At 60.4% G+C, this 115,343-nt stretch carries 104 protein-coding genes, 6 tRNA genes and 1 riboswitch (2 of these 111 cut by a window edge); of the genes, 41 read left to right on the top strand and 69 right to left on the bottom strand.

What is annotated here, in order from left to right; all coding sequences use genetic code 11:
- A protein-coding gene (locus tag H8K20_RS11500) for an RNA polymerase sigma factor (RefSeq protein ID WP_186488495.1) crosses the window boundary here: on the bottom strand, positions 1-129 show its 5' portion. Its footprint begins 1,080 nt before the window's first position; only the first 129 of its 1,209 coding nucleotides appear in the window; its start codon is at positions 127-129; the stop codon falls past the left edge of the window.
- A gap of 637 nt (positions 130-766) precedes the next feature.
- Here H8K20_RS11500 and H8K20_RS11495 point away from each other — a divergent pair.
- The gene (locus tag H8K20_RS11495; protein WP_186488494.1) at positions 767-3,415 is read left to right on the top strand and encodes a hypothetical protein; all 2,649 of its coding nucleotides are present in this window, start codon (positions 767-769) and stop codon (positions 3,413-3,415) included.
- Positions 3,402-3,563 carry a hypothetical protein gene (locus H8K20_RS11490; RefSeq protein ID WP_186488493.1) on the top strand — a complete coding sequence of 54 codons (162 nt, stop codon included), beginning with the start codon at positions 3,402-3,404 and terminating at the stop codon, positions 3,561-3,563. Before H8K20_RS11495 ends, H8K20_RS11490 begins: the two co-directional genes overlap by 14 nt.
- A gap of 236 nt (positions 3,564-3,799) precedes the next feature.
- Here H8K20_RS11490 and H8K20_RS11485 read toward each other — a convergent pair.
- The 5 genes from H8K20_RS11485 to H8K20_RS11465 all read right to left on the bottom strand — a co-directional run bounded on the left by H8K20_RS11485 (position 3,800) and on the right by H8K20_RS11465 (position 6,570).
- Positions 3,800-3,875: transfer RNA gene (locus H8K20_RS11485), tRNA-Gln, on the bottom strand.
- A 36-nt stretch (positions 3,876-3,911) separates the two neighbouring features.
- Positions 3,912-3,988, bottom strand: a tRNA-His gene (locus tag H8K20_RS11480).
- A gap of 4 nt (positions 3,989-3,992) precedes the next feature.
- Positions 3,993-4,069: transfer RNA gene (locus tag H8K20_RS11475), tRNA-Arg, on the bottom strand.
- 44 nt (positions 4,070-4,113) lie between these two features.
- Positions 4,114-4,187, bottom strand: a tRNA-Gly gene (locus H8K20_RS11470).
- Positions 4,188-4,290: 103 nt separating this feature from the next.
- On the bottom strand, positions 4,291-6,570 hold the full coding sequence (locus H8K20_RS11465; RefSeq protein WP_105205284.1) for an ATP-dependent Clp protease ATP-binding subunit: 2,280 nt from the start codon (positions 6,568-6,570) through the stop codon (positions 4,291-4,293).
- Between the two features lie 652 nt (positions 6,571-7,222).
- Here H8K20_RS11465 and H8K20_RS11460 point away from each other — a divergent pair.
- A complete protein-coding gene (locus H8K20_RS11460; RefSeq protein ID WP_186488492.1) occupies positions 7,223-7,597 on the top strand; it encodes an ArsR/SmtB family transcription factor in 375 nt (124 codons plus the stop codon).
- Positions 7,594-8,340 (top strand): EFR1 family ferrodoxin, encoded by a 747-nt coding sequence (locus H8K20_RS11455; protein ID WP_186488491.1) that lies wholly within the window; start codon positions 7,594-7,596, stop codon positions 8,338-8,340. Before H8K20_RS11460 ends, H8K20_RS11455 begins: the two co-directional genes overlap by 4 nt.
- Positions 8,341-8,448: 108 nt before the next feature.
- On the opposite strand, the gene H8K20_RS11450 is transcribed toward H8K20_RS11455, so the two are convergent.
- The 11 genes from H8K20_RS11450 to ruvC form a co-directional block, all read right to left on the bottom strand.
- On the bottom strand, positions 8,449-9,150 hold the full coding sequence (locus H8K20_RS11450) for a CvpA family protein (protein ID WP_186488490.1): 702 nt from the start codon (positions 9,148-9,150) through the stop codon (positions 8,449-8,451).
- A 566-nt stretch (positions 9,151-9,716) separates the two neighbouring features.
- Positions 9,717-10,868 carry a DUF5711 family protein gene (locus tag H8K20_RS11445; RefSeq protein WP_105205288.1) on the bottom strand — a complete coding sequence of 384 codons (1,152 nt, stop codon included), beginning with the start codon at positions 10,866-10,868 and terminating at the stop codon, positions 9,717-9,719.
- 42 nt (positions 10,869-10,910) lie between these two features.
- Entirely contained in the window at positions 10,911-11,657 is a 747-nt protein-coding gene (gene truA, locus H8K20_RS11440) for a tRNA pseudouridine(38-40) synthase TruA (RefSeq protein ID WP_154867679.1), read from the bottom strand.
- A 117-nt stretch (positions 11,658-11,774) separates the two neighbouring features.
- Entirely contained in the window at positions 11,775-12,578 is an 804-nt protein-coding gene (locus H8K20_RS11435; RefSeq protein ID WP_105205290.1) for an energy-coupling factor transporter transmembrane component T family protein, read from the bottom strand.
- On the bottom strand, positions 12,575-13,444 hold the full coding sequence (locus H8K20_RS11430; protein ID WP_186488489.1) for an energy-coupling factor transporter ATPase: 870 nt from the start codon (positions 13,442-13,444) through the stop codon (positions 12,575-12,577). Before H8K20_RS11430 ends, H8K20_RS11435 begins: the two co-directional genes overlap by 4 nt.
- Before the next feature lie 3 nt (positions 13,445-13,447).
- Positions 13,448-14,302 carry an energy-coupling factor transporter ATPase gene (locus H8K20_RS11425; protein WP_105205292.1) on the bottom strand — a complete coding sequence of 285 codons (855 nt, stop codon included), beginning with the start codon at positions 14,300-14,302 and terminating at the stop codon, positions 13,448-13,450.
- 4 nt (positions 14,303-14,306) lie between these two features.
- Entirely contained in the window at positions 14,307-15,176 is an 870-nt protein-coding gene (locus H8K20_RS11420; protein WP_186488488.1) for a class I SAM-dependent methyltransferase, read from the bottom strand.
- Positions 15,177-15,180: 4 nt separating this feature from the next.
- Complete coding sequence (gene glmM / locus H8K20_RS11415) at positions 15,181-16,521, bottom strand: phosphoglucosamine mutase (protein WP_186488487.1); 1,341 nt, start codon at positions 16,519-16,521, stop codon at positions 15,181-15,183.
- 157 nt (positions 16,522-16,678) lie between these two features.
- A complete protein-coding gene (ruvB, locus tag H8K20_RS11410; RefSeq protein WP_154867671.1) occupies positions 16,679-17,749 on the bottom strand; it encodes a Holliday junction branch migration DNA helicase RuvB in 1,071 nt (356 codons plus the stop codon).
- Between the two features lie 4 nt (positions 17,750-17,753).
- The gene (gene ruvA / locus H8K20_RS11405; RefSeq protein ID WP_105205296.1) at positions 17,754-18,365 is read right to left on the bottom strand and encodes a Holliday junction branch migration protein RuvA; all 612 of its coding nucleotides are present in this window, start codon (positions 18,363-18,365) and stop codon (positions 17,754-17,756) included.
- A gap of 30 nt (positions 18,366-18,395) precedes the next feature.
- Positions 18,396-18,902 (bottom strand): crossover junction endodeoxyribonuclease RuvC, encoded by a 507-nt coding sequence (ruvC, locus tag H8K20_RS11400; protein WP_105205297.1) that lies wholly within the window; start codon positions 18,900-18,902, stop codon positions 18,396-18,398.
- Between the two features lie 485 nt (positions 18,903-19,387).
- On the opposite strand from ruvC, the gene H8K20_RS11395 reads away from it, so the two are divergent.
- The 6 genes from H8K20_RS11395 to H8K20_RS11370 all read left to right on the top strand — a co-directional run bounded on the left by H8K20_RS11395 (position 19,388) and on the right by H8K20_RS11370 (position 22,108).
- A tRNA-Val gene (locus H8K20_RS11395) sits at positions 19,388-19,463 on the top strand.
- Positions 19,464-19,821: 358 nt separating this feature from the next.
- Positions 19,822-20,148 (top strand): PadR family transcriptional regulator, encoded by a 327-nt coding sequence (locus tag H8K20_RS11390; protein ID WP_186488486.1) that lies wholly within the window; start codon positions 19,822-19,824, stop codon positions 20,146-20,148.
- On the top strand, positions 20,145-20,492 hold the full coding sequence (locus H8K20_RS11385; protein ID WP_154867665.1) for a DUF1048 domain-containing protein: 348 nt from the start codon (positions 20,145-20,147) through the stop codon (positions 20,490-20,492). Before H8K20_RS11390 ends, H8K20_RS11385 begins: the two co-directional genes overlap by 4 nt.
- Before the next feature lie 10 nt (positions 20,493-20,502).
- Positions 20,503-20,766, top strand: coding sequence for a DUF1048 domain-containing protein (locus H8K20_RS11380; RefSeq protein WP_154867663.1), 264 nt, complete (start codon positions 20,503-20,505; stop codon positions 20,764-20,766).
- Between the two features lie 145 nt (positions 20,767-20,911).
- Positions 20,912-21,331: an RNHCP domain-containing protein gene (locus tag H8K20_RS11375; RefSeq protein ID WP_186488485.1), complete on the top strand. Its 420-nt coding sequence runs from the start codon at positions 20,912-20,914 to the stop codon at positions 21,329-21,331.
- A 219-nt stretch (positions 21,332-21,550) separates the two neighbouring features.
- Positions 21,551-22,108, top strand: a complete 558-nt coding sequence (locus H8K20_RS11370; protein WP_154867659.1) for a GrpB family protein — start codon at positions 21,551-21,553, stop codon at positions 22,106-22,108.
- A gap of 81 nt (positions 22,109-22,189) precedes the next feature.
- On the opposite strand, the gene H8K20_RS11365 is transcribed toward H8K20_RS11370, so the two are convergent.
- The 14 genes from H8K20_RS11365 to H8K20_RS11300 all read right to left on the bottom strand — a co-directional run bounded on the left by H8K20_RS11365 (position 22,190) and on the right by H8K20_RS11300 (position 36,778).
- Positions 22,190-22,999 carry a GNAT family N-acetyltransferase gene (locus H8K20_RS11365; RefSeq protein WP_186488484.1) on the bottom strand — a complete coding sequence of 270 codons (810 nt, stop codon included), beginning with the start codon at positions 22,997-22,999 and terminating at the stop codon, positions 22,190-22,192.
- Positions 23,000-23,134: 135 nt separating this feature from the next.
- On the bottom strand, positions 23,135-23,659 hold the full coding sequence (locus H8K20_RS11360) for a GNAT family N-acetyltransferase (protein WP_186488483.1): 525 nt from the start codon (positions 23,657-23,659) through the stop codon (positions 23,135-23,137).
- A 141-nt stretch (positions 23,660-23,800) separates the two neighbouring features.
- On the bottom strand, positions 23,801-25,195 hold the full coding sequence (gene cysS, locus H8K20_RS11355; RefSeq protein WP_186488482.1) for a cysteine--tRNA ligase: 1,395 nt from the start codon (positions 25,193-25,195) through the stop codon (positions 23,801-23,803).
- Positions 25,196-25,599: 404 nt separating this feature from the next.
- Complete coding sequence (locus H8K20_RS11350) at positions 25,600-26,835, bottom strand: D-alanyl-D-alanine carboxypeptidase family protein (protein WP_164998239.1); 1,236 nt, start codon at positions 26,833-26,835, stop codon at positions 25,600-25,602.
- Positions 26,836-27,228: 393 nt separating this feature from the next.
- Positions 27,229-27,480 carry a hypothetical protein gene (locus H8K20_RS11345; RefSeq protein ID WP_186488481.1) on the bottom strand — a complete coding sequence of 84 codons (252 nt, stop codon included), beginning with the start codon at positions 27,478-27,480 and terminating at the stop codon, positions 27,229-27,231.
- Between the two features lie 136 nt (positions 27,481-27,616).
- Positions 27,617-28,180 (bottom strand): CDP-diacylglycerol--glycerol-3-phosphate 3-phosphatidyltransferase, encoded by a 564-nt coding sequence (gene pgsA, locus H8K20_RS11340; RefSeq protein WP_186488480.1) that lies wholly within the window; start codon positions 28,178-28,180, stop codon positions 27,617-27,619.
- A 13-nt stretch (positions 28,181-28,193) separates the two neighbouring features.
- Positions 28,194-29,534, bottom strand: coding sequence for a 30S ribosomal protein S12 methylthiotransferase RimO (gene rimO, locus H8K20_RS11335; RefSeq protein WP_186488479.1), 1,341 nt, complete (start codon positions 29,532-29,534; stop codon positions 28,194-28,196).
- A gap of 12 nt (positions 29,535-29,546) precedes the next feature.
- Positions 29,547-30,194: a regulatory protein RecX gene (locus H8K20_RS11330; RefSeq protein WP_154867645.1), complete on the bottom strand. Its 648-nt coding sequence runs from the start codon at positions 30,192-30,194 to the stop codon at positions 29,547-29,549.
- Position 30,195: 1 nt separating this feature from the next.
- A complete protein-coding gene (recA, locus tag H8K20_RS11325) occupies positions 30,196-31,353 on the bottom strand; it encodes a recombinase RecA (protein WP_186488478.1) in 1,158 nt (385 codons plus the stop codon).
- A 67-nt stretch (positions 31,354-31,420) separates the two neighbouring features.
- Entirely contained in the window at positions 31,421-32,281 is an 861-nt protein-coding gene (prmC, locus tag H8K20_RS11320) for a peptide chain release factor N(5)-glutamine methyltransferase (protein ID WP_186488477.1), read from the bottom strand.
- Positions 32,275-33,198, bottom strand: a complete 924-nt coding sequence (locus H8K20_RS11315; protein WP_186488476.1) for a DUF1385 domain-containing protein — start codon at positions 33,196-33,198, stop codon at positions 32,275-32,277. Before H8K20_RS11315 ends, prmC begins: the two co-directional genes overlap by 7 nt.
- The gene (locus H8K20_RS11310) at positions 33,170-34,651 is read right to left on the bottom strand and encodes a HAMP domain-containing sensor histidine kinase (RefSeq protein ID WP_154867638.1); all 1,482 of its coding nucleotides are present in this window, start codon (positions 34,649-34,651) and stop codon (positions 33,170-33,172) included. Before H8K20_RS11310 ends, H8K20_RS11315 begins: the two co-directional genes overlap by 29 nt.
- Before the next feature lie 44 nt (positions 34,652-34,695).
- Positions 34,696-35,385 carry a response regulator transcription factor gene (locus H8K20_RS11305; protein WP_105205315.1) on the bottom strand — a complete coding sequence of 230 codons (690 nt, stop codon included), beginning with the start codon at positions 35,383-35,385 and terminating at the stop codon, positions 34,696-34,698.
- Positions 35,386-35,437: 52 nt separating this feature from the next.
- Positions 35,438-36,778, bottom strand: coding sequence for a hypothetical protein (locus H8K20_RS11300; protein WP_186488475.1), 1,341 nt, complete (start codon positions 36,776-36,778; stop codon positions 35,438-35,440).
- Positions 36,779-37,135: 357 nt separating this feature from the next.
- On the opposite strand from H8K20_RS11300, the gene H8K20_RS11295 reads away from it, so the two are divergent.
- The 3 genes from H8K20_RS11295 to H8K20_RS11285 all read left to right on the top strand — a co-directional run bounded on the left by H8K20_RS11295 (position 37,136) and on the right by H8K20_RS11285 (position 41,473).
- Positions 37,136-38,473, top strand: coding sequence for a TldD/PmbA family protein (locus tag H8K20_RS11295; protein WP_186488549.1), 1,338 nt, complete (start codon positions 37,136-37,138; stop codon positions 38,471-38,473).
- Between the two features lie 22 nt (positions 38,474-38,495).
- Positions 38,496-39,848 (top strand): TldD/PmbA family protein, encoded by a 1,353-nt coding sequence (locus tag H8K20_RS11290; protein ID WP_186488474.1) that lies wholly within the window; start codon positions 38,496-38,498, stop codon positions 39,846-39,848.
- A 317-nt stretch (positions 39,849-40,165) separates the two neighbouring features.
- A complete protein-coding gene (locus tag H8K20_RS11285) occupies positions 40,166-41,473 on the top strand; it encodes a S1C family serine protease (RefSeq protein ID WP_243206446.1) in 1,308 nt (435 codons plus the stop codon).
- Between the two features lie 1,218 nt (positions 41,474-42,691).
- Here H8K20_RS11285 and H8K20_RS14250 read toward each other — a convergent pair.
- The 4 genes from H8K20_RS14250 to H8K20_RS11265 all read right to left on the bottom strand — a co-directional run bounded on the left by H8K20_RS14250 (position 42,692) and on the right by H8K20_RS11265 (position 50,539).
- Positions 42,692-47,086: an isopeptide-forming domain-containing fimbrial protein gene (locus H8K20_RS14250; protein ID WP_186488473.1), complete on the bottom strand. Its 4,395-nt coding sequence runs from the start codon at positions 47,084-47,086 to the stop codon at positions 42,692-42,694.
- Between the two features lie 428 nt (positions 47,087-47,514).
- Complete coding sequence (locus H8K20_RS11275) at positions 47,515-48,597, bottom strand: lysylphosphatidylglycerol synthase transmembrane domain-containing protein (RefSeq protein ID WP_105205319.1); 1,083 nt, start codon at positions 48,595-48,597, stop codon at positions 47,515-47,517.
- Positions 48,594-49,310: a polysaccharide deacetylase family protein gene (locus H8K20_RS11270; protein WP_186488472.1), complete on the bottom strand. Its 717-nt coding sequence runs from the start codon at positions 49,308-49,310 to the stop codon at positions 48,594-48,596. The genes H8K20_RS11275 and H8K20_RS11270 overlap by 4 nt, the downstream gene beginning before the upstream one ends.
- 92 nt (positions 49,311-49,402) lie before the next feature.
- Positions 49,403-50,539: an MGDG synthase family glycosyltransferase gene (locus tag H8K20_RS11265; RefSeq protein WP_105205321.1), complete on the bottom strand. Its 1,137-nt coding sequence runs from the start codon at positions 50,537-50,539 to the stop codon at positions 49,403-49,405.
- Positions 50,540-51,853: 1,314 nt separating this feature from the next.
- On the opposite strand from H8K20_RS11265, the gene H8K20_RS11260 reads away from it, so the two are divergent.
- From H8K20_RS11260 to H8K20_RS11250, 3 genes are read left to right on the top strand one after another with little or no spacing between them, the layout of a single operon-like run.
- Positions 51,854-53,164, top strand: a complete 1,311-nt coding sequence (locus H8K20_RS11260) for an amidohydrolase family protein (RefSeq protein WP_186488471.1) — start codon at positions 51,854-51,856, stop codon at positions 53,162-53,164.
- Positions 53,165-53,176: 12 nt separating this feature from the next.
- Positions 53,177-54,268 carry a carbohydrate kinase gene (locus tag H8K20_RS11255; RefSeq protein ID WP_186488470.1) on the top strand — a complete coding sequence of 364 codons (1,092 nt, stop codon included), beginning with the start codon at positions 53,177-53,179 and terminating at the stop codon, positions 54,266-54,268.
- Positions 54,265-54,945: a phosphoribosylanthranilate isomerase gene (locus H8K20_RS11250; RefSeq protein WP_186488469.1), complete on the top strand. Its 681-nt coding sequence runs from the start codon at positions 54,265-54,267 to the stop codon at positions 54,943-54,945. Before H8K20_RS11255 ends, H8K20_RS11250 begins: the two co-directional genes overlap by 4 nt.
- Before the next feature lie 133 nt (positions 54,946-55,078).
- Here H8K20_RS11250 and H8K20_RS11245 read toward each other — a convergent pair whose 3' ends face one another.
- The 5 genes from H8K20_RS11245 to H8K20_RS11225 form a co-directional block, all read right to left on the bottom strand.
- Entirely contained in the window at positions 55,079-56,452 is a 1,374-nt protein-coding gene (locus tag H8K20_RS11245) for a sensor histidine kinase (protein WP_186488468.1), read from the bottom strand.
- Positions 56,445-57,146 (bottom strand): response regulator transcription factor, encoded by a 702-nt coding sequence (locus H8K20_RS11240; RefSeq protein ID WP_186488467.1) that lies wholly within the window; start codon positions 57,144-57,146, stop codon positions 56,445-56,447. The genes H8K20_RS11245 and H8K20_RS11240 overlap by 8 nt, the downstream gene beginning before the upstream one ends.
- Before the next feature lie 154 nt (positions 57,147-57,300).
- On the bottom strand, positions 57,301-57,861 hold the full coding sequence (locus H8K20_RS11235; RefSeq protein WP_186488466.1) for a GNAT family N-acetyltransferase: 561 nt from the start codon (positions 57,859-57,861) through the stop codon (positions 57,301-57,303).
- Positions 57,861-58,529 (bottom strand): deoxyribose-phosphate aldolase, encoded by a 669-nt coding sequence (gene deoC, locus H8K20_RS11230; RefSeq protein WP_186488465.1) that lies wholly within the window; start codon positions 58,527-58,529, stop codon positions 57,861-57,863. Before deoC ends, H8K20_RS11235 begins: the two co-directional genes overlap by 1 nt.
- Before the next feature lie 83 nt (positions 58,530-58,612).
- A complete protein-coding gene (locus H8K20_RS11225) occupies positions 58,613-59,260 on the bottom strand; it encodes an NAD(P)H-dependent oxidoreductase (RefSeq protein WP_186488464.1) in 648 nt (215 codons plus the stop codon).
- Positions 59,261-59,742: 482 nt separating this feature from the next.
- Between H8K20_RS11225 and H8K20_RS11220 the strand changes: the two genes are divergently transcribed.
- A complete protein-coding gene (locus H8K20_RS11220; RefSeq protein WP_186488463.1) occupies positions 59,743-61,713 on the top strand; it encodes an Ig-like domain-containing protein in 1,971 nt (656 codons plus the stop codon).
- A 137-nt stretch (positions 61,714-61,850) separates the two neighbouring features.
- Here H8K20_RS11220 and H8K20_RS11215 read toward each other — a convergent pair whose 3' ends face one another.
- Together H8K20_RS11215 and H8K20_RS11210 are read right to left on the bottom strand one after the other, a co-directional pair.
- On the bottom strand, positions 61,851-62,780 hold the full coding sequence (locus H8K20_RS11215; RefSeq protein ID WP_186488462.1) for a nucleoside hydrolase: 930 nt from the start codon (positions 62,778-62,780) through the stop codon (positions 61,851-61,853).
- Between the two features lie 42 nt (positions 62,781-62,822).
- A complete protein-coding gene (locus tag H8K20_RS11210; protein WP_186488461.1) occupies positions 62,823-63,791 on the bottom strand; it encodes a nucleoside hydrolase in 969 nt (322 codons plus the stop codon).
- A 283-nt stretch (positions 63,792-64,074) separates the two neighbouring features.
- Between H8K20_RS11210 and H8K20_RS11205 the strand changes: the two genes are divergently transcribed.
- Positions 64,075-64,707 carry a Crp/Fnr family transcriptional regulator gene (locus tag H8K20_RS11205; protein ID WP_129589435.1) on the top strand — a complete coding sequence of 211 codons (633 nt, stop codon included), beginning with the start codon at positions 64,075-64,077 and terminating at the stop codon, positions 64,705-64,707.
- Between the two features lie 183 nt (positions 64,708-64,890).
- Here the strand turns inward: H8K20_RS11205 and H8K20_RS11200 are convergent, their stop codons facing one another.
- The gene (locus H8K20_RS11200; protein WP_105205334.1) at positions 64,891-66,291 is read right to left on the bottom strand and encodes an MATE family efflux transporter; all 1,401 of its coding nucleotides are present in this window, start codon (positions 66,289-66,291) and stop codon (positions 64,891-64,893) included.
- Positions 66,292-66,706: 415 nt separating this feature from the next.
- Between H8K20_RS11200 and H8K20_RS11195 the strand changes: the two genes are divergently transcribed.
- Complete coding sequence (locus H8K20_RS11195; protein ID WP_105205335.1) at positions 66,707-67,387, top strand: response regulator transcription factor; 681 nt, start codon at positions 66,707-66,709, stop codon at positions 67,385-67,387.
- Positions 67,374-68,945, top strand: coding sequence for a HAMP domain-containing sensor histidine kinase (locus H8K20_RS11190; RefSeq protein WP_186488460.1), 1,572 nt, complete (start codon positions 67,374-67,376; stop codon positions 68,943-68,945). Before H8K20_RS11195 ends, H8K20_RS11190 begins: the two co-directional genes overlap by 14 nt.
- A gap of 116 nt (positions 68,946-69,061) precedes the next feature.
- Here H8K20_RS11190 and H8K20_RS11185 read toward each other — a convergent pair whose 3' ends face one another.
- Positions 69,062-69,649 (bottom strand): GNAT family N-acetyltransferase, encoded by a 588-nt coding sequence (locus tag H8K20_RS11185; RefSeq protein ID WP_186488459.1) that lies wholly within the window; start codon positions 69,647-69,649, stop codon positions 69,062-69,064.
- 31 nt (positions 69,650-69,680) lie between these two features.
- Complete coding sequence (locus tag H8K20_RS11180) at positions 69,681-69,878, bottom strand: hypothetical protein (protein ID WP_186488458.1); 198 nt, start codon at positions 69,876-69,878, stop codon at positions 69,681-69,683.
- A gap of 251 nt (positions 69,879-70,129) precedes the next feature.
- On the opposite strand from H8K20_RS11180, the gene H8K20_RS11175 reads away from it, so the two are divergent.
- From H8K20_RS11175 to H8K20_RS11165, 3 genes are all read left to right on the top strand, one after another.
- Entirely contained in the window at positions 70,130-70,405 is a 276-nt protein-coding gene (locus H8K20_RS11175) for a hypothetical protein (RefSeq protein WP_186488457.1), read from the top strand.
- A 389-nt stretch (positions 70,406-70,794) separates the two neighbouring features.
- Entirely contained in the window at positions 70,795-72,516 is a 1,722-nt protein-coding gene (locus H8K20_RS11170; protein ID WP_186488456.1) for an ABC transporter ATP-binding protein, read from the top strand.
- Between the two features lie 161 nt (positions 72,517-72,677).
- Positions 72,678-72,780: riboswitch (purine riboswitch) on the top strand.
- Between the two features lie 135 nt (positions 72,781-72,915).
- A complete protein-coding gene (locus tag H8K20_RS11165) occupies positions 72,916-73,665 on the top strand; it encodes a 5-formyltetrahydrofolate cyclo-ligase (RefSeq protein WP_105205341.1) in 750 nt (249 codons plus the stop codon).
- Between the two features lie 1,103 nt (positions 73,666-74,768).
- On the opposite strand, the gene H8K20_RS11160 is transcribed toward H8K20_RS11165, so the two are convergent.
- Complete coding sequence (locus H8K20_RS11160) at positions 74,769-75,614, bottom strand: YitT family protein (RefSeq protein WP_186488455.1); 846 nt, start codon at positions 75,612-75,614, stop codon at positions 74,769-74,771.
- A gap of 510 nt (positions 75,615-76,124) precedes the next feature.
- Here H8K20_RS11160 and H8K20_RS11155 point away from each other — a divergent pair.
- A complete protein-coding gene (locus H8K20_RS11155) occupies positions 76,125-77,015 on the top strand; it encodes a tocopherol cyclase family protein (RefSeq protein WP_186488454.1) in 891 nt (296 codons plus the stop codon).
- Between the two features lie 240 nt (positions 77,016-77,255).
- Here the strand turns inward: H8K20_RS11155 and H8K20_RS11150 are convergent, their stop codons facing one another.
- From H8K20_RS11150 to H8K20_RS11140, 3 genes are read right to left on the bottom strand one after another with little or no spacing between them, the layout of a single operon-like run.
- Positions 77,256-79,835, bottom strand: a complete 2,580-nt coding sequence (locus H8K20_RS11150; RefSeq protein ID WP_186488453.1) for a transglutaminase domain-containing protein — start codon at positions 79,833-79,835, stop codon at positions 77,256-77,258.
- Between the two features lie 39 nt (positions 79,836-79,874).
- On the bottom strand, positions 79,875-81,017 hold the full coding sequence (locus H8K20_RS11145; protein WP_186488452.1) for a DUF58 domain-containing protein: 1,143 nt from the start codon (positions 81,015-81,017) through the stop codon (positions 79,875-79,877).
- Positions 81,014-81,967, bottom strand: coding sequence for an AAA family ATPase (locus H8K20_RS11140; protein ID WP_186488451.1), 954 nt, complete (start codon positions 81,965-81,967; stop codon positions 81,014-81,016). The genes H8K20_RS11145 and H8K20_RS11140 overlap by 4 nt, the downstream gene beginning before the upstream one ends.
- Positions 81,968-82,244: 277 nt before the next feature.
- On the opposite strand from H8K20_RS11140, the gene H8K20_RS11135 reads away from it, so the two are divergent.
- Together H8K20_RS11135 and H8K20_RS11130 are read left to right on the top strand one after the other, a co-directional pair.
- Complete coding sequence (locus tag H8K20_RS11135) at positions 82,245-82,595, top strand: DsrE family protein (protein WP_341480848.1); 351 nt, start codon at positions 82,245-82,247, stop codon at positions 82,593-82,595.
- Positions 82,596-82,900: 305 nt separating this feature from the next.
- Complete coding sequence (locus H8K20_RS11130) at positions 82,901-83,230, top strand: CGGC domain-containing protein (RefSeq protein WP_105205347.1); 330 nt, start codon at positions 82,901-82,903, stop codon at positions 83,228-83,230.
- A gap of 213 nt (positions 83,231-83,443) precedes the next feature.
- Here the strand turns inward: H8K20_RS11130 and H8K20_RS11125 are convergent, their stop codons facing one another.
- Positions 83,444-83,803 (bottom strand): nuclear transport factor 2 family protein, encoded by a 360-nt coding sequence (locus H8K20_RS11125; protein WP_105205348.1) that lies wholly within the window; start codon positions 83,801-83,803, stop codon positions 83,444-83,446.
- A gap of 237 nt (positions 83,804-84,040) precedes the next feature.
- On the bottom strand, positions 84,041-84,478 hold the full coding sequence (locus H8K20_RS11120; protein ID WP_186488450.1) for an NUDIX domain-containing protein: 438 nt from the start codon (positions 84,476-84,478) through the stop codon (positions 84,041-84,043).
- 317 nt (positions 84,479-84,795) lie between these two features.
- On the opposite strand from H8K20_RS11120, the gene H8K20_RS14325 reads away from it, so the two are divergent.
- A complete protein-coding gene (locus tag H8K20_RS14325; protein ID WP_186488449.1) occupies positions 84,796-85,158 on the top strand; it encodes a helix-turn-helix domain-containing protein in 363 nt (120 codons plus the stop codon).
- A 383-nt stretch (positions 85,159-85,541) separates the two neighbouring features.
- On the opposite strand, the gene H8K20_RS11110 is transcribed toward H8K20_RS14325, so the two are convergent.
- The 7 genes from H8K20_RS11110 to H8K20_RS11080 all read right to left on the bottom strand — a co-directional run bounded on the left by H8K20_RS11110 (position 85,542) and on the right by H8K20_RS11080 (position 90,374).
- Positions 85,542-85,628: transfer RNA gene (locus H8K20_RS11110), tRNA-Leu, on the bottom strand.
- A gap of 122 nt (positions 85,629-85,750) precedes the next feature.
- Positions 85,751-86,758, bottom strand: coding sequence for an aldo/keto reductase (locus H8K20_RS11105; RefSeq protein WP_186488448.1), 1,008 nt, complete (start codon positions 86,756-86,758; stop codon positions 85,751-85,753).
- A 208-nt stretch (positions 86,759-86,966) separates the two neighbouring features.
- Positions 86,967-87,341, bottom strand: coding sequence for a metal-dependent transcriptional regulator (locus tag H8K20_RS11100; RefSeq protein WP_186488447.1), 375 nt, complete (start codon positions 87,339-87,341; stop codon positions 86,967-86,969).
- Positions 87,338-87,514: a FeoB-associated Cys-rich membrane protein gene (locus tag H8K20_RS11095; RefSeq protein WP_105205353.1), complete on the bottom strand. Its 177-nt coding sequence runs from the start codon at positions 87,512-87,514 to the stop codon at positions 87,338-87,340. Before H8K20_RS11095 ends, H8K20_RS11100 begins: the two co-directional genes overlap by 4 nt.
- Positions 87,515-87,563: 49 nt before the next feature.
- Positions 87,564-89,723 carry a ferrous iron transport protein B gene (feoB, locus tag H8K20_RS11090; protein ID WP_186488446.1) on the bottom strand — a complete coding sequence of 720 codons (2,160 nt, stop codon included), beginning with the start codon at positions 89,721-89,723 and terminating at the stop codon, positions 87,564-87,566.
- 81 nt (positions 89,724-89,804) lie between these two features.
- Complete coding sequence (locus tag H8K20_RS11085) at positions 89,805-90,029, bottom strand: FeoA family protein (protein ID WP_105205355.1); 225 nt, start codon at positions 90,027-90,029, stop codon at positions 89,805-89,807.
- Positions 90,030-90,110: 81 nt separating this feature from the next.
- Positions 90,111-90,374, bottom strand: coding sequence for a FeoA family protein (locus tag H8K20_RS11080; protein WP_341480840.1), 264 nt, complete (start codon positions 90,372-90,374; stop codon positions 90,111-90,113).
- A 262-nt stretch (positions 90,375-90,636) separates the two neighbouring features.
- On the opposite strand from H8K20_RS11080, the gene H8K20_RS11075 reads away from it, so the two are divergent.
- Both H8K20_RS11075 and H8K20_RS11070 read left to right on the top strand, forming a co-directional pair.
- Complete coding sequence (locus H8K20_RS11075; protein ID WP_186488445.1) at positions 90,637-90,798, top strand: hypothetical protein; 162 nt, start codon at positions 90,637-90,639, stop codon at positions 90,796-90,798.
- Between the two features lie 533 nt (positions 90,799-91,331).
- A complete protein-coding gene (locus H8K20_RS11070; protein WP_129589438.1) occupies positions 91,332-91,967 on the top strand; it encodes a hypothetical protein in 636 nt (211 codons plus the stop codon).
- A gap of 88 nt (positions 91,968-92,055) precedes the next feature.
- Here the strand turns inward: H8K20_RS11070 and H8K20_RS11065 are convergent, their stop codons facing one another.
- Positions 92,056-92,655, bottom strand: coding sequence for a M23 family metallopeptidase (locus H8K20_RS11065; RefSeq protein ID WP_105205357.1), 600 nt, complete (start codon positions 92,653-92,655; stop codon positions 92,056-92,058).
- Positions 92,656-92,843: 188 nt separating this feature from the next.
- Between H8K20_RS11065 and H8K20_RS11060 the strand changes: the two genes are divergently transcribed.
- The gene (locus H8K20_RS11060; RefSeq protein WP_186488444.1) at positions 92,844-94,037 is read left to right on the top strand and encodes a winged helix DNA-binding domain-containing protein; all 1,194 of its coding nucleotides are present in this window, start codon (positions 92,844-92,846) and stop codon (positions 94,035-94,037) included.
- A 143-nt stretch (positions 94,038-94,180) separates the two neighbouring features.
- On the opposite strand, the gene H8K20_RS11055 is transcribed toward H8K20_RS11060, so the two are convergent.
- From H8K20_RS11055 to H8K20_RS11040, 4 genes are all read right to left on the bottom strand, one after another.
- Positions 94,181-94,540: an iron dependent repressor, metal binding and dimerization domain protein gene (locus tag H8K20_RS11055; protein ID WP_186488547.1), complete on the bottom strand. Its 360-nt coding sequence runs from the start codon at positions 94,538-94,540 to the stop codon at positions 94,181-94,183.
- A gap of 56 nt (positions 94,541-94,596) precedes the next feature.
- The gene (locus tag H8K20_RS11050; RefSeq protein WP_243206493.1) at positions 94,597-95,463 is read right to left on the bottom strand and encodes an MBL fold metallo-hydrolase; all 867 of its coding nucleotides are present in this window, start codon (positions 95,461-95,463) and stop codon (positions 94,597-94,599) included.
- A 12-nt stretch (positions 95,464-95,475) separates the two neighbouring features.
- The gene (locus tag H8K20_RS11045) at positions 95,476-97,185 is read right to left on the bottom strand and encodes an amidohydrolase (RefSeq protein WP_186488442.1); all 1,710 of its coding nucleotides are present in this window, start codon (positions 97,183-97,185) and stop codon (positions 95,476-95,478) included.
- Positions 97,186-97,373: 188 nt separating this feature from the next.
- Positions 97,374-98,060: a phosphoribosylanthranilate isomerase gene (locus H8K20_RS11040; RefSeq protein WP_105205360.1), complete on the bottom strand. Its 687-nt coding sequence runs from the start codon at positions 98,058-98,060 to the stop codon at positions 97,374-97,376.
- 381 nt (positions 98,061-98,441) lie between these two features.
- Here H8K20_RS11040 and H8K20_RS11035 point away from each other — a divergent pair, with 381 nt between their 5' ends.
- Both H8K20_RS11035 and H8K20_RS11030 read left to right on the top strand, forming a co-directional pair.
- Positions 98,442-98,879: an NfeD family protein gene (locus H8K20_RS11035; RefSeq protein WP_105205361.1), complete on the top strand. Its 438-nt coding sequence runs from the start codon at positions 98,442-98,444 to the stop codon at positions 98,877-98,879.
- 149 nt (positions 98,880-99,028) lie between these two features.
- Positions 99,029-99,934 (top strand): SPFH domain-containing protein, encoded by a 906-nt coding sequence (locus H8K20_RS11030; protein WP_105205457.1) that lies wholly within the window; start codon positions 99,029-99,031, stop codon positions 99,932-99,934.
- A gap of 151 nt (positions 99,935-100,085) precedes the next feature.
- Here H8K20_RS11030 and H8K20_RS11025 read toward each other — a convergent pair whose 3' ends face one another.
- Entirely contained in the window at positions 100,086-100,643 is a 558-nt protein-coding gene (locus tag H8K20_RS11025) for a TetR family transcriptional regulator (protein WP_186488441.1), read from the bottom strand.
- 163 nt (positions 100,644-100,806) lie between these two features.
- Here H8K20_RS11025 and H8K20_RS11020 point away from each other — a divergent pair, with 163 nt between their 5' ends.
- Together H8K20_RS11020 and H8K20_RS11015 are read left to right on the top strand one after the other, a co-directional pair.
- Positions 100,807-101,316, top strand: coding sequence for a flavodoxin (locus tag H8K20_RS11020; protein ID WP_186488440.1), 510 nt, complete (start codon positions 100,807-100,809; stop codon positions 101,314-101,316).
- A gap of 701 nt (positions 101,317-102,017) precedes the next feature.
- Positions 102,018-102,383 (top strand): DUF4440 domain-containing protein, encoded by a 366-nt coding sequence (locus H8K20_RS11015; RefSeq protein ID WP_186488439.1) that lies wholly within the window; start codon positions 102,018-102,020, stop codon positions 102,381-102,383.
- 820 nt (positions 102,384-103,203) lie between these two features.
- Here H8K20_RS11015 and H8K20_RS11010 read toward each other — a convergent pair.
- Positions 103,204-103,497, bottom strand: a complete 294-nt coding sequence (locus tag H8K20_RS11010; protein ID WP_186488438.1) for a hypothetical protein — start codon at positions 103,495-103,497, stop codon at positions 103,204-103,206.
- Between the two features lie 131 nt (positions 103,498-103,628).
- Between H8K20_RS11010 and H8K20_RS11005 the strand changes: the two genes are divergently transcribed.
- Positions 103,629-104,534 carry an N-acetylneuraminate synthase family protein gene (locus H8K20_RS11005; protein WP_186488437.1) on the top strand — a complete coding sequence of 302 codons (906 nt, stop codon included), beginning with the start codon at positions 103,629-103,631 and terminating at the stop codon, positions 104,532-104,534.
- A 329-nt stretch (positions 104,535-104,863) separates the two neighbouring features.
- Here H8K20_RS11005 and H8K20_RS11000 read toward each other — a convergent pair whose 3' ends face one another.
- The gene (locus H8K20_RS11000) at positions 104,864-105,871 is read right to left on the bottom strand and encodes a LacI family DNA-binding transcriptional regulator (protein WP_105205368.1); all 1,008 of its coding nucleotides are present in this window, start codon (positions 105,869-105,871) and stop codon (positions 104,864-104,866) included.
- A gap of 137 nt (positions 105,872-106,008) precedes the next feature.
- Entirely contained in the window at positions 106,009-106,887 is an 879-nt protein-coding gene (locus H8K20_RS10995; RefSeq protein ID WP_186488436.1) for a LysR family transcriptional regulator, read from the bottom strand.
- A 126-nt stretch (positions 106,888-107,013) separates the two neighbouring features.
- Here H8K20_RS10995 and H8K20_RS10990 point away from each other — a divergent pair, with 126 nt between their 5' ends.
- Positions 107,014-107,886 (top strand): EamA family transporter, encoded by an 873-nt coding sequence (locus tag H8K20_RS10990; RefSeq protein ID WP_186488435.1) that lies wholly within the window; start codon positions 107,014-107,016, stop codon positions 107,884-107,886.
- Between the two features lie 74 nt (positions 107,887-107,960).
- On the opposite strand, the gene H8K20_RS10985 is transcribed toward H8K20_RS10990, so the two are convergent.
- Positions 107,961-109,241, bottom strand: a complete 1,281-nt coding sequence (locus H8K20_RS10985) for a M20 family metallopeptidase (RefSeq protein WP_186488434.1) — start codon at positions 109,239-109,241, stop codon at positions 107,961-107,963.
- Between the two features lie 66 nt (positions 109,242-109,307).
- Positions 109,308-110,057 (bottom strand): glutamine amidotransferase, encoded by a 750-nt coding sequence (locus H8K20_RS10980; RefSeq protein ID WP_186488433.1) that lies wholly within the window; start codon positions 110,055-110,057, stop codon positions 109,308-109,310.
- A 340-nt stretch (positions 110,058-110,397) separates the two neighbouring features.
- Here H8K20_RS10980 and H8K20_RS10975 point away from each other — a divergent pair, with 340 nt between their 5' ends.
- The 5 genes from H8K20_RS10975 to H8K20_RS10955 all read left to right on the top strand — a co-directional run.
- On the top strand, positions 110,398-111,855 hold the full coding sequence (locus H8K20_RS10975; RefSeq protein WP_186488432.1) for an aminoacyl-histidine dipeptidase: 1,458 nt from the start codon (positions 110,398-110,400) through the stop codon (positions 111,853-111,855).
- Positions 111,856-112,138: 283 nt separating this feature from the next.
- Complete coding sequence (locus H8K20_RS10970) at positions 112,139-112,972, top strand: transporter substrate-binding domain-containing protein (RefSeq protein WP_186488431.1); 834 nt, start codon at positions 112,139-112,141, stop codon at positions 112,970-112,972.
- A gap of 44 nt (positions 112,973-113,016) precedes the next feature.
- Entirely contained in the window at positions 113,017-113,763 is a 747-nt protein-coding gene (locus H8K20_RS10965) for an amino acid ABC transporter permease (protein ID WP_186488430.1), read from the top strand.
- A 52-nt stretch (positions 113,764-113,815) separates the two neighbouring features.
- Positions 113,816-114,604, top strand: coding sequence for an amino acid ABC transporter ATP-binding protein (locus H8K20_RS10960; RefSeq protein ID WP_207721552.1), 789 nt, complete (start codon positions 113,816-113,818; stop codon positions 114,602-114,604).
- A 278-nt stretch (positions 114,605-114,882) separates the two neighbouring features.
- Positions 114,883-115,343: the 5' end (the start) of an MATE family efflux transporter gene (locus H8K20_RS10955; RefSeq protein ID WP_186488429.1), read on the top strand. 934 nt of this gene lie beyond the right edge of the window; only the first 461 of its 1,395 coding nucleotides appear in the window; the start codon lies at positions 114,883-114,885; its stop codon lies beyond the right edge, outside the window.

The following is a 115,343-nucleotide window of genomic DNA, read 5'->3' as shown; positions in this document are numbered from 1 at the left end:
CAGTATCTCCGCCTGTACCAATTGCGCATATACGGTGGAGCGATACAGTTTGGTGAATGCCTCTTTATCCCCTTCACGCGTCCTTTTCAGAAGGGTGCCCAATTGCTGGTATGTCAGATCTTCCTGCATTTTCCACCCCGCAAAATATTGTCGTATTTTAGCGATGAGTGTACACTATTTTATAACCAAAAACAAGGAAAGAGAGCCAATGGAAAAAATTTTATAGAAACTTTCATCTTTTGTCGGCCATATATCGTTCTTCGTACATTTGTAAATGAAGGGGAAAATTATTTCGCGAATTGAAAATGAAAAAAGGATGTGTTTTTAGATGCGACATCATGTACAAAGGCAAGTTTGGCGAAGGACAGCGGCACTGCTTTTGGCGGGGGTCTTGACTTTTTCTGCCTTTCCCGTTCTGGCTGAGGAGGGGGGAGAGGAAAAACCGGCTGATAACGAGGTGGTGCAGTGCGAGGATCTAAATGAAATATTTGAAATGATTTCCACTACCAACGAAGTAGGTGTGATTGACGGCAACAGTATCTATTTAGCTGACTACGCACACTGGAGTTCGTCGGGCAGGGGTAGTTGTGGGACATCTTTTGCGGGTAAGGGCCAAATATCCATGAAAGCCAGTTGGTCATTTGATGTTTCCTTTACCATTGAGGATGCTGACGGCAGTCACTGTAACTACGGCAATATACAACTGTCAAACAATCAAACGAGTTTTTTGTGCTTTGCCGCAGGTAAAGTTGGTGGAACCAAGCGCTTGACCGTACTTACCACTCCTGGTGATGATTATAAAACCGAAAAAGACTTGGCCGATACTGATTTTGGAAAAGATAAACTCTACAATCTCTCTTACGATAAAACGACCAATACCTTTACTCTGCAATATAGCGATAAGTCTCTCATCTACCGAAATCCATATACGGATGAAAAGCTGTACGTAAGGTTATCGGGCTCAATGGATAATAGTGGCTCTACAACTGCGCCCACCAAAGGTCAAATCTCGGCGGTATTTAGCCGTGCGGCCTATACCGACTACATACCTGTCTTTGTGGAGACCACCCTATTGGATGAAAACGGCGATCCTTTCCCTGAGGGGACGGTCATCCAAGACGGCACCGCGGTCACCATTCAGGCCAAGGTGAAAAACGGCTATGAAAATGGCGGCACCGTCCAGTGCCACCTACAGCTCTCCGACAACAAGGACTACCCCACTGCCGGTCTCTCATTCCCAGCTACGGCCGAGCAGACAGTGACCATCGACGGGGTGACCGTTTCAGACGTGAACATCACCGGTGAAGGTATTCCTTTTGACTGCTCCCCCACCGAGACGGTCATTACCTACAGGGCGGTGGTGGACAATCCCGATGGCGCTGCCGTCACCGTGGGGCAGATGATGCTGGACGACTTCTTCCAGTCCAAGCGCCATTCTGGCGATACGTTGATCCCCCCCATCGAACTGGTGCCTCTGGACCCCGACAAGCCGATAGAGGAGCAGGGCGAGGCCGGCAAGGACTACCACTACACTCGCACCCCGGCCAATGAAAACGGCTGGAACAACGCCGACGTGTCCATCGTCTTTTTCCCGGGTGATTTCAGCGAGTTTCACATTGTGGACAACAAGAATGTAACGGATGTACATTACCTGACACCGGACAACACGCACAAGGCCTTTACCGACGAACAGGCTGGGAAGGAGCTGGGCCTGCAGGCCCACAACCCCACCACCGGAGAGATGTCTACTCTAAAAGATGATACCGTCAAGATAGACAAGACCGCCCCTGCCCTCACTGCCGGGGCGAGTGGGGCGCTGACCTTGACGGACGGTTTGGCCGGCGTTTGGAAGCTGGAGCGTTACGACGCGGCCAGCAAGAGCTGGGTCACTGCGCAGGAATACGCTTTGACTGAGGGAAACGGAGCGGCCAGCCAGAACCATACGGCCGCCCAGAACGGTAAATATCGGGTGGTAGACGCGGCGGGAAACGCCTCCATCGCCCAAGCGGTGACGGTCAACGACCCGCCTGCCGTTACCCCCTCCGACCCCAATGCCTCTCTGCCGGACCCCGAGCAGAGCACCGACGAGAACGGACTCACCCATGCAGTGATCACGGATAGCATGCAAGAGTACCTCGACAGACAGTCTCCTCTCTATGGTGGCTGTTTCACGCTGGAGGATGCCAAAGACCTGTTTGACGCCCGCTATGGTTTTTCCTCCAATGTGGCCAGAGATGATGGACTGGTCTATCACTACACGATCGCCCAAAGCGGCAAAGATGTCACTGGTGAAGGGGTAAACGCCACCCAGGCCGGTTCTTTCACCGTCACCTGTGTGGTCACTGACGCGGACGGCAACACCACCACCGTCATTCTAACCGACATGCTCATCGACCGCTCAGCACCACCGGTAGTGGACTGGGGGGCGGACCCCAACCCGCCAGTAGGACCTTCTTTTGACCCCCTCAAGCCTACCCCCAGACCTGTTGTCAAAGAGGACGCGGAAACTGGCAAAAAGCACGCTTACATCTATGACACTGTAACAGAGCAAGTAAAAGAACCGGGCGCTTACAGTGGCAAACTTACTGCAGCGGTGGCCAAACAGATCCTCGCTGGCCGCTACCAGTTTGGCACTGCTCAGGGAGATGGGGTGCTCAACTACGGACCTGTCACCATTACGGTGGACGGCGGAGAGAGCAGCCTGAACACCACTGTGCCCGGCAGTTGTATCATCAGCCAAACGGTGACCGACAGTCAGGGGAACCAGACCACCGTCTACCTCACCTATAATCTGATAGGTAAGAACACGCCGCCAGCCATCGATTACAACCCCGGCGATGAGACTGTGGAACCGGGCAGTGTACTGGCCAGCCCCGAGATCATAGAGGACTGGCAAAACGGCACCAAGTACGCCACTGTAAAGGATAAACTGATACAGGCTATCTCTGATCCTCCCCTGTCTGATGGCTCGCTGGATGGCGGTGAATTGCGCGCCTTCCTTCAAAACCGGTATCAGTTCACTTCCACCCAACCGGATGGGGCCCTTGAAGAAATTCGATTTGTAATCACGCAAGATGGCAAGGCGGTCGAAGCTATTGACACCACACGACCCGGCGATTATCTCATTACCTATACCCTGGAGGATTCGGCCGGCAACCGCACAACGCTATTTTTACAGTACAAATTGGTATTGAGAGAAGTAGAGTCAGATCTACAGGACAGCGGCAATATCTCTGATGGAAGTGGGCATCCAAATACCGGCGACAGCACATCCAGCGGTTGGCGACACGGCAGCCCCTCCCGCTGTCTCATTCATTGGCTCCTTCTCGGCTTGGCCCTGACCGCCCTACTCTATACGTTCATGCGCGTTCGACAGATGGAGAAACAGGAGGAACAGCTCGATGAGATTATCTGATTTTATTTTCTATACGCTCATTCTCGCCTTGGGCGTCGTTCTTTTTATCCTGTCCAGCTGTCAATGGGACTTTTTGGGGCTGCTTGTTCTGCTGATCGCCGTGCTGGGCGGCAGTGGATACCTTATCAAGCACTACGACCGACCATAACGCTGTCAAAAGGCCCGCTGACCCGGGTCGGCTGCACCCTCTATTTGATATGACTGAGTTTGGTCCAGATGCCTATTGACAAAAGCGAGAGGCTCTGGCCCATCGCCTCTTTTTGCTTATTCGGGGCCCAAAGATGAGCCAAGATGACACACATAAACGCTGCCCTCTTGCGTATTTGCATATGCAGCTATATAAACATGTAAAAAGCCGCTCGACAATACCTGTCGAGCGGCTTTTGGCTGGGCCGGCTGGATTCGAACCAGCGGAATGACGGAGTCAAAGTCCGTTGCCTTACCCCTTGGCGACGGCCCAATAGAAAAGGCTGCGTAATGATTACACAGCCTTAGGTGGGGTGGATAGTGGGTCTCGAACCCACGGCCTCCAGAGCCACAATCTGGCGCTCTAGCCTACTGAGCTATACCCACCATATGGCGCGCCTGAAGAGACTCGAACTCCTGACCCACTGCTTAGAAGGCAGTTGCTCTATCCGGCTGAGCTACAGGCGCATACGCGGCAAACGGCTGCCTGCAAAACAGGGCCAGGCACGTCCTGGAGCGGGTGATGGGAATCGAACCCACACAACCAGCTTGGAAGGCTGGGATTCTACCATTGAACTACACCCGCACGTTTGCGACGTTTAATATGTTACCATACTATCCGCCGCATGTCAATATATTTTGCCCAAATTGGGGGGAGTTTATCGCTGTGTCGCCAACAAGATGATCATTTAGACGGGGGTCACCTGCAGGCCGCTCTCGCCGGCAGTGACGGTGATGATCTTGGGCGGATCGGCGTAGTGCTGCACCACGATCTCGCTGACCGGGTCCTCGATCTGGCGGCGAATGACTTTGGCGATAGTGCGGGCACCAGCGTGCTCGGCGTACGCCTCTTTGGCGATGTAAGCCAGCGTGTCGTCGCCATAGGTGAGCGTGATGCCCCGCTTGGCGATCCCCTCGATCAGCTGCTGCATCTGCAGGGCGGCGATCTTTTGATACTGCTCCTCAGTGAGGTTTTTAAAGACGATGATCTCGTCGATACGGCCCAAAAATTCGGGCCGCAAAAATTCGGCCAGCGCCTTGTGGGCGTTCTCGCGGGACACGTCGGCCACGGTGCGGCCAAAGCCCAGCGGATTTTGGTTGCGGTCGCTGCCGGCGTTGGAGGTCATGACGATGGTGGTGCGCTCAAAGCTGACCTTGCGGCCGTGGGCGTCGGTGATGTGGCCCTCGTCGAGGATCTGCAGCAGGATGTTGAGCACGTCGGGGTGGGCCTTCTCGATCTCGTCGAGCAAAATGACCGAGTAGGGCTTTTGGCGCACCTTTTCGGTGAGCTGGCCGGCCTCGTCGTAGCCCACATAGCCCGGGGGCGAGCCGATGATTTTAGAGACCGAGTGCTTCTCCATGTACTCGGACATATCCAGCCGAATGAGCGGGTCGACCGAGTCGAACAGCGTCTCGCTCATGACCTTGACCAGCTCGGTCTTGCCCACGCCGGTGGGGCCCACAAAGATAAACGATGCGGGGCGGCGCTTGCCCGAGAGCTGCACCCGGTGGCGCTGGATAGCTTTGCAGAGCTGGTCGACCGCCTCGTCCTGGCCGATGATGCGGGCCTCGATCTTCTCTTTGAGGTGGGCGACTTTTTGCAGCTCGCTCTCCTTGATCTTGGCGGCGGGGATACCGGTCCACAGCTGGATGACGGTAGCCAGATTGTCCTCGGTCACCGCCACGCTAGTGGCTGCCGGCTCCAGAGCCAGCAGCTCCTCTTTGAGCTGCAGCACGTGTGACTTGACTACCGCCAGCCGCTCGTAATCGATGGTCTCGGCGCTCTCGAGCTCGTTTTGTTCCTGGCGCAGCTGATCGTATTCCTTGCTCTTGAGCTCGTACTGGGCCAGCTCGGGGCTCTCGAGGGCGGCACAGGCACAGCCCTCGTCGATGAGGTCGATGGCCTTGTCGGGCAAAAAGCGATCGGTGATGTAGCGCTCGCTCATCTCGGTGGCGGCGACCACGATGTTGTCGCTGACCTTGACCTTGTGGTAGGCCTCGTAGTACTTTTTAACGCCTTTGAGCACCTCGATGGTGTCGTCGATAGAGGGCTCCTCCACCTTGACCGGCTGGAAGCGCCGCTCCAGGGCGGAATCTTTCTCGATATACTTGCGGTACTCGGCAAAGGTGGTGGCGCCGATGACCTGGATCTCCCCCCGGGAGAGGGCGGGCTTTAGGATATTGGCGGCGCTCATTGAGCCCTCGGCGTCGCCGGTACCCACCAGGTTGTGCACCTCGTCGATAAACAGGATGACGTTGCCCAGCTTTTTGACCTCGCTGACCAGGCCCTTGATGCGGCTCTCGAACTGGCCGCGGAACTGGGTGCCGGCCACCAGGGCGGTGAGATCGAGCAGATAGACCTCTTTATCGGCCAGGCGGGCGGGCACCTGCCCGGACACGATGCGCTGGGCGATCCCCTCGGCAATGGCCGTTTTGCCCACACCAGGCTCGCCGATGAGACAGGGATTGTTTTTTTGACGGCGGGAGAGGATCTGCACCACCCGGTAGATCTCGCGGCTGCGGCCGATGATGTTATCGAGCTTGCCGCCGCGAGCCTTTTCGGTGAGGTTTTCGCAGTAGGCGTCGAGGTATTTGTGCTTGGGGGCCTCCTGCTTGTCGCGCTTTGCCGCGCGGGCTCCACCCTCCTTTTTCGCGGGGGCCTGCTCGGCGATCTCGCCGTCCTCTTTTTGCCCCTGCTGGAACATATTTAAAAACGGGAAAGTGGCGCTGCCGCCGGGCTCAAAATCGCCGTCCTCCCCCTCCTGCATGCCCGAGAGCTCCATGAGCTGCTCGCTCATGGCCTCGATATCGTCGTCGCCGATGCCCATTTTGTCGAGCAGATCGTTGACCGGTTTGACCCCCAGTTCTTTGGCGCAGGTGAGACACAGCCCCTCGTTGATGGTCTTATCCCCCTCCATGCGGGTCATGAAGACGACAGCCATCCTCTTTTTACAGCGTGAACAAAGCATTTACATATCTCCCAATTTATCAGTACTATCTGCCGGCTACCGCGGTGGACAGCCGCACAGCTTTATTGCGGTGTACCCGGCCGGCACTTGACGTACCGGCTCGGTAATCCCTATTATAACACTGTGTCACCAGTGTGTGTATGAATTTTTTGTTTACTTTTTCAGTCAAATTTGAAATAAAAACTCTTTTTCTATTTTTATTGGCGTTTTACAGTACATAAAGGTTGAAAGATCACAGCATGCCGGTGATGCAGCGGTGGCCCTCAGACTTATTAGGAAGAAAGGGTTGATTGGTAACAGATCTCTTTACCGATGTTGTAACCGCCGCGCAGATTTTGTATGATGGATAAAGAAAGTTAACGAAAGGCACTGTGCAGGTATGGGCAGATATCGGATCTTTTCTGCGCCGAACTGCGCATCGGTCGCGGATCGTATGGAGACAAAGCGGCCCATGCCCGGTTGGATCGGCGATCTTATTCAGCATTTTTCACCGCAGCTGCCAATACCTCCCCCAAGACCAGACGGGCGGCGAGCGCTGCACATCTCCCTGTAAAACGCGTAGACCTGATACCGGGCTACCCGCACAGATAAAACTTTTGCGCTCGGTGTCTCGCGAAAAGGCAGCGGGCAAGCTATAGGATAGGGGTGGAACATGATGGACTGTGCAGAGAGACAGAGAGCGATCGCAGGCGGCTTTCAAAAATGCCGAAATGCGTTTACCGCCTTGGGCGACGAGACCAGACAACTGATCTTGCTGGTGCTGCTCGAGAGCGATCTATCGGGCGTTCGCGTGGGAGAGATCGCCCAGAAAATACATCTGACTCGGCCGTCTGTGTCGCACCACCTGCAGATCTTAAAGGGGGCAGGCATCGTGTCTATGCGCCGGGAGGGGACTAAAAATTACTATTACTTGAGTGCAGACCAAACGCGGTGGAGAGATCTCGCCACTTTGGTAGAGCTGATCTACGAGAGCGTTCGGCATATCAGCACACAGCCGCCCACACCCAGCAGAGGAGGAGAAGTATGATCTTATATTTTTCGGGGACGGGAAACAGCGCCTATGTGGCAGAGCGGATCGGCCGGGTGACCGGGGAACCGGTGGTAGACCTGTTCGAGAAGATCAGGGACCGCGACTTTACGCCGATACACGCCGATGACCATTGGGTGGTGGTGGCGCCCACCTATGCCTGGAGGATCCCCCGCATTTTACAGGAGTGGCTGAAAGAGACGGACCTGAGCGGCAGCCGCAAGCTGTACTTTGTAATGACCTGTGGGGGCAGCGCCGGCAACGCCGGAAAATACCTGCAGAGATTGTGTGCGTCTAAAAAGATGGCGTACTGCGGGTGCTTTCCCATCGTTATGCCGGAAAACTATATCGCCATGTTCACCACCCCTGACAGAGAGGAGGCGCTGGCGGTCATTGACCGGGCGGAGGCCGCTATCGATCAGGCGGCCGCCCTGATAGCAGCCGGCGGGACATTCCCGCCGCGACCCGTCACCGTGACCGACCGGCTCAATAGCGGGATCGTAAACGACCTGTTTTACCCGATGTGCGTCCATGCGAAAAAGTTTTATGTAAAGGACAGCTGCATCTCTTGCGGAAAATGCGCCCAGGTGTGCCCGCTGCGCAACATCCGCTTGGAGAGGGGCCGACCGGTGTGGGGCGGAGACTGCACCCACTGCATGGCCTGTATCTGCCGCTGCCCGAGCGCCGCCATCGAGTACGGAAAACACAGCGTGGGGCTGCCGCGCTACATCTGCCCCAAGTAGGCAAAACAGAGAGGATGGCCGACCGGCAATGAACTGCCGGCCGGCCATCTTTTTATGGGGACAGCACTGGCTACACATGGGTAGCTGAACCCGAATACTGCCGCCAGATCACAGATAAAATGGCTGGTGGTGGTAAAACCAGCTGAACAGCCAGCTGCTCTCGACAGTCTGCCCGTTGAGCACCGGCCAGGCATTTTGAGAGAGAGCCAGCAGCACCCACACCAAAATAGCCAGCAGATACACCCAAAAGGCCCCCTGCAGCACCCCCAGCGCGGCACCCAATACCCGGTTGAGGCCGCCCACCACCGGGATGTAATTGACCACCTGCCCCACACGGGCCACCAGCCGCACCAGGATAAGGGCCAAAGCAAAAATGACGACGAAACAGAGCACGTGCAAAAGCGAGGTGACTACCGGCGCCACCACGTTCTCTTCCAGTGCGCTGGCAAACTGCTGGGTGCCCCCCTGCAGGTCTGCCGCCAATTTGTCTACCGTGTCTTGCCCCTGCTCGGGCAGCAGAGCCTTGATGGGGCCGATAAGGCCGTCTAGCCCGCGCTCGATCGCGGCGGCGGTGTCGGCAGTGTCGGCGGCAAAGCCCTCCATATTTTTAGATATAGCCGACTGTACCGGCTTTTGCGCCACATTTTTATAGAGAAAATTGGCAGCCGGTACGCTGACGATATAGGTAAAGAGCAGTGCCAGCACACAGCCGCACAGGGTGATGAGACTGCGCACAAAACCCTGTTTGGCACAGATGACCGCCAGAACGATGATGATCGTAACGGTGATGATATCAAAAACAAAGCCCATGAGATGCCCCCTTTTTATGGGATGATGGTAGCAGATATAGGGTGAAAATATTGCCGCAACTTTGGGCCGAAACGCGAACACAGGCGCGGCGGGCAACGCACGCCGGCTGAACCCAACGGCTGTGCAGCTGGTATGCCAAAACCCCGGTAGCGGTCATTGCCGCCCGAAAGACATGGATATGGCGACGATAGAGGACAAACATGCCCCTGGCCATGCAGCCCATGTCTCATCTGCTGTTGAGCAGGTATGCCCTCGTGGTCTACCTCACCGGTCCCCGACCGCCGCGGTAAGAGCTGAAGTTATGCCGATATGGCAGCACCGGGCAGGGCGGTGCTGCCCGGTGTTCTGTCGTGCAATCGCCAAGAGCGCAGTTTATACCATACGCATTTGGTCGTTTGCGGCCGTAAATAGATCAAGCGATCCCGGGGTATAAGAGATGCGCCGCCGCTGTTATGCGGTGGTGAGGAACTGCGCTCCGAAGAGCGTTTCTCACACTTTTTGCGCTGCTGGGCAGGGAGACATTTCTGTGCATTCATCTGTTTTATCTGACCCTTCGCGCGAAAAGATTATAGAGAGAATTTTTCCAGACCGTCGCTGGTCTGCACAAATACGGTGTTCCCCTCGGCGCTCATATCCAGACAGAGCTTTTTGATCTGCTCCTCCTTGACCATTTTGCCCTCTTTATCAAACACGCGCAGCGCCTGCTTGCTGAGTATCGCCACCCGGCCAGAATGGGCGTATACCCCCAAGATGTCCTCCTGATAGTCGATCTTACCGGTCACTTTGCAGGTATCGTCAAACAGCAGCACCTGATTGATATGGGTCTGGCTGTTGTCGCCAAAAGCCACGCAAAAATCGCTCTGGCTCAGGTCGGGCAGACTGAGAACACTGCCTTCGTACTCGTAGCTGCCCAGCTTTTTGCCGTCACGGCGCAGGGTGGTGATCTGGCGGTCGCCCACCACTACGACTTTGCTGCCGTAAAACTGTACCCGCAGAGCCATTGTATTTTCAAAAGTGGTCTTGGAGATCTCTTTGTCTTTTTTGATGTTGAGCACGTAGACGGTGGTGTTCATCTGCCCGTTTTGGGCGTTGACCGTGTTCACTGCCAGGTAGCCGCTCGCCCCAAAATCTACAGACAGTATATAAGAATCAGACGATGACCATTTGTATATTTGCTGTTTACTGCGGTCATATACCACCACTTCGCCCAGGTAGCGCCCGGAACTGGTGGCCAGCGCCACGTTGCCATTACTGTCTACATCGCCGTCGATAATGGTCTGTTCCAGCGTTTTTTGATAGATCTGGGCGGTCTTGGAGTAGAGGGCAAAGGTCTTGCCGCCACGGCCAAATAGCAGCGAGTTGCTGCCGCTGGTCTGGATAGCGCAGTCATCCAGGTTGTGGGGCGTGTTTTTCACCTGTTTGCCCGAGCGGTTATAGGTGATGATATCGGTGTCGGTGATCAGGTTGAGCGAGCCGCTGCCGGCGGCGATATCGCGCGGCACACCGCCGTCGAGCTCCAGCGGAAAACCGGGGCCCGATTGCCAGCTGGCGGTGAAATTTTGCCAGGTGGTGGAGATATTTTCGACGGTGAGATGCTGGCGATTAAAATAGAGCACCGCCACCAGGATCAGCAGCAGGGCCAGAGCGCCCATTTTGCGCAGCTGTTTTTTGCGGTGTTTGCGGCGGCGGGCCACCTCGATATCAGAGAGCGTTGCCATGCTGGTCCCCCTTTATGGGTCAGAGTGTTGTCGGGTGCGGTGCTAGGGCCGGATATCGGGATAAAACACCCGATTGAGGTAGAGGCCCCGGGCGGGAGCGGTATGGCCGGCCAGCGACCGGTCGCCACTATTTAAAATGGTATCGATACGGTGATGGACGGTACCGGTGCCCAGACCGATGAGCGTACCCACCATGATGCGCACCATGTTGTACAAAAAGCCGTCGGCCCGCACCGTGAAGGTGACCAGGTCGCCACAGCGCTGTACCGAAAAATGGCTGACGGTGCGGGTGGTGTTTTGCTGGTCGGTCTTCTGCGAGCAGAAGGCGCGAAAGTCGTGGGTGCCCACCAGCTGCTGGGCCTGCCGGTGCAGGTCGTCGGCATTTAGGCCAAACCCGCGCACATAGCTGAGCTCCTCGTAAAACGGACTGCCAAAGCGGGTGTCGAGCAATTTGTAGACATACTCTTTTTCGCTGCAGCTGTAGCGGGCGTGAAAGTCGTCGGGCACCTGCTGTGCCCGATAGACCGAGATATCGCCCGGCAGGTGGGCGTTGAGCGCCAGCGGGATCTTGCGGACAGGCATGGGCGACTCGGTGCGGAAGTTGAGACAGTACATGTTGGCATGTACCCCCGCATCGGTGCGGGAGCAGCCCTTGATGTCGTACCGCTGGTGGTAGACAGCCTGAATGGCATCCTGTACCACCTGGGTGACCGAGAGCGCATTTTTTTGCACCTGGGAACCGTGGTAGCGGGTGCCTTTATAGCTGAGCGTGAGCAGGATATTGCGCATGGGTGCTCCTTTGCCGGATCTGACTATACAAAAGGTATATTTATTTAAAAATATACACAAAGTGGGTCGAACACGACTCCTTTTTGCCGAAAAAACATGTTTTTTGATGTTTCACTTTTACAGCGGCAGATAATTGCACAGGATGATGCCGGCACAGATGAGTGCCATGACCGCTGTGGCCGCCAGGTCTACCCCGCCCATATGCAGCTGTCGCATGCGGGTGCGTCCCTCACCGCCCCGGTAGCAGCGGCACTCCATAGCCAGAGCCAGCTCGTCGGCGCGGCGGAAAGAGGAGACGAAAAGCGGGATGAGAATGGGCACCAGCGCCTTGACCCGCTTGATGAGCCCGCCGGTCTCCATATCGGCGCCGCGGGATTTTTGGGCCGACATGATCTTGTCGGTCTCCTCTACCAGGGTGGGGATAAAGCGCAGGGTGATGGTCATCATCATGGCCAGCTCGTGTACCGGAAAGTGCAGCTTGGCCAGCGGCGCCAGCAGCCGCTCCAGCCCGTCGGTAAGGGCTATGGGCGAGGTGGTATAGGTCAGCAGCGAGGTGCCGGCGATGAGGCAGATGATACGCACGCTCATGATGGCGGCAAAGTACAGCCCCTGCTGGGTGATGCGGAAGATCCACCAGTGCCACAGCACGTCGCCGCTGATGAAAAACATGTTGAGTATACCGGTGAACAGTACCAGCGGAATGACTGGTTTTAGGCTGCGCAAAATGACCTTGAGCCCGATGTGCGCCAGTTTGTAGCAGAGCACCAGCAGCCCGATGGCCAGCAGATAGCCGGGCAGGCTGTCGGTCAAAAAGAGGACCACGATGTAGGCGATGGTGAGCACCAGTTTGGTGCGGGGGTCCATGCGGTGCAGCGCCGAGTGGCCGGTAAAGTACTGGCCGATGGTGATATCGCGGATCACGGCTTCCCCCCCTCTCTGCCCTGCAGCAGTTTTTGGATCTCGCGCATGCCCTGCTCTACACTGTAGACATTGCGGGGCACCGGATAGCCCCGGTCGGCCAGCTGGATAAAGATCTGGGTGATCTGCGGGATGGACAGGCCGATCTGCCGGATCTGCTGGGCATGGGAGAACACCGCCTGTACCGTGTCGTACATGAGCACGCCGGTATCACTCATCACCAGCACTTTAGAGGCGAATTTTGCCACGTCTTCCATGCTGTGTGAGACCAGCAGGATGGTGTTTTTCTTCTCTTGGTGATAGCGGGTGATGAGCTTTAAGATGGTGTCGCGGCCCCGGGGATCAAGCCCGGCGGTGGGCTCGTCCAAAATGAGGATCTTGGGCTCCATGGCCAGCACGCCGGCAATGGCCGCCCGCCGCTTTTGCCCGCCCGACAGCTCGAAGGGGGACTTTTGCAGGTCGGCCGGCGAGAGCTCCACCGCCTCGGCGGCCTGCTTGACGCGACTGTCGATCTCGCTGTCTGAAAGGTCCATGTTGCCCGGGCCAAAGGCGATATCCTTGTATACCGTCTCCTCGAAGAGCTGGTATTCGGGGTACTGGAACACCAGGCCCACGTCAAAGCGCACCTGGCGTATCTGCTCTTTATGTGCCCAGATATCGCGGCCGTCGATATACACCTTGCCCGAGGTGGGGCGCAGCAGGCCGTTTAAGTGCTGGATAAGGGTGGATTTGCCGCTGCCGGTATGGCCGATGACCCCGACGAACGCGCCCTCCTCGATCTCGATATTGATGTCTTTGATGGCGGTGGTCTGGGTGGGCAGGCCGGCGTTGTAGATATAGGTGAGATCTGTTGTTTTGATGATAGCCAAATTCTATGCCTCCAACAGGTGGGCCAGTGCGGTGACGCAGTCGTCTACCGTAAGGATATCGTAGGGCAGCTCTACCCCCTGCCGCCGCAGCTGAAAAGCCAGCTCGGACGGCTGGGGCACATCCAGCCCGATCGCCTGCAGTTCGGTGACGCGGGAGAACACCCGCTGGGGGATATCGTCCATGACCACGGCCCCGTCGTCCATCACCAGCACCCGGTCGGCCTGGGCGGCTTCGTCCATGTAGTGGGTAATGAGCACCACCGTCATGCCCAGCTCGCGGTTGAGGGTGCGGATGGTGGCCAGTATGCGCCGGCGGCCGTGGGGGTCGAGCATGGCGGTGGGCTCGTCGAGCACGATGCAGCGCGGCTGCATGGCCAAGATACCGGCGATGGCCACCCGCTGTTTTTGCCCGCCCGACAGCTGATAGGTAGCCTGCTGGCGATATTTTTGCATATTGACGGTCTCGAGCGCCCAGTCGACCCGGCGGCGTATCTCGGCGGGGGGAACGCCCATGTTCTCGGGGGCGAAAGCCACATCCTCCTCGACGATGGTGGCCACGATCTGGTTGTCTGGGTTTTGAAATACCATCCCTACGATCTGGCGGATATCGAAGATGCGGTCGTCGTCGCGGGTGTCGATGCCGTCGATGAGCACCTGCCCCGACTCGGGCACCAGGATGCCGTTGAGGTGCTTGGCCAGCGTGGATTTGCCACAGCCGTTGTGCCCCAGCACAGCCAAAAATTGGCCCTCGGGCACCTCTAAGCTGACCCCGCGCAGCGCCCGGTGGGGTGGCAGCGACTCGTCGCTGGACTGGTAGGAAAACACCAGGTCTTTTACCTGTATGATCGGCTCTTTCACGCGGCTACTCACCTCCCAGCCAGATCGCGGTGTTGCCGCAGGGCAGGGCCAGCCCGGTGTGCTGCACCGGCAGGCCGATCTCGTCAGCGCTTATCTGTCCGCCGAAGCGCGGCTTTACAGTAACCCCCAAAATATGCGCCATCACCGAGGGGGACAGCCCGGTAGTGTAGGAATTGATGGCGAAAAACAGCGGCTCTTTAGACAGCACCCCGGCACACAGCAACACCAGATCGTAGATCGAGTCCTCCAGCTTCCACACCTCGCCGCCGGGGCCGCGCCCATAGGAAGGTGGGTCCATGATGACGGCGTCGTAAAAGCTCTGGCGCCGTATCTCGCGGGCGACAAACTTCTCACAGTCGTCGACGATCCAGCGGATGGGCCGCTCCTGCAGGCCAGATAGGTCCGCGTTCTCCCGTGACCAGGCCACCATTCCTTTGGAGGCATCTACGTGGCAGACGCTGGCGCCGGCAGCGGCGCAGGCCAGCGTGGCTCCGCCGGTATAGGCAAACAAGTTGAGCACCCGGATGGGGCGGCCGGCCCGCTCGATGAGCTGGGCGTACAGGTCCCAGTTGACCGCCTGCTCGGGAAATAAGCCGGTGTGTTTAAAGCCGGTGGGAGATATTTTAAAGGTCAGGTCGCGATAGCGTATCCGCCAGCTGTCGGGGAACTTTTTAAACTTCTCCCAGCTGCCGCCCCCCGACTTTGAGCGGTGATACCTGGCCTCGGCCCGGCCCCAGAGCGAGGTGTCTTTTTGGGTATTCCAGATGATCTGCGGGTCGGGCCGCACCAGGATGCGGTCGCCCCAGCGCTCCAGCTTTTCGCCGGCCGAGGTGTCGAGTATCTGGTAGTCCTGCCAGTGCTGTGCCAATCTCATGGGTCTATAAACGCTCCTCTATCTTGTCGGCGATCTGCTGGGCGATGCCCTCGATCTGTGCCTGATCCTTGCCCTCGAGCATCACCCGCACCAGCGGTTCGGTGCCCGAAGCACGCACCAGGATACGGCCGCTGTCTCCCAGTGCCACCTCGTGGCGGGCGATCTCGGCCAGCACGGCGCTGTCTTGCAGCACTGTTTTTTTGTCGTTGGGAACTGTGAGGTTTTTGAGCACTTGGGGGTATACATTCATGATCGACGCCAACTGCGAGGCTTTTTTGCCCGAGCTCGCCAGCACCTGGATGAGTTGAGCGCCGGAGAGCTGGCCGTCGCCGGTGGTGGCGTGGTCTAAAAAGATGATGTGACCCGACTGCTCACCGCCGATGTTATAGCCCTTGTCGCGCATCTCCTCCAACACATAGCGGTCGCCCACGGTGGTGACGGCGGTGGCGATACCGCTGTTTTTGGCAAACTCGAAAAAGCCCATATTGGTCATGACGGTGATGACGGCGGTATCCCGCTTGAGCGCACCGCACTCTTTTAAGTGGGCGGCAAAGATGGCGATCATCTTGTCGCCGTCGATGAGCTGGCCGTTTTCATCTACCGCCAGGCAGCGGTCGGCGTCGCCGTCGAAAGCCAGGCCCAGGTCACAGCCGTTTTCGACCACAAAGTCGCACAGCCCCTGGATGTGGGTGGAGCCGCACTGGTCGTTGATGTTGGTGCCGTCGGGGCTGTCGGCCATAAACAGGCAGGTCGCCCCCAGCCGGCCAAACAGCTGGCGGGCGGTGGCGCTGGCGCTGCCGTTGGCGCAGTCGAAGGCCACCTTTAGGCCCGAGGCGTCGCAGTTTACCGTGTCGAGGATGTGGGCGATGTAATCTTCTGCCGCCGTCTCGGCCCGGTGGACCTGTCCCAGCTGGGTGCCGGTCTTGAGGGCGATTTCCTCGGGGTGGTCGATGTGGTGCTCGATCTCCTCCTCGATGGCGTCGGGCAGTTTAAAACCGTGGCTGTCGAAGATCTTTATGCCGTTAAACTGTACCGGGTTGTGGGAGGCCGAGATCATGATGCCGGCATCGGCCCCGTAGAGGCTGACCAGATAGGCCACCGCCGGGGTGGGCACCACACCCAGCAGGTGCACGTCGGCCCCCACCGAGCAGAGCCCGGCGCAGAGAGCTCCCTCCAGCATGTCGCCGGAGATGCGGGTGTCTTTGCCGATGATGATCTTGGCCTTTTTGTGGGTGTGCTCGGTGAGCACAGTGGCGGCGGCGCGGCCAATGGCCATGGCCAGCTCGCAGCCCAGGTCCTCGTTGGCGACGCCGCGGGCGCCGTCGGTCCCAAAGTATTTACCCATTTGTTTCAGATCCTTCCAAAATGCAGATTTGTGCGGCGAGGACCGGCAGCGGCCGGTACCTTGCCCGCGGTGTGGCCGAGCGCCGAGCACAGGCCCAGCACATCTGGTACAGTATATGGCACGCCCGGGCGCTTTAGCGGCGGGCGCCGAGTTTTACTTAGAGATCAAACGACTGCTGGCCCGGCGGCGGGGCGACCATCTCCTGCGGCAGCGGATAGCCCATATGGGCATAGGCCTTGGGGGTGGCGCAGCGGCCGCGGGGAGTGCGGTTCAAAAAGCCCAGCTGGATGAGAAACGGCTCGCAGACATCCTCGATGGTGACCGACTCCTCGCCCATGGCGGCGGCGATGGTCTCGAGCCCCACCGGGCCGCCGCCGTAATTTTGGATGATGACCTCGAGCACCTTTTTGTCGTTTTGATCGAGGCCCAGCTCGTCGATCTCCAGCCGGTCCAGCGCCTCGCGGGCGATGTCGAGGGTGATGACCCCATCGCCCATTACCTGGGCAAAATCGCGCACCCGCTTGAGCAGCCGGTTGGCGATACGGGGGGTGCCGCGGGAGCGGCGGGCCAGCTCCAGGGCGCCTTCGGGGTCGCAGGGGATCTCCATAATGCCGGCCGAGCGGCTGACGATCTTGGCCAGCTCTTTATCGGTGTACATCTCCAGCCGCGACACCACGCCAAAGCGGTCGCGCAGCGGGGCCGACAGCTGCCCGGCCCGGGTGGTGGCGCCGATGAGCGTAAAGGGGGGCAAGTCGATGCGGATGGAGCGGGCCGAGGGCCCCTTGCCGACGATGATATCCAGCGCGTAGTCCTCCATGGCCGGGTAGAGCACCTCCTCCACGCTGCGGTTGAGGCGGTGGATCTCGTCGATAAAGAGGATGTCCTGCGCGGTGAGGTTGGTCAGCAGCGCCGCCAGATCGCCGGGCTTTTCGATAGCCGGGCCGGAGGTGATGCGGATGTTGACGTGCATCTCGTTGGCGACGATACAGGCCAGCGTGGTCTTTCCCAGACCCGGCGGGCCGTAGAGCAGCAGGTGATCCAGCGGTTCGCCCCGCTTTTTGGCGGCCTCTATAAAGATGGAGAGGTTCTCCTTGGCTTTGGACTGACCGATATACTCCTCCAGTGTGCGGGGGCGCAGACCGGTCTCCACCTCGGCGTCCTCGGCGGTGTAGTCGGGGGTGACCATGCGGTTTTCAAAGTCCATATCCATATCAAAGCGCTCGAGCATCGGTCTACCTCCCCGCCAGGGCTTTTAGCGCCCCCTTGATGAGCTCCTCCACGTCGGCTTCCGGGTCGAGCTTAGCCAGCGCCACCGCCGCCTCTGACTGGGTGTAGCCCAGGGCCAGCAGTGCGTCGATCGCGTCGCCCATAGCCCCGGTGCTGGCAGCAGCCGCCTGCCCCACCGCCGAAAGCTCGGCCCCGCCGGCTTGGCCCAGATCCAGCTTTTGCACCTTGTCTTTGAGCTCGTTGACGATACGGCCGGCGATCTTGGGGCCGATATGGGGGCAGGTGGTGAGGGTCTTGGTGTCGCCGCTGGCAATGCACAGCGCAATGCGGTCGGGGGTGTAAGAGGAGAGCATAGAGAGCCCAAACTTGGGCCCCACCCCCGATACCGAGGTGAGCAGCTTAAAGCACTCCAGCTCCTGCAGCGTAGAGAAGCCGTAGAGGTCCAGGGCGTCTTCTTTTACATCTAAAAAGGTGTAGAGCAGCACCTTTTGCCCGGTAGCCGGCAGGCCGGCGATGGTATTTAGGGTACACAGGCAGCGAAAGCCCACCCCGCCGCAGTCGATGACGGCGATCTTCTGGTCTTTGTACTGCAAAATGCCGTTAAGGCTGTATAACATGATGGCGGCCTCGTTTCTATTTGATAAAGGTCACAGGCGCTGGCTGAAATAGCGGTCGGCCAGCAGCGAACCGGCGGTGTGGGCGTGGCAGATGGCAATAGCCAGCGCGTCGGCGGTGTCGTCCGGCTTGGGGACGGCGCGCAGATTTAAAAGTGAGCGGGTCATCTCTTGCACCTGGCTCTTGACGGCTTTGCCGTAGCCCACCACCGCCTGTTTTACCTGCATGGGGTTATACTCGTACACCGGTACCCCCGCCTGGGTGGCGGCCAGCAAAATGACGCCCCTGGCCTGGGCCACGGCGATACCAGTGGTCTTATTATTGGTAAAAAACAGTTTTTCCACCGCCATAGCTTGGGGGTGGTGCAGGTCGAGGAGCTGCTGCATATCTGTGTAGATCTGCCCCAGGCGCGAGCAGAACTCGGTGTGGGCGGGAGTGGTGATGGCGCCGTAGTCCAGCGTGGTAAAGCGGTTGGCGGTAAAGTCGATCACGCCGTAGCCTACAATGGCGTAGCCCGGGTCGATACCCAGTATTTTCACGCGCCGACCTCCCCCTTCTTTGCCGCAGCTACTCCTCCGGCGGCCAACTGCCGCCACCGAGCCACATATCTTAAGACGTAAGCGAAGTTATTATACCACAACTGGCCCCTGCAAACAACCGTTTGCCGCAGCCGGTCGCGGTAGTTGCAGCCGCCGGTATACGTGCCAAACGCGGGTGTCTACCGCTGCTTTATAGCGGTCGTTTACCGGGCCGGGGCAGGTAGGCGGCGCATGTGCGGACCGGTGCCGGCGCGGCTGGCGACCGGCGGCAAAGCGCTGCTGCACCCCCATCCTGTCCACCGCCATCGATACACGGTCTTACCGCGGCGGCGGAGCTCTTATTGCCGGGCCGGCCGCTGTCGGTCAAAAAAATTGAAAAAAACCGAAAAAAGGACTTGCATTTTAAATGGGCCTGTACTATAATCTTAGTCACAGAGCAAGTGTGGTTTGTCACAAAAACAGATTTGTTCTTTTTTATTTGATATGGACAATTAACTCAGCTGGTAGAGTGTCTGCTTGACGTGCAGGAAGTCAGGGGTTCAAGTCCCTTATTGTCCACCAGGGGTGCTGTTCCTGCAATAGCGGGGGCGGCATTTTTTATGCCGAAATAACGGAGCGTGGTCGCAGCCATGCTCCGTTTTTTGTTTTGCACTACACGGGCGGCACAAACAGGGGATGCCGCGGGCGGATCTCCCCTATTCTTTTACCAGATACCCCATGCCGCCATTCACAGTGACACGCCCGGCCGCGATCTGCACAAATATTTCTGTGCGGCTGTGCAGCGCGGCGCTGTACACTGCCATAGACGGGTATCCTTACATTTTTTTACTCTTGACGGCTGGGCGGGCACGTGTTACAGTGGAGCAGTAGTAAGTACTACTGCATACTTGTTATACAGAATAGAGAGGGACTGTGCCGATTGGAAAACCTGACCGAAATGCTCAAAGGTGTACTGGAGGGCTGTGTGCTCGAGATCATCAGCCACGGACAGACTTACGGCTACGCGATCACCCAGGAACTCGTCCAGCTGGGCTTTACCGAAGTCGTGGCGGGGACGGTGTACACCATCCTGCTACGTCTGGAAAAAAATGCGCTTGTCGAGGTGGTGAAAAAGCCGTCGGCCAAGGGACCGCCACGCAAGTTTTTTACCCTCAACGATGCCGGACACAGGGAGCTGGAGCGGTTTTGGCAAAGGTGGGCGTTCGTCGCCGCACGGCTCGACCAGCTCAGAAAGAGAGATGTATGAATTTTTGGGATAAGATAACCGGCGCCGATATGACCCGGGAGATGGCGCTGTTTGAGGGGCGTGCCCAGGCATTGCCGGCTGACCTGCGCGCGGCGTGGGAGGAGATACGCCTGCAGCTGTGGCACCACGCCGACCTGACTGGCCGCAACCTGATGCCACTCTTTAACGGTGCCCTGGGCCTGCTGGAAGAGGCGGCAGCCGACGGACAGAGCGCCCGGGAGGTGTTGGGCGGCGACATAGAGGGCTTTTGTGCGGCACTGGCCGGTGAAGAAGGCGCCCACACCGCCCGCGACAAGTGGCGGAGGCAGCTTAGCCGCAACGTAGCCAAAAAATTGGGCCGATAAGGAGGGCCGTATGCACCTAAAACAGATCATAGAGGAAAAGAGAGCCTGGCGGGCGCACATGGCCCGGGTAAAAGCGCTGCCAGAGGACTACCAGCTGGTGTATCGCGAGATACAAAAATACATTTTCAAAGCGGGCCCGGTCGAACCGAACGCCAGTATAGACCTGCTGGCAGAGATCGTCCAACTGTTTTGGGAGGGGGCGGCGGCGGGCCGCACGGTTTTGGAAGTGACCGGAGACGACGTGGCAGCTTTTTGCGACGCGCTGATCGACTAAATATACTTATAAAGATAAAAAGGAGCTGTGCTTTTGCAGTATTACAATATGCTGGATATTGTGCGCTGACCGGGAGGTCAGCGCCCTGACAGCGGGCAAGGCCTCCCCCAAAGGATTGATATTTCACCTTTAGGAGGCGCATCCCATGAATCGGGAAAATAAAAGAAAATCATTTGACAGAGGATATTATAAGACACACCGCTGCTGCGAGACGTTTACCTGTAAGGTGTGCGGGCGGCTGGTGGTGCCGGCCGACGCCGGCAGCGAGCACCGCAACCACTGCCCCAACTGCCTGAGCAGTTTGCACCTGGACGACCAGCCCGGCGACCGGGCCGCCGACTGCGGCGGTATTATGGAGCCAGTGGCGGTATGGGTGCGCAGGAGCGGCGAGTGGGCCATCATCCACCGCTGCCGCCGCTGTGGCGCGCTGCACTCGAACCGCATCGCCGCCGACGATAACCCGGCCAAGCTGATGTCTATTGCCATGCGGCCGGTGGTGCTGCCGCCTTTTCCGCTGGAAAAGGTGGACGAGATGACCGCCCTGATGGGTGGCGACGAGCCGTAAAGCGGCTAAAAGAGCCCCCTGCCAACATCTAGCCAGCCGCCCAGCAGCGCTTTAGCACTGCTGGGCGGCTCTTTTTTGGGAATTTTTGCCCCAATAAGACCTGTATGGAGCGCAATACAGCCCGGTACCAGTAGCCGAGGCAGGTATTTCATTTTGCCGCCGTCTGTAGTAAACTGAAAAAAATGTGTGGTCGCCACCGCGGCAGAGGGAGGGCAATAAGTGGAAGGTGTTGGGAGAGGTAAGGTGCGGTTGCTGGCGCACAGCACTGCCTGGGACGAAGAGTTTGCGCAGGTAAAGGCGGAAATCGAGGCGGCGTGGGGACCGGCGGTACTGGATATCCAGCATGTGGGCAGCACGGCGATCAGCAGTATCTGCGCCAAGCCCATACTGGATGTAGCCGTAAGACTGGCCGACATAGAGGCCATGGATATCGCGGCTTTGACGGTACGCGGATACGAGCACTGCGGCCCCCAGTTTGGCCGCGACAGCTACCACCTGTTCGTTTTGCGGGGCGGCGACGGCCGCTCGCTGCGGCACATTCACTGTTACGACCGGCGGGAAGAGGAATTTTTTCAGCTGGTGGGATTTCGGGACTATCTCAACGCCCACCCCGACACGGCGGTGCAGTACGAGAAACTAAAGCGGGAATTGGCGCAGCGCTGGCCAGACGACCGGGTGCAGTACACGGCGGGCAAGGCGGCGTTTATCGCTGCGGTGTACGCGCGACTGGGACCCAGACAGCCCTGTGGCGACAGCGAGCCGAAAAATAGCTTTTAAAGGAGGAGCCGCAGCGCGCACTGTGCGCGCCGCGGCCCTTTTTCTGTACTGTATAGAAACGGTGCTGCCGGGGCGGCCCGCTCACCAGGTGAGGGTGAGCTCGTCCACCCGGCCGCAGGGGGCAAACCCCACATTTTGGTAGGCCCTGTTGGAGGACGGATTGGCCAGATCGGTATACAGGCAAGGGATCTTGCCATCGGCCAAGATATTTTGGGCGATGTGGTACACCAGCGCCGCGGCAAAGCCCCCGCCCCGATAGGCGGGCATGGTATACACCCCGCCGATAGCCACGAACTGGTCGGTGTCGCGCTTGCGCTCGGCCACGGCAGCGATAAGCCCGCTGGGGCGGCGGATGATGTAAAAGCGGCCGCTCTCGATGCAGCGGGCGGCGGCCTGCTTGAGGTCGCCAGTGTGGCGCAGCTCGCCGAAACAGTCGATATCGAAGTTGCGCAGGTAGTCGGCCAGCTGGGACTCGTCGCCGGGGACCGGCTGGGTGATGGGCAGGTCGCGGTTTTTGGGCGGCACCGGCTGCGGGCAGTGAAAGCTCTGCATCTGCACTGTGCTGGCCACCGCCCCTTTTTGACCGCCAAAGCGCGCGGAGAGCGCGGCGGCAATTGCTGGCTTGGCCACGAATTGAGCCCTGTTTTGCCCGTCAAATAAACCGCTGCAACAGTCGATGACGGCCGGGACGGCGCTCTGGGGGATGGCGTCGTCGGTCCACACCCAGGCCGGGTAGTGGGGACTGGACATGCCCACCACCGCCCAGCGGCCGTCGCTCGCCAGATACAGCGGCTGCTGGCGGATGACCTCCATCAGGCTAAAAGAAACTTTGTCTTTTTGATAGGCGGCGGTGGAGAACAGCGGGTGGTCGGCGGGGACAGGTTTCAGCACGGTGATCCCTCCTCTGGTGTTGAGCCGGCATAACAGAGACCGGACAAAATGGTTTTTACCAGTATAGCACAAATATAGCGCGGCGGCCAAAAACAGCAACACCGGGCCGGGCGACAGCGCCCTCAAAAACGCTCGCTACTGCGGCGGCGCGTCGATGGCGTACAGGTAGTGGCGCATATCGCCGGCATAGTAGCGGGTGGTAAAGGTCTGGCGGCAGGTCATGCCCAGCGCCTGGGCCACCCGCAGCGAGGGCTGGTTGTCGCACTTGATGATGGCGTGCACCCGTGTGGCCCCCAGCTGGCAAAAGGCGTACTGCACGCAGCTGGCGGCCGCCTCGCGGGCATAGCCCCGGTGCCAGTACCGCTTTTTGAGCAGATAGCCCACCTCCAGCACCTGCCGGCCCAGACAGGGCTGTAGGGTGAGGCCGACCTGGCCCACCACGTGGCCGCTCTGTTTTTCTACCGCTGCCCACAGGCCAAAGCCGTGCTGGCGGTAGCGTTGCTGCTGCCGGTCGAGCCACTGCTGCACATCGGCATCTTGAAAGTGGTGACCGTAGGCGTACATCACCTGGTCATCCTGCAGTATTTGGGCCAGGTCCTCCCAGTCGTTCTGGGTCAGGGGGCGCAGAATCAGGCGCGGGGTGGTGCGTATAAAGCCCATCGTCATCCTCCTTTTTTGGGTTTTTGACGGCGCGAGCCGCAGGGGCAAACTGGCCCCTGCGGCTCATCGGCGCACAGCTGCGCACCACCGGATCGGGCGGCGGCAGCTGCTTTTAAATTGTAAACAAATTGTAAAAACGGGCTATTTTCGGATGATCTGTACCCCGTCGGCGGTATCTTTTAAAGTGATGCCCATGGCCGCCAGCTGATCGCGTATGGCGTCGGCGGTGGCGAAGTCGCGGTCTTTGCGGGCCTGCTGCCGCTTTTCGACCAGCGCCTCGATGTCGTCATCCACCTCGTTTTTTTGGCGGTTGTAGCACAGGCCCAGCACGTCGGTGAGCACATCGAAGGTTTCAGCCGCCCGCTCGAGCGACGGCCGGCTGGGTTTTTGCGCGCCGTTTACAGCCATGTTGATATCTTTGACCAGCTCGAAGATGGCGCCGATGGCGTCGGCGGTGTTGAGGTCGTCGGCCATGGCGGCATCGAATTTTTCTTTGGCGGCGGCAGCCGACTGGGTGAGACTCTCGTCGCCGCTGTCGGCGGCTGTCTGCAGGGCGAAATCCAGCTCGTCACGGCAGTTATAAAGCCGCTGCAGGGCACTCACCGACTGCTGGATGACCTCCTGCGAGTAGTTGATAGGGCTGCGGTAATGGGCGGCGATCATCATAAAGCGGATGGGCTCGTAGCCGTAGACCTCGGCGATCTCGCGCACGGTGAAAAAGTTGCCCAGCGACTTGGACATTTTGCGGTTGTCGATGTTGATGTAGCCGTTGTGCATCCAGTAGTGGGCGAAATCGCAGCCGTTGGCGCACTCGGACTGGGCGATCTCGTTTTCGTGGTGGGGGAAGATGAGGTCCTGCCCGCCGCAGTGGATGTCGATGGTGTCGCCCAGGTAGTTTTTAGCCATGGCCGAGCACTCGATATGCCAGCCGGGGCGGCCGTTGCTAAAGGGGGACTCCCAGTAGGGCTCCCCTTCTTTGGCCGCCTTCCAGAGGGCAAAATCCACGGGGTCCTCTTTGATCTCGCCCACCGAGATGCGGGCGCCGGCCTCCAGGTCCTCCAGCGGCTGGTGGGAGAGCTTGCCGTACTCGGCAAATTTCTGCGCCCGGAAGTAGACGTCGCCGTTAGAGGCCACGTAGGCGTAGCCCTTTTCGATGAGCGCCGAGACCAGATCGATGATGTTCTGGATATTCTCGGTGGCTTTGGGGTGATAGGTCGCCTCGCGCACATTGAGGCCGGTGGCATCGGTCTTGTACTCGGCGATGTACCGCTCGGATATCTCGGCGAAGGTCTTGCCCTCTTCGCCTGCTTTTTTGATGATCTTGTCGTCGATATCGGTGAAGTTTTGCACAAAGGTGACCTGGTAGCCGGCGTACTCCAGGTAGCGGCGCAGCGTATCGAACACGCAGATGGGCCGGGCGTTGCCGATGTGGATGTAGTTGTACACGGTGGGGCCGCAGGCGTAGATCTTGACTTTGCCGGGCTCGATGGGCACCAGTTCCTCTTTTTGGCGGGTGAGCGTGTTGAATATCTTCACAGAAAAAACTCCTTTCGCATACCGGGCGGGCGGCCCGGAGCGCTGTAACTTTACGCGGACAGGATAAAAAACGCCCCCATGCAGCTCTGGCTGGCTGCACGAAGGCGACAGGGTACTACCGCGGTTCCACTTCGGTTTATCTCTCTATAAAATCGGCGGTAACGGGCCGGGGCCGGACCCGCATACTGACCACCGGAAGGCGGCGTTGGGCGGGCCTGCTGGCGGGGGCACTTGGCCCGGGCCGCACAGGGGGCGCTCGCAGCCGGTGGCGGCCCCTCTCTGTACTGTGCGGCGGTCGGGTTACTCTTCCCGCGTTTTGGCAGTTCGTCGCTCTAAAAGCAGAGCTATTTAGTGTGTATTTTAGGATAGCACAAAGTGCGCAAAAAGGCAACCGTCAAAAGCGGTCACTGCAGGCCGAAATACTCCTCGAGCGTTTGGCCGCTCTGCCACAGGGCGGCAGCCAGATCGGGGCCCACATAGCGGTAGTGCCAGGGCTCGTAGGCGTACTGGGTGACGAGCACCTTATCGGGCAGGTAGCGCAACACGAAGCCGTAGCGGTGGGCGTTTTGCGCCAGCCACCGGCCCTGGGCGCTCTCGGCAAAGTCGTCGGCACAGGTCATGTTGTAGCCGATGTCGATAGCCAGGCCCAGCTCGTGTTCGGAGCGGCGGGGGTAGGCGCTGTACATGGCGGCGTTTTGCACGTCGCTGGCGCGGTAGTTAAAGTAGAGCCTGTTTTGGGTGGCCTGGGAGCGGTAGGCCGAAAAGCCGATAAGCGTAAGGCCCTGCTCTTTGGCGGCCTGCTGCATCTGTTCCCAGGCGGCGGCTGCCGGGGCGCGCAGATAGCCGGCACCGGCGCCGTTGGTGGTAATAGACACCAGGTCATTCGGCTCCCACCCGTCGGGCAGCGCGCGGTATTTGTTGACCACCGCGGTGACCGAATCGGGGTCGGAGATGACGGTGGGGGTGATGCTGGTGGGCTCGACGATGCCGTTTTCGTAGGTGATGGGGCCGGCGGTACCGCCGCCGCTGCCAGCGTCGCTGCCGCCGGTGGGGACGGCGGGTGCGGCCGCGACTGTGAAGGTGACGGTGTGGGTGGCACGGTTGCCGGCGGAGTCGGTGGCGGTGTAGACCACCGGGTAGTCGCCAGGGGTGGCGGCATCCACCTGACCGCTGTAGGTGATGCCGGCGCTGAGGTCGCCGTCTACGTCATCGCTGGCGGTGAGGCCGATGGCCGCGGCGGACAGATCCATCTCGGGGCCGGTGTAGGCTATCGTGTCGGGGCCAGAAAACTGGGGCGCCAGATCGTCGACATAGTGTACAGTGAGGGTAAAGCGGCCACTTATCCCCAGCAGATTTTTTACCCGGTAGACGATCTTGTGGTCGCCGGGCGCGCTGGGGGCGGCGCTCTCGTCGCCGGTGATGGCGCCGGTCAGGTCGCGGCCCAGGCCGTCTTTGGCGGTGATCTTTTTGGGTACAAAGCTGCCGCGCTGCTGCCAGGATACGGTCTCGCTGACGCTGGTGCCGGTGTGCCCCCCGTAGGTAAACACCGGCTTTTTGGCCGCCAGCAGCAAAAACAGCGCCACCGCCGCCAGCAACAGCGCCGCCGCGGCGATGAACACCACTCTCTTTTTGCGGGTCATGAAACCACCTCTTCCACTTTTCTGTCGTGTTCTATGATCCTTACAGCCCGTGCATGCAGGCCAGAAGTTTCCCATGCATCTCTGTATACGTACTGTAGGTCGCTCCTATTTTTAGCAATGAGGAAAGCGATATACTCTTTTGCATACCCGCCTTTTCGTTTAGGATGCGGGTCGGCAGCAGATAAAAGTCCCACTGCCGCAGATCCAGTGGGTCGGCTGTCTCTTGTTCCCGGTGCTTGTAGACACAAAATACGTAGATATCCGCCTGCCGCGCTCTGGTCGTACCGTACACGTTGGTAGTGCTGTCCCACCCCAGAGTGGGGCGGATGCCAAACACCAGTTTGGAGGCCGCCTTTTGCCCCCAAGACTGCAGATAGCCCGAAGTTTTTACCTTTATGGTAAAAAGCCCTCTTTGGTGACCAGGTCGTACCGGTCCCACGCGATGCGCGTGCCGCCGTGTACGCCCAGTGCACAGGCGACGATATACTCTGCCAGTATGCCCCGCTCGGTATTGGTCAGCAGGTCAGAGTGGGCCCAGCGCCAAAAGTCGGCCAGGCGCGCCACCTCCCCGCCCCTGCTGTCTCTGAGCGGCTCGGCGCCGCTGCGAGCCGGCGGCTGCACGGCGGGGTACAGGAACTCTCTCATCGGGCATCTGCTCCTTTTTATAAGGGGGCCGGCAGCCGCTGGGCACTTGATCGCCCGCGCGCCCAGCGCCGGTAAAAGCGGGCGGCATCTTGGCCCCGACACGGCAAAAAGGCGCCGCAGAGCAGCGCCTTTTTCACTATTTGATGGTGTTTATGTACTGCAGGTTGTCGACCAGGTACTTGCCGCCGGAGATGGCGGTGACCGCGGCGATGACCCACATGCCGACGTTCGAGATGAGCGGCACATCCAGCGACTGGGCGATGCCAAAATCCTGCAGCGCCAGCAGCAGCAGCACGCCGATGATGACGATGAGCTGGATGACCGTTTTTACCTTGCCCCAAATATTGGCGGCGATGACGTTGCCCTCGCCCACCGCCACCAGGCGGATGGCGCTGACCATAAATTCGCGGCCGATGACGATGAGAACCGCCACGCTGGAGGAGAGGCCCATCTCGATAAAGCAGATCATGGCCGAGGTGACCAGCATCTTATCGGCCAGCGGGTCTAAAAACTTGCCAAAGGTGGTGACCTGGTTATGCTTGCGGGCCAGCTGGCCGTCGAGCATGTCGGTCAGCGAGGCGACGGTGAAGATGACCAGGGCGATGAGATAGCTGGCCGGTATATCGCTGATGAGCAGCGCCGCCACAAAAAACGGCACCAGTACCATGCGCAGCACGGTGAGTTTGTTGGGTGTGTTCATGTCGGTTCCTCCCCTATGCGTCGTCTGCGGCCAGATGGCCGTACAGGTCAAAATCGTCGGCCTCGTCGACGGTGATGGCTACCAGGTCGCCGTTTTGCAGGTCGCATTCGGCGGCAAAGCGCACGGTACCGTCTATCTCGGGGGCGTCGTGCTGGGTGCGGCCCACGTAGGCCATGTCTTCGCTGTCGAAGTAGTCCACCATCACCTGCACCGTTTTGCCGATCATCTGGCGGTTGTAGTCGCCCATGATGAGGGCCTGCTTGTCCATGATGTGCTGGGCGCGGTGGCGCTTTGTCTCCTCGTCGAGCTGGCCGTCGAGTTTCGCGGCGGGGGTGCCTTCCTCCTGCGAGTAGGCAAAGCAGCCCAGGCGCTGAAAGCGCATGTCGTCGACGAACCGGCACAGCTGCTCGTACTGCTGCTCGCTCTCGCCGGGGAAGCCGGCGATGACGGTGGTGCGGATGAACACGTCGGGCACCCGGTCGCGGATGAGGGCGATGACCTGGCGCACCCAGGCGTCGTCGCCTTTGCGGCCCATGCGGCGCAGCACCTCTTTACTGGTGTGCTGCAGCGGGATATCGATGTACTTGACGATCTTTTCCTCGCGGGCGATGATATCCAGCAGCCGGTCGGTGATGCGGTCGGGATAGCAGTACATCAGACGTATCCAGACAAAGCCGTCTATTTTGCACAGCTCCTCGAGCAGGTCGGCCAAGCGGGGTTCGCCGTACAGGTCCTCGCCGTAACGGGTGGTATCCTGCGCCACCACGATGAGCTCTTTGATACCCGCCGCGGCCAGCTCTTTGGCCTCGGCCACGATATCCTCGATGGTGCGGGAGCGAAAATCGCCCCGGATGTAGGGGATGGCGCAGAAGGTGCAGCGGTTGGAGCAGCCCTCGGATATTTTTAAGTAGGCGTAGTGCGACGGGGTGGTGAGGATGCGGCTGCCGGCCAGCGGCAGGTCGTAGGCGCTGGCAAACAGCTGGGGGTGGCTGCCGGCCAGCGCATCTTTGATGATCTGGGCGATCTGGCTGTTGGAACCTATGCCCACCACGCCGTCGACCTCCGGTATCTCGGCGAGGATCTCGTCCTTATAGCGCTGGGCCAGACAGCCGGTGACCAGCACGCACTTGAGCTGCCCCTCTTCTTTTAGCTGGCAGAACTCCAAGATGGTGTCGATAGACTCCTGCTTGGCGTCGTCGATAAAGCCACAGGTGTTGATGAGCACCACGTCGCACAGCGACGGGTCGGCCTGCAGCTCGAACTCGGGGTCCTGCTGGACAAGGCCCAGCAAGATCTCGCCGTCGACCTGATTTTTGGGGCACCCTAAAGACACCATTCCAACTTGTATTGGCATATGTAAACTCTCCTAGTATTCCTCGTAGTCGTCTTCTCCGCTCTGTTGTGCGGCGATCATCTGCCGGCAGTCGCTGTAAGAAAAGCCGCGGCGGGCCAGAGCGGCCAGCGCGCGGTCGCGCCCCTTGGGGCTAGACAGGTCGCGGCTATAGCTGCGCGCCAGCAGGTAGCGGATGCTCTCGCCGTCGTCAAAGCCGCTGTCGGCCAGTATCTGCTCGACCTGCTCGCGGGTAAGACCGCGCTTTTGCAGCTCCATGCCGATAAAGCGCACCGAGTAGTGCTTTTGGGAAAACAGCTCGGCGGCCAGCTTGTAGCCGTAGTCGAGATCGTCGAGCAGACCGGCGGAGCCGACGAGCTCGGCCACCTGGCGCGCGATGTCGCGGGGGTAGGTGCGGCTGAGCTTGTCGGTGAGCTCTTTTTGGGCGTAGGGGCGGCGGCCCAGATAGTCCAGCGCCTTGTCCTTACACTTTTGGATATCGGACTGGTACTTGACCTCTTCCAAATAGGCGTAGGAGACGGTCTTTCCCGGGCGGATATCGGGATTTTTGACCAGTGTTTCGCCGTCGATGGACCACAAAAACTCGCCGTCGACAAACACGCTGTAGCGGCCCCGCTTGGTCTTCTCTAAGCCGGTGACCACGCCGGCGCCGGTCTCGCGCATGTTATTCGTCCTCTACTTCGATATCGATCTCCACCTCGGCCTTGGCCGGCGCTTTGGCCGATGCTTTGCCGGTGGCTTTGGCCGCGGGAGCGGGCGCGGCGGGGGCGGCCAGCGGGGTGTCGTCTTTGCCGGCGGCGGCGATGGGCTTTATGCCCACCTTGTCGCTCTGGGCGCGGATGGCGTCCTCGATCTCCCGGGTGACCTCGGGGTGCTCGCGGAAGAACTTTTTGACGTTGTCGCGGCCCTGACCCAGCCGCTCGCCGTTGTAGCTGAACCAGGCGCCCGACTTTTTGACGATGTCGAGATCGACGCCGATATCCAGGATCTCGCCCTCTTTGGAGATGCCTTCGCCGTACATGATATCGAACTCGGCCACCTTAAACGGCGGGGCCACCTTGTTTTTGACCACTTTGGCCTTGGTGCGGTTGCCGATGAAGTCGCCGCCGGACTTGAGTGCCTCGGACCGGCGCACGTCGATGCGCACCGAGGAGTAGTATTTGAGGGCGCGGCCGCCGGGGGTGACCTCGGGGTTGCCGTAGACGATGCCCACCTTTTCGCGCAGCTGATTGATGAATACCGCCACACATTTTGTTTTGCCGATGATGCCGGTGAGTTTGCGCAGCGCCTGGCTCATGAGACGGGCCTGCAGGCCCACGTGGCTGTCGCCCATGAGGCCCTCGATCTCGGCGCGGGGGACCATGGCGGCCACCGAGTCGATGACGATGACGTCGATGGCGCCGGAGCGCACCAGCGCCTCGCAGATCTCGAGCGCCTGCTCGCCAGTATCGGGCTGAGAGACCAGCAGCGCATCGATATCCACCCCCAGGGCGGCGGCGTACACCGGGTCGAGGGCGTGCTCGACGTCGATAAAGGCGGCGGTGCCCCCCTCTTTTTGGGCCTGGGCGGCGATGTGCAGCGCCACCGTGGTCTTGCCCGAGCTCTCGGGGCCGTAGATCTCGACCACGCGGCCGCGGGGCACGCCGCCGATGCCCAGCGCCAGATCCAGCGACAGGCTGCCAGTGGAGATGGCCTCTACATTGAGGGTGGAGTGCTGGCCCAGGCGCATGACCGCGCCTTTGCCGAACTGTTTCTCGATCTGGGCCAGCGCCGTCTCGAGCGCCTGCTGTTTATCGGGGGCCTTTTGCTGTTTCTCCGCCATATTCGTCTTCCTCCAAAACAAACGTTTTCATTTCTAAGTGATAGTATACTGTATCGGCGGTCAAAAATCAACCGGCAGCCGGGCGTCGAGCCACCGCTACCCGGGCGTTTTGAGCGTAGTCCCTGGCAATAAAAACGCCGCTGTAGCCGCAGTTTTTGAGTATCTCGGTCACCGCCGGGCCCTGGCTGGCGCCAATTTCCAGAATCAGCGCGCCGCCGGGCAGCAGGCAGGGCAGATAGCGCCGGGCGATGGCCCGGTAAAAGCCCAGCCCATCGGCCCCGGCCGCCAGCGCCATGGCCGGCTCGTAGCAGACCTCCGGCTGCAGGGCGGCCATCTCGGCGGCGGTGATGTAGGGGGGGTTGGCGGTGATGAGCGAGCAGGGCGGGCAGCGGTGCTCGTAGCCCAGCACATCGGCCAGCACCGGCTGCACGTCGGCGCCGTTTAGGGCGATGTTTTTTTGTAAGTAGCGAAAGGCGGCGGGCGATTTTTCCACCGCCGTGACATGGCTGCCGGGGATGTGCTTTTGCAGGGTGACGGCGATGCAGCCGCTGCCGCTGCACAGGTCGCAGATCGCCGGGCCGGCGCTGTAGCCGGGCAGGCCGGGGGCCAGCTCGATGGCTATCTCGCAGAGCCGCTCGGTATCTGGGCGGGGGATGAGCACCCCCTCCCCCACCAGGTACTCGCCGTCGTAAAACGGCCAGCTGCCCAGCAGGTACTGCAGCGGGTAGCGCCGGGCCCGGCGGCCTATGAACTGCAGGTAGCGGGCCTGTTGCCCCTCTGTGACCGGCTGGTCGCCCCAAAGCGGCAGCTGGGCGCTGCCGATATGTAAGACGTGCGCCAGCAGCTGCCGGGCGTCAAAAGCCGCGTCCTCCAGCCCGGCCCGGCGCAGCAGCTCGGCGCCGCGGCGCTGCAGCTCGGCGACTACCAACGGTCGTCCTGCCCCTCTTTGGGCAGCACCGCCTGCATGGCGGCGATGGCCACCTCGATCATGCTGTCGTCGGGGTTTTTGACGGTGAGCCGCTGCAGCCACAGGCCGGGTTTCGAGATGGCCCGGGAGACGGGGTTGTCGTGGCCGCCGGCGTAGCGGATGATCTCGTAGCTGATGCCCATGACCAGCGGCAGGAGCAGCACCTTGATGAGCGCCCGCAGCCACACGCTGCGCCAGGAGACGAAGGCGTTGACCAAAATGCTGACCAAAATGACGATGAGCAGAAAGCTGGTGCCGCAGCGGGGGTGGTAGGGGCTGTGGCGGCGGACGTTCTCGACCGTGAGCGGCTGGCGGTGCTCGTAGCAGGCGATGGTCTTGTGCTCGGCCCCGTGGTAGCGAAACACCCGCTTGATGTCGCTCATCAGCGACACCAGCGCCATATAAGCCAGAAAGACGGCGATCTTGATGGCGCTCTCGACCACCACCCGCCAGCCGCCCAGCGGCAGGAACCTGTCGATAAGGCCGGTGGCGGCGGTGGGGATGACCATGAACAAAATGAGGCACAAAAACACCGCCAGCACCCCCGCCAGCGCCGAAAAGGCGGTGGTGGCGGCCCCGGACATGGGCTTTTCGTCCTCGTCGTCGAAGGCGCCGGATATCTCGGCCGACTCCATCATGCAGCGGTAGCCCAGCACCAGGGTGGCGATGAAATTACACACCCCGCGAATGAGGGGGACCTTGTTGTACCAGCTGGTGAGGGCCTTATCCGGCCGCTCCTCCAGGTGGATGGTGCCGTCTTTTTTGCGCACGGCTAAGGCGTATTTGTCGACGCCCCGCATCATGATGCCCTCGATGAGGGCCTGCCCGCCGATGCGGGTCTTGTGGGGCTTAGCTGTCTGACTGCTGTTTTGACTCATGGTATCTGCGTATCTCCTCTTCGTCTATCTTGGCGATCTGCATGGTGGTGGAATCGACCTTTTTATCCATGACCGGCACAGCGATGCGCACCGTGGTGCCCACCCCTTCTTCGCTCTCGATCTGCAGCCGGCCCTTGTGCAGGGTGATGATCTCGTCGGCCACCGCCAGGCCGATGCCGGTGCCGCGGCGGGCGTTTTGCCCCTTGACGAACTTCTCTTTGACCCGGGGCAGGTCGGCGGCTTTGATACCGGCGCCGGTATCGGCGATCTCGGCGATGACGAAGCCGTCTTCCTCTTTGGCGGTGACGCGGATGGTACCGCCCTTATCGCAGTATTTGAGGGCGTTGTCTAAAATGTTGATAAACACCTGGCGGATGCGGTTTTTGTCGCCGAACACCGGCGAGACGATGTCGGGGTCGTTGTAGATGAGCTCGATGCCCTCACGGCGGGCGCGCTCGCCGAACATGATGACCACCTCGCCCAGCTCGGCGAGCACGTCGATCTTGGAGAGCACCAGCGTGAGCTTGCCGCTCTGCATGCGCGAGAAGTCCAGCAGCTCCTCCACCATATCCGACAGGCGCTCGGTCTCGCTGATCATGATGTTCATGCCCATACGCACCGTGTCGCCGTCGGTGACCGGGTCGGACTGGAGCACCGTCTCGCCCCAGCCCTTGATGGCTGTCAGGGGGGTGCGCAGCTCGTGGGAGACCTGGGAGATGAACTCGTTTTTGACCTGCTCGGCCTTTTGCAGCTCGTCGGCCATGTAGTTGATGATGTTGCACAGCTGGCCGATCTCGTCGTTGTGCTGGCTCTTGATGCGCACCGAGAAGTCGCCGGAGGCTATTTTGGTGGCGATGACCCCCACCTGGCCGATGGGGTTGACGATGCTCTTGATAAAGTAGGTGCTGGAGAGCACCACGAACAGGATGACCACCGCCGAGAACAGCAAAAACAGCACCGCGATCTTGACGATCTCGCCGTCGACGGCCTTGAGCGAGCAGACCATGCGGATGCCCTGCACCTCGCCGCCCAGGCTGCTGGAGATGTAGCACACCGACATGACTTTGCCGGCGCTGCGGGTGTAACCCACCTTCATGCCGAAGCCGTCAGAGGAGGCCTTGGCCTTTTCGAAGTCGCCGTCGCCCAGCTCGTCGGAGGGGGAAAAGCCGCTGGAAGTGAGGGTGACCGCCCCGGACTTGTTGAGCAGCATCACCTCGTACTTGTCTTTTTCCTCAAAGCCGGTGACCATCGACTCCACCATCTGTTCGGTGGCCGACTGCTGGCTGCTCTTGATGGCGTTGGCCATCACCTCTAAGCGGCTGGTGATGGTCTGCTCGGCGCTGGAATAGTAAAAGCTGCGCACCCCCACCACCACGATGAGCATGATGGCCGAGAGGATGACCACGATGATGGTCAAAAAGTTGAGCATCCAGCGTTTGGTCACGCTCTGCATAAGCCCTGCTCCCCCCTTGTTTTATAAAAGTCTGATCTCGTCTGCTATGCCTTGAAGCGGTAGCCCACGCCCCAGACGGTGGTGATGTGCCGGGGGCGGGAGGGCTCCTCCTCGATCTTCATGCGCAGGCGGCGGATGTTGACGTCGATGATCTTGTCGTCGCCGTAGTAGTTCTCGCCCCAGATGCTCTTTAAGATCTCCATGCGGTCGAGCACCGTATCGGGATTTTTTAAAAACAGCTCCATGATCTGGTACTCGACCTGGGTGAGCTCGACCGGGTCGCCGTTTTTTCGCAGCACCCGGCTCTTTAAGTTCATCTCGAAGGGGCCGTAGTGCAGGGTGCTGGTCTGGCCGCCGCCGGACATGGCCACCCGGCGGTAGATGGCGTCGACCCGGGCCATCAGCTCGGAGACGCTGAAGGGCTTGGTGACGTAGTCGTCGGCCCCCAGCATGAGGCCGCTTATCTTGTCCATCTCCTGGGTCTTGGCGGTGAGCATGATGATGCCCACCGTGCTCGAGAGCTGGCGCACCTGCTTGCACACCTGCAGCCCGGAGATGCCCGGCAGCATGATATCGAGCAGGATGACGTCGATGGAGGAGCCCTCGCGGGTGAAGATCTCCACCGCCTCCTCGCCGGTGCCGGCGCCCAGCACGGTAAAGCCGGTCTTTTCTAAATTGAGACAGATGAGCTCGCGAATGCTCTCCTCATCTTCTACCACCAGTATCCTCTTCATAAAAGCGTCCTGCCTTTCTAGCTTGCTTTTTGCTGATCGTGCGCGCGGGGCGTCACTGTTTGATCTCTATGGCGGCGGCCATCTCGGTCTCGCTGGCCGCGTGGACCAGCGTGCTGTCACCGGCCTTATACAGATAGGTAAAGCTGCCGTAGGTGCCCAGCTCTTTAAAGCCGCTGGAGGTGTAGGCGACGGCATCCTCGCTGCGGGAGATGCGCAGCACCGAGAAGACGGTGGCGCCGCCGGCATCGAGACAGGTGCGGGCGCTGCCGTCGTTTTCGGACTGGAAGGTGACGCTGCCCACCCAACCCGAGAGCAGCGTGACCCGCAGGTGGAACGAGTCGTCCTCGTAGGTGGTGCGCTTGTAGGTGTAGCCGCCGCTGGAGCCGCTGTACCAGTCGACAAAATAGCCGCCCTGCTGGTAGAGGCTGTCGCTCTGCTGTTTTTGCAGGCGGGGCACCTCGATATGGCCGTCGCCGTCTACGTCCTGACTGTAGAGCTCGGTGTTCTGGCGGGTGAGGGCGGTGAGATAGTCGGTCTCGCTGCCGCGCTGGCGCTCGTACTGGGACAGCGTATAGAGTTTCTCCCCGTCGTAGCACAGCGCCTCGGTGGTCATCTGGTTGTCGCCGCTCAGGCCGTCGGCATACACCAGCCGGTACTGGCCCTCGCTGTCGACCGAGAGCCGCCGCAGCCGCACCAGCGACGGATCGAGGGTGGCCTGTGCCGTTTTGCCCAGGTAGGGCGCCTCGGGGGTGCCGACCCGCTCGTACAGGTCGGCGGTGATGCCGGCGGCACCGTCGCCGGGGGTGTTAAACAGCACCAACTCGTCGAACATGTCGCCGTCGAGGTCGCCATAGGCCACCTCGGTGTAGTTTTGGATCATGGTCTCGCAGAGCTCGCCGCTCTGAAAGCCGTAGACCACCAGCGTGTTGCCCCCCTCGCTGAAGGCGCTGTAGCCGACGATGATGTTCTGGTAAAACAGCAGCCCCACGTGGGCAAAATCGATAAAGCTCACCTGGTTGCCCAGGCCCTCGATGTCGTAGATCACCTGCCAGCGCTCGCCGTTTTGGTAGTCCTCCATCTTTTTGGCGACGTTGATGTGGATCTTGACCTCGTCTTTTTTGGTGTAGAAGGTGATGGCCTCGGGCTCATCGTCGCCGTCGATATCCTGCAGGGTGATGGGGTTGCGGTAGGCGCCGCCCTTGGGATAGACCAGGGTGATGCCGGTGTCGGCGTAGCTGCGCACCGTGTCGAGGATGGCGGCCTGCTGGTCGTCCAGGGCGGGCGCGGTGAGCAGGTCCTCGACCGAGGCGCCAAAGCTGCCGCAGCCGGTGAGCGACAGCAGGCAGCAGAGCGCCAGCGCCAGCAGGCGCACGGCGCGCGGTGTGTGGGCCATATCGGTCCCCCCTCTCTGGATAAGATAAGATCGGTCGTGCACAGGATGGGCGGCGCCGGCCGGGTGGGCCGAAAGCCGCGGTCACCGTTATTTTAACACAAAATAGCCCGGCGCGCAGTTAAAGTTTGGTTACAAACCGGCCGGGGGCAGAAGCGGCGCCCAGTGCGCGCGGGCCGGGGCACAAATGGGCGGCATATTGGTATTTTACCACAAAACTGGTTATAATAGTAATCAGGCAGCCGGCCGGGACGGCGGCTGCCGCGACCGCAGAGATAGACCTATTAAATAAAGGGGGCGTACCTTTTGGAGAACGCAAGACCCGGGCCGCAGCTCGCCCGACAGATACTGGAGGCCGCCATGTCCACCGGGGCGGACTTTGCCGAGCTGTTTTACGAGGACAGCCTGAGCCATTCGCTGAACCTCATCGACCGAAAAGTGGAGAGCGCGGTGCGCGGGCACATCCGCGGGGTGGGCATACGCGCCATCAAGGGGCTGCACAGCGTGTACGTGAGCAGCTGCGACATGTCGCCGGCGGCGCTCATCACCGCCGCCAAACAGGCCGCTGTGGCCTGCTGCAGCGGTCAGCCGGCGGAGTTTGCCGCCCTGACGGCGCTCAAGGCCGACGGCCAGTGGCCCAAAATAGAGCCGGCCGGCGTGGAGAGCGCCAAAAAGGCCCACCTGCTGCGCCGGGCCGACGCGGCGGCGAGAGACTACTCGGCCGAAATCGCCCAGGTGAGCGCCATGCTGATGGACAAGACCCAGGACGTGCTCATCGCCAACACCCAGGGACTGTACGTGGAGGACCGGCGGGTGCGCACCCGCTTTTATATCAGCGCCATCGCCGCCGACGGCACCCAGAACCAGACCGGCAGCGAGGGGCCGGGCGCCAGCTGCGGCTATGAGCTGTTTGAGCGGCTGGACGTGTGCGATACCGCCCGCAGCGCCGCCCGCCAGGCGGTGACCATGCTGCACGCGACCGAGTGCCCGGCGGGGGTGATGCCGGTGGCCATTGAAAACGGCTTTGGCGGCGTGATCTTTCACGAGGCCTGCGGCCACTCGCTGGAATCGGCCGCGGTCGGTAAGGGAAACTCGGAATTTGCCGGCAAGCTGGGGCAGAAGATCGCCTCCAGCAAGGTGACGGCCATCGACGACGGGACCATTCCCGGGGCCTGGGGCTCTACCGCCATCGACGACGAGGGCCGCCCCACCCAGCGCACGGTGCTGATCGAAAACGGCATTTTAAAGAGCTACATGGTCGACTACCTGGGCAGCCTGGAGATGGGGCTGGCCCCCACCGGCAGCGGCCGGCGGGAGTCGTATCTCTACGCGCCCACCTCCCGCATGCGCAACACCTACATCGCCCCGGGCAAAGACCGGGACGAGGACATCATCGCCTCGATGGAGAGAGGGCTCTACTGCAAAAAGATGGGCGGCGGCTCGGTCAATCCGGTCACCGGCGAGTTCAACTTTGCCGTGAGCGAGGGCTACCTGGTGGAAAACGGCAAGATCCGCTACCCGGTGCGGGGGGCCAGCCTGATCGGTAAGGGCTCGCAGGTGCTGTTTGACATCGACATGGTGGGCAGGAACCTGGACCACGGGCAAGGCATGTGCGGCGCGGCCAGCGGCTCGGTGCCCACCAATGTGGGACAGCCGCTGATACGGCTGCAAAAGATCACCGTAGGCGGCAAGCAGTAAAGAGCAAAAGGAGCGACAAGCCATGGATATGACTGCATTTAAACAGGCGGTGGACCGGGCGGCCAGAGCCGCCGGGGTGGACTGCTTTGAACTATACAGCCGCCAGTCGGGCTCGATGGAGCTGGAGGCCTACCGGGGCGCAGTGGAAAAGTTTTCGAGCAGCCAGACGCTGGGGGTGTGCCTGCGGGTGCTGTGCGGCGGCCGCATGGGCTATGCCGGTACCCAGGTGCTGAGCGAACAGGAGGCCCAGCGGCTGGTGGCGGACGCCATCGACTCGGCCAAGGTGGCCGAAAACGCCGATATCGACGAGATACTGCCCGGCGAGAGCCGCCCGGCAGCAGACAGCCAGGCCGAGCGCGACCCCTACCCCGCTTTAAAAGAGGCGGTGCTGGCCGGCGAGGCGGCCTGTCTGGAGGGCGACGGCCGGGTGAGCGCCGTGGCCGACGCCGGCACCGCTGCCGCCTGGTCGCGGCGGGCCATATATAACAGCCGGGGCCTGGATGTGAGCGACGAGAGCCACTACGCCTATGCGGTGATGGGGCCGGTGGTGCGGCAGGGCGGCGACACCTATAACGAATACGAGATCGACTACGCCGACAGCTCGGCGGCACTGGATACTGCGGCGACCGCCCGCCGGGCGGTGGAGTCGACGCTGTCGTTCATCGGCAGCCAGCCGGTGGCGGCGGGCAGCTATGCGGTGGCGCTGTCGCCCAAGGTATCTTACGACCTGCTGGAGACCTTTTGCGGACTGTTCTCGGGGCTGGCGGCCTACAAGGGGCTGTCGCTGCTGGGGGACAAGGTGGGCACCGCGGTGGCGGCGGCCTGCGTGGACCTGATCGACGACCCGCTGTACCCCGGCGCCATCTGCCGCCGGGCTTTTGACGACCAGGGCTTTGCCACCCAAAAGACGGCGGTGATCGCCGGCGGAGTGCTGGCGACTTTGCTGCACAACCAAAAGACGGCCGCCCTGATGGGGGCCCAGAACACCGGCAACGCCTACAAGGGCTCGTACATGTCGCCGCTGACGGTGGCCCCCACCAACCTGTACCTGGCCCCCGGCCACTGCACCCAAAAAGAGCTGCTGGCCAGCCGTGAGGAGCTCCTGTATATCACCAACGTAAAGGGGCTGCACGCCGGCGCCAACCCCACTACCGGCGATTTTTCGCTGGAGAGCAAAGGCTTTCTGTATCAAAATGGCCGGCAGGTGCGGCCGGTGAGCCAGATCACGGTGGCCGGAAACTACTACCGGCTGCTTTTAGACATCGCCGCGCTGGCCGACGACCTGACCTTTTCACTGCCCGGCGGGGCGGGGCAATTCGGCTCGCCCACCGTGCTCGTCGACCGGCTGTCGGTCTCGGGCGAGAGCGGGCAGTAAGCAGGCAGTGAGCGGGCGATAAAGCGAAAACAAAAGCCGCTGGCGGCGCCCGACGGGGCGCTACCGGCGGCTTTTTTGCGCCCTGAAATGGGTGCGGACAGAGAGACGGGCGGGCCCGCCCGGTTCGCCGCGCCTACCTTTTGGGGACGGACGGGCACCGTTTTTAGGCGGTGTAGAGGGAGACCTGAAGATCTGTAGAGGCCGTGTTTACAAAAGCTGTCGTCTTTTTTTGCCGAATAGCCAAATTTTATTCACGCCCCGGTCACACCCACCCGGCAAAATAGAGACTACAGAAACAAGGCAGGGAGGACTTACAGATGCAGGGACCTTATGACGGATATCACGGATACGACTTTAGCGGCGGTGCCGGCCAGCCACAGGGCGGCGAGCAATTTGGCAGCCAGCGGCGATACGACCCGCTGACCGGCCAGCCGCTGTTTATCGGGCCGCAGCAGGCAGGTGGGCCCAGCCCGGTACCGCCGGCCAGAAAGGCCCGCCGCAAAGGCGGCAAGACCGCCCTGCTGGTGGCCGGCATGATGCTTTTGTCGTTTGGCTGCGGCGCCGGCGGGGCGCTGGTGGTGGACCACTTTGGCAGCGGCGACAGCGGTGGCAAGAGCGTTTTGTACCAGTCGGTAAAGCAGACCGGCGCCGACAGCGGCGGGGGGTCTACCGCCGATATCGCCGCCACGGTATCGGACTCGGTGGTGGGCATCACCACCGAGTCGGTGCAGATGGGACAGCGGCTGCAGCAGTACGTGTCGCAGGGGGCCGGCAGCGGGGTCATCATCTCGGCTGACGGCTATATCGTCACCAACAACCACGTGATCGACGGGGCGCAGAAGATCACCGTCACCTTAAAAGACGGCACCGAGTACGCCGCCACGCTGGTGGGCACCGACGCCGAGACAGACCTGGCCGTGCTCAAGATCGACGCCAAAGATCTGAAACCGGCGGTGATGGGCAGCTCCGGCGACCTGCAGGTGGGCCAATTTGCTCTGGCGATCGGCAACCCGCTGGGCGAGTTGGGCGGTACTGTGACCGACGGCATCATCAGCGCCTTAGACCGCGAGGTGGAGATAGACGGCCAGACCATGACTCTGCTGCAGACCAACGCCGCCATCAACCCCGGCAACTCCGGCGGGGGCCTGTTTGACAGCAGCGGCTCGCTCATCGGCATCGTCAACGCCAAATCCAGCGGCACCGGCATTGAGGGGCTGGGCTTTGCCATCCCCATCGACACCGCCCGGCCGGTGATCGAGGAGCTGATAAACAGCGGACACGTGAGCGGCCGCATCGATACCGGGCTGGCCCTATTAGATATTTCTGACGCGCAGACAGCCATGCAGTACCGGGTGAGCCAGACCGGCGTGTACGTGCAGCAGGTGACCGGCGCCAACGCCCAGCGGGCCGGTATACAGGCCGGCGACCTGATCTTACAGGTAAACGGCACCGACGTCGCCACCGCCAGCGAGGTAAACAAGGTGTTGTCGGGCAGCAAAGTGGGCGACACTGTAAAGCTGACGATTTACCGCAGCGGCCAGACGGCCGAGATCAGCTACCAGCTCACCGAGCAGAACACCGGCAGCAGTGGCAGCGGCGGTATCGACAGCAGCGGCGAGCTGTAGCGCGGGGCACCGCGCCCCAAGACCAGCTATCCCGGCCCGCCGGGTGCCTTGCCCCGGGCCGTTTGCATACATCTACATCCTCTTTTCTCTTTTTAACGATCCGTAGTATCTTATGCAGATACTACGGATCGTTTTATATGTACTATGTACAGAACAGGGGACTGCATGGCCGGGCAGCGCGGGGCGGTAGAGACGCCGCAAGAGACGCATTTGCCCGGCATCCCGCACCTTTTCAGCTGCCCTGACCGATTGCGGCAGGAGCGGCGGTAAAGGCACGCCGCCAGCCCGGCTGCCAGCACGGAGCGGTGGGTGCAGCTCTATACCGCCATATTTTCCACCGCGGGGCGCTGGATGGTGGAAAATGCGGTAGCCCGGTGGTCTGGTGGTCTGGTGATCTGGTGGCCGGGTGGCCGGGCAGAGATCTTCAGCGGACGAGCGGTACGGACGACAAGCGGGCGGCACCGGTGCATTTTATATTTTTAGGGGGCGTTATTCGGCGCTGGGCAGGTCGATCAAATTGGACAGGTCGGACAGGTTGGGCAGGCTATCTGCTCTATTAACTCCGGCAGCTGATACAGCTGTATTTGACAGCGGTAAAAGCTGCCGATACCACCCGTTTTACCGGCGAGCAAGGTCGGTCTTACCCGTCGCTGAAAGAGGTGGGGGCAGAAGTACAGGCGCCGACCATGCGAACTGCCTGCGCGCCGGTATTCGGTACCGCGGGCCGACGGTGTTGCGGTGTGGTGGTGGAGTAGACCGGCGGTGTGGTAGTGTAGAAAAAACGTTAGACGCAATAAAAAATGCGGGCGCAAAAACAGATATGGCCGGAAAAGGCAAGCTGCTCCTTCTGCCCTCCTCAAACTGTCCTCAAACTATCCTCATACCACCCTCAGGCTCTCCTCAGACCACTCTCAAAATACCCTCAAAATTCCTCAAATCATCCCCGGCCATCCCCAGCCATCCTGATCCCCCTCAAACCTCCCCTGCCCGCCTTGCCGGGACGGCCAGGCAAATTGCCGCGCAGACAAAAAGGGCGGACCGCGCCCGGCCGGAGCCGGCGGCGGTATTTTTGCCGGCCCATTTAAAGAGAGGCTGCATTTTCCACCGCCGACACGAGGATGGTGGAAAACACGGCGCCAAAAAGCGCACCCGAGCCCGCAGGCCGTGTGCGCTTTTAAACGGATGGATATGTTTTATGGTGTTTTTGCCAATGTAAACTTAGTGGCGCTGGCCGCGGCGCTTTTTGAGCACTGCCGCTGCCCCCAACGAAAGTACCAGCACCGCCAGCGCCGACAGACCGGCCAGGTTGTCGCCGGTGTTGGCTGTTTCGCTGTACACCGCGTCTACCGGCCAGGAGACTGCCGCCTGGGCCTGGGGGCCGTTTTTGGCCTCGGTGATCTGGCCGTCGAGGTCCTCGCCGGCGGCGGCCGCCGTGTTGACGATCTCTTTCGGCGGCTCTTGGGGCGGGTCATCTATCTGTATTTGTACCCGGTAGCGCAGGGTATAGGTCTCGCCGCCGTACAGGCGGGCGATGGGCACCGTCAGGGTGTGGGCCGCCGGGTCGTAGACCTGGGCGGCACTCACAGCATGTGCCGAGCCGTCGGGGTAGATCAACTGGATGCTGTCCAGATCCAGTGCCAATTCGCTGGGCAGGTAGTCGAAAATAAACACATTTTTCCACAGCGAACCGGGTTTGGGATTGGAGAGCTTCACCTCGTAGCTGAGCAGGTCGTCCAAGTGGCTATCCCCCCCGTCAGTCAGGTTCTGCACCTCTTTTTCCAGTTCGGGCTCGGGGTCGGTGGGCAGGATACCACTGCCGTCCGGGTCGCTGCTGTCGGGCTTATCGCCGTCTATGGGGTAGGCCGGGTCGGGGGTGTCGATATAGATCAGGCCGCCGCCAGAACCGCTGCCGCCACCGCCGCTGCCATCGGAACCACCGGAACCGCCGTTAGGCCAGGAGCTGCCGCCGGCGGGGAAATAGGGGTCGCCGGGCTTGTAGGAGATGGAATCGGTACCGCCGCCGGAGCCGCCGCCCGAACCACCGGAGCCACCGGAACCGCCGCTGCCGTCTGAACCGCCGGAGCTCGAGCCGCCACTGCCGCCCGAGCCGCCGCCACCGGGCTTGTAGCCGATGGCCTCGGCGGTGTTGCCGATGTCTTTGCCCACCGCCTCGGGGGCGACGGTCACCTCGAACGAGAAGATGTATTTTTGGCCGCCGTATACCTCACCCACATACACAGAGATGATGCGGGTCACCGGATCGTAGGCGCTGTCGGATACCAGGATGCGGGTGCCGTCGGGTTTTTGCAGCACCATGCTGCCGGGGACCAGTATCAGGCCGGCGGGCAGCTTATCCCGCACGGCCACCTCTTTCCACAGCGAGCCGGGGCGGCGGTTCTCCACCTCGATCTCGTAGCGGATGCGGTCGTCCACGTGGGTCTGGCCCTCGTTGCGGTCCAGGTTCTGTCCAGTCTTGTGGATCTCGGGCTGCGGGTCGTGGGGCAGCACCTGGCCGCCGCCGACAGGTGTTGTCGGGTCGGAGGACACAGTGAGCTCGCTGTCGGCGCTGCCAGAGCCGCCGGGACCGTAACTGCCCGAGCCGGTGGCGATGTTGGTGATGTCTTTAAACTGCTCGTCGGCGCCGGGCTCACCGGTCTCACTCTTTACCCGCACTTTAAAAGTGAGGATATACTGCTCGCCGCCGTGAACGTCGCCCACCGGCACAGACAACAGGCCGTTTTGCAGGGTGTACTCCGCCTCTGTCAGCTGGTGGGGCTGGTCGTCGCGCGGGCCCTGCAGGTACAGCGTATCGGTCAAAAGCTCCACGCCGGCCGGCAGCTGGTCGCGGATGACGACCTCTTTCCACAGCGAGCCGGGCAGCTTGTTTTTGGCGGTGATGGTGTACTCTAAAAGATCGTCCGGGCGGGTGGGGCCATCGGGGTGATCGCTGTTGACAGCGCCTTTAGAGAGCTCGGCATCGGGCTTTAAGGTGCCGTCGGGCTCTACCACAAGGGTAAAGGTCTCCTCGCGCTCGGTAAAGGCGCCGTTGGCCGGCTTTTTCACCGTGATGGTGGTGGTGCCGCTGCCCTTGATGTGTACCTTGCCCTGCTCGTCGACTACCGCCACATTGGGATTGCTGGAGGCGTACTGGGTGGCGGAGGTGTTGTTGCTGTCCACCTTTAGGGGGAACCAGTCGTCGTCGCCGGCAAAATCGGCGTAGTCTTTTTGCAGGGTGCCGCCGTCGGGCACCAGCACCGGGGCCGCGCTGTCGGTGTCGTCGTACACGTCTAAACTGGGCTCAATGGGAGTGATGACCATCTCGACCGCCGGGGTGCCGATGCTCTCGAGGTAGTTTTTATCGGGCAGGTATTTGACCGAGACCTGGTGCTTGCCGTCGGCGGTGGCTTTGGGCACCCAGTCGTCGTGCTCACTGGGCACAAAGTCGTAGCTGAACACCGTGTGATAGCGGCCGCCGGCGCCGGTGGCGGTACCAAAAGTGGCGTGGCCGTCGGGCTCGCCGCTATCCACCAGGGGGATAGGGTCGCCCACCGGCTCGCCGTCGATGTACAGCTGGGCGGCGCCGGTGGGGGCCGCACAGGTCTTGGCGGTATCCTCGCCGCTGACAAAGTCGGCGGTGATGTGTAGCGTCTGGTCGGACGCGTCGGTGACCGACGCGTCGCGGCTGACGGACACCGACGTGTGTGATGCCACCGGGTTGATGGTCACCGTGCCGTAACCGCGGTGCCCCCAGTAGCTGTTGTTAAAGGGAGCTACCATAGAGTACTGGGTGGAGGTCATGGTGAGGCGGTAGGTGCCGCTGTCCACCGGCAGGCTGGTGGCCGACTCGGCCGATTCCTCGCCCGCCAGCTGGCCGTCCTCGCCGTAGGGCTGGTACTTGTACAGCACATAGGACGGTTTGTCGAGCACTTTGGGTATGCTCTCGTCGGTGGTGATGGGGTGGCTGGCAAAGTCAAACGGTGTGGTGGCGACACCGTCGTAATCCTTTTGGCCCTGGTAGCCGTCGCCCGGCAGGTCAAACTCTACATAGCGCTTTAAAAAAGAGGTGCCGTTATCGGCCACGTTGGTGATAAAGAAGGTATCGAGCTTTTGTGGCTCGCTGACGCTGTCTTTGCGCACCGACAGCTCCACCGCCACCTCTTTGCCGGCGGTGTCTTTGGGCAGCCACAGGTACAGCTTAGAATTTTCGTCGAGCACATAGGGCGAGCCGTAGTCGTTGGGCGCGCCGGCGATCTTCACATCGAAACCGGCGATATCGTAGTTTTTCATCTCGTCGCCGGAAAGGTCGATGGTGGTCATAAACACCTGTTGGCTGTGGTCATCATCGCCGTAGGCGCCGCCGTTGCCGGGAATGCTGTCGAACTTGCCGGGGCCGGACAGCCGCACCGAGCCGCCGGTGACCACCACATAGCCATTGGTGCCGCCGATATCCAGTGCGTGGTAGCTGGGGTCGCCGAGAGTGGAGTCGGGCAGCACGGTGCCGCCAGTTATTTTGATGGTCTTGCCGGTGTTGGTGCCGCCGCAGCCCTTACCGATGGCGTTGCCGTGGGTGTAGCCCTTGGCCTTGATGAGGCCGCCGTTGATGGTCATGTCGCCGGCCAGCGTGCTCGACTGCACCGAGGCGCCGTTGACCCCACCATTATAGATGGCGTCGGGGATCTTGATATCGGTAGCCAAGCCGTTCATGCCGCCGTAGATGGTGCAGCCGCCGCCGATGCCCGCCCCGTGGTAGGAGCCGTAGGCGTCGATTTTGCCGGCGTTGAAATTGGTATCGGTGCCGCTGCCGCCGATACCGCCGCCGATGCCACAGCCGGCGCCGGCAGCATTGTCGCCGGGCCCATAGGCGACAGCGGTGATATCTCCGCCGTTAAAGGTCATGCGGCCGGAACTCTCGCGGGGGCCGCTGCCGATGGCTGCAGAGCGGTAGCCGCCCTTGACTGTCAGGGTGCCGGGGTCGTTGCTGTCCAGGCTGGCAATGGGGTCGCCGGCGTGCAGCTGGCGGCCGCCGACGAGGGTGACGTCGGCGCCTATTTTGCCCTGCTCGGGCACCACCGGCACACCGTTTACATCCATGTTGCGCACTCCGTCGTCGATGGTGAGGATGGAGCCCTCGCCGCAGCGCAGGCCGGGGTACATGGCCGATTTGCCGGCCGACTTGGAGGCATCTAAAATATTGTCGGTGCCGTCGGCCAGAGTGATGTGGCAGGAGGTCTTGTTTTGCACCTGGTCGCCGCTGGTGGCAAAGGTGCCGCCAGCAGTATCCATGGAATTGGTGACGATGTCAAACGGCTGCTTGGCCGCGATGTTGACCCCGGACAGGGTGACATCGGCGTGCACCCCGGCCAACACCTGGATGCCGGTGCCGTTGGGGGAAGTGGGGTCCTGGTTTTTTATGGTCAGCGGGGTGTCGGTCATGACCTTGAGCAGACCGCCCTCGAGCCGGTAGTCGCTCCCCTGCACGCCGCCGGTCACCAGAAAGCCACCGATGGAAACGGACTGGGGCTCGGCAAAAACGGCCGCCGGCAGAGCCGCGGCCATCAGGGCTGCACTGAGTATCAGCGCCAGGAATTTTTGGCGCCGCACCTTGTTTTTCACTGTATATCTCCTCCTCTTATTGGGTACCGGGCGAGCTCGCGGGCCTGCCTAGCCGCAGAGCCGCCCAATACCCAAAGAGGCGCCGCCTATGGCGGCGCACATCGGGCTGCTGGTATAACCATACTTTTTCATTCATTTTTAATATTGGGGTATATGCACAAAAAAGGCGATCTGTTTTTCACAGATCGCCCTATAAATCGCTATTTATATAATATTTACTTTTTAGAACGGAAAAGTATAGTTATATTTTAACAAATTATATAATTATGTCAAGCTTTCCCGCAAAATGTCTATTTTATTTTTGCAATATGTTACCTTGAGTATCTGCTCTGAACGCCACGAGCCCGCACCTGTGAGGGAACAGGTGCGGGCCCGCAGCGCTTGGATCTTGAGATATAATAAGGTGATTGTGAAAGGTGAAACTGCGGTCAGTGGCCGCAGCAGTCACGGCTGGAGGAAGGTTTGGCCGCCGGGCCCACTGCCCGGCGTATGGTGCCCAGCTGGGCAAAGATCGCCACGCCGCCGCTGATGAGCAGCATGAGGTAAAAGCTGATGCCGCGGCTGAGCATCATGGCCGGCAGCAGGGCGGCGGTGGGGAAAAAGATCTTAAACAGGGTCATGAATCCGCCCTCGGAAGCGCCCACCGCACCGGGCAGCGGCAGCGAGCCCACCGCCAGCGCCAAAATGGCCTGCATGGCCAACACTTCGACCATGCCGAACTGGGTAAAGCCAAAGGCGCGGTACACGAAGTAGGGCACCAGATAGGTAAAGCTGAGCTGAAAGATGGTAGCCAGCAACACCCCCAGCAGGATACCGGGTTTTTGGCGCAGATATTTGGCGCCGTCGCGGTACTCGCTGATCTGCTCGTCGACACTGTCGAGCAGCTTTTGCGGGTCTTTTAAGATGTGCAGCTTGTGCAGTACCCGCACCCCCCAGCGCACCATACGGCGGGCCAGGTTTTGCGAGAACACGGCGGTGAGGATGACCCCCAGCAGGATGACGTTGATGACCACCCCGTAGAGCAGCAGCACCCAGATGCCGCCGGCGTTCTTCCCCACGAATTGGGGGCGCAGCAAAAAGGTGACGAGCGCGTACCCCAGCTGTACCACCTGGTACACCGAGATGAGGATGAGGATGGTCAGCGAGGAGTGGGAGAGATTGACGCCGTCTTTTTTCATGTGGTACAGCTGCATGGGCTGCCCGCCGGAAGCCGACGGCGTGATGGAGCTGTAGTAAAAGCCGATAAAGCTGTATTTGTAGCAGCGCAAAAAGGGCAGCTTGCGCCCCAGCGAGCCCAACACGATCTTGATGCTGGTGGCCTCGCTGGCGATATAGAGGAACATGCTGGCCACTGCCGCCAACAGCCACACCGGGTTTACCGCGCGCACGGTCGCCATCAGCGCGCCCAGGTCGTTGCCCTTTAAAAACACGTAGAAGGTGGCGCCGATCAGAGCGGCCAAAAACAGAAGGCTGCCCAGATATTTTTTCTTGTCCTCGACGATAGCGCTCATAGCTGCACCTGCTGCGGGGTGACAAAGTGATAGCCCCGCCCCTTTAAGATGGGCAGCACCCGCGCCAGCGCCTGGATGGTGCGCGTTGGGGCGCCGGGAGCGCCGCCGGAATTTTCGCCCGCATCGTGCAGGCAGATGATCGAGCCGCCTTTGACCCGCGCCAGCAGCTTGTCGGTGATGACGTCGGCGGTGGAGCGGGCGCTCCAGTCCTCAGCCATCACGCTCCACAGGATGGGGCGCATGCCGTAGCGCCGGGCCGTGGGCAGCGTGTGGGGGTTGGTGTAGCCCCACGGCGGCCGGTAGTAGCGGGGCGTTACCCCCATAGAGGCCAGTATCTGCACGCTCTGCGCGAACTCGTACTGGGTGTAGCGGCCGCTGCTCAGCCAGGCGCAGCGGTGCGAGAGCGCATGCAGCGCCACGGTGTGGCCCTCTGCCTGCATGCGCTTTATGATCGCGGGGTTTTCACGGGCGTTGTCGGCCACCACGAAAAAGGTGGCGTGGACCTCCTCTTTTTTGAGCAGGTCTAAGAGCGCCGGGGTGTAGCGGGGGTCGGGCCCGTCGTCAAAGGTGAGCATGACGGCGTTTTGCTGGGGGATGGTGCGCACCATGTCGCGGCGGATGCGCTTGTTATAAATGGTGGGCACTACCGTGTAGCCGGCGGCGCAGGCCGCGGTGACACCCAGTGCGGTGAGCAATAAGCTGTGTTTTGCCATAGTCGTCGTCTCTCTCCTGTCTGTGCCCGGGCGGGGCCGCCGGTGCGGCGCGATCTATAAAAGTAAAAAGTTGGGGTGCTGTTGTTGCTGTTTTACTGGGCCACCCACTGGGCCGCTGCCGGGTAGCTGACAGCTGCCGGCTGGCCGGGGCGGTAGGTGCCGGTGCGGTACTGGGACACCGTTTTGACGATGGCCTGCGGGTCTACCGACTGTTTGAGCCGCCGCACATTTTGACGCAGGGTGCGCAGCTGCCGCTCATCGCTCATGATGCGGCCGATCTCGGCCACGCAGCGCTGGGGTTTTTTGGGCAGTACCAGCCCGATCTGCTGCTTTTGGATAAAGCCGGCGTTTTTTACCTCCTGCTGCAAAAACGGGGCGAACACCAGAATGGGCAGCTCGGAGAATACCGTCTCGAACAGGGTGATCCCGCCGGGCTTGGAGATGACCACATCGGCCTGCTGCATGTAGCGGTACACCTGGTCGGTGTAGCCCACCACCTCGATATGGGGGTACTTGCCGTGCAGCTTTTGGTACAGCTCGTGGTTGTTGCCGGTGATGATGGTGGTGGTGACCCCCTTGAGGTCGTTTAGGCCCTGGTAAAAGCTGCGCGACTTGGGCAGCAGGCCCAGGCCACCGCCCATGATGAGCAGCCGCTTGCCGGTACGGGGGGCCCGCAGCGCCGAGTGGAACTGCTCCTTGACCGGAATTCCGCTGATGAGGATGCGCTCGGGCGACACCCCTTTTTCGATCAGGCTTTGGCGGATAGAGTCACAGGCCACCAGGTACACGTTGGTGTGGGGGTTGATCCACTCCCGGTGCGAGCTCACGTCGGTGATGCAGGTGATGAGGGGAATATCGCTGTGCTCCCGCTCTTTGTAGCGGCTGACCAGCTGCGAGCAAAACGGCAGCGTGGAGACGATCAGGTCGGGCTGGGCGGCGTCCATCAGCTGCACCAGCTTGGCGGCGAAATAGTGGTAAAACGGCGGCCGCACCGCACCGCGCTGATTTTCGCCCAATTTATAGTAGAGGTTATAGATGGGCGCGCCTTTGTCGGCCAGCAGCGCATAGGCGCTGTACAGCTTGTCGGCAGCTGTGCCGATGGTGTAGTCGAAGATATCCTGCACGGTGACGTTTACGTCGTCAAACTGCGCGCATATCTCCTCTGCCAGTGTTTTTGCCGCTGAAAAATGACCCATGCCGAACCGGCCAGTGAGTACCAGTACATTCACAGCGCCCGCCTCCTCTTTTTCAAAACTTCCAAATTATCGCTGGGGCGCGTGCCAGACGCCCACTCTCTTTTGACTGTCTTTAGTATAGGCCCCAAATCTAAAATCCGGCTTAATCAAATCTGAAGAATTCTTAATTATTTCACTGCAAAATTCTTGAACGGCTTTTGGCGCGAGAGGTCAAATAGGGCTTGTGTATCTGGCGGGATACCGCTCCCCGCCTGGTTGCGCCAAAAGCGCAAAAACGCTGGCGGCCCAAGCTCGGCCGCCTCTTTTGCCGACTCTGTCGCCAAAAGCACCGCTTTTTTGCCACCAACTATTGCTGTCTGCTACGCTCAGGGGGCGAGAGAGGTCAAATAGGGCTTGTGTATTTAATGAGATACCGCTCCCCGCCTGGTTGCGCCAAAAGCGCAAAAATGCTGGCGGCCCAAGCCCGGCCGCCTCTTTTGCCGACTCTGTCGCCAAAAGCACCGCTTTTTTGCCACCAACTATTGCTGTCTGCTACGCTCAGGGAGCGAGAGAGGTCAAATAGGGCTTGTGTATTTAATGAGATACCGCTCCCCGCCTGGTTGCGCTAAAAGCGCAAAAACGTTGGCTGCCCAAGCTCGGCCGCCTCTTTTGCCGACTCTGTCGCCAAAAGCACCGCTTTTTTGCCACCAACTATTGCTGTCTGCTCCGCTCAGGTGGCGCGAGAGGTCAAATAGGGCTTGTGTATCTGGCGGGATACCGCTCCCCGCCCGGTTGCGCCAAAAGTGCAAAAACGCTGGCGGCCCAAGCCCGGCCGCCTCTTTTGCCGACTCTGTCGCCAAAAGCACCGCTTTTTTGCCACCAACTATTGCTGTCTGCTCCGCTCAGGTGGCGCGAGAGGTCAGATAGGGCTTGTGTGTATAGCGGGATACCGCTCCCCGCCTGGTTGCACCAAAAGTGCAAAAATGCTGGCGGCCCAAGCTCGGCCGCCTCTTTTGCCGACTCTGTCGCCAAAAGCACCGCTTTTTTGCCTGGGTCGTCTGTTCTATATACTTTGCACTCCACTTCACTGGAGGAGCGCATATCTTATGGACGTGGGGCGTCTTTTGTTTGCGCGCCGCAGAACGAAAACATGGCCCGCCAAAACAGATAAAGCAGCGCATCCGTATGGGCGGCGGGTACCCGGCGGCGACGCTTTTGGGGGCCGACATTTTGTTGGGTTTTGGCCGGCATCACATCCCACCATAGCAAATAAAAAGGCCTGAAAATAGTCAAATGACTATTTTCAGGCCTTTTTATTGTAATCTCTGGCCGCCTCCCTTATGCTTTACTCAAAAGGAGGTATTCCCCATGACCTATACGCTCAGCGGCTGCCGCGTCATCACCGGCGACGAGCAGTGCCCCTACTACCCGGCGGCCAACATCGTCATAAAGGACGGCATCATCAAAAAGATCGGCCCGGCGGAGATCTGTCCGGCAGAAGGCGAGCAGATCTCGCTGCGCGGGAAACTGGTGGCACCGGGGCTCATCAACTGCCACCACCACCTGCCCAGTGTGCTCTACCGCGATCTGGGCAGCGATCTGCCGCTTATGGACTGGCTGCAGCAGGCGATGTGGCCGGCCCAGGCCCATATGACCGGGGAGGACGCCTACTGCGCTGCCCTGCTGAGCTGTGCCGAGCAGATACAAAACGGCATCACCACCACCGTGGACCAGTACTATTACGCCGACTGCAATGCCCGGGCGGTAAAGCGCAGCGGCATGCGGGCGGTGATCGGCGCCACCGTGTTTGACCACCCCTCGCCCGAGAGCAAAGACACGCTGCAGACGGCGGTGGATTTTATTGAAAAATACCGCCATGACGAGCGGATCACCCCCTGTTTTGGGCCTCACGCCCCGTACACCGAGTCGCCCCGCACCTACCGCCGCATTGCCGCATTGGCCGCCGAGATGGGAGTGATGGTGCACACCCACATCGGCGAGACCCGCGGCGAAGTCGACTGCATACGGGAAAAATACGGCACCACCAGCACCCAACTGCTGGAAGAGACCGGGCTGTTTGAAAACCGGGTCATCGCCGCCCACAACATCTACCTGAGCCCACAGGATATCGACATCTTTGCCAAGCACCAGGTGGGGGCTGTATTTTGCCCGGTGAGCAACCTGAAGCTGGCCAGCGGTATCCCCGACATCGCCCCTTTTATAAAGGCCGGTATCCCCACCGCTTTCGGCACCGACGGGGCCGAGAGCAACAACGCACTAGACCTGCTGCAAGACGCAAAGATCGGCCTGCTGCTGCAAAAGACGATGCACCGGGATGCCGCGCTGATGCCCGCCGAGCAGGGGCTTGCCATGCTCACCGCCGAGGCGGCGGACATTATTGGCATGGCGCACTGCCTGGGCCGCCTGATGCCCGGCTACCAGGCCGACCTGGTGGTGTTTGACGACGCCTTTGCCAACGCCGTGCCCCACCACGCCACCGCGGCACAGGAGACCGCTCATCTGCTGTACAGCCTGTCGGGCAAAAACGTCCAGAGCACTATGGTCGCCGGCAAGTGGCTGATGTACGAGCGACAGATCCGCACCTTTGACTACCCCGCAGTGGCGCGGCAGGTACAGCAGCGCGCCGCCCGCATCGCCGCCGACGCCGGCCTATTATAAGGAGGGACCACCATGACCAAACGAGAATTTGAGATCCTCAACTATTTAAAAGCACATCCTATGGCCACCCAGGACGAGATCGCCCAGGCTTTTTGCGTGGCCCGCTCTACCATCTCGGCGCATATCAGCAACCTGCAGAGCAAGGGGTATATCGCCGGCCGCGGCTACATCTTTAACCGCGACTATGTGGTCTGCGCCGGCACCTCTAACGTGGATGTATCCGCCTTTGCCTCGGCGCCGCTGGCCATGCACAACAAAAACCCCAACGCAGTGGTCAAGATGAGTGCCGGCGGCGTGGCCCGCAACATCTGCGAGAACCTGTCCCGGCAGGGGATCAACACCAAGATGCTCACCAACGTGGGCAGCGACGGCAACGGCCGCTTTCTCATCAAGGCCAGCCGGCAGGCGGGCATCGACATGGACCACGTGCAGGTGGTAAAAGGCGCGGCCAGCTGCACCTACATCTCGCTGCACCAGCCAAACGGAGATCTGGCCCTGGGAGTGACCGATATGCACCTGTCGCAGCTGCTCACCCGCGCGTATTTTCAGTCTAAGCGGCCGGTGATCGAGGGAGCCCGTTTTTTGGTGCTCTCACCTTGTCTGCCAAAGGAGAGCCTCGACTACCTGCTGCACATCGAGGGCGTGCCCTGTTTTGTGGACGTGGTGTCCTCTGAGTACGTGCCCAAGGTGCAGCCGCTGCTGGGGCGGCTGCACACCCTAAAGGCCAACGAGTTTGAGATACAGGCGCTGACCGGCATTGAACTGCGCGGCGAGAAAGACCTGGAAAAGAGCGCCCGCTGGGTGCTGGAGCACGGGGTACAGCAGGTGTTCATCACGCTGGGCGAGCGCGGCGCCTACGCCCAGAACCAAAAGGGGCAGAAGGTGCGCATGCCCGCCCCCAGCGTAGCACATATCGCCAGCACCGACGGCGCCGGCGACGCCTTTAGCGCCGCTATCATCTACGGGGCGCTCAACCAGTTCTCGCTGACGCATACCGTGGCCTATGCGCAGAGCGCCGCCGCGCTGACGCTGCAGTGTGACAGCGCCATCAACCCGGCTCTCTGCGCCGAGAAGATCTTAGAATTTCAGGGAGGACAATCATGATCAAACAGATCTACCCCATCGTGTCGCTGCCAGAGGCCAACGCCTGTATCGAAGCCGGGGTCACCGTGCTGGGCCTCAACCCGGTCGCACGCCCCCGGGGCTCGGTAGGCGAGATCAGCTATGCGCGCGCACAGCAGATCATCGCCGGCGTCAAAGACCGCTGTAAAGTAGTCGTCATCGCCCTGGAAAACGACCCGCAGGTCATTTTGGAAAAAGCGCGCCTTTTAAGACCGGATATCCTGCACATCAGCGGCGACAGATTTTGCGCCGACCGCGAGCTGGTGGCCACCTGCAAGCGGGAGCTGCCCTTTATGAAGATCATGCAGGCCGTGCAGGTGGTCGACACCACCGCCATCGAGCAGGCCAAGACATTTGGCCTCTTTGTCGACTACCTCATCCTCGATACCGGCAGTAGCTCTGATAAGGGAATTGGCGCCTCGGGCCGTACCCACGACTGGAACATCAGCCGGCAGATCGTCAACTCCTGCGGCGTGCCGGTGGTATTGGCCGGCGGGCTGGGCTGCGACAACGTGCAGCAGGCTATTCGCAAGGTGCGCCCCTGGGGGGTGGATTCGATGACCAAGACCAACTGCCCCCGCCCCGACGGCGACCGCGCCAAAGACCTGGAACAGGTGCGGCTGTTTTGCCGGTTGGCAGACCGCGCCGCCCCGCAGTAGCTGACCGCCTGCGCTCGGCGCGCCCCGGTTCCCCGGCGGCGGGGCGCCGAGCTCTCTATCTCTCCTAAAAGCACAGCGCCCCCTGACAGATGTCAGGGGGCGCTGTGCTTTTAGCCGCTGCGGGCGGTGGCGATCATGTGCGCTCTGGCAAAAATACGCTGCCCGCCCCTTTAGGCGGAGTGCTTCGGTCTACCGGCAGCACGGCCAGTGCCGAAAAGCAGCCGTTTTCTTGGCTGTACAGCAGCTTGCCGCCGTGGCGCTGCAGGATACGGCGGCAGGTGCGCAGGCCCAGGCCGGTGCCGCCGGTATCGCTGCCGGGCTTTATCGCATTGCGCTGGCGCACCGCCACCCGCCGCCGGTCCAGCAGCACCTGCACGGTGATGGGCTGGGTCTCATCGGCGTACTTGACGATGTTCTGGGCCAGATTGTCAAACACCCGCCGCACCCGGCCCGGGTCGGCCCACAGCGTATAGGCCCGGTCGGTCTCGTCTTGCAGCTGTACCGTAAAGCCCCGGTCGCCCAGCGCGCACAGACACTCCTGCACACACTGCTCGATGAGCTGGCCGTCCAGCAGCTGAAAGCGAAACGGGATATTCTCGTTTTGCACCAGCGTGTGCTCGAACAGGTCGTCGGTCATATCTTTGAGGCGGTGGGCCTGGCCTGAGGCCCGGCTGGCAAACTGCCGCAGCTCGGCGGTATCTTTACAGCGGCCGTCGGCGATGTAATCCAAATAGAAGATGACCGAGGTCAGCGGGGTGCGGATATCGTGGGACACCGAGGCGATGATCTCGCGGTTCTCGCGCTCCAGCGCCGCCTGCTGCTCGCCGCGCTCGCGCACCGCCTGCGCCATATCGTTGATGCTGTGGGCCAGCGAGGCCAGCTCGTCGCGCCCCTGTACCGGAATGCGGTACTCCAGCGAGCCGCTCTCCATAATGCCGATGCCCTGCTCGATGCGCCCCAGGTAGCGGATCTTCTTTTTGAACCAGCTGGTGAAGAACACCAAAAACAAAAAGAACACCAGCGCATAGCAGCCCGAGCGCAGCAACACCTCGTACCGGGTGCGGAAAAAGGCGGTCACCACCACCTTGGCGCTGCCGTCGGCAAACTGCAGGTCGTACACGTGCTGATAGGGCAGCAGCGGCTGGGAGGCGTGCTCGGTGCCGGTGAGATCGTTTTGAAAGCTGAGACTGTCGTACACCACCTCGCCGCCCTTATAGATGCGCATGAACACGTACCAGTTCTGCCGGTTCCAGCGGACGATGGCCTGCTTGCTCTGGGAGGTCAGCCCCTCGTCGGTCACGTACTCCTGCAGGTCTTTCATCAGGTACACCAGTTCCTCGCGCTTGCCGGCGCTGTCGCCGCGGGGGCTGTCGGGGATGAGGTGCAGCGCAAAGTAGACGGCAAAGCCGATGGCGGCGGCCAGCAGCAGCGACACCACCAGCGCGCCGATGGCGGTGACTTCCAGCTTGGTGCGGTTGCGGCGGCGCGCACGCCGGCGCTCAGCCAACGTAGTAACCTTTTCCCCACGCCGTCTGGATGTACTGGGGCGACTGGGGGTCGCGCTCCAGCTTTTTGCGCAGGTTGCGGATGTGCACCATCACCGTGTTGTTGGCGGTGTAAAAATAGGGTTCGCCCCAGATCTGCTCGTACAGCGTTTGGGCCGAGTACACTCGCCCCCGGTTCTGCACCATCAGCAGCAGCATTTTAAACTCGATCTCGGTGAGCTCTACCCGGCGGCCGTCCACCATCACCTGGTGGCAGTCGGTATCCACCGTTAGGTCGCCGGCGGTAAACAGGTGGCGGCGGCTCTCCTCTTTGCCTTTATACACGTAGTAGCGGCGCAGCAGACTCTTTACCCTGCTGATGAGTTCGCCGTACGAAAAGGGTTTGGCCAGGTAGTCGTCACCGCCGGCCGAAAAGCCCATGGTCTTGTCCTGTTCCTGGGTCTTGGCGGTCAAAAACAGGATGGGGGCGGTGGTCTTTTGCCGCAGGTGGGTACACACCTGGATGCCGGTGAGCCCCGGCATGACCACATCTAAAATGTACAGATCTACGGTGTCGTCGGCCAGCTGCAGGGCCTGCAGGCCATCGGCGGCCTTGAGCACCTCGCAGCCCTCGCCCAGCAGCAGTATCTCGACGATATCGCAGATCTCGGGGCTGTCGTCAGCCACCAGTACCCGCATCTTGCCCTCGGCGTTCATCGGGCAGCCCTCCTCTTTCTCTCGTTTGCTGTTGTGCTGTTGTGATATTGATGCCACTACGGCTATTGTGCCTACTGCGCTGTAAATAGGCACACAGCAGCCCCCGGGCCGGGCAGTATCCGGTCCCGGGGGGCGCAGTAGGCGTGTTCCTTTTTTAACGGGGCAGCTTTTTTTGCAGATAGCGCACCGTAAAGGGCAGGCCGGGATAGGTCTTATCCTCTTTGGTGGCGTAGCCCAGCCGGTGGTAAAAGCTCTCTAGCTTGGCAAAGCTGGCCACGATGCTCAGCCGCACCTTTTTGGCCCCCAGTGCCCGCAGTGCCCCCTCGGCAAAATACACGCACCGGGCGCCCAGATCGCGGCCGCGGTACTGGGGCAGCACCGCCAGCCGATCGATGGAACCGGTGCGGCCGTCGGGGCCTATGTGCAGGCGCACGGTGGCCACCGGCACCCCATCTAGGTAAAACAGGTAGGCGCGGGTGCCGCCAGCCAGGTCGCGCCGCACATCGGCGGCGGTCTCGAAGGCCACATAGTCGGGGCAGCTTTGACGGTCGAGGCCCAGCTCTTTGGCCTGGGCGGCAAACGACACGCCGATCATCCAGGCTATCTGTTCGGCACAGCTCTCGTCGGCCCGCACCGGGCACAGCGCACCGGAGCGGCGCAGTGCCGCAGCGGCCGGCGGCAGCGCCGGGACAGCGATGCGCTTTTTGCCCGCCACTAGTACGCCCCGCCGCTCTCTTGCTGGTTAAAGATCTTGATGGCCGAGCTGGTGCCCAGCCGGTCGGCCCCCAGCTCGATAAACTTCTCCATATCCGCTACCGAGCGGATGCCGCCGGCCGCCTTGATCTTGCAGCGGCCCTTTACACAGCGGGCGAACAGGGCGATATCGTCGAAGGTGGCGCCACCGGTGGAAAAGCCGGTAGAGGTCTTGATAAAGTCGGCCCCGGCGCTACAGACGATGTCGCACATCTTCTCTTTCTCGGCATCGGTGAGCAGGCAGGTCTCGATGATGACTTTGAGGACCTTATCCCCTACCGCCTGTTTTACCGCGCGGATATCACTCTCTACCTGTTCGTACTCACCGGCCTTGAGGGCCCCGATGTGGATGACCATATCGAACTCGCTGGCGCCGTCGGCCAGAGCCTGTTCGGCCTCGGCCACCTTGGCGGCGGTGCTGGTGGCCCCCAGAGGAAAGCCGATGACGGTGCACACCGGCACCCGCCCGCAGAGGTAGTCGGCCGCCCGCTTTACATATACCGGGTTAATGCAGATAGAGGCGGTGTGCTCCTGCACGGCTTCATCGCACAGCGTCTTTATCTGCGCCCAGGTGGCCTCGGGTTTTAATAAGGTGTGGTCTACCTTTGCCAGGATCTGTTGTCTGGTCATGATCTGTCCTCCCGCGTTGTCGTTTTATAGTGATGCGGGCGCTGCCGCCCGCCGCGTATACGCTGTGTGTCGCCGCCCCGCGCTCAGTCGCGGCAAAAATCCTCCAGCTCGGCACGGCACTGCTCGATCTTTTGGGCAACCAGCCGGTCCTGCCCGGCACCGTAGCCGACAAAGTCGGCGTTTTCAGCCACCACCACCCGGGTGTCGGTGACGCCGTTTGCCGCCAGCACCATGCGCAGCCACTGGTCCCCCAGCGTTACCGCCTGGCCGTCTACCGCCATGGGGCCGCCGCTGGCATACACCGCCAGCGCCTTTTTGCCCCGCAGCAGCCCATGGCAGCCGGTCTCATTAAAATGCATGGTGGTCTCGGCCCGCACCACGGCGGTGAAGTACTGCACCAGCTCGTAGGGGACCAGCTGGTTGTAGTGGGGCACGGCAAAAACATACCGGTCGGCGGCGGCAAACTGAGCCGTTAAGCGCTCCATCTGGCGGATGTTCTCGCGGTCGGCCGGCGCCAGATCAGAGAGCGCATCGCCGCTGCCGATACGGCCCCAGTTTTGCAGGATGGCCGGGCTGGTATAGGGCAGCTTGGCGCCGTCGAGGTGCAGCTGCTGCACACACAGGCCGGGGCAGGCACCCTGTACCATCTGTACGAAAGCCCCGGCGATGCGCCGGGAGACCGACACATCGTCGGGGCGGTGGCTGGCGGTGATGTAGAGCAGTGTTTGCACGGCGGTAAGCCCTCCCTATCTGTCTGCTGCCGGCAGATACCGGCGGCGGTGTACTCTGGTTCTATTATTTCTCTTTTTACCGGAAAAGTCAATCGAAAAGGCGACCGGCAGCGAGCGGGCGACCGAGCACTTTTTAGAGCGTCCGAAAAGGCCAAAAAGCCACAGGTTTTATGGAAAATATTGACTTATACATAAAGGCGGCCTATAATGGTTGCAAGCATATACTGTACTTTTTCGTTCTTTTAAAAAAAGGGAGAAAATAGAAAAAGCAGGCCAGTAAAAAACTGACCTGCCATAAAAACGGCGGTATATGCCTATTTTTTGCGGCGAACGCAAAATCACACCTTATCGGTCTTTTTGGGCCGATGAGGCCGTTCTGCTGTGGGGGGCTGTCGCCCGGCCCCACAACACAGGACAACACAAAGCAGCACAAGACAGCACAGGACAGCACAAGACAGCACAAGAGAGAAGGAGAGGAAAAAATGAAAAAGACGATGGCTCTGCTGTTGGCCGGCGCACTGCTGTGCAGTACCGCCGCCACCGCGGCCGCCGCCGACAGCGGCACCAAGTACATCGGCACCGCCGAGGAACTGGCACAGGCGATCAGCCAGCAGCAAGACGGCCAGCACTGGGTACTGGCCAGCGGCGAATACGACCTCAGCCAGGAGCTGATGGCGCAGTACGCCGATATTCAGATCGGTGGGCAGGGGGGCTTTTACTTCCCCATCACCGCCGACGATCTCACCGTGACCGGCAGCGGCGATACCGTGCTCACCAGCAGCTACCAGACTGCCAACGGCGCCTGGGCCACCCAAAACTTTATTACGGTGGAAGGTGACGGAGTCACCCTGCAGGGGCTCGACCTGCACAGCAAGCAGGAGGTAAACAAGGCCATTGAGGTACTGGGGCAAGACGTGTCGCTGCGCGACCTGGAGCTGCTGCCTACCAGCGATGGCAACAGCGGCTCGATCTACTTTAACCCGCAAAACGACGCCCGGAGCGTGGGCAGCGCCGTGCTGCAGAACGTGTCGCTGCATTCCTGGATCAGCGCCCGCAGCGACACGGTAGCCGGCGGCACGATCGCCCTCGACGGGGTCACCGTCGATTTTACCGGCCTCGACGAGTACGCCGCCAGCGGCTATGGCCCCATCTCGCAAAACAGCTGTTTCGCGGTGCGGGGCGGTCTTACCGTCAAGGTAGATGACAGCGTGGCCGACCTGCAGCAGCAGGTAGTCAGCCGCCTGCCCGACGGCACCCGCCTGGAACTGGCTGACGGCACCTACTGCGCCAACCTGTCGGCGGCAGGCGACCTGACGGTGGTGGGCTCCTCCCGCAATGGGACCATCCTGCTCTTTGACGAGCAGGCCAGAAATCCCCAGAATTACGGCAGCAGCACCGTCAACCCGGTGGTGTACGGCGCCGGTGACCTGACCCTGTGCCACCTGACGGTGACCGGACCCGCAGCCCAACACGGCGGCATCGACGGGGTGTATGGCCGCGGCGATCTGCACATCGAGGATGTGGCTATCACCGATATCCGCTGTGAGGGAGACGGCCAAAAGATCTGCGGCGTACAGTGCGGCAAAGCCATATTGGCCGCGGGCAGCGGCGACGTGACGGTGCTGGATACCGCCATCACCGACTTCCAAAAACAGGCTATCGACGTAAACACCAGCGGCCATCTCACGGTATCCGGCTGCGAGATCCGCGGGGCCGGCAAGCAGGGCATCATCGCCCAAAACGGCATCGTGGTGCGCCAAGGCAGTGCCCAGATACAAAATACAGCCATCTCGGAGCTCGTTTATGAGGCCGACAACGAGTGGTCGCACGGCAGCGTGGGCGTGTACGCGCTGGGCGGCGCCCAGGTAGCCGCTGACGATGTGGTGCTAAAAGGAGTGGACAACACCTATGCCGCCGGCGACGAGGCGGCCATCACGGTGGTGGAGGACAACATCACCTACAAATTTACCGCCACCAGCGATGAGCCCCAGATCGTAGAGATCCGGGCGCTGGAGGTAAAGCTGGACCTGACCGAACTGAAATTAGAGATGGGCGCCACCGCCCGGCTCGGCGCTGTGGTAGAGCCCGCGAACACCACGCTGCCGCTCTGCTGGTCGAGCTCGAACGAGCAGGTCGCCACGGTAAAAGACGGTCTGATCACCGCCACCGGTACCGGTGAGACCACCATTACCGCCACCGTGGGCGAGCTCTCGGCCAGCTGTGCCGTTGTGGTCACCGCCCCGGCCACCGAGCCCGAGCAGCCAGACCAAAAGCCCGACGAAAAAGACCCGGCCCCTGAGCAGCCCGACAAAGACGATACTCAGCCGCCGGCCGGGCAGACGCCGACAGACGAGGCGGCTGATACCGGCGAGCACACGCTGCCGCTGCTGGCGCTGGCCACCGTATCGCTGGTGGCTGTCGGCATCACCGCCGGCAAGCGCCGCCGTCGCTAATTTACCCGCTGACAGCAGCAAGACCCGGGCGACAGCTAAAAAAGGGACCGGCCCCCACAGTGGGGGCCGGTCTCTTTTTGCGCACAGGCGCATAAGACGAGGGATGTAAACGGCGGTCGGTGCCGCCGGGCGAAACACTAGTACTTGGCGGTGGCGAATACCAGGTCTTTGAACTTCGCCGCGTCGATCTCGGTGATGACGGTGCAGTTTTTGTCATCCGCCTCCAGGTCGTAGAGCAGCTGGCCGTAGCCGTCGGGGCTGCGCAGCTCGATATCGGCCCGTGCCTCGAAAGAGCCGGTGATGATGGAGGGGTCGATGAGCACCGCGATGGCGGTGGGGTCGGGCATGGAGATGATATCTTTGCCGTAGGCGTTACGGTTCATCTCCAGCAGGCAGCGGTTGGAGTCGATAAAGAAGTCCCCCACCTCGGTGTGGTAGCTGCGCAGCACCGCCCGGTCGGCGGCGTCGATCTCGGTGTGGCCGTAGCACACATCGATGGGCACGAAGGTGGTGTGCATGCCGCTCTCCAGCACGATCTTCACCGCCTCGGCGTCGAGGGCGATATTGAACTCGGCGTTGGGGGTAAAGGCGTCGATCATCCGCCACTGGCCGCCCATCACCGTGAGGTTTTTCACCTTTTTCATCACCTGGGGCGCCAGCAGGATGGCGGCGGCGATGTTGGTCATGGGGCCGATGGCGCACAGCTCCAGCTCGCCGCTGTCGTCGGCGGCCACGATGTCCACGATCTTCTGCACCGCATTGCCGTCGGCCAGCGGCACATTCGGCTCGGGGTAGTTCATGTTGCCCAGACCGTCGGCGCCGTGGGCGCTCTCCGCCCGGTGCTCCAGCACCCGCAGCAGCGGTATCGCCAGGCCCTGATAGACCGGCGGCTGGTAGGTGGCCGCCTTTTGCACCGAGATGCGGGCGTTGCGGGAGGCCACCTGCAGCGGCACGTTGCCGTGCACGCAGGTGATGGCCTCCACGTGGATATTCTGGGCGCGCAGCGCCATGACCAGCGCGACAGCGTCGTCGCTGGCTGTATCGGTATCGATGATAAATCTTCTCATTGCACTCAGCCTTTCTGCAAAGTCTCTGCCGGCTATGCGGCCTTACCGTTTGAGCATGTCGTAGAGGTAGGTCTTAAAGCCCGGCCCGTCCATGGTCTTGACCACCGTGTGGGTCAGGTGCTCGGCCATGCCCTCCATAATGGTCTTTTTTAAGCGGGTCGCGTTGGTCTGGCCGTGGGTGTGGCTGCCGGAAGTATCCACCTGGATGTTGCAGGCAAAGCTCTCTTTTATAAGGCCCGGGCGCAGGGCAGCGGCCACGGCGGTGGGGTCGGCCAGGCCCAGGACCTCGTTTTTATAGGCTTTTTTGTTGTAGTCGATAAGCGTTTTGTTGCAGTCGATGCAAAAGCGCGCCAGGTCGGTGCCGATATCTTTGATGGCGGCCATTTCGGCGGCGCTCAGGCGGCAGTCGTCATCGGGGCTGGCGGCGCGCTTACACACCTCCAGCGGCACCATGGTGATGGGCACGCCAAAGCGGCAGACGATCTGCGCCGCCTCCGGGTCGGAGAGGATGTTAAACTCCGACACACCGCGGGGGCTGCCGTAACCCAGCTGGCTGCCGCCCATCACGGTGATGCGGCGCAGCTTTTTCATGATGGCCGGCTCCAGGGTGATGGCGATGGCCACGTTGGTCAGCGGCCCCAGGGTGATGAGCTCGATATCCTCGTCGCAGGTATCGATGATGCGCAACATGGCCTGTACCGCACCTTCTTTTTCGGGCTGGTGCACCGGGTCGGGGTATCCGATATCGCCCAGGCCGTCTTGGCCGTGGATGTGCGAGGCGTCGAGCCGCTGGCCGATGAGCGGTTTTTCGGCGCCCACGTACACCGGCGGCAGGTCGTCGCCGCCCACCATATCCAGGGTGATCAGCGCGTTGCGCACCGCCGTTTGCAGCGGCACGTTGCCGGCCACCACGGTAATGGCGGCCACCTTGCAGCTGGGGTCTTTCAGGGCCATGGCCAGCGCTACGGCGTCGTCGCTGGCGGTATCGGTGTCGATAATGTACTTTGCCACTTTTCTGCCTCCTTATGTCTGGGCGCGCCGGGGATGCCCCGGCGCCGGTCGTTGTCTCTATCATACCAGCCTTTTTGCCGGCGCCGGTAGGACGGATGTCCCCAACTTTTACGGCGCGCCGTCCGGTTGCTTTTTTGGGTGGGCTGTGCTACCATTTTTTTAGAAGACCAGGGACCGCATGCGGCCGCCGCTCTTAAAGCGGTAAAGTACATCTGCGCAGCAGCGACAGGCGCAGCACAAGACCGGGCAGCGGTCCGGCCCGCACATATCAGGGGGTGACAAATTGGCGCGAAGATCGATGGAGGCGCTGCTCGCCGGCGCCCCGGCCAGCGTACAGGAGAAGTTTACCCGCATCCGGCTGCGCCACGGCAAAAAGTTGGTGCACATGGGCCAGACTGGCGGCCCGGTATACGTGCTGCTGCAGGGCATGTGCAAGGTGTCGGCAGTGGGGCCCTCCGGCTCGCTGATGGCGGTCACCATCTACCGCCCCTGGGACCTGATTGGGGAGGCGGAGGTGGTGGACGACACGCCGGCCCTGTGCGATATCACCGCGCTGGGCGACTGCGAGCTGCTGGTCATGGACCGCGATACCTTTTTTTCGTGGATGCAGCTGGACTTTGAGTTCGCCAAATATCTGGTGGGCAGCTTGGCGCAAAAACTGGGCTACTTCACCGAGAATGCAGTGACCCAGGTGACCCTGCCGCTGCGGGACCGGCTGTACTGCCTGGTGCAGGAGCAGTGCGGGGCCGACGGGGTGCTGCGCTTTGAAAAGCAGCTGCTGGCCGAACAGTTGGGCACCAGCCTGCGCAGCCTCAACCGCACTATAAAAGAGCTGGTGGCCGAGGGGCGGCTGTGCTACCGAGGCGGGCTGTTGGTGCTGCCCCCGGCCGAGCGCCCACGCGCTGTTTCTCGCTGATATACCGCTTTTATTATTGACGGGTGTGCGCGTTAACCGCTGTCATGCGCCTGTCGCCCCGCCAAAATATAAAGAGAGCCGGCCGAACACCTATAGCGTTCGGCCGGCTCTCTTCTCTATATCACGATCACACGACTAGATGACCGGTTGATCGCAGCTGACAGACAGCGCGCCGATGGCAGGCTAGTCCACATCCCCCAGGTAGCGGATCTCCTGGTCGTAGATGCGGCGGAACAGCCCCACCGAGAAGACGATACACACCAGCTCGGCGATGGGGAACGCCAGCCACACGCCGGTGGCGCCCAGACCGGTGCGGCTGAGCAGGAAGGCGACCGGCAGGATCACCACCAGCTGCCGCAGGATGGAGGTGAACAGGCTGGCCGTGCCGTGGCCGGTGGCCTGAAACGAGGTAGAGAACACGATGCTCACCGCGGCGGTGATAAAACAGGCGCTGAGGATGTGCATGGCCGGGATACCGGTAGACATCATATCTGCCGAGGCGTTGAACATCTGCAGCAGCTGCCGGGGGAAGAGGTTAAACAGCAGCGTGCCCAGCACCATGATGCCCACGGCGATACACTCGCCGATCTTGATGGCGCTGATGAGCCGCTTTTTGTTCTTGGCGCCGAAGTTGTACCCCATGATGGGCATGAGGCCCTGGGTGAGACCGAACACCGGCATGAATACGAACGACTGCAGCTTGTTGTACACGCCCATCACCGCCACCGCCGCCTGCGAGAAGCCGATGAGGATGGCGTTGAGGCCCATGGTCATAAACGAGCCGATAGACTGCATGATGATGGAGGGAAAGCCCACCCGGTAGATGTCTTTGAGGATCTTGCCGTCGGGTCGAAAGCCCTTAAAGTGCACCTTCACTTCGTGCTCCTTTTTAAACAGCACGAAGATGCCCAGCAGCATGCCCAGTATCTGGCCGGCCACGGTGGCGATCGCCGCCCCCAGCACGCCCATTTTGGGCATGCCGAACCAGCCGAAGATGAAGATGGGGTCTAGGATGATATTGGTGATGGCGCCGGTGAGCTGGAACATCATGGGCCAGATCATGTTGCCGGTAGCCTGCAGTATCTTCTCGCAGCTGATCTGCACGAAAGAGCCAAACGACAGGATGGTCACCACGTACCCGTAGTCGCAACCCATCTTAATAACCTCGGCGTCGCCGGTAAAAGCCCCAAAAAAGGGCTTTATGAACAGCGCCCCCAAAATGGCGAACACGATACCGCTGGCCAGCCCCAGAAACATGCCGTGGCTGGCGGCCTTGTCGGCCTCGTCAAAGCGCTTCTCGCCCAGCCGGCGCGAGATCAGCGAGTTGAGGCCCACGCCGGTACCTACACCCACGGCGATGAGCAGCTGCTGCACCGGGAAAGCCAGCGATACCGCCGTCAGCGCCTTCTCGCCGATCTGGGCCACATACATGCTGTCGACGATGTTGTACAGCGCCTGGATGAGCATGGAAAAAATGGCCGGCAAACTCATGCTGACGATGAGCTTCATCATGGGCGCATGGCCCATCTTGTTTTTCTGCTGTTGTTCGGCGGCGGGCGCCGAGACCTTTTTGTTTTCAGACATAAATTTTAATCCTCCTTTGCCAGCGCAGCGGACCCCTCACAAAAAAAGACGACCAACAAGGTGTTGGTCGTGTTTCTCTTCGGAGTTCCTCGAAGTTGGCCTTACCGGGCCAAATTTGAAGTGCCGCTGCGCGTCACTACTTTCTGGTAGCTAGTATATGCCCATCTGCGACAAATGTCAACACAGCGGGGAAAAAGAAAATTTTGGGCGCGGTGACGGGCATGCGGCAGTTCTGTGGTCTCGGGTCGGCCACGGCTCCCCGCGGGGGGCTTTGCCGCGGGCAAAATACGGGCGCGAGCGGCTGTTTTTCATCCACTGTTCACAAAGGCACTGTATGCTGTGGTACAATAAGCAAAAAAAGCGCTGCCGCCGGCCACGTTGTCGGCGGCGGGCAGTGTGAGGAGGCGCATTTTTCATGCGGCTGTTGATCGTAGACGACGAGGCCAAGATCCGCCAGCTGATCGCCAAATACGCGGTCTTCGAGGGGTACGAGGTGGCCGAGGCCGGCGACGGGCTGGAAGCAATCGAGCTCTGCCGCGACCAGCACTTCGATCTCATCATCTTAGACATCATGATGCCCCAGCTCGACGGGTTCTCCACCTGCCGCGAGCTGCGCAAATTCTGCGCCACTCCGGTGCTCATGCTCTCGGCCAGGGGCGAGGAGTTCGACCGCATCCACGGTTTTGAGCTGGGGGTGGACGACTACGTCACCAAGCCGTTTTCGCCCAAAGAGCTGATGATGCGGGTGGCGGCCATCATCAAGCGGGCCGCCGGCGCTGTGCCCGGCATGGAGGACGGCAAAGAGATCTACACCACCACCGGCCTGGTAGTCGACTTCACCGCCCGCATGGTCAAGGTGGACGGCGAGGTGGTGGACATGTCCCCCAAGGAGTACGACCTGCTGTTTTACATGGTGCGCAACCGCGGTATCGCCCTGACCCGCGAAAAGCTCATCACCGCCGTGTGGGGGTACGACTTCTACGGCGACGAGCGCACGCTGGACACCCATATCAAGCTGCTGCGCAAGCGGCTGCGGGAGCACGCCGGGCTCATCACTACACTGCGGGGAGTGGGGTATCGCTTTGAAGACCAGTAGACCCAGGCGCCAGATCAGTATTCGGGCCAAGCTGTCGCTGTATCTTTTGGGGTTCGTGGTGGTATCGCTAGCGCTGCTGTGGCTGTTTCAGGTGGTGTTTTTAGAGAGCTTTTACCGCTCTATCAAAGAAAAACACCTGCGCGCGGGCGCGCTCAGCGCCATCAGCCAGATACAGGACAGCAGCGACATCGACGACACGCTCGAGAAGATCGCCGCCCAGGAAGGGGTGAGCTTTGCGCTGTATAACGCCGACGGGGTGCTCATCAGCTGCGCCGGCACCGGGCCCCAAAACAGCCTGGGCAAGCTCAGTGCCCAAAGTGCCCAGGCACTGCGGCATAAAGTGCTCTCGGCAGAGGACCCGCTGGTAGACCTCACCGACGAGTGGGCCATGTGGTCGGCGGCGGGCAAGAGCTGGCAAAAAGAGCACCAGCCGGTACAGGACCTCACCCCCAGGCTGGAGGAGCAGCTGGGCGAAGACGGCGGTCTGCCCCAGCTGCAGGAGCGCGTCGTCGGCCCCACCCAGCAAGACAGCCTCTCGGGCAAAGGCGGGGTACAGACCATGCTGTGGGGCGGCACCGTACAACAGCAGAATAAAAGCTATATGCTGCTGGCCAGCGCGGTCATCACCCCGGTCAGCAGCACTCGTGAGGCCATCCAGACCGAACTGGTGTACATCAGCTTGGTGCTGGTGGCGCTCTCGATCCTGCTGGCCTGGCTGCTCTCGAAAAAGATCACTTCCCCCATCGTCTTGCTCAACAGTGCGGCCAAAAAGCTGGCCGCCGCCGACTACTCGGCCTCGTTTTACCAGACCGGCTACCGCGAGATCGCCGAGCTCAGCCAAACGCTGGAGCACACCGCCAGCGAGCTGCAGAAGATCGAGCGGCTGCGGCGGGAGCTCATCGCCAACATCTCCCACGATCTGCGCACCCCGCTGACCCTGATCACCGGTTACGGCGAGGTGATGCGCGACCTGCCCGGCGAGAACACGCCGGAGAACCTGCAGGTCATCATCGACGAGGCCCGCCGCCTGAGCAGTCTGGTCACCGACACGCTGGACCTCTCACAGCTGCAGGCCGGGGTGCAGACGCTGAGCACCTCGCCTTTCGATCTCACCCAGCTGGTGCAAAACGTGGTCACCCGCTACGGAGCCATGCTCAAAGAGCAGGGCTATCAGCTGCAGTTTGATCGGGGCGGCAGCGATGAGGGCCAGTGGGTAGAGGCCGACGAGAACAAGATCTACCAGGTGGTGTATAACCTGGTGGGCAACGCCGTCACCTACACCGGCGCGGACAAGCAGGTGCTGGTGCGCCAGCGGGTGCAGGGGGACATGGTCACCATCGAGGTGCTCGACACCGGTGAGGGAATAGAGCCGCAGATGCTGCCCCACATCTGGGAGCGCTACTACAAAGGGGAGAGCGCCCACAAGCGGCCCACCGCCGGTACCGGCCTGGGGCTCTCTATCGTCAAGGGCTGTCTTGAACTGCACCACACCCCGTACGGGGTCAAGAGCGAGCCCGGGCTGGGCAGCTGCTTCTGGTTTTCACTTAAGCGGCTGTAGGCGCCGGTCGGTGTCTTTGTCGTCCTCCTTCTATAAGATAGACAGCGCGCCCAGCATCTGCTGGGCGCGCTGTCTATCTCTCATTCTATTTCTGCCCAGGCGGCCACAGCGACAGCTTACTCTGCCGTATCGGCGCCGCTTTGGCCGTTGTGTTTTTGGTGCTCTGCTGCCAATATGCTGTATACCGCCATATCTACGATACCGGTGTTGTTGCGCCCCGCCTGCCGCAGCGTTCCCTCACGCTGCATGCCGCACTTTACCATCACCCGCCCCGAGGCCGGGTTTTGCAGGTCGTGGCCGGCGGCAATGCGCAAAAAGCCCACCCGGGTAAAAAAGAAGTCGATGATCGCCGCCAGCGCCTCGGTCATCAGCCCCTGACCCCACCAGCGGTGTCCCAGGCAGTAGCCGATCTCCACCCCGCACACCACCGGCTGCTGGTCTACCGCCGAAATGCTGCCGATGGGCTCGCCGCCATCCCGCAGACAAATGGCCCACTGGTAAAAATCCGCCCGGTCATAACTGGGCAGCCACCCGGCCACTACCTGCGCTGTCACCTGGCTGCTGGCATGGGCTGGCCAGGTCAGAAAGCGGGTTACCCGCTCGTCGCTGGCCCAATTTTTATACATGGCGCCACTGTCGGCAGCGGTAAACCGGCGCAGACAGAGCCGGTCGGTATAGATCGTCACGGTGCCCAGATGGGTCATATCCTCTCCTCCTCTTTAAAACGCGGGGCTCTCACCGCTCTTTTTTAAACAGCTCCAGCACCAGCTGGATGACCAGCAGTGGGGCGGCAATAAAGCAAAAGCCGCACAGTATCTCAAACCAGCGACTGCCGGTCATGCTGCCTAGCAGCCCAAAGCCCAGCGCCGCCGACAGCACGCTAAAAAGCAGTGTCGCCACACTCAAAAGTATCCGTCCACTGTGTTCTTTCATTGGCCTCTCCTCCTGCCCGCCGGTACTGTGCCGGCACGCTGTGCGGCGGCAGCAGGCAGCCCCGCCGCAGTTTTTACCAGTATAGCAGGTGGCGGCGGCGCTGTACAGCCCACTACCTATAAAAAACAGCGCGCTCACAAAGTCTTCTCTCGCCGTTCAAAAAACTGTCACCTGCCGGCAGTACGCTATAATCTGTAGTCAAGTCAAACACCAAAGCTGCGGCAGCACACTTTTTAAAGGAGGCTTTCACCATGACTCTTACCCGTATGTTCCCTTATCCCCGTGCCCCCCACACGCTGGTGCTGGAGCTCGACACCCCCGACGCCGAGTGTGCCGTACTGGATCTGGTGCGGCGCTTTAGCCGCTGGCACCGCGTCGAGAGCCGGGTCGTCTATGGTGGCCGCACCGAACTGGTGCTGCTTTTGCGCCCGGTCAAAAAGCACACCGGTTTTGAGCGCGCGCTCGACCGCTCGATGGGCGTGTCTGGGGCCACCCTCTACCCGCCCGGCACATCCATCGCCAGCTAAAAACAGCACCCCCGTGCCCCGTCTGCCACTGTGTGGCAGACGGGGCCCTTTTATGTCGGTGGCGGTAAAACCGGCCAGCGGCCCCGCCAATACGCCCCGTGGGCCGGCGCCGACAAAAAAACACGGATTTTTCACGGTTTCTTCACCCAGCTTTCACACAGCCCCTTTAGTATATAGACAGCGATAAAGAGTATCTCTTTTCATCGCCACACTTTTTCATATACTTCCAAAGAGCATGCGCTCCGTTTGCCATCAGTGCCGGCAAGTGGGGCGCATGTTCTTTTTCCTCTGCCGGTCGCAGGCGTTGCTTTTTACTGCCAGAGCGCCTATAATGGTGGTCATATGTGTGCTGTATTTTGACGAATCGTGCAGACCCGGAGGATGGATGAATGATCAAGAGATTTATCGGCTATTACAAACCCCACCGCAAACTTTTTTATTTTGATATGTTTTGCGCCCTGATCGTGGCGGTGTGCGACCTGTTTTACCCCATGATCACCCGCAACATCATTCAGGACTACGTGCCAAATCGCCAGCTGCGGCTGATGATCGTGTGGGTGCTGGTGCTGCTTGGCCTGTACATACTCAAGGCGCTGCTCAACTACATCATCCAGTACTACGGCCACGTGATGGGCGTGCGCATGCAGGCCGATATGCGCCGCGAGGTGTTTGACCACCTGCAAAAGCTGCCTTTTTCCTACTTCGATCAGAACAAGACCGGCGTGGTCATGTCGCGCATCGTCAACGACCTGATGGACGTCACCGAGCTCGCCCACCACGGGCCGGAAGACCTGTTCATCTCGCTGATCATGCTCATCGGCTCGTTTGCCATCCTCTGCACCATCAACGTGCCGCTCACCGTTATCGCCTTTGCCCTGCTGCCGGTGGCGGTGTACATCGTGGCCAAGCTGCGGCGGCGGATGAACGCCGCCTTCCGCGAGACCCGCATCAAGACCGGCGAGGTAAACGCCGAGCTGGAAAACAGCATCTCCGGCATTCGGGTAGCCAAGGCCTTTACCGGCGAAAAGAACGAAAGGCGCAAATTTGAGCGCCGCAACCGCGAGTTCGTCACCGCCCGTTCAGAGGCATTTCGCGTGATGGGCCAATTTTCAGCCAGCACCGGCTTTTTCACCGACGTGCTCAACGTGGTAGTGCTCATCGCCGCCGCCTGCTTCCTCTTTGCCGGCAAAATAACCACCGGCGACTTTGTGGCTTATCTGCTGTACGTCTCGATGTTTTTAAACCCCATCAAGCGGCTGATCTCGTTTGTAGAGCAGTTCCAGCAGGGGGCGACCGGCTTTAAGCGCTTTGTCGAGATCATGGAGGAGCCCATCGAGCAGGATAGCCCCGGCGCCAAGCCGCTGCAGAGCGCCCAGGGCCAGATCGACTTTCGCGGTGTGGGCTTTACCTACGACGACGATACCGAGGTGCTCTCGGGCCTTGATCTGCACATCGGCGCCGGCCAGACGGTGGCGCTGGTGGGCCCCTCCGGCGGTGGCAAAACGACTCTGTGCCACCTGCTGCCCCGCTTTTACGACCCCACCGAAGGCACCATCGAGATAGACTGTCAGGATATCCGCAGCTACACGCTGCACTCGTTGCGGCAAAATATCGGCATCGTGCAGCAGGATGTATTTCTCTTCACCGGCACCATCCGCGACAACATCGCCTATGCCAAACCCGACGCCACCGACGAGGAGATCTACCAGGCGGCCCGCCGGGCCAACATCCACGACTTTATCATGGGGCTGGACGACGGCTACGACACCTATATCGGCGAGCGGGGCGCGCGCCTCTCGGGCGGGCAAAAACAGCGCATATCCATCGCCCGGGTATTCTTAAAAGATCCGCCGATCCTCATTCTGGACGAGGCTACCTCGGCTTTGGATAACGAGACCGAGCGCCTGATCCAGGAGGCCCTAAACGATCTCTCCCACGGCCGCACCACGCTGGTGGTGGCCCACCGGCTCTCCACCATCAAAAACGCCGACAGCATCGTGGTGCTCACCCCGCAGGGCATCGCCGAGACCGGCAGTCACCGCCAGCTGGTGGCCGCCGGCGGTCTGTACGCCCGGCTGTGGCAGTCGCAGTTCATCGGGCTCGACAGCTGAGCCCTCACTGCCGCGCCTTTGCCGCCGCTGGCCCCCACCGGGCCGGCGGCGGTTTTTACTGTGCGGCCACTTTTACAACTGCGCCATATTTTTTGTCGTACCGCGTCGCTTTTTTAGTATACTGTCCCATTGTGCGGCTGCGGCGGGCTGTGCTATGATGGGCGTGTAAGATTCATATGGCCCATATAAGTCTGCGAATAGGGCGCAGAAGTCTCTACGCGGTGACCGCAAATCACCTGCGCTATGGGCACCTTTGCGGGGGCGGTCCCAGGTTGTGGGGCTGCCGCCACTATTTGCTTTGGTCTAAAGCGGGGTGCTCGACTGATCTGGTTAGAGCGCCCTTATTTTGCGCTCCGGCAGCTCATGCGCCGGAAAAGTTTAAAAAAGGAGACAGAGAACATGTCGAAAATGGATGCCAAGACCGCCCGGGTAATGATCTGGGAACAACTGCGCAAGGTGGCCCGCCCCGACTCCCGCTTCAGCTGGGATTTTGCCGAGTTCATCACCGATTACGAGGGCAGCGATAAATGCGCCGAGAACCTCTGTAAAGAGGATATCTACAAAAACGCCGAAGTCGTGTTCATCACCCCCGACAACAATCTGGAAGTGCTGCGCGAACAGGTCATCCGCGACAAAAAGATCATGCTCATCACCACCTACGGCATCCGCCGCGGCGTGTTTCTGCTGCGGCCCGAATGGGTGCCCGAGGGCAAAGAAGAACTGGCCTCCACCCTCGACGGCATCCAGCGCTTCTGGCAGTACCGGTCGCTCAAGCAGATCGCCGAGGAGATCGGCCATATCGACCTGCTGGTCACCGGTGCCTCGGCCATCACCCCCAGCGGCATCCGCTTTGGTAAGGGCCACGGCTACTTTGATCTGGAGTGGGCCATGTTCTATACCAAAGGCGTCGTCGACGTAAATACCCCGGTAGTTGCTGTGGGCCACGACTGCCAGGTAGTGGATGTAGAGGTGGATGTGCGCCCCTACGACACCGCTATCGACTACATCGTCACCCCCACCCAGGTCATCCGCACCCGCAACGAGTTCCCCAAGCCCACCGGCGGTGTGCTGTGGAGCATGTTGGCACCCGGCATGAAAGACGATATCCCCCCGCTGCAGGAGCTGTGGATGGACAATTTCTGCAAATAGAGCTTTTTGCGCAATAGGTCCTCCCCATCTCAGCGCACACAGATCCATACACCCCACCAAGCGGCGCAAAAAGTGTAAGAACTGCTCTCGGGGCACTGCCCCTCGGCCGCTTTTGGCGGCACCGCATTTCTTACGGTCTGGGGGGCGCTCATTTCCTCTTTTTTGCGCAATAGGTCAGTCCAGTTATTACATACCGGTCGTCTCTACTCCCCACCGGGCGGCGCAAAAAGTGTAAGAACTGCTCTTCGGGGCACTGCCCCTCGGCCGCTTTTGGCGGCACCGCATTTCTTACGGTCTGGGGGTGCTCATTTCCTCTTTTTTGCGCAATAGGTCAGTCCAGCTACTACATACCGGTCGTCTCTACTCCCCACCGGGTAGTGCAAAAAGTGTGAGAATTGCTCTTCGGGGCACTGCCCCTCGGCCGCCTTTGGCGGCACCGCATTTCTTACGGTCTGGGGGGCGCTCATTTCCTCTTTTTTGCGCAAATAGGTCAGTCCAGCTGCTACATACCGGTCGTCTCTACTCCCCACCAAGCGGCGCAAAAAGTGTAAGAACTGCTCTTCGGGGTATTGCCCCTCGGCCGCCTTTGGCGGCACCGCATTTCTTACGGTCTGGGGGCGCTCATTTCCTCTTTTTTGCACAAATAGGTCAGTCCAGTTATTACATACCGGCCGTCTCTACTCCCCACCGGGCAGCGCAAAAAGTGTAAGAACTGCTCTTCGGGGCATTGCCCCTCGGCCGCCTTTGGCGGCACCGCATTTCTTACGGTCTGGGGGGCGCTCATTTCCTCTTTTTTGCGCAATAGGTCGGTCCAGTTACTACACATACCGGCCGTCTCTACTCCCCACCAGGCAGCGCAAAAAGTGCCAAAGCTGCTCTTGGGACGCCGTCACTTGGCCTGTTTATTGATGTTGCCGCTATCCTTATCGCAATGGGCAGACCAGCAGGGACGGTCCGGCACTGCTGGGTACAGCAGTACGCCGCACATGTAGCCACCCCTATATAAAATAAGGGATGCCCCCCTACTACCGACAGACTAAATAGAAAGAAGCGAGACAGCCCGCAGGCCGTCTCGCTTCTTTTTTATCTGTAACAGCAGTTTTCTACATCCCGCGAAAACCTTTGCCGATGATGTCGCTGGTGTTGGAGATCAGCACGAACGCATGGCTGTCGACTGTCTTGACGAATTTGCGCACCATATTGGCCTGGGTGCGGTTCATGGCCGCCAAGATCACCCAGCGCTCGCCGTCGGTATAGGCGCCGTGGGCCTGCCACACGGTAGCGCCCCGGTGCATGTTTTTATTGATATAGCCACACACCTCTCTGGGGGCGGTAGTGATGATGAGAAACTGTTTTTTCAAGTTGATGTTCTCGATGACCGAGTCCACCAGCAGCGATTTCATCAGCAGTCCCAGCACCGAAAACAGGCCGGTCTGCACGTCAAAGAGGAAAAACGTGCTGCATGCGATCAGCGCGTCGCTGGCCATCAGCGCCTTGCCGATATCCAGCCGGGTAAATTTTTTGAGGATCATCGCCAAAATGTCGGTACCGCCGGTCGAGGCATCGAGGTTAAACAAAATGGCCGAGCCCACCGCCGGCAGAGCCATAGCAAACACCAGCTCCAGCATGCGCTCGCCGGTCAGCGGCGCCGCCAGCGGAAACAGCACCTCAAACCCCTTGGTCAGCCCCGAGAACAGCAGGCTGCAATACACGGTTTTCAGGCCAAAACTGCGGTTTAAAAGCACGAACCCCAGCACCAGAAACAGGCAGTTGAATACCAGTACCAGCGTTCCCGGCGATACCGCCGGCAGCAGCTTGGCCAGCAAGATCGAAAGGCCGCTCACCCCGCCGGTGGAAAAATGGTTGGGGAACTTGAAAAAGTACACCCCTACCGAAACCAGCAAAACACCCAGGTTCAGCAGCAAAAAGTCCCGCAGCTTTTTATTCATCTGTCTGTGCCCCCCTGTACCGGACGACCACCGCCCGGTCTCCATCAAAACCGTGTTTGGGCCGCCCGTCGGCCACCCGTCTCTGCCATTGGCTATTATAGCACAATATGCCGCAAAATCAACAAAATTTACTCATTTTATTTGTGCAAATTTTACTTTTCTGCCTTGCAAAATAGCGGGCTATTTTTTGTTCACAGCCCTTTTGGGGCTGTTTTATCGCTGCAGGATGGGCAGGCCCGACCTGCAAGCTGCAAACTGCTCTTTTTGCACTTTTTCCCGCGCCACAGTGCAGCTGTGTCACCACTATTTTGCCCCATCGAGGGCATAAAAAAGCGCCGCTGTCGGCTCGTCGTCCCGCTTTATCTTTTCCCCGTCAGGCCCCGCGTGCCGCCACTGCCTCTTACTGGTGGCACAGTCACTCGGTCGGCGGCGCTTATTGAAGCCCGCGGCGGCCCATACTCTGTGATAAAAGGCGGTACACAGTACACAGTACACCGAGAGGAGCACGCCATGCAACTATTCTACGGGCCGGGTCGGCGGCCAAATTACTTTGAGGGCTGGTATTTTAAACAGCAAAAAGGCGGAGCGGTGGTGGCGCTCATCCCCGCCTTTCACCGCGACGGCGGACGCGACTGGGCCTCGCTGCAGGTCATCGCCCCCGGCTATAGCGCCTTTATTCCCTACCCGGCCACCGCTTTTGCGGTCGACGAGCAGCACGGTCAAATCCACCTGGGGCAAAATCGCCTGGGACCGGGCGGGGCCAACATCTACTGTCGGGCCGCGGGGGTGCCGGTGTTGGGCCGGTTGCGCTACGGTCCGCTCACCCCGCCGGGGTACGACATCATGGGTCCCTTTACCCATCTGCCGGGCATGCAGTGCCGCCACCGGGTCATCAGTTTGGCTCACCGGGTAGAGGGCTGGCTGCAGATCGGCAGCCAGCGCTACTGCTTTGACCGCGGCGTCGGCTATATCGAGGGCGACCGCGGCGGCGCCTTTCCCCAGCGCTATGTCTGGGCACAGTGTCTGTTGCCGGGGGCCAGCGTCATGGTCTCGGTGGCCTCGGTGCCGCTGGGTCCCGGCCAGTTTACCGGCTGTATCGCCAGCATCCGCACCGGCGGGGACGAGTACCGGCTGGCCAGCTATCTGGGGGGCCGGCCGCTCTATGTAGGCGACGATGGCCTGCTGCTTAGCCAGGGGCGGTGGTGGCTGGCCATCGAGCACCTGGGCGGCGACAGTCAGCCGCTGCTGGCGCCTCAGGGTGGAAAAATGGCCCGCACGATCCGCGAAGGGGCCTGCTGTCGGGCTCGGGTCCGCTTTTATAACGGCCGCTCGCTGCTCATCGATACCGTTACCGCCACTGCCAGCTTTGAGGGCTGTTGGGCCCCGAGCAGTATTTCATAAAAAGAGCCGGTCCACGAGCGCTCGTGGACCGGCTCTTTTTGGCCGCACCGATATTTTCGGGCAGACTGCCCAGTTTTCCACCATCCATCCGCCAACGGTGGAAAACTGCTGTGTCGCGGCCAATGGATATATGTAAAAAGACACACCGCGCCGCCCAGGCCGGCCGCCGCCAGCTCCTGCATCTTTTAGGCGGCGGATCAGGGCCAGCTATAGAGCAGCGAGCGGGCCGAACATCCGCCGCTAACGCCCGCGTGCCCGGCAGTGGTCGCGGCGCAATCTGGCCGGCCGGCACTGCATAAAGCGGTACCAAAACCGGCGTGCGCGGCCCATCCGCGCCAAACACAGCCCCAACAGCCGGTCGGCAGTGGCCATAACCTGCACGCGATCTGCCCGGCTCACGGCCGCCTGTGAAAAGCCCGCCGCCAACACCACCTGCCAAAACGCATCCCACACATCGGGCTCGATCTCGCCAAAGACCTCGCCCAGCTGCCGGCCGTACTGCTGGTAGTCAAAGTGGGGGCCGCTGTAGAGCCCGGCCGCAGTCAGGGCCGGCAGCAACAGTTCGTACACCGCCCGCACCCGCCCGGCTTCCGGCCCGCGGCAAGTCGGCCCCAGCCGCCAAAACAGCACTGCCCAGCGGCACGCGCCATACAGCGCCGCCAGTGCCAGCAGGCCGCCCACCGCCGTCAGCACCGCGCGCAGCCAGCCCGGCAGTACCCAGCTGCTGTGCCCGCTGTTGCCGGCAGCAGCGGTAGCGCCGTCCGGTTGGCTCTGCTGCTGGTCTGGCCGATCGTCCGACGACGCCGAGTTATTTTCAGACGGCGGTTGCAACTGCAGCTTTTCGGGGATCATTTCCTGCGGCAGCCGCTGGATCAGCGCCTCTCCGGCCAGCGCCTCCGGCAGGCGCGAAAATCCCCCCTGCCGCCAGGTCGAGTAGCCGGGCGTGGCGTCTACCGGCACCCAGCCAAAACCGTCTACATAGATCTCGCACCAGGCGTGGGCACTGCTGTCCAGCACCTGCTGCTGGGTGCTGCGCACCTTCTGTATCTCCCCGCTGGTGCAGTCAAAGATCTCCTGGGCCTGTTCGGTGTGGTCGGGGTCGCTGCCGGTCTCCTGCCGGCTGGCGGGCACCACATAGCCGCTCACATAGCGCGCCGGCACCCCGCAGGCGCGAAAGATCACCGCGGCTGCACTGGCGAAATGGGCGCAGTAGCCCCGCTGATTTTCGTACAAAAACCAGGAGACAAAATCGCTGCCGGCCGGCATGCGGCCGGGCGAACGGGTGTAGCTGTAGCTCATGCGCAGGTAGCTGCACACCGCCTCGACCAGTTCGTCCCGGGTCTCAAACTGCTGCGCCCAGGCGGGGGTAAAGTCTGTGCGTATCTGCTCGGTGCCCTCTTTGGGCAGCTGGGTATAGGTCTGGTACACAAACCTGCGGTAGGCCTGCTCCTGCTCTAAAAACCGGTCCACCTCGCTATTTTGGCCCTGCACGGCCACCAGCGGTGCCTCCGGCTGCTCCTGCGACAAGATGTCCGGCGCCGTCGCGTAGTACAGCGTATAGGGGGTATCCCAGTTTTCTTGTCGGATGACGAGCGAGCTGTCCAGGTCAAACTCGGCCTTTTTCCCCGCCGGGTCTCTTTGGGGAAACTGGGTGTAATACGGCAGGTAGGCGTAGCCGGGGTCGGCCCGCAGGTTGGTCACCGTGGCCCCCATCAGCGCGCTGCCCGGCAGCGGCTGGCCCAACCGGTAACGCAGTGTCACCAGCTTTTGCGGCAGGTCCTGAGGGTGGTCGCTGCCAAATGCCTCCTCCAGCTGCCGGCGGGCGGCGCGGGTCTGGCTGGACGACAGCGCCTCCCAGCTGTCGCCGGTGTACACGCTGCCGGTGTAGGCGCGCAGATACAGCGGGTACCTGCTCACCGGCAAATGGACCGTCATATCTACCCGGCCGCTGGCCTTGAGCTGGTCCAGCCGCCCCAGCCTTCCCTGACTCACGGCTTGGTTGCCCGCGCGCTCTTCTTCCTCTACGAGCAGCAGCGACTCTAGCCGGGCCTTCACCCCGTCGCGCAGAGAGAGCACCCGGGGCGACTGGTATACCCGCTCCGGCGCCAGCGCCGCCACCAGCCCGGTACACAGCAGCAAAAGCGCCAGCGCCCGCAGGCCGAGCAGTGGCGCCCGACCGGCCCCCACACCCGACTTTTTGGCGCGCCGGCGACTGGCGGACAGCGCCACCAGGCCCCCCAGCGCACAAAACAGCAGTGCCAGCGCCGCCGACGGGGCCCCATAGCTAAAAAACAGCCCCGGCCCCAGCACCGCTGCAGTATATAGCACCGCCGGCCAAACCGATGGCCGCCAGCAGGTGTACAGCGTCAGCCAAAAGCCGACCAGGCCAAACAGCATGCTCAGCGCCACTACCTGCTCGCCGCTCTGTACCGCCCCTGGGGCCGCCACAGCAGCGCCGCCGACCTCTTGCAGGGCCAGTCCGGTGAGCTGGGTCACACCTTGGGCCAGCTGTTGTCGGCGCAGCCAAAAATACGCGCCCCACCCCAACACCGAGAGCAGTACCCGCGGCCAACGCCGCCCGCGGGGCAGGCATACCGCCAGCCCCAGCAGCCCGCCCAGCAGTGCCGCGCCCAGGCAGGTATTGGCAGGCTGGTCGTACATGTTGCCGGCACAAAATGCCACCAGCACCGCCACCGCCAGCCCCAACAGGCCAGCCGGCAGCAGGTCGATCCAGCGCCGGTTGGGCGGCGGTACCACTGCCGCCCCCTGCCTGATAAACGGGGGCTCTTTTCCCCGTAAAGGGGTGGTCTTTGCAGCCACGGTCGGGCCTCCTCTCGGTGGTGTTTCAACTCTGCGTCTCTACTGCTGCGGCGGCCGCACCGGTGCCGGTGGCTCGCCCACCGGCTGGGGCAGCACCTGCGCGTACTGGGCGTCGGGGCGGTACAGCGTGCTCCACCGGCGCAGGCGCAGCGGCAGCCCCGCCCGCACCTCCTCGGCCGGCAGCAGCGACGGCAACAGCAGGGCCCCCGTCTGCGCAGTTGGCAGCTGGCTCAGCGCCGTCGGCAGCGACTCGGGTTGCACCATCAGCTGTAGCCAGTCCGCGATCGCCACATCCACCGCCCCCAGTTCCAGCTCGCGGTAGTGCCAGCTGCCGCTGGCGTCGGCAAAAGCCAGCGCCGCCGGGCAGCTCTCGAGGGCCAGCGCCCGGGCCAACCGGTAGGTAGTCGCGCACAGCCAGTCCTGCTGGGCAAAAGTCAGCGCCTTCGCCGGCAGCAGTGGGCACAGCAGAGTCCGGCGCTGTATCTGGTCGCCTGGCTGGCGCACCAGCAGCTGTTGCCGGGCAGCCGTCAACTTCCAGTGTACCGCGCGCAGGTCCTCACCCGGCCGGTACTCGCGGATATACAGGGGGTTGAGCAGCTCATCCCCCTCCCGCTCGCCGTCTATCGCGCCGTTTTCTCCCCGCATGTCGAGGTCGAGCGGCAGCGGCTCCAAGTCGTCCGGCGGCAGCACCAACAGGTCGCAGCTGCCCTGTACGGCCACCCGCCAGCCAGTCAGGCCAAACACGTCCCGCACCCGGCAGCGCCGCAGCCACACCCGGTAGTGGCCGGCGTGGTCTGCTTCCAGCGGCAGCTCGATCTGCTGCCGGCCCCGCCGTACCGGCAGCCGCGCCCAAAACACCTGGCGGTGACCGGTGTGTACGCTCTCGTAAGCCAGCTGCAAAAAGCACTGGGCCGGCGCCAAAAGCCCGCACGACACCACAACAGGCAGCGCATAGGTGCCGCCCACAGTGAGCAGCTGCCGCTCGGCCGGCAGCCGCAGCTGCAGCTGCCGGGCACTTAGAAACTGGCCCAATAGCAAAACCGGCGGCAGCGCCAACAGCACCAGCAGGCACCAAAACGAGAAGTACCACCGGTACAGGGCAAAAAAGCCCAGTGCCGCCACCAAGAGCAGTGCGTAAAACAGCCGCGCGCCCAATCCACTGCCCGGCTTTTGCCCCCTCATTGGGCGGCGGCCACCGCCGGGGTGGGTACCTCCTGCAGCACGCCCTGCAACACCTGTTCTGCCGTTTTGCCCTGGGCGGCCGACCGCGGCTGCAGCGACACGCGGTGGGCGCACACATCTAAAAAGCACAGGTCTACGTCGTCGGGCAGCACAAAGCTCCGCCCCGCGGCCATCGCCACCGCCTGGGCCACCCTGGTCAGGGCCAAGGTACCGCGGGGGCTCACCCCCACGGCGATATCCGGGTGATCGCGGGTGGCTGCCGCCAGCTTTACGGTGTAGCGGTAAATGCTGGGGTGGATCTCGACCTGGGTCACCGCCTGGCGCAGCGCCAACAGCCCGCCGGCATCGAGCACCGGTTCCACCACTTCCAGCGGCGCGGCAGTGCGGCGCTGGCGCAGCATCTCGATCTCGCTGTCCATATCCGGGTAACCGATGGAGATGCGCATCAAAAACCGGTCCATCTGGCTCTCGGGCAGCGGGTGGGTCCCCCCCGAGCCGGCCGGGTTTTGGGTGGCGATAACGATGTGGGGCTGTGGCAGCGGGTGGCTCACCCCGTCAACGGTGATCTGCCCCTCTTCCATCACCTCCAGCAGCGCCGACTGGGTCTTGGGGCTGGCGCGGTTGATCTCGTCGGCCAGTAGCAGATTGCAAAAAGCCGCGCCCCGCTTAAAGACAAACTTCCCGGTCTGCTGCTGGTACATGGTAAAGCCGGTCACATCTGAGGGCAGCACATCCGGGGTGAACTGGATGCGGCCAAACTCCAGCGACAGCGCCCGCGAAAAGGCCAGCGCCAACGTCGTCTTGCCGGTACCGGGCACATCCTCTATTAAAATATGGCCGCCGGCCAGCATGGCCAAAAACACCTTGCGCACCACTTCCCGCTTGCCCTGAATGACCGTCTCCACCTGCCGCAGCACCTGTCTGGCGCCGCTCAATTCCTGCCTTTTCATCTGCATTTCCCCCGTATTTCCACACCGAGATCGCGTTTTCACCAGTATACTCTATCTCCTTTTTAGCGGCAATTCGCATTATTACTATGAAAGCCTGTCGAATTTTTACATGCTGTGTCGCCTGGCAGCCATCGCTCATCCACTCAAAGCCTAGCACCTGGAGCCCGCTCCAGGTCAAGACCCGGCACAAAATGTTTACAATTTGGCCACCAGCCGGCAGTTGTCAGATCACCTCAGCCGCAGTACACTGGACATATGATAACAAGAAAAGAAGGCGATCGCTCTGTCAAAGGTACTCATCCACATAGACGAACTCCCAAAATGGCCGCTGGCTCTGGGCAATATCGAAAATCTGCTGCAGGCGGCCCCGCCCCCGGGCGGCTGCCACTACCAGGTAGAGATCGTGGCCAACGGCCCGGCGGTGCAGGCCTATACCGCGCCCGGCAGCCAGATCGCCCGCATGCAATCGCTGGCCGTGCGCGGGGTGGTATTCATCGCCTGCCAAAACGCGCTGCGGTCAAACGGGATCAGCACCCAGGCGCTGCCGGGTTTTGTGCACACAGTCCCCGCCGGCATCGCCGAGCTGGTGGACCGCCAAGAAGAGGGCTGGGCCTATGTAAAGCCGTAGCGCGGGTAGTAGCCGTCTTTTGACCGCCCACATCCTGTGCTCTCTTCTCCGATACACCGGCGTACCAGATCCCCTTTATTCGCTATCCGCCGCTCATTTTACTTGTATTCGCTATTTGCACAGCGGCCCCGCCCCTGTCTTGCCGCCGGTGCACTCTATAGGGAAGTTTCAATTCCTGCTATAACCCCTTTAAAATTTGTTCGGCCTGTAGCATCTTTTCCGTTTTCCCTAAGTTTCTGCTCTTTACCCCTTTTTGCGCACGTGTTATAGTATAGATAAAAAACAGCAAATACGGGGGGAACACCATGAAAGTTGGACTGATCAGATGTATGCAGACCGAGGATATCTGCGGCGCTACGGTCTGTCTCAAGGCCATCAAGAATAAGCACGGCGCCTTTCAGGGCGCAGATGAGGTAGAGCTGGTAAATATCAGCACCTGTGGCGGCTGTCCCGGCAAAAAGGCGGTAACACGGGCCGAAAATATGGTCAAATGCGGGTGTGATACCATCGTGTTATCCTCCTGTATCACCAAAGGCTCGCCGCTGGCATTTCCATGCCCCAACGCCGAGCAGATGATCTATGCCATCAAAAAAAGAGTCGGCGACGACATCCAGGTGCTTACCTACAGCCACTAGTACACGTCTCCGGTCGTCGCTATTTAATAAAAAGGAGCGCTCCCATCCCTGCCTATCCAGGCGGGGCGGGAGCGCTCTTTCTCTTTACCGTCTAACCAGTGATGGGCCGCTAAGACTCGAGCCACCGTCTCTCATCCCATCTGGCGGCGGACGGGCCTCTTTACCGACCACTGACCGCTGGCTACTATCCGGTCATACCCGCCAAAGATCCGCTCAATAGGTGGTCGGCATTCCCCGTTTCACCAGCCGCGACGCCTGGTGAAAGCGCAGCTGCGGTGCAGCTTGCCCCACCCATATCGAAGTCCGGTAATACCAGTCTTCGCCCATCCCGGTCATATAGTTGACCAGCCAGCAGCCCGGCCCCAGCGCACTGCAGCGGTAGTTGTAGATGGTGATATCCCGGTCCCCGGTGAGAGCGAGCAGCGACTGGATGGTATCTTCGCGGCCAAATAGGCGCCCTGAACTGCCACACTCCAAAAAATCGCGGTGCAGTACCGTTTCTAGCCAGCTGCGGTCGGAGGTATAGACGCGCACAAAAAACTGTTTTTCGCGCGCCAACAGTATATCGTGCAACGCTCCCCCTCCTTTTTACCTATTTTTACAGCCCCAGCCTGCGCACATCAGTATCTGTGCGCACCGTCATCCTTCACACCAACCGGTCAAGGGCTCCCGCCATCGAGCCGGTATGGGTCGTGGCGGGGGCTTCCGGTAGCGGCCGAAAACTCATGAGTCTGCGATAGCGGTGTGGGCCGACACCGCCCCGTGCAGTGTCCTCAAAATACTTTCCCCGGGCTGGGCAGGAGCGAACTCTCAGCCGGTTGTGTGCGACCGCCACTTCTCCTGGGCGATCGGGAAATACTCGCGCAGGATGGGGTAGGTCAGCTTTTCTGGCAGGTGGTCAAACAGGCCCACCTTGCGCATCTCGCTACCGCGCGGCAGCGCCCCCAATTTGTGCACCACCGCCAAATAGACCTGCCCGCCACCCCGAAAATGGGTGCCGTTCAGGTCGCCGTCTATGTAGTAATCGCACAGCGGCTCTATCTCAAAATCTATCGCTCCGGTCTCCTCATGCAGCTCTCTCTTGGCCGCCTCCAGCGGTGTCTCCCCGACCTCGATATAGCCGCTGGGGTGCTCCCAAGTCTCCCGCTCCCGGTGCATACAAAACAGCCACCGGCCTTTGTATACAGCCATGATATCGGCTGAAAAATACTGCCCCACCTCGCCAAACGGATATGTCCTGAACTCCATAAGGTCCCCCTGTCTAAAAATGCGCATTTCTACACACCTACTATAGCACAAAGGCGCCGCCTTAAAAAGCGGCGCTGCTCTCTATATTTTAGGGATAGCCGCACACTACTTCATAAATAGGGGCTTTTGTGTTGGCGCATACATAGCATGCGCCAACACCGCTCTACAGCAAGCCCTGTCCATATGGCGCGCTTTTCTACTGCCGTTATATCTATTGCGCACCATCATTTGCGCAATTTTATTTGGTCTATAGGTGACAAAATTGTCCTGTTGTTCTTAGAAGGAAAACCACTAAGATAGCCGCAGGGGGGATAAAAATGTCAAAAACAAGTGAACGTATACGGCACGCTAGAAAACACTGTCGCCTCACCACCAAACAACTCACCTATTTTATCGGTGTTTCAGAGAGATCTGTCGTCCGATATGAAAATGATCAGTCCACGCCTGGCACACATAGCCTCATTCAATTGGCCTCTATATTTGATCTCTCTACAGACTATCTGCTTGGACTTTTCGACAATGCCGAGGCATCATTTTTAGAGCTTTATCGGACAAAAAATATATTTTATCGCAATGTACAAAACAATCATATACGCGAGGAAACCGACTATTACTGGATCGAGTTTCTCCGAAAGATGAACCTTTCCCATTGCGGGGCAAAATGCAGTGGGCGGGTATAGACGGAAAAGAGGAGCTCTATGCTCTGCGGCCGATTATTCCCGAATCCTGCCTGATCATATTAGAAAAACTGGGTCGACAAAAACCATTGATACTCAATAGCCGGGAAGATTTCAATGCCTTTCTCATTTACGGTGGTACTGCTTTTGCCTCCCACCAAGTATGTAAGGAATGCATGCCGTATTTATTACGGCCAGGTACAGTTAAAAACAAGGCCAGAAAATTGTGAGCTGCCGTATCATCTGTTCGTTTTAAACATCACCTGTTTTGTTCTTTAGCTGTATATGGCAAAAGTTGCGGGTTTCCACCCGTCAGAGAACAGTATGTAAGCATCCTCGCCAAATAAAAAAGCTACATTTTGATCTCTCAAAATGTAGCTTTCATATGGTGCGGATAAGAGGACTTGAACCTCCACCGAGTTGCCCCGACTAGAACCTGAATCTAGCGCGTCTGCCTATTCCGCCATATCCGCGACTGCAAGAGTTATTATATACGATTGCTCTTTATTTGGCAACCCCTAATTTCAAATTTTTTTAAAAAATTTGTCGCGCTCTCTCACAGTCTTATCACCTGCGGCCAGTACTGCCCGCAGGCTTACAAAAAAGTCTTGTAGTCCTCGTAGTTCTGGCGCAGCAGCTCCGGGGTATTCAGCCCATAGGGGCAGTGCTCCATGCAGTGCCCGCAGTGGATACAGTTGTCGATACGCGCCATCTTCTCCTGCCACTCAGGGGTGAGATAGGGCTCTGGCGGCGAGCGCCGCAACAGCAGCGACATGCGGGCGCTGTTTTGTATCTCGATGCCCGCCGGGCAGGGCTGGCAGTAGCCGCAGCCGCGGCAGAACTCGCCCAACAGCTGTCCCCGGTCGCGCTCGATCACCGCCGCCAGCTCAGCAGTCATAGACGGCGGCGTATCGATATACGACAAAAACTCCGCCAGCTCACTCTCTCGCTGTATGCCCCAGATAGGCAGCACATTGTCGTACTGTGCCAGATAGGCGTACGCCGCGGCCGAGTTAGTGATCAGCCCGCCCGACAGCGCCTTCATGGCGATAAAGCCCACTTCGTGCTGTCGGCAGAGCTCCACCAGTTCGATATCCTTTTCCGTAGCCAGGTAGCAAAAGGGGAACTGCAGCGTCTCGTAGAGGCCCGACTCCACCGCTTCGCGCGCCACTGCCAACCGGTGGTTGGTAATGCCGATGTGGCGGATGAGCCCCTGCTCCTTGGCTTCGCACATAGTCTCGTATAGGCCGCTGCCGTCGCCGGGCTTGGGGCAAAACGGCGGGTTGTGAAATTGCAGGATATCCAGGTAATCGGTGCGCAAAAGCTCTAAGCTGGTGTGCAGGTCGCGCCAAAAATCCTCCACCGTCAGGGCCATCGTCTTCGATGAGATGTAGATATCTTCCCGCACTGCACGCAGAGCCAGACCGATCTTTTCCTCACTGTCAGAATAGGCGCGGGCCGTATCAAAAAAGCGCATGCCGCCGTCATAGGCCTTCTGCAGCAGCACCGCCGCCTGCTCTTTGCTCACCCGCTGCACCGGCAGCGCGCCAAAGGCGTTTTTCTCCACCGTGATACCGGTGGTCCCCAGGGTCACTTTGGGCATAGGTCCCCCTCCTCTTTGGGCAAATTCTGTCACATGGTGTTCTTTTTCCCAGTATAGCACAAAATTTAGCTGCCGCCAGCACTTTTTCATGCTGTCTTACAGTCTGCCGCTCTGCAAAAAGGCGCCGCCGGCAGTTTTAGCTGCCGGCGGCGCCCCATGGCGAAATATATAGCAAAGTAGGAGGTGTATCGGTGGGCACTGCGCCGCTCTACGCCGGCCGCCCCACACTGTCAAGAATACCCTGGACCCCGTCGGGTCCCAGGTCGGCCACCACCGCGATGGCCTGCGAACTGAGCTGCTCGGCCGGCAGGTCCAGCCGGCTCTCAAGTACCTGGCACAGGTCGCTGTACTGCCGCCAGCAGCGGCTGGCCAGCTCTAATCCCTGTGCAGTCAGCTGCACCCGGCCGTAGTGCTCTTTTTGTACCACCTGCTCTCGGGTCAGCACTGCCAGCATGCGGTTTACGCTGGCTCTGGTCACATCCAGCCGGTCGGCGATCTGCACCGAGCGCACCGGTCCGCCCTGCCCCAGCTGATAGATGGTGAGCAGGTAGCGCAGGCGGGCGGTCGACATGGGCGCGCTCATCCCTTCCCCTTAGCGGAGGGGCAGCCCCCGGCGTGGGGGCAGCCAGAACAGCCGCACCCGCACCCGCCGCCGGCAGATTTGCGGCGCAGATGCCGCACCGCCAGCACGAACAGGGCCAGCAGCACCGCCGAGATGAGGATCGTGGCCAGATTATCAGCCAAAAATGCGAGCATAGGGGTCTCTCCTCTCCCGCCCGAACAAAGGGGCGCACATACAGTTTATCTAGCGGGCAGCAGTGGCCGCACGGGCCATCTCACGCCGCTTATTCTTGGGGGTGGGGCGCAGCAGCAGCCACAGCCCGGCGATGAGCACCACCAGTGCCGCCGCAGTACCTATCCCAAAGGCGGCTCCGCTAAAGAGCACGATACCAAACTGGTATACCATCATCGATACAGCGTAGGCCAAAACGGTCTGGTAGCCGATGGCCGCCAAGGTCCACTTGGCGCTGGCCATCTCGCGCTTGATGGCGCCGATAGCGGCAAAGCAGGGTGCGCACAGCAGATTGAACACCAAAAACGACAGTGCCGCCGCCGCGTAGGGGAACATGGTCTGGATCTGAACGAGCAGACCCGGGTCGTCCTCGGCGATGTCGGCGCCCAGGCCAAACAGCACGCCAAAGGTGCCCACCACGTTCTCTTTGGCCACCAGGCCCGATACCGTGGCCACTGCGGCTTTCCAGTTGTCAAAGCCCAGCGGGGCAAAGATGGGGGCGATAAACTTGCCCACCACTGCCAACAGGCTCTCCTCCTCGGCGACCATGCCGAAGCTGCCGCCGGCAAAGCCGAAGTTGCTCAAGAACCAGATGAGGCCGCAGGCCACAAAGATAACGGTACCGGCTTTGATGATAAACGCCTTTCCGCGCTCCCACATGTGGATGAGCACGCCTTTGGGGGCCGGCACGTGGTACTGGGGAAGCTCCATGACAAACGGGGCCGGGTCGCCGGCAAAGCCGCGGGTCTTTTTGAGGATGATGCCCGATACGATGACCGCAGCGATGCCCATAAAGTACATGGCCGGTGCCATCCAGGGAATGCTGGGGAACATGGCCCCGCCGATGAGCGCGATGACCGGCAACTTGGCCCCACAGGGGATAAAGGTGGTGGTCATGATGGTCATGCGGCGGTCTTTTTCGTTCTCAATGGTCTTGGTGGCCATAATGCCCGGCACGCCGCAGCCGGAGCTGATGAGCATGGGGATAAAGCTCTTGCCCGACAGCCCGAATTTGCGGAAGATGCGGTCCATGATGAACGCCACGCGGGCCATGTAGCCGCAGTCCTCCAGGATCGATAGGAAGAAGAATAGGATGAGCATCTGCGGCACAAAGCCCAGCACAGCGCCCACACCGCCGATGATGCCGTCCACGATGAGGCCCACCAGCCAGTCGGCCGCCCCCACCGCCGTCAGCGCGCCGGTGGCCCAGTTAGAGATAAGTCCGCCGAACAGCGTGTCGTTGGTCCAGTCGGTGACGATGGTCCCCAGCCAGCTGACCGACACGAAGTACACCACGAACATCACCGCCGCAAAGATGGGCAGCGCCAGCCAGCGGTTGGTGACGATGCGGTCGATCTTGTCAGAGGTGGTCATACCGGTACGGCGCTTGCGCACACATTTTTTCACCACCGCGGCGATAAAGGTATAGCGCTGGTTGGTGATGATGCTCTCGCTGTCGTCGTCCAGCCACTCCTCACAGCGGGCGGTGATCTCCTCGACCTTCTGCGCTGCCGCGCCGTCCAGCGCCAGCACATCCAGCACCTTCTCGTCGCGCTCAAACAGCTTCACCGCGTACCAGCGGATGTTCTCTGCCGGCACCTTGCCGGCGATGACGCCCTCGATCTCGGCAATGGCCCCCTCCACCTCTTCGGTGTAAAACTGCCGCTTCTGTGGCCGGTGCCCGGCGGCGGCCTCCGCCACCGCCCGCTTGGCCGCCTCCACCGAGCCCTGTCCTTTCAGGGCCGAGGTCTCGACCACCGGGCAACCCAGCGCATCGGCGAGCTTGCCCGCGTCGATGACGTCGCCGTTTTTCTTCACCAGGTCCATCATGTTGAGCGCCACCACCATGGGCAGACCGATCTCCAACAGCTGGGTGGTCAGATACAGGTTGCGCTCGATGTTGGTGCCGTCGATCAGGTTCAAGATCCCGTCGGGGTGATCCTGGATCAGATAGTTCCGGCTCACCACCTCCTCCAGCGTATACGGAGAGAGCGAGTAGATGCCCGGCAGGTCGGTGATGGTCACCTCCTTGTCGCCCTTGAGCTTGCCCTCCTTTTTCTCTACCGTGACTCCCGGCCAGTTGCCCACATACTGGGTCGAGCCGGTGAGATCGTTAAACATGGTGGTCTTGCCGCAGTTGGGGTTGCCGGCAAGCGCGATACACGACTTCATAGCGTTTCTCCTCTCCTCTTGATTAGCATCGACTAACTACAGGGCCTTAAAAGACGCGGCCCGCACGCCGCGCACACCGCCCTACAGCGATACCTGGATATTTTCCGCCTCCGACTTGCGGATCGACAGCTCATACCCGCGCACCGTCACCTCGATGGGATCGCCCAGCGGCGCCACCTTGCGCACATAGATCTGAGTCCCTTTGGTAATGCCCATATCCATGATGCGGCGCTTCAGGGGGCCCTCGCCGGTGAGCCGGTGTACTGTGGCGGTCTTGCCGCACTCCACTTCCCGCAGTGTCTTCATCTCACTTGCTCCTCTCTTTATATATGTATAAAAGGGCTGCCGCCCAGAGAGCGGTCCTCCCGCCCCCGGCGGCAGCCCCGGCTATACGATGATGCGACCCGCCATGGCTTTACTGATGGCCAGCCGGGTATCCTTTACGTTTACGATCACGTTGCCGCCGGTCTCGGCCACCACGGTGACCGCGCCGCCCACCACAAAGCCCAGATTGCCCAAAAACTTCTGGGTGTCATCTCGACCGCGTATCTGTTTGATGGTGGTCTGTTTACCTACCTCTGCAAAGGTCAGGGGCATCATCACCGTCTCCTTTCCGCTCTCCCCAAACGGGGTGTTTGCAACCGCTATCAAAAGTTGCCTATCTCTAACTACAGCTAGAGTTTACCACCGCTAACCGAATTTGTCAATGGCTAACATCAAGGATTTTCCCCACCGCCCCACTTTTTCCATTTTATCCAGTTTTTTACATATATCTATAAATAAACTGTAAAATTATGAAGCTATCTGTACATGACCAGCACAGTAAAACTTGTTCTATTTGTTTGTTCTAATTTTAATATAACAATCTTATAGTTTGTGCTATTTTTAAAACTATTGCTTGGAAGCTATTTCTATGGACAAATGGGGCGATTCGATATTTATCACGGTTCAACATGCAAAAAATGGAATTGATGAGGCTGTACTAAAAATTATTACAGATTTTACCCCTCTGATCGAAAAATACGCTTATCGTCTAGGTGATGATGGAAAAGTGATATCCAGCTATTTCTCCTAGAACTTATTTACAAAATGCCGCTTCAAAATTTTAAAGGCCCAAGCCTCAATGCACAAGTGATAAAGTACATGCACCAGTTCATTGTGCATCATGTATACTATCTTCATCGCAAAAGGCCACGCCTCAGTTTGGATATCGATGACCAAAATGTTTTAGATAAAGACGCAGAGAAGGATATATCAGGCATTGAGCTTAGAAGTTGTATCGCTCTATTAGAGCAAAAGCAAAAAACGGTCATATATCTAAGATATTGGTATGGTTTCTCCATATAAAAGATTGCAATCTTAATGGGTTACACCCGACAAAATATTAGACTTATTCATAACAAAGCTCTTAGTAATCTTAAAAACATGTATATTATTAATTAAATATGGTAATTATCAACAATATATTCTTTTTAAACGACATAATAAACAATCTGAAATCATTTATTTAGGTAAACTATATTATTCACAAGTTCAATATTTTTCTATATAATTATATGTAAGATGTAGTATTCATTTTTTCTGTATTAAATAGAAAGAGGGGATCTTGTGAAAAAACTCGGTATATATATGGTCATCGTATTCTGTATTTTGGGCTTTATCGGCACTGGATGCAAAAAAGCAAATACCGATACCCATTCGTCCTCATCTGTCTCCACCTCTTCAGAGAGCTCTTCTATCAAACTCCGTAATGAAGAAGTTCATAATTTGTACGTCAAGCCTTATGGTATGCTCATAGGATTACAAGAGGACTGGTCTACGGCCGACGAATTGGATGTCAATAAAGTCTTGGGATGGAGTTATTTTTATGCCAAGTACGAAGATAAAGACCCAGGTGTACCTAAATATGGTGAGTCCTATGATCAAAAACCCTATGGATATCTATTTAGTCAAAGTGATGTAGAAACTTTTGCCAAGACCTATTTTGGATTATCTGCACAGCAAGTACAAAAATCCTATTGTTATGTCCCCGATAAACAGTCCTATGCCATCATGGTCAACAGTGTAAGCGGAGAAAGATATTACACCAATGTTAGCGATTACAAAGTACATGGTGACACTATTGAGATAACTGTGGATTACTTCAAAGAAGCCGACGATGTAAAAGTAGGCACTAAAGCATTAACCATCGCATTATCAGGTACCGATTCCTTTCAGTATATTGCATGTCATACTATAAGTTGATACAAACAGCTGTATTTTTAAAAACGGGGAGCGTGCACCATACCTATCTTCTTTACTCACAAAAAAAGGGCCCATATGGGCCCTTTTTTTAGATGTGGGGGATTTGCGCATCGCGGGGATCTACCCAATCGCTGCCATTCATTACCTTGATATACTGATAATCAGGGTGAGATTCTTTACAATGCATCATACGCATCGGGTCGATACTGGTATCCGAAGATCCCCTATATCCTGCCTTAAGTATGTTCGAGTCACCAGATAGAGTAGGTGTATAATTGGGGTAATTAATATCTTTGTCCATTTCCACATGAAGATGTTTGCCGTCAACATACTGACCAGTTGCACCCACAACGCCAATTTGCGTATCCTTTGTCACTCGCTGTCCCTGAGAGACCTTGATACTCGCCATATGAAAATATCTCCCGACTACTTTATAAGACCCACCATCAAAATGATTTACCGCCTCATCGTAGATAATGCCTACCACATTTCCACAGACGTTATCCCAGCCGGCAAATGCCACGATACCGGATCCCTGTGCATATACCGCATCCGGATCTGTCTGAAATAGCCCCACTAGATCCTGACCATAGTGGGTAAAGCCGTAAGAGCTCTCATACTTGGTCCCCCATTTGTACGAAGCCGTAATGCCAGCGTTGTTTAAAGGCTGGATCAGTTTTTGTGCCATAGTAAAAACACTCCTTTTTCTAAAACTTCTTTTTCTGCAGAACTTTTTCAGATGGCGCCATTCTGATTTGCCCTACATCTATATAAAGACGTTAAGACGTTTAAATGTAAATCTTCAAAAAATATTTTTATTAGTAAAATGATACGTATTCTTCATCTACTGCGATTTAGCAAAGGAGTACAATAACTATGTGCTTTTCCTCCCACCAACTGCGCAGCTTTCGCCTGCGCGCCCACCACCTCGACCGCGACTATCCCGCCTCTCTGCTGCTGCCCGCCGCCGGCGCCTGCGGGCTGCAAAATTCGCCCCCCGGCGCCTGGGAGACAGCGCTGTTCTGCCGCCTGCCCGGCTGTGCGCTCGAGCAGCTCCACCAGGCGCTGTACAGCGACAAAACACTGCTGCAGGCCTGGAGCTTTCGCGGCGTCCCCGCCGTATTCCCCACCGGTGAGTCCGGCACCTTTCTCACCTCGCTCATCGCCCAGCCGGGCGAGCAGCCCTGGGTGTACACCCGCGGCATCACCGCCGCCCTGGAGCACCTGGACATGTCCTTCGACGAGCTGTTGCCGCTGGTGCGCAGCGCCGCCCAGATTCTACAGCAGCAAACGGTCCACAGCAAAGAGGCGCTGGACCGCCTGCTGGCCCAGCAGGTGGCGGCGCAGCTGCCGCCGGATAAGCTCGCCCGCTGGAACGCCCCCTCCATGCACGGCGCGCCGGACCGGCAGACCGTCGGCGGGGCCGCCGTGTCTTTTCTGCTGCGGCCCTGCTCCTTTTATCGCCAGGTGGTGTTCGGCCGGCGGCAGGCAGGCAGTCCCACCTTTACCTCTTTTGAAAACTGGCTGGGTTACCGCCCCTCTCCCGCCCCCCACGCCGGACGCGACCTGGTGCGCAAATTTCTACACTGCCACGGCCCCGCCACCACCCGCGATCTCACCGACTGGCTGGGCTGCAGTCCCCGGCAGGCGGCCCGCCTGTGGCAGACCGTGGCCGACGAGCTGGAGCCGGTGACCGTCGACGGCCGGACCCGCTATCTGTTGGCTGCCGATATCCCCGCCCTGCACCGCGCCGACAGCGACCCGCAGCGCCTGCTCCTGCTGGGCGCTCACGACCCCTATCTCGACCTGCGCGACCGCGCGCTGCTGCTGCCCGACAAAGCGCGGCAGCGCACCGTGTGGAAAACGGTGGCCAGCCCCGGCGCCGTGCTGCAGGGTGGCCGTATCATCGGCACCTGGAAAGCCAAGACCCGCGCCGACAAGATCGAGCTCACCGCCGCGCTGTGGGAGCCGCTCTCCTCCGCCGGTGAGCGCCAGCTCGCGCAGCGGGCCGAGTCCTACGCCGCCTTTCGCCGCTGCACCCTGCACCGCTATGCCGTGCAGACCCCATAAACGAACCGCACACTATAAGCTGTACACTGCGCGCTACAGCACTACTGCCGCCCGCAGCACATTCGCGCCGCAAAAAAAGAGAGGTCCCGCCTTCCCCACCGGAAAAGCGGACCTCTCTCTTTTTTACTGTTTTCAGTCAGCGCCTACTTGCGCAGGTAGGCCTTGATGCCGGCAAACACTTCCGGGCTGATGATGTGCTCGATCTTGCAGGCGTCCTGCTCGGCGATGGCGGGGTCGGCCCCCACCGTCTCTACCAAAAAATCGGTGATGAGCCGATGGCGCTCGTACACAGACTCGGCCCGCTGGCGGCCCGACTCGGTGAGCTGGATGTTGCCGTCGGGCTCGATGGTCACATACCCGACCTCTTTGAGTATCCCCATGGCCCGGCTGATACTGGGCTTAGAAAAGCCCATCGCCTCGGCCACATCCACCGAGCGCACATACGCCTTTTTGCGCTTGAGCAGCAGTATCGTCTCCAGATAGTTCTCCTTAGACTCCTCCACGTGCATCTCGTCTCACCTCCCCGCAGTATTTTACTCAGTGTAACACATTTCACCGGTCACCGCAACGGCTGCCGGCCCCGCTTGCGGTTGCCCCACAGGTACGAATCCAGTATCTCCCGGGCCGCCTCATCGGGCTCTGCGCCGTACTGCCGCCGGTACTGGGCATACACCCGCACGCTGTCGGTCTCGGCTCCCACCAGCTTGCCCAGCGCGCGCATCTGCGCCGCCGCGCGGGCAAAGTCATCGGCGTTTTGGGGGTCCCAGTGGGCGTTTACATACCACTTACAGGGCAGCCCCTCGATCTTCTGCAGCCGCGCCTCGTAGTCCGGCAGGTCGTAGCTCCAGGGGCCCTCAAACATCTCCTGGCACATGCCGTCTCCCAAAAACAGCACCTGCTCCTGAGGGCAGTACACGGCGGTGCTGTCGGCGCTGTGTTCACCGCCCAGTGAAAAGATCTCGCAGGTCACCCCGCCCAGGTCTACCGTCAGGCGGCCGTCATACAAAATATCTGCCGGCCGTATGGCAATGCTCTCCCGCAGCGCACCGGGGTGCTCTTTGATGATGTTCTCGGCGCAAAAAGCGATCTCCTCGCCGGTCTGTACCCGCTCCTGCAGCGCGGCGTCGTCCCAGCGGTAGCTCTGCATCTGGCGCAGCTTTTGCTGGGTCAGCGGGTGGGCGATGGTGGTCAGGTCCATCTCGGCGGCCCCAAACACGTGGTCCCAGTGCCAATGGGTCAGCGCCAGGTAGCGGGGCTCGGCCCCCGGCACCGCCGCCAGCTGCTCTAAAAACAGGCGGGCGTGGGCGGCCGAGTTGCCGCTGTCCACGATCAGCGTCGCCCGCTCCCCCACGATCGCGCCCAGCGCCGGCCGGTCAGTGGCGTGGTCGTGACCGGTCATGTACACCCGCTCGGTCAGTCTCTTCATCTCCACTGGTCTCTACCTCTCTTCTCGCTCATATACGATCTCTCCGTCCAGTACCGTCATCACTACCCGGGCCTCTTTGATCTGTGCGGGCGGTATGGTAAAGATGTCCCGGTCCACCACCGCCATGTCCGCCCGCTTGCCCACCGATAAGCTGCCGCTCACCCGCTCGTCGTACGAGGCGTAGGCCGCACCCATCGTGTGGCCGTACACCGCCTGCTCCACCGTCAGCCGCTGCTGGGGGTACCAGCCGCCGGCCGGCTGGCCGTTAAAGTCCTGCCGGGTCACAGCGCAGTAGATATTTTCCATCACGTCAAAACGCTCTACCGGGCAGTCCGACCCGCAGGCTATGGGGATGCCCAGCTGCGCCATCGTCTGCCAGTTATAGCTGGTGGCGGCCAGCTCCTCGCCCACCCGGTCGGCGGCGATATGCCAGTCCCCGGCCACGAATACCGGTTGGATGTGGGCGATCACCCCCAGCGCGCGAAAGCGCTGAAGCAGCGGCTGGTCGGTGATCTGGCAGTGGATGATGCTGTGGCGCATGTCCGCCCGGGGCCAGCGCAGCTGGGCGCGCTCGATGCTGTCAAGCGCCATCTGCATGGTGGCGTTGCCGATACAGTGGATGGCCGCCGGCATGCCCGCCCGGTGGGCGGTCTCCACCAGCTCGTCGAGCTGCTGCTGGCTGAACACGCCGATACCGCAGGTGCTGGGGCAGTCGGCGTAGGGCCGATCTAAAAAGGCGGTGCGCCCACCCAGCGAGCCGTCGGCCAGCAATTTCAGCGGCCCGATCTTAAAGCGCCCCACCTGGTAGCCGGTGGTGTAGCCCATCTCTAAAAACCGGCGCAGCTGCTCCGGCCGCGGCAGCAGGCACTGCTCAAATACGCGCACCGGCAGCGCCCCCTCCTGGGCCAGCTGGGTATAGGCCTCGATGACCCGGGGGAAATCCTCCTCCGGCACCGCCTCAAAGTCATCTGTCTGCAGCGCCGTCAGCCCGCAGCGCAGTGCCCGCTGGGCCCCCAGCACCAGCAACCGCTTGATGTCGGCCACCTCCAGCTGGGGGATGGCCTCGTACACCAGCACCCGGGCCTCCTCTCTAAAAATGCCCAGCGGCTCGCCGCGCTCGTCGACATCTATCTGCCCGCCGGGCAGTTGGGGGGTGTCCCGCGTCACCCCCATCACCTCCAGCGCCTTCGAGTTGACGGCGATGATGTGCCCGCAGGTGTGGGTGTAGGTCACCGGGTGATCGGTGCTGATGCGGTCCAGGTCGTAGCGGTTGGGAAAGCGGCGGCCCGGCCACAGCTCGTTGTTCCAGCCCCGCCCCTGTATCCAGCCGCCCCGCGGGCCGCCGCTCTGCCGCAAAAAGTCCCTGCCCCGCCGCACGATCTCATCGATGCTCGTCGCCCCGTCCAGGTACACCTTTTCCAGGCTCAACCCGTAGCTGAGCAGGTGCAGGTGGCTGTCGTGAAAGCCCGGCAGCAGCAGCCGGCCGGCCAGGTCCACACTGCGGGTGTGCGGCCCGGCCAGCGCGCATATCTCCCGGTCGCTGCCCACCCGCACGATCACCCCGTCCTTTACCGCCACCGCCGTGGGCAGCGCGCGCTCCCGCCGCCCGGGGGCTGCCGGCGGCTCCATCGTCCTCACCACACCGCCAAAAAACACGGTATCTGCCTGCCTATCGCCCCGGTCATCCGCCGGGCGCGCGCTCCTGTCGGTCACGCCGCTCATCTCCCCACTCTCCCTGTCTGTGATCCGCGGCTAATGGCCCAGCCTGTTTTTTGAGCCGCAAAGCCCCGCGTGCAGGGTATATTTTCTCTTATTTTAGCACATTCTCCCTATAGCCGCCAGCACCCGGCGCCGCCGCACAAAAAAAGAGCGGGCCGCATGGCCCGCTCTCATAAAAGGTCTGTCTGCTGTTAAATGCCCAGCTCTTTGGCGGTGGCGTGTGCCCGCTCGCAGAACAGGCGCACCTTCTCGATGTCTTTCTCGCCCAGGTTGGTGCCGTTTTTATTGGTCTTGGTCAGCGAGTCCACACCGTAGGGGCGAACGGCCTTGATGGCGTCGGCCACGTTGTCCGGCCCTAAGCCGCCGGCAATGATGACCGGGCAGCTGGCCCCGTCCACGATCGCCTTGTCCCAGGCCCAGTCGTGGGTCACACCGGCCGCGCCGGTACCGATCACACCGGTCAGCACCGAGTCGAGGATCAGCAGGTCGCAGAATTTCGAGAAGGCGATCGCCTTGTCGATGGCCTCCGGGCCGGTCATGGGCACTGCCTGCATGATCTTCATGCCGGGGTATTTGGCTTTCAGCTCCGCTACCAGCTCGGGGGTGGCGTCGTCCTCAGCACCCGAGATGTGCAGAATGTCCGGGTGCAGCGTCTCGATGATCTTGGTGCGCTCTTCCTCGGTGTCGTCGATGGTCAGGGCCACTTTGGTGGCCTTGTCGCCGACTGCGTCAAAAATAGCTTTGCTCTCGGCCAGAGCCTCGTCAAAAGTTTTGCCGGAATTCTTGGCGGTGGGGTTCACACCGATATTGGTGGCGCCGACCTCGATGCAGGCCAGAGCCTCGTCAACAGTTTTCAGAGAGTAGATCTGAGTGATCATAAATAAGAACCTCCTTAGTTTGGGTGGGCATTTGCTCGTATGCCCATATTCTAACACAGCCGATACCGCCGGCGCAATCGATTTTGTGCCGAAAAAATGGCGGTAAAACCGCTATTATCCACCACAATTACACCCCAGCAGTGGATTTGTGCACAAATCCGCCATCAATCAGCATATCCGCACAGTATTGGGCCGTATTTTTCCCTGCTCTTTTGGCAGGACACACAGCCACGCGCCAAACAGCGGGGATTTTCGTTGCATTTTATATGCCGCTATGCTACATTGTAGGTGTAAACAGGCAGCGGCCCACAGCCGGCCGCCGCCGAGTTGGGACATACTGCTGCCGCAGTCTGTCAGCCCGCGAGAAAGAGGGTCTTCAAGATGAACTATTACGCTATCGGTTGGCTGGCCGCCATCGTGGTCTTCGCCCTGCTCGAGGCCGCCTCTCCCGCGCTGGTCTCTATCTGGTTTGCCGCCGGGGCGGTGGGCGCGCTGCTCACCTCCCTGTTCAGCAGTCTGTTCTGGGTCCAGCTGCTGGTGTTCTTTGCGCTCAGCGGCATCCTGCTGGCCGCCACCCGCCCGCTGTGCCGCAGGTATATGAAGGGCCGCAGCCAGCCCACCAACGCCGACATGCTCATCGGCCAAACCGCCACCGTGACCGAGGATATCTCCAACGTCAAAGCGGCCGGCCGGGTCTACCTCTCGGGGCAGAGCTGGGCCGCCCGCAGCCTCGACGGCAGCGACATCCCCAAAAGCACGCTGGTGCGGGTCGATCATATCGAGGGGGTCAAGCTGCTGGTATCCCCTGTCCAAAAATAGCCCACTGCTAAGCCCGCCCCTACAGCCAGTAACTTGTAATTTGTAATAAGGTATCCTCTATCCTCCGGCGCCGGCCGCGCCTATTTTCGCACCCACCGGGCGCTAGCGCCCGCCATCATAATACGATCGAGGAGGTCGTCTCTATGCCTATGTTGTGGTTATACATCCTGCTGGCGCTCATCGCGCTGGTGCTCATCGTGCTCGTCGCCAACATCCGGGTGGTGCCGCAAGCCCACAGCTACGTGGTGGAGCGCATCGGCACCTACTACCAGACCTGGCAGACCGGTCTGCACTTCAAGATCCCCTTCATCGACCGGGTGGCCAAAAAAGTCTCCCTCAAAGAGACGGTGGTCGACTTTGCCCCCCAGGCAGTCATCACCAAAGACAACGTCACCATGCAGATCGACACGGTGGTCTTTTTCCAGATCACCGATCCCAAACTCTTCACCTACGGGGTCAACAATCCCCTGTCCGCCATCGAGTTCCTCACCGCCACCACCCTGCGCAACATCATCGGCGACTTAGAGCTGGATAATACGCTCACCTCCCGCGACGTCATCAACAACCGCATCACCGCCATCCTCGACGAGGCCACCGACAAATGGGGCATCAAGGTCAACCGGGTGGAGGTCAAAAACATCGTCCCCCCCAAAGAGATCCAGGACGCTATGGAGCGCCAGATGAAAGCCGAGCGCCTGCGCCGCGAGTCCATCTTAAAGGCCGAAGGCGAAAAACGCAGCCAGATCCTGGTGGCCGAAGGCGAAAAAGAGTCGGCCATCCTGCGCGCCGAAGCCGTCAAAGAGCAGAAGATCCGCGAGGCGCAGGGCGAGGCGGAGGCCATCGTCATGGTGCAAAAGGCCTACGCCGACAGCCTCAAGCTGCTCAACGAGGCCGATCCCAACGAAAAGGTGGTGGCCCTCAAGGGGCTGGAGGCCTTTGCCAAAGCCGCCGATGGCCGCGCCACCAAGATCATCATCCCCTCCGAGATCCAGTCGCTGGCCGGTCTGGCCACCTCGGTCAAAGAGCTCTTTGCCGACACCGATATCCAGCCTTAACCCCCCCCCGGCCAAAAGGCCCGCCACACCGTGTGGCGGGCCTTTTTATGTCGCCCGTCAACATATCTTTTCGCCAGTAGAGACCGCGCTTGCGCTGCTGTACCGCCGACACATTTTTCCCTCTATCCTGTCTACACCACCCACACGGTCTTCATCTGCACGATCTTAAAAAGGCAGCGCTGCCCCCTGCATAGCACGCATGTATCAAAGTAAGCAATTTATCTGCCGGTAGGTCCTTTCCGCGACGTAGCCAAACACGAAAAAGAGCCAGAGAGGTGGAGAGGTGAAACTCGATCAGGTAAGGCATCAGATGTTCGGCCGCGGGAAAAGTATTTTGCAATCCGGAAAGGGGCAGCTCCTCTTGGAGGCGAGCAATAAAATGCACACTCCCGTAATCGCCCAATACAGCTCTTAAAAATATCTCGTTGTCTGCAAAAAACGCGCGCAATAGATCCAGGTCGGGGGTAAACAGCGCACCGCTTTCCACTTCCCACGACTTTTTCATTAGGGTCAACAAGCTATCTTCCACATAATCTAGCAGATCATAGATATCATCAAAATACTGATAAAAAGTACTTCTATTATAGCCGGCAAGAGCCGTGATCTCTTTCACCGTAATTTTATCGATAGATTTTTGCGCATATAAAGTACAAAAAGAAGTGGCAGACGCCTCTCTTGTCTTGGCAGTGATCTCGGGTTGCTTATTCACGCTGCTTCTTCTCCTTAGGGCCCAACACTGAGGGCAAAGATTGTCGGTTGATAAGTGATCTGTAAGCTACTATGCTTATCATACAACACATCGTTGTATGCCGTATGATCAGTCACAAATTTTCTGTAAACAAAAAACAATTTTTGCGAAGGGACGTCACCGCATGAAAGCAATGATCATCTATTACTCCCGCTCCGGAAACACAGAAAAGATCGCATTACAGGCTCAAAAGGATCTGCAATGTGAAGCTTTGAAGATCATTCCAGAAAAAGCATATGGAAATTATATCACTTCTTGCCTGCGGGTCACCAAAGAAAGAAAAGCACGTGTTGCACCGGCTTTTCAAACGCCCATTCCCAATTTGCAGAACTGTGATGTAGTTTTATTGGGGTATCCGGTATGGGCACAGGATCTACCGGGATTTGTAGCTGCATTCATTTCGCAGTGCAATTTAGAAGGTAAAACGGTGATACCATTTGCCACTTACGGGATGTCGGGTATCAATTGGACCCTAAAGCACCTGACACAGCTCTGCTTTGGTGCCGAGATCAAATACCCATTTGACAGCGGTACCTTCAAAAAGGGGAACTATCAAACGTGGATAGGTCAGGTCCGCCGCCTGCTCTATAACGAGCAGGAGACAGCTGTCTCATCTGTGTCCGGCGCAGAATAGGCATCCATGGCAGGTGCCCGTCCAAAACACAGTCGCCAATAATAGTAAAACAGCACAACAACACAACAGCACAGCAGTACAGCCAAGGTCTGGATATGTGCTGGTGCTGATGTTGGTATTGGTGTAGATGTAGGTGCTGATGTTGGTGTTCGTTTTGCGGTGGTGCCGGCTTTTGCGCCATTTTCATTTTTGTGTAAAATACTTGCCCGTGTAGCAGATACAGGCCGGCAGCAGCAAACATATCGCCAGCTGCAAATAGGCTCCGTCCGTTTTTAAATAAGCCGGTCTCACCTCATCACGATCGCCACATCTCACATGTATCGGGGTACTGTTTTTCTACACGCGGCACGCGCCCCAAGAGGTCCCGCCCCGGCAGATCGTTCGCTCGTGGCGCTCACCTCCGCCTGTTTTTTGTAATATCCGCTACAGCCAGGTTCCCATCACCCGCCTGCGCTCTGTCGTTTTCCATCCCCCATCAGGTGCCCCTACTCCTTACCTCAAATGCCGGGCCTTTCTTCCGCTTCATTTGCAGCTGCGCGGTAAGTCCGCCATCCAGCACAGCGGCCAGCCACCCAGCGGCACCCACAGTCCGGGTACTGCCTAAGTAGTCCTGTTTGACAACTCTCCCCCGCCCACGTTAGACTATATAAAAAAGCAGCGCCTCAGCGCCGCCAAGGGTTAAAAACCCAGTCAGGAGAAATATGGAAGAGCAAGTCATTTCGCTGGAACACGCTCTGTGGGAGGCAGTTCTGCACCAGAACACAGCTGCTTTTCAGGAACTCGTCTTTCCGTCTGCGGTCATGATCTGCGGCGGCTGCCGCTGTCTGGGCAGCGAATACGCCGGTATCATTGCCGACTTTTTTATCAGCAGCTACACCATCACCCACATGGAGGTCATCTACGCCCGCCCCGACCAGGTCATGCTGCACTACGTCCTCCAGACCGAGGTGGCGGACAGCCGCGACCGGGACCTGGCCGGCACTTTTCATGTGGCATCCGTCTGGGGCCGCCACGGCGACAGCTTTAAGCTGCTCTTCAATATGGATTCCAAGATCGTCCAGCCCTAGCTGTCACCCCAGCCCACCTCATCTTCTTCGCCAGCAACAATGCCCCGCAGTCTAAACCCGCTCGCACCACCAAGCTCCAACCAGCAGTGCCTAGCACGGCCCCTCACTCATAAAAAGCCACCTCATGCGCTCCAGGGCAACGAATGGTACAGATACGCTTTCCTGCCGTCCCACTGCCCCACCGCCCAGCTGTCCTGCCGCCTATCTGTCCAACCGTACCCGCCGCAGTGGTGGCCGCTCCCCGCCCTGCCGGCAGTTTTTCCGCCCAACAAAAAACAGCCCGATGCCACACTATCCCCCGGTCTGCGCCGCCCGCACCGCGCCCCACCAGGCAGTGTTACCGGTCCGATCGCCGCCGGCAAACAGCGCTCTTCCCTCCGTCTGCAGGCGCCACACGGCCCGGCAGATACCACTATATCGCCGCACTGTGCGACTACCTGCGCCATATACTGCGGTCTCCACCATACACGGGCCCGCTTTTTACATGAATGTATCACGGCAACACACCAACACTCGCCAGCTCTCCTTTTAAATGGGGGCCGCCGTCGGGCGATCAGCATCCCCCTGTGCAAACCCATACCTTCCTATTCCCCGCGCTAAAACAGCTGTTGTCTCCAGATCCCCCGCTCTTCCTGGGCCCCGTGCATCCAGCGGATCTGCCAAGATCATCTCCCCGCTGTCTGTGCATGCACCGGCTCTCCCATTACACAACACTCACTTACACATCATCTGTTTGTACCTTCGGCTCTCCCCGTCAGCGCCGGCATTACTATGTAATACTATTTGTATATTATCTTTATTTCTATACATATCTTTCTGCTCAGTCCCCGTCTTCGCTGTAACCAAATCTTGTCTGCTGCTCCACTCTAAAACCATACTCTGCACTGCTCCGCTCACCGCCTGCCGCCAGATGGCTTTTAATAAATTTCTGCAACGCGCACCTCTTTGCGGTGTCCACCCTGCTGTCCGGCTCGGCCATCGTTGCGGCATAGAACAGATAGTATCTGCGGCTGACCGGGCGACCGGCGCCGCAGGCAGTGATCTTCCTCCTCATCCTCATTCCCATTCCTATCCACATCTCCAGTTCCATCCTCAAACCCAGTATTTCTCTCACTCGCTCTCTCCACAGCCATTTCCGATATATACAATATGTATATTTCATATTGATTTATACACTTAGAAAACCCGTATATCCCGTGCCGCATCTCATTTCGATCCCCGCCCACCACAAAGGAGGTCCTCCCCATGAAGTCCACTGTACTCATCGCCGATCTGCAAGACCGCTATCACAGCGCCGCGCAGGCGCAGGAATTTATCCGTCTGGCCGCCCGGTGCGGGGCCACTGCCGCCAGCCTGCGGTTCTGCACGCAGCAACAGGCACCCAGCCCCATCGGTGCGCCGCACATCGCCGCCCTTGGCGAAGAGGCCGAGCGCGCCGGGGTGCTGTTGCTCCCCACCCCGTGGGATCTCACCGCTCTCTCGCAGCTCTGCCAGCTGTCAGTACCGCTCCTGCACCTGCCCGGCCATCTGCTGGCCGATCCCCAGGCCCTTGAGCTGGCCGCCGCCACCGGCCGGCCCATCATCGCCATGGCCGGCCTGTGCACCATGCCCGAGCTCAAGGCTGCCGCCAGCTACCTCAAGCAGCTGCAGGCCGGCCCGCTCACCGTGTTGCAGTCGGGCAGTCAGGGCGAAGTGCCGGCCGACCGTGCCAACCTGCGGGCTATGGTCCTTTTAAAGGGCTCTCTGCAGTGCTCGGTGGGCTACGCCGATCACACCCGCAGCATCGAAGCCGCCATCGCCGCCGTGGCCATCGGGGCCGAGGTGGTGCAAAAGCCGGTCCACCTCGACAGCCCGCTCCCCCACACGCTGTCGATGGAGGAGTTCGCCGGTCTGGCCGCCGCCATCCGTCGGCTGGGCGGTGCGCTGGGCACCGGCCGGCGCGACCTGATCGAGCAAGACCTGATCGAGCGCAGCCGCACCTATACCGGTCTGGCCGCCGCCCGGCCCATTGCCGCCGGCCAAACCGTCACCGCCGATGACCTCTGCGTAGCTGCCGGCGGCGGTCTCTCGCCTCTTTTGGCTGCCGCCTTCATCAGCGCGCCCGCCCCGCGCGATTACGCTCCCGGCGATCCCATAGATCTCATCTCTTAGTAACGTCACCGGTCGCGATATTCTTTTCGTACCGTGCCCCTGCCGTATCTCCAGTTGCGACAAATAGGCCGCCCACATATGCGGTAACGAGTCGGCCCCTCATATCCCCGATCATGCCGCCTGCCGCCACCGCGTCAGCACGCCGGTACACATTTTTATATACCATCTCTTTCGTGCGATATATCATTCATTTGTCACCGTTTTTTCCCCACTCATAGCATAAAAAAGACGCCTTTGACTGCTCGTCAAAGGCGTTTTTTTTCTATTTTATCCGCTGTTTTTACAATTTGTTCACATCTTCTGCCGACCATGTCGGCCGCCCTCAGGCGCTACCGCAGCTCTTTTACCGACTGCTGCTCCACCAGCTCCACCGGCAGCACCCGCTCCTCGCCCAAATACTGCTGGCCGCTCTCCATCTTCTGTATCAGCAGCTCGCCGGCCAACTGCCCCATCTCGTAGGTGGGGCGGGCCACATAGGTGATCTTGGGGGTGGCAAAATGCATGAAGTCGTGCTCGTCAAATCCCACCAGCGACAGCTCCTCCCCCACCTGCACCCCGGCCTCGGCCAGGGCCGTATAGCAGCCCTTACAGATGAGGTTGTTGCTGCACAAGATCGCCGTCACCCCGGTCTGCTCCCGCTCCTGCAGCAGCTGACGGGCGGCGCGCTCGCCGTTTTGCTCAAACCAGTCGCCGTGCAGCACCAGCCGCTCATCTACCGGCAGTTCATGCGCGCGCATACAGCTGGTAAAGCCCTCCATGCGCCCATAGCCGTTGCAGTACTTCATAGGGCCCGAGATGTAGGCGATACGCCGGTGCCCCCTCTCTATCAGGTGCCGGCAGGCTGCGTACATGCCGCCCCGGTTGTCGATGATCACGTTGTCAAAGCGGCTGCTGTCTATCTGCCGGTCCACAAACACCACCGGCTTGCGGCGGTCGCTGTACACCGCACCGTCGGTGGCGGTCACGGCGATGATGCCGTCCACCAGCGGGCTGACCACCGTCTTTACCAGCTCTTCCTCGGTGGCCGCCTCGTCGCCGGTCGAAAACATGCACACGTTATAGCCCTTCTGGCGGCAGACCATGTCCACCCCGTGGATGATAGCCGAGTAAAATGGGTTTCGTATCTCGGGGATGATGACCCCCACCATATTGGTCTTTTTGCGCACTACCGACACCGCCGCCGCGCTGGGCACATAGCCGTATTCGTCGATGATCTTCTGCACCTTTTCCCGCGTCTTCTGGCTCACCCGGTCCTTGCCGTTGAGCACCCGCGACACGGTGGAGATAGCCACTCCCGCCTTTTGCGAGATGTCTTTGATGGTGATCTGCTCTTTCATACTGCGCTCCTGCCGGGGCCCCGGCCCCTCTGTATTGCCCGCCTCGCGGCCGGCAGTCGTCAGGTCCTATTATAGACGGTAACGCCGCCGGGTGCAAATATCTTATATCGGCAGCACGCCCGCTCAAAGGTCCGGCTCTACCGGATATCGGGCCGGTACTGCAGGTACTCTAAAAAACGCCGCACCGCCAGCGGGGCCGTCTTACGGCTGCGCAGCGCCAGTCCGATCTCGCGGTAAGCCGGCACCTGCAAACGCTTGATCGCGATGTGGTAAGGCACTCGCTGTAAGATCAGCCGGGGCAAAATGCTGATGCCCAGCCCGCTCTCCACCATCGACATGATCGCGTAGTCATCCCAGGTGGTAAAGTGGATGTTGGGCGTCAGGTGACAGCGCTCAAATATGCCGGCGATCTCCGCTCTGCCCCCTTTTTCCAGCAGCATAAATGGGCTGTCGCACAGAGCCCTCATCGGAAAGCAGTCGCACCCGGCCAGGGGATGATCCTCCGGCAGCACCGCCAACAGCTCGTCTCGCTGCAGCGGCACGGTCTCAAACTCCGGGCGGGTGGGCAGCCGCAAAAAGCCGCAGTCCACCCGCCCCTCGGCTATCCAGCCCTCGATCTCGGTGTAGTCGCCCAGCAGCAGCTCGTAGTCGATAGCCGGGTAATCCTGCTGAAAGCGGCTGATGATGCCCGGCAGCCAATGGGTGGCCACGCTGGAAAACGTGCCGATGCGGATGAGCCCGGTCTGCAGACCGTTTATCTCCTCTATCTGGCTCTGCAGCTGCTGGTGCGCGCGGCACACCTCGCGCGCGTAGGGCAGCAGCCGGGCCCCCTGTGCAGTCAGCTGCACCCCGGCGTGCCCCCGCTGTAACAGCGCCATGCCCCACTCTCTTTCCAGATCGCCGATCATGCGGCTGATGCCCGACTGGGAGTAGTGCAGCCGCTGGGCAGCGCTGGTAAAACTGCCGCATTCCACCGCCCCGATAAAGGCGCGGTATTTCTGCAAATTGGTGTCCATCGCGATTCTCCATCTGTTTTCCTCATATTATGTATGAGAAACATTCGCTTTTGTATGCTCTTCTTATATGATACGGTATCTGTATCCCATTTGCAACACATCTGCAACAAGAGAGGAGCACACACCGTGGTCAAAGCCTATCTAAAGTATTTTTCAGCGCTGCTGCTGTTCGGTCTCAACGGAGTGGTAGCCAGCTCTATCGACCTCCCCGGCACCCAGATCGCACTGCTGCGCACCCTGATCGGCAGCGTATTTCTGCTGGCTGTGTGGGGCTGTTCCGGCGCTCGGCTGCATCGCCCCGACAAAAGGCACCTGCTCTATCTGGCGGTGTCGGGGGCGGCTATGGGCGGCAGCTGGGTGCTGCTCTTTACCGCCTATGCGCAAGTCGGGGTGAGCATGGCCACCCTGCTCTACTACTGCGGCCCCGTGCTGGTCATGGCGCTTTCGCCGCTGCTGTTTGGCGAGCGCCTCACCCGGGCCAAGGTGGGCGGGCTGCTGGTGGTGCTGGCGGGCCTGGTGTGTACCGGTACTGGCGCACCGGGGCGCCTGGGCGCCGCCGGTCTGTTCTGTGGCGCCGGTGCCGCGGTACTGTACGCCGTCATGGTGGTCTTTGACAAAAAGGCCGCCAGCATCACCGGTCTGCCGGGCACCGCTGTACAGCTGGTCGCCGGCGCGCTCACTACCGCCCTCTTTCTGGGGGCGGGCCCGCCGCTGTCGCTGCCGGCGCTGGCGGCCGACCTCGTCCCGGTACTGCTGTTGGGGGTGGTGCACACCGGCCTGGGCTGCTACCTGTACTTTTCCGCTGTCCAGCTGCTGCCGGCGGCCTCGGTAGCCATCTGCGGCTATGTCGAGCCGCTGTCGGCACTGGTGTTCGCCGCCCTGTTTCTGCAGGAGCGCCTTTCTGCCCGCCAGCTGCTGGGCGCGGTGCTGATGCTCGGCGGGGCGGTGGCCGGGGCCCGTTCGGGTGCCCGCCGTACCGGGCCCCGCCGGCGGGTCTGAGGGCCTGCCCCATCACCCGCCGCACACAAAAAAGGGAGGGGCCGCCATCGGCTCCTCCCTCCTGTCTTTTTATGCTAGCTGCACCAGCCCAAGATGATCTGCGCGTACAGCAAGATCGCGTCGTACCACTCGTCCAGCGGCACGTACTCGTTGGGGCAGTGGGCCACCGAGTCGTCGCCCGGTCCCACGATCAGGGTGGGCATGCCCAAGATGTTTTTGTATATCCGGGCGTCGCAGCCGGAGCTGCTGACGATGAACTGCCCACCGTAGCCGGGCAGCACCTGCTCCATCGCCGTCTTTACCGCCTGGGGGAACGGCTCGCACACATCCTGCTCAAAACCCTGTCCCTGCTGGTACACGGTGACTTTGGGCTGGTGCTCGCGCAGCCAGCTGTCCCCCTGGGCACGGGTGGCGATGCACTGCTCTACCTGGCGGATGACCTCGGCGTGGGTCATCATGCCGGGAATGTAGTGCAGACAGAGGCTAAAGGAGCAGTAATCGGGCACCGTCGAACCGGCCGTTCCGCCCTCGATCACGCCGATATTCAGGCTGGGCGAAGGCAGGTGCGGGTGGCGGTAGCGCATGAGCCAGTCGTTCTCCAGCTCGTGCAGCGCCTCTACCAGCTTCCACGCTTTTTCAATGGCGTTGACCCCCAGCCATTTCTGGGCCGAGTGCAGGCTCTTGCCGGTCACTTCAACCTTAAAGAACACAAAGCCCATATGCGCCCAGATCGCGTTGTTGCCGGTGGCCTCACAGATCACGCAGGCGTCGGCCCGGTGCCCCTTGATGGCGGCGTTGATACTGCCGTTACCGCCACCCTCCTCGTCGCTGACACAGTGCAGCTGCACCTGCCCGGGGATCTCGATACCGCTGTCCTGCAGCAGCTTCACTGCCGCCACCGCCGCCGCGATTCCGCCCTTGTCGTCGCCCGAGCCGCGGCCGTACAGCTTGCCGTCCCTCACCACCGGGTCGAACGGGTCGCTCTCCCAAAACGAAAGCTCGCCCACCGGCATCACGTCCATGTGCGCATTAAAGGCGATGGAGCGCTTGCCCGGCTCACTTTTGCCAAAAGTGGCATACACGTTGTAGCGGTCGTCGTAGTTGTGGCCGGCGTTGCCGTCGTTATAGGTGCAAATGGCTCTCTGTACGCTGTCCTCGTCCAGCGGCTCCAGCTGCACCTGGGCGCCCATGCCGCGCACCACCTGCTCGTACACCTCCAGGCCTGCTCTCTCCTTGCCGCCCAGTATACCGTGGCCGATGCACTGCGTGTCGCAGCGCACCAGCTGCTTTAAAATATCCAGGTATTCCTCTCTGTGCGCCGCCAAGGTCTGGCGCAATGTGTCTAGCTGGCTCATTGGCATGCTCCTCCTCACTCGCCGCCGCAAGCGGCGCTGTTTTGCCCCTCTATAGCCTGATATGGCCTATTTGTGCGCCGCCCAGGCGGTCATGTTGCGCCACATGGTCTTGTTGAAGTCCGACTCGCAAAACTCCACCGGCATCCAGTGGGGGGCACAGTCGCTGGCCCAGGTGAACACCCGGCCCTCGCCGCACTCCCAGCAGGCCAGCATGGGGTCTCCCTGGTAGTCGATGAGCACCTGCGCCTGCGGTTTGGGGATCAGCTTGTTGTAGCCCAGCAGATAGCTCGACTGGGCCGGCATGCCCCTGAGCAGCTCGCTCTTGTCGGCGTCGCAGTGCAGCATAATGCCTTCCGGGTGCTCCTGCCGGTCGTCGCCGGGCAGCAGCTCCACCGGTAAAATATCCTCGATGACTGTGCCTTTATATTTGCCTTTGCCCTCGATGCCCATAAAGGTCAGGTAGCCACCGATCATGGCAAAGCCGCCGCCCTGCCGCACGAACTCGGCGATCAGGTCCAGCCGGTTGGCGGTGCGCAGCGACCGCTGGAACGTCTTGGGGTTGAGCAGGAAGGTATTGGCCCCCACGTCGCTGATCATGATCACGTCGTACTGCTGCAGCTCCTCCAGCGTCTCGGGGAAGCTGTTGAGCGCCTCGTGCGCCGGCATATGCGTCACCTCAAAATCGTCGCCCAGCGCGTCGATGACCCGCTGGATCTCGGTCTCGTACCCGCCGATGGTAAACTGGTCAAAGCCCTTGGTCTCAATGGTGGTGATGAACCAGGACTCGCCCACAAACAGCACTTTCGTCTTAGCCATAGCAATTCTCCTTTTTGGTCGGCCAGGTTGTAAAAACGTTTTTACAACCTGGCTAAAAAAAATAGCACTTCCAATAACCCTACTATAAAAAGACCGGCCGCAAATGTCAACCTCCGGCGGCAAAAACCGGCAATCCCGCCAAAAGCAGCCGCCAAAAACTGCCCATCTGGCAAAACGCACAGCACAGCTGCACCGCGACACGCCCCTTTAAAGCGGTAAGACAGAATTGCCGCCGGGGCGTTGAAATTTCTACCTTTTTCGTGTACAATGGGAGCACAGACCGCCTCCCCCGACCGGGGCGGCGCCCAAAATTCATTTATAGATAAAGGACGGTGCCACTATGGAATATGTGATCAAGGGCTATGAGCCCGCCGACGCGCTGCGCTATTTCGAGGAGATCTCGGCCATCCCCCGCGGCTCGAAAAACGAGCAGGCCGTAGCCCAGTACGTGTACGACTTTGCCAAAGATCTGGGTCTCGAGGCCCGCATCGACACCACGTACTGGAACGTGGTGGTCAAAAAGCCCGCCTCCCCCGGCTGTGAGGACAAGCCGGCGGTCATGATCCAGGGCCACCTGGACATGGTCTGCGAAAAAAATGCCGGCACCGCGCACGACTTCGAAAAAGACCCGCTCGACCTGTACATCGAAGATGGTCTGCTCAAAGCCCGCGGCACCACCCTGGGCGCCGACAACGGCCAGGCAGTGGCCTACATGATGGCCCTGCTGGCCAGAAACGACCTGGTCCATCCCCCGCTGGAATGCGTGTTCACCTCCATGGAGGAGATCGGTCTGCTGGGCGCCCTGCAGGTCGACACCTCCGACCTGCACAGCAAGTATATGCTCAACGTCGACTGCGGCCCCGAAGGCACGGTATTTGTCTCCTGCGCCGGCGGCCTGCTGCAGGATATCAGCAAAAAGGTGCGCTGGGAAAAAGCCGGCGGCGACACCGTGTCGCTGCAGGTGCGCGGCCTGCTGGGCGGCCACTCGGCAGCGATGATCGACCACGAGATGGGCAACTCCATCAAGGTCATGGGCCGCATCCTGCACGGCATTCAAAAACAGATGGAGGTACACATCGTCTCCCTCTCCGGCGGCAGCAAGATGAACGCCATCCCCCGCGAGTCCGACGCGGTCATCACCGTGCCCGCCGGTCAGGGCGATAAGGCCATCGAGATCGCCAGCCACATCGCCGCCACCGCCAAAGCCGAGCTGGCCGCCAGCGACGGCGGGCTGTACCTGCAGTGCGAAAAGGCCGGTGCCACCGAGCGCCAGATGTCGCTGGCCGACAGCCGCCAGATCATCGAGTTCATCTTCCTGGTCAAAAACGGCGTGTACACCATGAGCATGGAGATGCCCGGCCTGGTGGTCTGCTCGTCCAACCTGGGCGTGGCTACCACCGACGACACCGGCGTACAGCTGACCGACTTTATCCGCTCCTCCGACCCCACCATCCGCGACCACCTCGACGACGAGATCCGCTCACTGGCCCAGCTGCTGGATATCGAGATCGCCCCGGCCGACCCCATGCCCGGCTGGAAGTACGAGGCCGAGTCCCCCCTGCGTCAGCTGTTCATGAAGCTGTACAAAGAGCAGACCGGCAAAGAGATGGTCGCCGTGGCTACCCACGGCGGGCTGGAGTGCGGCATCTTAAAAGACAAGATGCCCGACTTGGATATCATTGCCTTCGGCCCCACCGCCGACGGCGCCCACACTCCCGACGAATCGCTGGACCTGGCCAGCTTCGAGCGCACCTGGAACCTGATCCTGGCCACCTTAAAGGCGCTGGCCGAGCAGTAGCGCACCGCCGGTACCGGGCCGCCGCACCCGTTTAAAAAAGAGAGGGCTGCCCCGTGGGGCGGTCCTCTCTTTTTTTGCGGCCACATGCGGCGCGCGGAGACGGCCCTCCATTTAAAACCCCGTTAAGAAAGCGCCCCCGGCAATTAAAGCGCTGTTAAGGTTTGCCATAAAGCCTTGTTTTACTGCCACGGGGCGCTAAAATAGAGGCAATCCCGAGCAGATGGTCACCGCCGGGCACCCGGCTCGGCCGGCCTATCTGCCAGCTTTAAAGGAGGCACTTTTCGTGAAAAAGAAGATCCTGTCCGCTCTGCTGGCCGGGCTGTTTTTGCTCGGAGCGCTGGCCGGGTGCGGCGGTCAAAAAGATACCGGCAACCAAAAGGTGCTGCGGGTGGGTTTCGAGGGGATGACCGTCCCCACCAACTGGACCCAGGACAGCGGCGACCACGGCGCCGTGCCCATCACCGGCAGCGACCAGTATCTCTGCGGTTTTGAGGTGGCCTACATGAAAGCCGTCTGCGAAAGAGCCGGCTATCAGCTGCAGGCCTATAAATACGACTGGGACGGCCTGATGATGGCGGTCTCTACCGGCAAAGTAGACTGTGCCATCTCCATGATCTCCCCCACCGCCGAGCGGCAAAAAACAATGGATTTCACCAGCCCCTACTACCGCTCCGACTCGGTGGTCCTGGTCCAAAAAAGCGGCCCCTACGCCGGTGCCACCTCGCTGGAGGCGCTGTCGGGCGCCCGGGTCACCTCTATGCTCAACACGCTGTGGTACCGGCAGATCGACGCCATCCCCGGCGCCGACAAGCAGCCCGCCCTCGAGAGCGTACCGGCCATGCTGGTAGCGCTGCAGTCGGGCAAGGTAGACTGCCTGCTGATGGACCGCCCCACCGCCCAAGCCTCGGTCATCGCCAACCCCGACCTGACCATCGCCCCCCTGCGCGAAGAAGACCCCTTTGGCGCCTCCGACCAAGACGTGTCGGTGGCCATCGCTCTGCCCCGCGGTAGCGATCAGCTGCGCCGCCAGCTAAACGAGGCCATCGCCCAGATACCCCAGGATCAAGTGCAAAAAATGATGGACGACGCCTGCCGCGATCAGCCGCTCAACCGCTGACTGGCAGACCTGTCGCCGCGCGTTAAGGAGGCGCTTTCTCTCTCATGGACACACCGCAGACATTTTTCGGCTGGATCGCCCTGCTCTGGGACCAGTACGGTCTCATCTTTTTAAAAGGCGCCGGTATCGCCGTCTATCTGGCGGCTGCCGGTACCGCACTGGGCACGCTCATCGGCCTCCTGGCCGGGGTGGGTACCGCCGTCCCCATCGATGCCGATACCCCGCTGCCGCAAAAGGTACTGCTGCGGCTGGTGCGGGGCCTGGTGGCCCTCTACGTCTGGATCTTTCGCGGCACGCCCATGATGGTCCAGGCCATGGTCATCTTTTATGGGGCCTCGGCAGTTTTTAGCTGGGATCTGGACCCCTTGGCCGCCGGCCTGTTCATCGTCTCGGTCAACACCGGCGCCTATATGGCCGAAACGGTCCGCGGCGGCATCCAGGCCGTCGACCCCGGCCAGCTCGAAGGGGCGCAGGCCATCGGCATGTCCCACTTTCAGGCCATGCGGCTGGTCATCCTGCCGCAGGCGCTGCGGGCCATCATCCCCCAGATCGGCAACTATCTGGTCAGCAACATCAAAGATACCTCGGTGCTCAGCGTCATCACCGTGGGGGAGCTGTTCTACCTCGCCCGCTCCGCCGCCGGCACCTATCTGCGCTATTTCGAGGTGTTCTTCATCACCTGTCTCATCTATCTGGCTCTCACCACCGCAGCTACCCTGCTCTTGCGTCTCATCGAAAAAAAGCTGGCCGGCCCCCGGGCCTATGCGCTGGTAGAGGACCCCGGCGCTTAGCACCGTATGACCGCCACCCGCTAAGTACCTGGTCAAAAGGAGTGTTTTCACCATGGCTATCGCGCCGTTATCCGCCGCAGAACTACCCCTATCCTCCACCGACGCCGCCGATATCCTCCAGGTGCGGCACCTGAGCAAGCGTTTCGGCGCCCACATCGTGCTGCGGGATATCGACTTCTCCATCAGCCGGGGCGACGTCATCTGTATCATCGGCGCCTCCGGTTCAGGCAAGTCCACCCTGCTGCGCTGTATCGATCACCTCGAGCCCCCCACCGCCGGCAGTATTCTGTACCGCGGGCAGCCGGTGGGCGGCGAGCACTTTCAGGTCGACCGCTATCGCGCCAAGGTCGGCATGGTCTTTCAGAGCTTTAACCTGTTTGCCAACATGAATGTGCTCAAAAACTGCATGGCCGGCCCGGTGCACGTGTTGCACACCAGCCGCGAGCAGGCCCGCGCTCAAGCGCTCACATACTTAAAAAAGGTGGGCATGGCCGCCTACCAAAACGCCCGGCCCGACCAGCTCTCGGGCGGGCAAAAACAGCGGGTAGCCATCGCCCGGGCGCTCTGCATGCACCCCGACATCCTGCTGTTCGACGAGCCCACCAGCGCACTCGACCCGCAGATGGTCGGCGAGGTGCTGGCGGTGATGCGCCAGCTGGCCGCCGAAGGCATGACCATGGCGGTGGTCACCCACGAGATGCAGTTTGCCCGCGAGGTGTCCAGTCGGGTGCTGTTCATGCAAGACGGCATCATCGCCGAGGACGGCACCCCCCAGCAGATCTTCGAGCACCCCCAAAATCCCCATACCCGCACTTTTTTACAGCGGTTCGTCCACCGCTGAAGCAACTTCCCACGCCCCGGGTCCCACCTCCGTCCAAACGACGGAGGTGGGACCCTTTTTCTGTTATTTCTGTACGCCTGCTCTTTTAGATGGTGGCAACTGCACCGGTGGGCGAAAACTGGCCGTACAAATTGTGCGCCCCTCTGAAAAAGTGGGCAGCCGCCGGTTTACAGGGTGACAAAGCGCCGGGTTTGGTCTAACATAAAATGCAGAATAGCCGTCGATGCGGCGGGCGGTCCTCGCCTGCGCCGCCGATGGCGAGGAGGCAGATCTCTCTTATGAAACACGCCATACAGCCGCTTGCCGACCGCAGCTTTTACCGCTCGGTCTTCTCTATCGCCCTGCCTATCACCGTACTCAACCTGTTTTCATTCGGGGTGGGCTGCGTAGACAACGTCATGCTGGGCCAGCTGGGCGAGACGGCCATGGCCGCCGCCTCACTGGGCAATCAGGTATTTTCCATCATCACCAGCATGGCTTTCGGCACCACCATCGCCGCCGTCACGCTCATCTCCCAGTACTGGGGCAAACAGGATACCGCTTCCATCTCCAAGGTCATCGCCACCTGTCTGCGCTACACGGTGGCGGTGTGCGCGGTCGCGGCAGCGGTGGTGTTTTTGTTCCCCCAAACCATTATAGGCGTCTTCTCCGGCGACGCGGCGGTCATCGCCGCCGGCACCACCTACCTGCGCATCTATGCGCTCTCGTTCGTGCTGTATGCCGTCTCCATCACGCTCAT

The sequence above is a fragment of the Neobittarella massiliensis (ex Bilen et al. 2018) genome (assembly GCF_014269355.1).
Taxonomy (GTDB): Bacteria; Bacillota; Clostridia; order Oscillospirales; family Ruminococcaceae; genus Neobittarella; species Neobittarella massiliensis.
Note: the sequence above shows the minus strand (reverse complement) of the source record. Positions and strands in the feature narration are given on the sequence as shown.

Excerpts from the sequence above, each read along its gene's own strand:
- H8K20_RS11490 (WP_186488493.1), top strand. The coding sequence starts at position 3,402 with ATGAGATTATCTGATTTTATTTTCTATACGCTCATTCTCGCCTTGGGC.
- H8K20_RS11465 (WP_105205284.1), bottom strand. The coding sequence starts at position 6,570 with ATGCTTTGTTCACGCTGTAAAAAGAGGATGGCTGTCGTCTTCATGACC.
- H8K20_RS11460 (WP_186488492.1), top strand. The coding sequence starts at position 7,223 with ATGATGGACTGTGCAGAGAGACAGAGAGCGATCGCAGGCGGCTTTCAA.
- H8K20_RS11455 (WP_186488491.1), top strand. The coding sequence starts at position 7,594 with ATGATCTTATATTTTTCGGGGACGGGAAACAGCGCCTATGTGGCAGAG.
- H8K20_RS11450 (WP_186488490.1), bottom strand. The coding sequence starts at position 9,150 with ATGGGCTTTGTTTTTGATATCATCACCGTTACGATCATCATCGTTCTG.
- H8K20_RS11445 (WP_105205288.1), bottom strand. The coding sequence starts at position 10,868 with ATGGCAACGCTCTCTGATATCGAGGTGGCCCGCCGCCGCAAACACCGC.
- truA (WP_154867679.1), bottom strand. The coding sequence starts at position 11,657 with ATGCGCAATATCCTGCTCACGCTCAGCTATAAAGGCACCCGCTACCAC.
- H8K20_RS11420 (WP_186488488.1), bottom strand. The coding sequence starts at position 15,176 with ATGAGATTGGCACAGCACTGGCAGGACTACCAGATACTCGACACCTCG.
- glmM (WP_186488487.1), bottom strand. The coding sequence starts at position 16,521 with ATGGGTAAATACTTTGGGACCGACGGCGCCCGCGGCGTCGCCAACGAG.
- ruvB (WP_154867671.1), bottom strand. The coding sequence starts at position 17,749 with ATGCTCGAGCGCTTTGATATGGATATGGACTTTGAAAACCGCATGGTC.
- ruvA (WP_105205296.1), bottom strand. The coding sequence starts at position 18,365 with ATGTTATACAGCCTTAACGGCATTTTGCAGTACAAAGACCAGAAGATC.
- H8K20_RS11385 (WP_154867665.1), top strand. The coding sequence starts at position 20,145 with ATGAATTTTTGGGATAAGATAACCGGCGCCGATATGACCCGGGAGATG.
- H8K20_RS11380 (WP_154867663.1), top strand. The coding sequence starts at position 20,503 with ATGCACCTAAAACAGATCATAGAGGAAAAGAGAGCCTGGCGGGCGCAC.
- H8K20_RS11375 (WP_186488485.1), top strand. The coding sequence starts at position 20,912 with ATGAATCGGGAAAATAAAAGAAAATCATTTGACAGAGGATATTATAAG.
- H8K20_RS11360 (WP_186488483.1), bottom strand. The coding sequence starts at position 23,659 with ATGGGCTTTATACGCACCACCCCGCGCCTGATTCTGCGCCCCCTGACC.
- H8K20_RS11350 (WP_164998239.1), bottom strand. The coding sequence starts at position 26,835 with ATGACCCGCAAAAAGAGAGTGGTGTTCATCGCCGCGGCGGCGCTGTTG.
- H8K20_RS11345 (WP_186488481.1), bottom strand. The coding sequence starts at position 27,480 with ATGAGAGAGTTCCTGTACCCCGCCGTGCAGCCGCCGGCTCGCAGCGGC.
- pgsA (WP_186488480.1), bottom strand. The coding sequence starts at position 28,180 with ATGAACACACCCAACAAACTCACCGTGCTGCGCATGGTACTGGTGCCG.
- rimO (WP_186488479.1), bottom strand. The coding sequence starts at position 29,534 with ATGCCAATACAAGTTGGAATGGTGTCTTTAGGGTGCCCCAAAAATCAG.
- H8K20_RS11330 (WP_154867645.1), bottom strand. The coding sequence starts at position 30,194 with ATGCGCGAGACCGGCGCCGGCGTGGTCACCGGCTTAGAGAAGACCAAG.
- recA (WP_186488478.1), bottom strand. The coding sequence starts at position 31,353 with ATGGCGGAGAAACAGCAAAAGGCCCCCGATAAACAGCAGGCGCTCGAG.
- H8K20_RS11315 (WP_186488476.1), bottom strand. The coding sequence starts at position 33,198 with ATGAGTCAAAACAGCAGTCAGACAGCTAAGCCCCACAAGACCCGCATC.
- H8K20_RS11310 (WP_154867638.1), bottom strand. The coding sequence starts at position 34,651 with ATGCAGAGCGTGACCAAACGCTGGATGCTCAACTTTTTGACCATCATC.
- H8K20_RS11305 (WP_105205315.1), bottom strand. The coding sequence starts at position 35,385 with ATGAAGAGGATACTGGTGGTAGAAGATGAGGAGAGCATTCGCGAGCTC.
- H8K20_RS11300 (WP_186488475.1), bottom strand. The coding sequence starts at position 36,778 with ATGGCCCACACACCGCGCGCCGTGCGCCTGCTGGCGCTGGCGCTCTGC.
- H8K20_RS11295 (WP_186488549.1), top strand. The coding sequence starts at position 37,136 with ATGTCCACCGGGGCGGACTTTGCCGAGCTGTTTTACGAGGACAGCCTG.
- H8K20_RS11290 (WP_186488474.1), top strand. The coding sequence starts at position 38,496 with ATGGATATGACTGCATTTAAACAGGCGGTGGACCGGGCGGCCAGAGCC.
- H8K20_RS11285 (WP_243206446.1), top strand. The coding sequence starts at position 40,166 with ATGCAGGGACCTTATGACGGATATCACGGATACGACTTTAGCGGCGGT.
- H8K20_RS11275 (WP_105205319.1), bottom strand. The coding sequence starts at position 48,597 with ATGAGCGCTATCGTCGAGGACAAGAAAAAATATCTGGGCAGCCTTCTG.
- H8K20_RS11270 (WP_186488472.1), bottom strand. The coding sequence starts at position 49,310 with ATGGCAAAACACAGCTTATTGCTCACCGCACTGGGTGTCACCGCGGCC.
- H8K20_RS11260 (WP_186488471.1), top strand. The coding sequence starts at position 51,854 with ATGACCTATACGCTCAGCGGCTGCCGCGTCATCACCGGCGACGAGCAG.
- H8K20_RS11255 (WP_186488470.1), top strand. The coding sequence starts at position 53,177 with ATGACCAAACGAGAATTTGAGATCCTCAACTATTTAAAAGCACATCCT.
- H8K20_RS11250 (WP_186488469.1), top strand. The coding sequence starts at position 54,265 with ATGATCAAACAGATCTACCCCATCGTGTCGCTGCCAGAGGCCAACGCC.
- H8K20_RS11240 (WP_186488467.1), bottom strand. The coding sequence starts at position 57,146 with ATGAACGCCGAGGGCAAGATGCGGGTACTGGTGGCTGACGACAGCCCC.
- deoC (WP_186488465.1), bottom strand. The coding sequence starts at position 58,529 with ATGACCAGACAACAGATCCTGGCAAAGGTAGACCACACCTTATTAAAA.
- H8K20_RS11220 (WP_186488463.1), top strand. The coding sequence starts at position 59,743 with ATGAAAAAGACGATGGCTCTGCTGTTGGCCGGCGCACTGCTGTGCAGT.
- H8K20_RS11215 (WP_186488462.1), bottom strand. The coding sequence starts at position 62,780 with ATGAGAAGATTTATCATCGATACCGATACAGCCAGCGACGACGCTGTC.
- H8K20_RS11200 (WP_105205334.1), bottom strand. The coding sequence starts at position 66,291 with ATGTCTGAAAACAAAAAGGTCTCGGCGCCCGCCGCCGAACAACAGCAG.
- H8K20_RS11195 (WP_105205335.1), top strand. The coding sequence starts at position 66,707 with ATGCGGCTGTTGATCGTAGACGACGAGGCCAAGATCCGCCAGCTGATC.
- H8K20_RS11185 (WP_186488459.1), bottom strand. The coding sequence starts at position 69,649 with ATGACCCATCTGGGCACCGTGACGATCTATACCGACCGGCTCTGTCTG.
- H8K20_RS11180 (WP_186488458.1), bottom strand. The coding sequence starts at position 69,878 with ATGAAAGAACACAGTGGACGGATACTTTTGAGTGTGGCGACACTGCTT.
- H8K20_RS11175 (WP_186488457.1), top strand. The coding sequence starts at position 70,130 with ATGACTCTTACCCGTATGTTCCCTTATCCCCGTGCCCCCCACACGCTG.
- H8K20_RS11170 (WP_186488456.1), top strand. The coding sequence starts at position 70,795 with ATGATCAAGAGATTTATCGGCTATTACAAACCCCACCGCAAACTTTTT.
- H8K20_RS11165 (WP_105205341.1), top strand. The coding sequence starts at position 72,916 with ATGTCGAAAATGGATGCCAAGACCGCCCGGGTAATGATCTGGGAACAA.
- H8K20_RS11160 (WP_186488455.1), bottom strand. The coding sequence starts at position 75,614 with ATGAATAAAAAGCTGCGGGACTTTTTGCTGCTGAACCTGGGTGTTTTG.
- H8K20_RS11155 (WP_186488454.1), top strand. The coding sequence starts at position 76,125 with ATGCAACTATTCTACGGGCCGGGTCGGCGGCCAAATTACTTTGAGGGC.
- H8K20_RS11145 (WP_186488452.1), bottom strand. The coding sequence starts at position 81,017 with ATGAGGGGGCAAAAGCCGGGCAGTGGATTGGGCGCGCGGCTGTTTTAC.
- H8K20_RS11140 (WP_186488451.1), bottom strand. The coding sequence starts at position 81,967 with ATGAAAAGGCAGGAATTGAGCGGCGCCAGACAGGTGCTGCGGCAGGTG.
- H8K20_RS11130 (WP_105205347.1), top strand. The coding sequence starts at position 82,901 with ATGAAAGTTGGACTGATCAGATGTATGCAGACCGAGGATATCTGCGGC.
- H8K20_RS11120 (WP_186488450.1), bottom strand. The coding sequence starts at position 84,478 with ATGGAGTTCAGGACATATCCGTTTGGCGAGGTGGGGCAGTATTTTTCA.
- H8K20_RS14325 (WP_186488449.1), top strand. The coding sequence starts at position 84,796 with ATGTCAAAAACAAGTGAACGTATACGGCACGCTAGAAAACACTGTCGC.
- H8K20_RS11105 (WP_186488448.1), bottom strand. The coding sequence starts at position 86,758 with ATGCCCAAAGTGACCCTGGGGACCACCGGTATCACGGTGGAGAAAAAC.
- H8K20_RS11100 (WP_186488447.1), bottom strand. The coding sequence starts at position 87,341 with ATGAGCGCGCCCATGTCGACCGCCCGCCTGCGCTACCTGCTCACCATC.
- H8K20_RS11095 (WP_105205353.1), bottom strand. The coding sequence starts at position 87,514 with ATGCTCGCATTTTTGGCTGATAATCTGGCCACGATCCTCATCTCGGCG.
- feoB (WP_186488446.1), bottom strand. The coding sequence starts at position 89,723 with ATGAAGTCGTGTATCGCGCTTGCCGGCAACCCCAACTGCGGCAAGACC.
- H8K20_RS11085 (WP_105205355.1), bottom strand. The coding sequence starts at position 90,029 with ATGAAGACACTGCGGGAAGTGGAGTGCGGCAAGACCGCCACAGTACAC.
- H8K20_RS11075 (WP_186488445.1), top strand. The coding sequence starts at position 90,637 with ATGGACAAATGGGGCGATTCGATATTTATCACGGTTCAACATGCAAAA.
- H8K20_RS11065 (WP_105205357.1), bottom strand. The coding sequence starts at position 92,655 with ATGGCACAAAAACTGATCCAGCCTTTAAACAACGCTGGCATTACGGCT.
- H8K20_RS11060 (WP_186488444.1), top strand. The coding sequence starts at position 92,844 with ATGTGCTTTTCCTCCCACCAACTGCGCAGCTTTCGCCTGCGCGCCCAC.
- H8K20_RS11050 (WP_243206493.1), bottom strand. The coding sequence starts at position 95,463 with ATGAAGAGACTGACCGAGCGGGTGTACATGACCGGTCACGACCACGCC.
- H8K20_RS11045 (WP_186488442.1), bottom strand. The coding sequence starts at position 97,185 with ATGAGCGGCGTGACCGACAGGAGCGCGCGCCCGGCGGATGACCGGGGC.
- H8K20_RS11040 (WP_105205360.1), bottom strand. The coding sequence starts at position 98,060 with ATGATCACTCAGATCTACTCTCTGAAAACTGTTGACGAGGCTCTGGCC.
- H8K20_RS11035 (WP_105205361.1), top strand. The coding sequence starts at position 98,442 with ATGAACTATTACGCTATCGGTTGGCTGGCCGCCATCGTGGTCTTCGCC.
- H8K20_RS11030 (WP_105205457.1), top strand. The coding sequence starts at position 99,029 with ATGTTGTGGTTATACATCCTGCTGGCGCTCATCGCGCTGGTGCTCATC.
- H8K20_RS11020 (WP_186488440.1), top strand. The coding sequence starts at position 100,807 with ATGAAAGCAATGATCATCTATTACTCCCGCTCCGGAAACACAGAAAAG.
- H8K20_RS11015 (WP_186488439.1), top strand. The coding sequence starts at position 102,018 with ATGGAAGAGCAAGTCATTTCGCTGGAACACGCTCTGTGGGAGGCAGTT.
- H8K20_RS11005 (WP_186488437.1), top strand. The coding sequence starts at position 103,629 with ATGAAGTCCACTGTACTCATCGCCGATCTGCAAGACCGCTATCACAGC.
- H8K20_RS11000 (WP_105205368.1), bottom strand. The coding sequence starts at position 105,871 with ATGAAAGAGCAGATCACCATCAAAGACATCTCGCAAAAGGCGGGAGTG.
- H8K20_RS10995 (WP_186488436.1), bottom strand. The coding sequence starts at position 106,887 with ATGGACACCAATTTGCAGAAATACCGCGCCTTTATCGGGGCGGTGGAA.
- H8K20_RS10985 (WP_186488434.1), bottom strand. The coding sequence starts at position 109,241 with ATGAGCCAGCTAGACACATTGCGCCAGACCTTGGCGGCGCACAGAGAG.
- H8K20_RS10980 (WP_186488433.1), bottom strand. The coding sequence starts at position 110,057 with ATGGCTAAGACGAAAGTGCTGTTTGTGGGCGAGTCCTGGTTCATCACC.
- H8K20_RS10975 (WP_186488432.1), top strand. The coding sequence starts at position 110,398 with ATGGAATATGTGATCAAGGGCTATGAGCCCGCCGACGCGCTGCGCTAT.
- H8K20_RS10965 (WP_186488430.1), top strand. The coding sequence starts at position 113,017 with ATGGACACACCGCAGACATTTTTCGGCTGGATCGCCCTGCTCTGGGAC.
- H8K20_RS10960 (WP_207721552.1), top strand. The coding sequence starts at position 113,816 with ATGGCTATCGCGCCGTTATCCGCCGCAGAACTACCCCTATCCTCCACC.